Annotated in this window: 97 protein-coding genes and 3 rRNA genes (2 of these 100 only partly in view); 44 read left to right on the top strand and 56 right to left on the bottom strand. The window is 70.9% G+C overall.

Translation table 11 applies throughout. The annotated features are described in order from the left end of the window. From SKED_RS03670 to SKED_RS03590, 17 genes are all read right to left on the bottom strand, one after another. A protein-coding gene (locus SKED_RS03670; protein ID WP_012865777.1) for a polyprenyl synthetase family protein crosses the window boundary here: on the bottom strand, window positions 1-303 show its beginning. It extends 711 nt beyond the left edge of the window; only the first 303 of its 1,014 coding nucleotides appear in the window; the start codon lies at window positions 301-303; its stop codon lies beyond the left edge, outside the window. Window positions 304-455: 152 nt separating this feature from the next. After that, window positions 456-2,261, bottom strand: a complete 1,806-nt coding sequence (nuoN, locus tag SKED_RS03665) for an NADH-quinone oxidoreductase subunit NuoN (protein WP_012865776.1) — start codon at window positions 2,259-2,261, stop codon at window positions 456-458. Beyond that, on the bottom strand, window positions 2,258-3,961 hold the full coding sequence (locus SKED_RS03660) for an NADH-quinone oxidoreductase subunit M (protein WP_012865775.1): 1,704 nt from the start codon (window positions 3,959-3,961) through the stop codon (window positions 2,258-2,260). Before SKED_RS03660 ends, nuoN begins: the two co-directional genes overlap by 4 nt. Before the next feature lie 13 nt (window positions 3,962-3,974). Next, window positions 3,975-5,888: an NADH-quinone oxidoreductase subunit L gene (nuoL, locus tag SKED_RS03655; protein ID WP_042438535.1), complete on the bottom strand. Its 1,914-nt coding sequence runs from the start codon at window positions 5,886-5,888 to the stop codon at window positions 3,975-3,977. A 28-nt stretch (window positions 5,889-5,916) separates the two neighbouring features. After that, window positions 5,917-6,216, bottom strand: a complete 300-nt coding sequence (gene nuoK / locus SKED_RS03650) for an NADH-quinone oxidoreductase subunit NuoK (RefSeq protein WP_012865773.1) — start codon at window positions 6,214-6,216, stop codon at window positions 5,917-5,919. 1 nt (window position 6,217) lies between these two features. Continuing rightward, complete coding sequence (locus SKED_RS03645) at window positions 6,218-7,090, bottom strand: NADH-quinone oxidoreductase subunit J (RefSeq protein ID WP_012865772.1); 873 nt, start codon at window positions 7,088-7,090, stop codon at window positions 6,218-6,220. Beyond that, on the bottom strand, window positions 7,087-7,845 hold the full coding sequence (gene nuoI / locus SKED_RS03640) for an NADH-quinone oxidoreductase subunit NuoI (RefSeq protein ID WP_012865771.1): 759 nt from the start codon (window positions 7,843-7,845) through the stop codon (window positions 7,087-7,089). The genes SKED_RS03645 and nuoI overlap by 4 nt, the downstream gene beginning before the upstream one ends. Then, window positions 7,838-9,181, bottom strand: a complete 1,344-nt coding sequence (gene nuoH, locus SKED_RS03635) for an NADH-quinone oxidoreductase subunit NuoH (protein ID WP_012865770.1) — start codon at window positions 9,179-9,181, stop codon at window positions 7,838-7,840. Before nuoH ends, nuoI begins: the two co-directional genes overlap by 8 nt. Then, the gene (locus SKED_RS03630; protein ID WP_012865769.1) at window positions 9,181-11,820 is read right to left on the bottom strand and encodes an NADH-quinone oxidoreductase subunit G; all 2,640 of its coding nucleotides are present in this window, start codon (window positions 11,818-11,820) and stop codon (window positions 9,181-9,183) included. Before SKED_RS03630 ends, nuoH begins: the two co-directional genes overlap by 1 nt. Next, complete coding sequence (nuoF, locus tag SKED_RS03625; RefSeq protein ID WP_012865768.1) at window positions 11,820-13,169, bottom strand: NADH-quinone oxidoreductase subunit NuoF; 1,350 nt, start codon at window positions 13,167-13,169, stop codon at window positions 11,820-11,822. Before nuoF ends, SKED_RS03630 begins: the two co-directional genes overlap by 1 nt. Next, entirely contained in the window at window positions 13,166-14,125 is a 960-nt protein-coding gene (gene nuoE, locus SKED_RS03620; RefSeq protein WP_012865767.1) for an NADH-quinone oxidoreductase subunit NuoE, read from the bottom strand. Before nuoE ends, nuoF begins: the two co-directional genes overlap by 4 nt. Further along, a complete protein-coding gene (locus SKED_RS03615; RefSeq protein WP_012865766.1) occupies window positions 14,122-15,474 on the bottom strand; it encodes an NADH-quinone oxidoreductase subunit D in 1,353 nt (450 codons plus the stop codon). The genes nuoE and SKED_RS03615 overlap by 4 nt, the downstream gene beginning before the upstream one ends. Continuing rightward, window positions 15,471-16,232, bottom strand: coding sequence for an NADH-quinone oxidoreductase subunit C (locus SKED_RS03610; protein WP_012865765.1), 762 nt, complete (start codon window positions 16,230-16,232; stop codon window positions 15,471-15,473). Before SKED_RS03610 ends, SKED_RS03615 begins: the two co-directional genes overlap by 4 nt. Beyond that, entirely contained in the window at window positions 16,229-16,780 is a 552-nt protein-coding gene (locus tag SKED_RS03605; protein ID WP_012865764.1) for a NuoB/complex I 20 kDa subunit family protein, read from the bottom strand. Before SKED_RS03605 ends, SKED_RS03610 begins: the two co-directional genes overlap by 4 nt. 72 nt (window positions 16,781-16,852) lie before the next feature. Continuing rightward, complete coding sequence (locus SKED_RS03600; RefSeq protein ID WP_012865763.1) at window positions 16,853-17,215, bottom strand: NADH-quinone oxidoreductase subunit A; 363 nt, start codon at window positions 17,213-17,215, stop codon at window positions 16,853-16,855. After that, on the bottom strand, window positions 17,212-18,507 hold the full coding sequence (locus tag SKED_RS03595; RefSeq protein ID WP_012865762.1) for a geranylgeranyl reductase family protein: 1,296 nt from the start codon (window positions 18,505-18,507) through the stop codon (window positions 17,212-17,214). Before SKED_RS03595 ends, SKED_RS03600 begins: the two co-directional genes overlap by 4 nt. 204 nt (window positions 18,508-18,711) lie before the next feature. Further along, the gene (locus tag SKED_RS03590) at window positions 18,712-19,407 is read right to left on the bottom strand and encodes a demethylmenaquinone methyltransferase (RefSeq protein WP_012865761.1); all 696 of its coding nucleotides are present in this window, start codon (window positions 19,405-19,407) and stop codon (window positions 18,712-18,714) included. Between the two features lie 80 nt (window positions 19,408-19,487). Between SKED_RS03590 and SKED_RS03585 the strand changes: the two genes are divergently transcribed. Next, window positions 19,488-20,915, top strand: coding sequence for an isochorismate synthase (locus SKED_RS03585; RefSeq protein WP_012865760.1), 1,428 nt, complete (start codon window positions 19,488-19,490; stop codon window positions 20,913-20,915). 160 nt (window positions 20,916-21,075) lie between these two features. Here SKED_RS03585 and SKED_RS03580 read toward each other — a convergent pair whose 3' ends face one another. The 4 genes from SKED_RS03580 to SKED_RS03565 all read right to left on the bottom strand — a co-directional run bounded on the left by SKED_RS03580 (window position 21,076) and on the right by SKED_RS03565 (window position 26,530). Beyond that, on the bottom strand, window positions 21,076-22,734 hold the full coding sequence (locus tag SKED_RS03580; RefSeq protein WP_012865759.1) for a S1C family serine protease: 1,659 nt from the start codon (window positions 22,732-22,734) through the stop codon (window positions 21,076-21,078). A gap of 152 nt (window positions 22,735-22,886) precedes the next feature. Beyond that, the gene (gene menD / locus SKED_RS03575) at window positions 22,887-24,776 is read right to left on the bottom strand and encodes a 2-succinyl-5-enolpyruvyl-6-hydroxy-3-cyclohexene-1-carboxylic-acid synthase (RefSeq protein WP_012865758.1); all 1,890 of its coding nucleotides are present in this window, start codon (window positions 24,774-24,776) and stop codon (window positions 22,887-22,889) included. Further along, a complete protein-coding gene (locus SKED_RS03570) occupies window positions 24,773-25,780 on the bottom strand; it encodes an o-succinylbenzoate synthase (protein WP_012865757.1) in 1,008 nt (335 codons plus the stop codon). Before SKED_RS03570 ends, menD begins: the two co-directional genes overlap by 4 nt. Before the next feature lie 6 nt (window positions 25,781-25,786). Then, window positions 25,787-26,530: a TetR/AcrR family transcriptional regulator gene (locus tag SKED_RS03565; protein ID WP_012865756.1), complete on the bottom strand. Its 744-nt coding sequence runs from the start codon at window positions 26,528-26,530 to the stop codon at window positions 25,787-25,789. An 80-nt stretch (window positions 26,531-26,610) separates the two neighbouring features. On the opposite strand from SKED_RS03565, the gene SKED_RS03560 reads away from it, so the two are divergent. Further along, on the top strand, window positions 26,611-27,576 hold the full coding sequence (locus SKED_RS03560; RefSeq protein WP_012865755.1) for a 1,4-dihydroxy-2-naphthoyl-CoA synthase: 966 nt from the start codon (window positions 26,611-26,613) through the stop codon (window positions 27,574-27,576). Between the two features lie 56 nt (window positions 27,577-27,632). Here SKED_RS03560 and SKED_RS20835 read toward each other — a convergent pair whose 3' ends face one another. Together SKED_RS20835 and SKED_RS03550 are read right to left on the bottom strand one after the other, a co-directional pair. Then, window positions 27,633-27,887, bottom strand: coding sequence for a hypothetical protein (locus SKED_RS20835; protein ID WP_012865754.1), 255 nt, complete (start codon window positions 27,885-27,887; stop codon window positions 27,633-27,635). 116 nt (window positions 27,888-28,003) lie between these two features. Continuing rightward, window positions 28,004-29,092, bottom strand: coding sequence for a DUF3048 domain-containing protein (locus tag SKED_RS03550; RefSeq protein WP_012865753.1), 1,089 nt, complete (start codon window positions 29,090-29,092; stop codon window positions 28,004-28,006). A 108-nt stretch (window positions 29,093-29,200) separates the two neighbouring features. Here SKED_RS03550 and menE point away from each other — a divergent pair, with 108 nt between their 5' ends. Then, a complete protein-coding gene (gene menE / locus SKED_RS03545) occupies window positions 29,201-30,385 on the top strand; it encodes an o-succinylbenzoate--CoA ligase (protein WP_012865752.1) in 1,185 nt (394 codons plus the stop codon). Between the two features lie 10 nt (window positions 30,386-30,395). Further along, window positions 30,396-31,265 (top strand): 1,4-dihydroxy-2-naphthoate polyprenyltransferase, encoded by an 870-nt coding sequence (locus tag SKED_RS03540; RefSeq protein ID WP_012865751.1) that lies wholly within the window; start codon window positions 30,396-30,398, stop codon window positions 31,263-31,265. Here the strand turns inward: SKED_RS03540 and SKED_RS03535 are convergent. Then, complete coding sequence (locus tag SKED_RS03535) at window positions 31,236-31,550, bottom strand: DUF4229 domain-containing protein (RefSeq protein ID WP_012865750.1); 315 nt, start codon at window positions 31,548-31,550, stop codon at window positions 31,236-31,238. The genes SKED_RS03540 and SKED_RS03535 overlap by 30 nt on opposite strands. A 30-nt stretch (window positions 31,551-31,580) precedes the next feature. Between SKED_RS03535 and SKED_RS19415 the strand changes: the two genes are divergently transcribed. After that, on the top strand, window positions 31,581-32,120 hold the full coding sequence (locus tag SKED_RS19415; protein WP_012865749.1) for a PLD nuclease N-terminal domain-containing protein: 540 nt from the start codon (window positions 31,581-31,583) through the stop codon (window positions 32,118-32,120). 117 nt (window positions 32,121-32,237) lie between these two features. On the opposite strand, the gene ccsB is transcribed toward SKED_RS19415, so the two are convergent. The 6 genes from ccsB to SKED_RS03500 all read right to left on the bottom strand — a co-directional run bounded on the left by ccsB (window position 32,238) and on the right by SKED_RS03500 (window position 37,842). Beyond that, window positions 32,238-33,260, bottom strand: a complete 1,023-nt coding sequence (gene ccsB / locus SKED_RS03525) for a c-type cytochrome biogenesis protein CcsB (protein WP_012865748.1) — start codon at window positions 33,258-33,260, stop codon at window positions 32,238-32,240. Continuing rightward, window positions 33,257-35,047, bottom strand: coding sequence for a cytochrome c biogenesis protein ResB (resB, locus tag SKED_RS03520; protein WP_012865747.1), 1,791 nt, complete (start codon window positions 35,045-35,047; stop codon window positions 33,257-33,259). Before resB ends, ccsB begins: the two co-directional genes overlap by 4 nt. Further along, complete coding sequence (locus SKED_RS03515) at window positions 35,047-35,871, bottom strand: cytochrome c biogenesis CcdA family protein (RefSeq protein WP_012865746.1); 825 nt, start codon at window positions 35,869-35,871, stop codon at window positions 35,047-35,049. Before SKED_RS03515 ends, resB begins: the two co-directional genes overlap by 1 nt. Window positions 35,872-35,879: 8 nt before the next feature. Continuing rightward, a complete protein-coding gene (locus SKED_RS03510; RefSeq protein WP_012865745.1) occupies window positions 35,880-36,425 on the bottom strand; it encodes a TlpA family protein disulfide reductase in 546 nt (181 codons plus the stop codon). A gap of 213 nt (window positions 36,426-36,638) precedes the next feature. After that, complete coding sequence (locus SKED_RS03505) at window positions 36,639-37,283, bottom strand: histidine phosphatase family protein (RefSeq protein ID WP_012865744.1); 645 nt, start codon at window positions 37,281-37,283, stop codon at window positions 36,639-36,641. Window positions 37,284-37,362: 79 nt separating this feature from the next. After that, window positions 37,363-37,842, bottom strand: coding sequence for a MarR family winged helix-turn-helix transcriptional regulator (locus tag SKED_RS03500; RefSeq protein ID WP_012865743.1), 480 nt, complete (start codon window positions 37,840-37,842; stop codon window positions 37,363-37,365). A 259-nt stretch (window positions 37,843-38,101) separates the two neighbouring features. Between SKED_RS03500 and SKED_RS03495 the strand changes: the two genes are divergently transcribed. Next, on the top strand, window positions 38,102-38,647 hold the full coding sequence (locus SKED_RS03495; RefSeq protein WP_012865742.1) for a YceI family protein: 546 nt from the start codon (window positions 38,102-38,104) through the stop codon (window positions 38,645-38,647). Window positions 38,648-38,790: 143 nt separating this feature from the next. On the opposite strand, the gene SKED_RS03490 is transcribed toward SKED_RS03495, so the two are convergent. Next, the gene (locus tag SKED_RS03490) at window positions 38,791-39,492 is read right to left on the bottom strand and encodes a redox-sensing transcriptional repressor Rex (protein WP_012865741.1); all 702 of its coding nucleotides are present in this window, start codon (window positions 39,490-39,492) and stop codon (window positions 38,791-38,793) included. Between the two features lie 83 nt (window positions 39,493-39,575). Between SKED_RS03490 and SKED_RS03485 the strand changes: the two genes are divergently transcribed. After that, window positions 39,576-40,754 (top strand): FUSC family protein, encoded by a 1,179-nt coding sequence (locus SKED_RS03485; protein ID WP_012865740.1) that lies wholly within the window; start codon window positions 39,576-39,578, stop codon window positions 40,752-40,754. A gap of 41 nt (window positions 40,755-40,795) precedes the next feature. Here SKED_RS03485 and SKED_RS03480 read toward each other — a convergent pair whose 3' ends face one another. After that, on the bottom strand, window positions 40,796-41,050 hold the full coding sequence (locus SKED_RS03480; RefSeq protein ID WP_012865739.1) for a glutaredoxin family protein: 255 nt from the start codon (window positions 41,048-41,050) through the stop codon (window positions 40,796-40,798). An 81-nt stretch (window positions 41,051-41,131) separates the two neighbouring features. Here SKED_RS03480 and SKED_RS03475 point away from each other — a divergent pair, with 81 nt between their 5' ends. Next, the gene (locus SKED_RS03475; protein ID WP_012865738.1) at window positions 41,132-42,067 is read left to right on the top strand and encodes an HAD family hydrolase; all 936 of its coding nucleotides are present in this window, start codon (window positions 41,132-41,134) and stop codon (window positions 42,065-42,067) included. 84 nt (window positions 42,068-42,151) lie between these two features. Here SKED_RS03475 and arfA read toward each other — a convergent pair whose 3' ends face one another. Further along, window positions 42,152-43,729 carry an arabinosylfuranosidase ArfA gene (gene arfA, locus SKED_RS03470; RefSeq protein ID WP_012865737.1) on the bottom strand — a complete coding sequence of 526 codons (1,578 nt, stop codon included), beginning with the start codon at window positions 43,727-43,729 and terminating at the stop codon, window positions 42,152-42,154. A gap of 416 nt (window positions 43,730-44,145) precedes the next feature. Between arfA and SKED_RS03465 the strand changes: the two genes are divergently transcribed. Genes SKED_RS03465 through SKED_RS03455 form a run of 3 tightly spaced genes read left to right on the top strand, consistent with a single transcriptional unit; the run spans window position 44,146 to window position 47,409 of the window. After that, window positions 44,146-45,534 carry a substrate-binding domain-containing protein gene (locus SKED_RS03465; RefSeq protein ID WP_012865736.1) on the top strand — a complete coding sequence of 463 codons (1,389 nt, stop codon included), beginning with the start codon at window positions 44,146-44,148 and terminating at the stop codon, window positions 45,532-45,534. 28 nt (window positions 45,535-45,562) lie between these two features. Then, entirely contained in the window at window positions 45,563-46,519 is a 957-nt protein-coding gene (locus SKED_RS03460) for a carbohydrate ABC transporter permease (RefSeq protein WP_012865735.1), read from the top strand. Further along, window positions 46,516-47,409 (top strand): carbohydrate ABC transporter permease, encoded by an 894-nt coding sequence (locus tag SKED_RS03455; protein ID WP_012865734.1) that lies wholly within the window; start codon window positions 46,516-46,518, stop codon window positions 47,407-47,409. Before SKED_RS03460 ends, SKED_RS03455 begins: the two co-directional genes overlap by 4 nt. Before the next feature lie 113 nt (window positions 47,410-47,522). Here the strand turns inward: SKED_RS03455 and SKED_RS03450 are convergent, their stop codons facing one another. Next, entirely contained in the window at window positions 47,523-48,116 is a 594-nt protein-coding gene (locus SKED_RS03450) for a dienelactone hydrolase family protein (protein ID WP_042437732.1), read from the bottom strand. A 685-nt stretch (window positions 48,117-48,801) separates the two neighbouring features. On the opposite strand from SKED_RS03450, the gene SKED_RS19410 reads away from it, so the two are divergent. From SKED_RS19410 to SKED_RS03430, 4 genes are read left to right on the top strand one after another with little or no spacing between them, the layout of a single operon-like run. Then, entirely contained in the window at window positions 48,802-49,821 is a 1,020-nt protein-coding gene (locus SKED_RS19410; protein ID WP_081447912.1) for a radical SAM protein, read from the top strand. Further along, window positions 49,818-50,573, top strand: coding sequence for a class I SAM-dependent methyltransferase (locus SKED_RS18845; RefSeq protein ID WP_012865730.1), 756 nt, complete (start codon window positions 49,818-49,820; stop codon window positions 50,571-50,573). The genes SKED_RS19410 and SKED_RS18845 overlap by 4 nt, the downstream gene beginning before the upstream one ends. A 7-nt stretch (window positions 50,574-50,580) precedes the next feature. After that, entirely contained in the window at window positions 50,581-51,777 is a 1,197-nt protein-coding gene (locus SKED_RS03435) for a sterol carrier protein domain-containing protein (RefSeq protein WP_012865729.1), read from the top strand. Between the two features lie 14 nt (window positions 51,778-51,791). Then, window positions 51,792-53,042 carry an MFS transporter gene (locus SKED_RS03430; protein ID WP_012865728.1) on the top strand — a complete coding sequence of 417 codons (1,251 nt, stop codon included), beginning with the start codon at window positions 51,792-51,794 and terminating at the stop codon, window positions 53,040-53,042. A gap of 50 nt (window positions 53,043-53,092) precedes the next feature. Here the strand turns inward: SKED_RS03430 and SKED_RS03425 are convergent, their stop codons facing one another. The 4 genes from SKED_RS03425 to SKED_RS03415 all read right to left on the bottom strand — a co-directional run bounded on the left by SKED_RS03425 (window position 53,093) and on the right by SKED_RS03415 (window position 56,132). Next, window positions 53,093-54,142 carry a LacI family DNA-binding transcriptional regulator gene (locus SKED_RS03425; protein WP_042437730.1) on the bottom strand — a complete coding sequence of 350 codons (1,050 nt, stop codon included), beginning with the start codon at window positions 54,140-54,142 and terminating at the stop codon, window positions 53,093-53,095. Window positions 54,143-54,204: 62 nt separating this feature from the next. Then, window positions 54,205-54,303, bottom strand: a complete 99-nt coding sequence (locus tag SKED_RS19405; protein WP_003792170.1) for a 30S ribosomal protein bS22 — start codon at window positions 54,301-54,303, stop codon at window positions 54,205-54,207. 210 nt (window positions 54,304-54,513) lie between these two features. Further along, on the bottom strand, window positions 54,514-54,720 hold the full coding sequence (locus SKED_RS03420) for a helix-turn-helix domain-containing protein (RefSeq protein WP_042437729.1): 207 nt from the start codon (window positions 54,718-54,720) through the stop codon (window positions 54,514-54,516). A 215-nt stretch (window positions 54,721-54,935) separates the two neighbouring features. Continuing rightward, on the bottom strand, window positions 54,936-56,132 hold the full coding sequence (locus SKED_RS03415) for an acetoin utilization protein AcuC (RefSeq protein WP_012865726.1): 1,197 nt from the start codon (window positions 56,130-56,132) through the stop codon (window positions 54,936-54,938). 154 nt (window positions 56,133-56,286) lie between these two features. Between SKED_RS03415 and SKED_RS03410 the strand changes: the two genes are divergently transcribed. The 3 genes from SKED_RS03410 to SKED_RS03400 all read left to right on the top strand — a co-directional run bounded on the left by SKED_RS03410 (window position 56,287) and on the right by SKED_RS03400 (window position 58,835). Further along, window positions 56,287-57,663 carry a TrkH family potassium uptake protein gene (locus SKED_RS03410; protein WP_012865725.1) on the top strand — a complete coding sequence of 459 codons (1,377 nt, stop codon included), beginning with the start codon at window positions 56,287-56,289 and terminating at the stop codon, window positions 57,661-57,663. Then, entirely contained in the window at window positions 57,656-58,354 is a 699-nt protein-coding gene (locus SKED_RS03405; protein ID WP_012865724.1) for a potassium channel family protein, read from the top strand. The genes SKED_RS03410 and SKED_RS03405 overlap by 8 nt, the downstream gene beginning before the upstream one ends. Before the next feature lie 193 nt (window positions 58,355-58,547). Then, window positions 58,548-58,835, top strand: coding sequence for a hypothetical protein (locus SKED_RS03400; protein ID WP_012865723.1), 288 nt, complete (start codon window positions 58,548-58,550; stop codon window positions 58,833-58,835). A gap of 110 nt (window positions 58,836-58,945) precedes the next feature. Here the strand turns inward: SKED_RS03400 and araA are convergent, their stop codons facing one another. The 8 genes from araA to SKED_RS03360 form a co-directional block, all read right to left on the bottom strand. After that, entirely contained in the window at window positions 58,946-60,454 is a 1,509-nt protein-coding gene (araA, locus tag SKED_RS03395) for an L-arabinose isomerase (protein ID WP_012865722.1), read from the bottom strand. Between the two features lie 128 nt (window positions 60,455-60,582). Next, window positions 60,583-61,287 carry an L-ribulose-5-phosphate 4-epimerase gene (locus SKED_RS03390; RefSeq protein WP_012865721.1) on the bottom strand — a complete coding sequence of 235 codons (705 nt, stop codon included), beginning with the start codon at window positions 61,285-61,287 and terminating at the stop codon, window positions 60,583-60,585. Beyond that, window positions 61,284-63,023 carry a ribulokinase gene (gene araB, locus SKED_RS03385; protein ID WP_012865720.1) on the bottom strand — a complete coding sequence of 580 codons (1,740 nt, stop codon included), beginning with the start codon at window positions 63,021-63,023 and terminating at the stop codon, window positions 61,284-61,286. The genes SKED_RS03390 and araB overlap by 4 nt, the downstream gene beginning before the upstream one ends. Before the next feature lie 319 nt (window positions 63,024-63,342). Continuing rightward, window positions 63,343-63,459: ribosomal RNA gene (gene rrf / locus SKED_RS03380) — 5S ribosomal RNA — on the bottom strand. 78 nt (window positions 63,460-63,537) lie between these two features. After that, a 23S ribosomal RNA gene (locus SKED_RS03375) occupies window positions 63,538-66,649 on the bottom strand. Between the two features lie 455 nt (window positions 66,650-67,104). Continuing rightward, window positions 67,105-68,628, bottom strand: a 16S ribosomal RNA gene (locus SKED_RS03370). The 16S, 23S and 5S rRNA genes sit together here, the layout of an rRNA operon. Before the next feature lie 624 nt (window positions 68,629-69,252). Then, a complete protein-coding gene (locus tag SKED_RS03365; protein ID WP_143755638.1) occupies window positions 69,253-70,245 on the bottom strand; it encodes a LacI family DNA-binding transcriptional regulator in 993 nt (330 codons plus the stop codon). A 26-nt stretch (window positions 70,246-70,271) separates the two neighbouring features. After that, a complete protein-coding gene (locus tag SKED_RS03360; protein WP_012865718.1) occupies window positions 70,272-71,030 on the bottom strand; it encodes a hypothetical protein in 759 nt (252 codons plus the stop codon). A 176-nt stretch (window positions 71,031-71,206) separates the two neighbouring features. Between SKED_RS03360 and radA the strand changes: the two genes are divergently transcribed. Continuing rightward, window positions 71,207-72,628, top strand: a complete 1,422-nt coding sequence (radA, locus tag SKED_RS03355; RefSeq protein WP_012865717.1) for a DNA repair protein RadA — start codon at window positions 71,207-71,209, stop codon at window positions 72,626-72,628. Between the two features lie 9 nt (window positions 72,629-72,637). Continuing rightward, window positions 72,638-73,723 carry a DNA integrity scanning diadenylate cyclase DisA gene (gene disA, locus SKED_RS03350; protein ID WP_012865716.1) on the top strand — a complete coding sequence of 362 codons (1,086 nt, stop codon included), beginning with the start codon at window positions 72,638-72,640 and terminating at the stop codon, window positions 73,721-73,723. 69 nt (window positions 73,724-73,792) lie between these two features. Here the strand turns inward: disA and SKED_RS03345 are convergent, their stop codons facing one another. Then, a complete protein-coding gene (locus SKED_RS03345) occupies window positions 73,793-74,359 on the bottom strand; it encodes a hypothetical protein (RefSeq protein ID WP_143755637.1) in 567 nt (188 codons plus the stop codon). Between the two features lie 403 nt (window positions 74,360-74,762). On the opposite strand from SKED_RS03345, the gene SKED_RS03340 reads away from it, so the two are divergent. After that, a complete protein-coding gene (locus tag SKED_RS03340; protein ID WP_012865714.1) occupies window positions 74,763-75,704 on the top strand; it encodes an HhH-GPD family protein in 942 nt (313 codons plus the stop codon). A 24-nt stretch (window positions 75,705-75,728) separates the two neighbouring features. Here the strand turns inward: SKED_RS03340 and SKED_RS03335 are convergent, their stop codons facing one another. Both SKED_RS03335 and SKED_RS03330 read right to left on the bottom strand, forming a co-directional pair. Further along, window positions 75,729-76,259, bottom strand: coding sequence for an amino-acid N-acetyltransferase (locus SKED_RS03335; RefSeq protein WP_012865713.1), 531 nt, complete (start codon window positions 76,257-76,259; stop codon window positions 75,729-75,731). 85 nt (window positions 76,260-76,344) lie between these two features. Further along, window positions 76,345-77,307 (bottom strand): sugar-binding transcriptional regulator, encoded by a 963-nt coding sequence (locus tag SKED_RS03330; protein ID WP_012865712.1) that lies wholly within the window; start codon window positions 77,305-77,307, stop codon window positions 76,345-76,347. A 123-nt stretch (window positions 77,308-77,430) separates the two neighbouring features. Between SKED_RS03330 and SKED_RS03325 the strand changes: the two genes are divergently transcribed. The 4 genes from SKED_RS03325 (at window position 77,431) to SKED_RS03310 (ending at window position 83,228) form a co-directional block, all read left to right on the top strand. Then, on the top strand, window positions 77,431-79,188 hold the full coding sequence (locus SKED_RS03325) for a glycerol-3-phosphate dehydrogenase/oxidase (protein WP_012865711.1): 1,758 nt from the start codon (window positions 77,431-77,433) through the stop codon (window positions 79,186-79,188). Window positions 79,189-79,383: 195 nt separating this feature from the next. Next, a complete protein-coding gene (locus tag SKED_RS03320) occupies window positions 79,384-80,121 on the top strand; it encodes an MIP/aquaporin family protein (RefSeq protein WP_012865710.1) in 738 nt (245 codons plus the stop codon). Window positions 80,122-80,230: 109 nt separating this feature from the next. After that, window positions 80,231-81,748 (top strand): glycerol kinase GlpK, encoded by a 1,518-nt coding sequence (gene glpK, locus SKED_RS03315; RefSeq protein ID WP_012865709.1) that lies wholly within the window; start codon window positions 80,231-80,233, stop codon window positions 81,746-81,748. A gap of 154 nt (window positions 81,749-81,902) precedes the next feature. After that, a complete protein-coding gene (locus SKED_RS03310) occupies window positions 81,903-83,228 on the top strand; it encodes an alpha/beta fold hydrolase (protein ID WP_012865708.1) in 1,326 nt (441 codons plus the stop codon). Here SKED_RS03310 and SKED_RS18840 read toward each other — a convergent pair. Together SKED_RS18840 and SKED_RS03300 are read right to left on the bottom strand one after the other, a co-directional pair. Beyond that, window positions 83,146-84,534 carry a heparan-alpha-glucosaminide N-acetyltransferase domain-containing protein gene (locus SKED_RS18840; RefSeq protein ID WP_081447909.1) on the bottom strand — a complete coding sequence of 463 codons (1,389 nt, stop codon included), beginning with the start codon at window positions 84,532-84,534 and terminating at the stop codon, window positions 83,146-83,148. The genes SKED_RS03310 and SKED_RS18840 overlap by 83 nt on opposite strands. Window positions 84,535-84,615: 81 nt before the next feature. Continuing rightward, complete coding sequence (locus tag SKED_RS03300; RefSeq protein WP_012865706.1) at window positions 84,616-86,085, bottom strand: helix-turn-helix domain-containing protein; 1,470 nt, start codon at window positions 86,083-86,085, stop codon at window positions 84,616-84,618. A gap of 127 nt (window positions 86,086-86,212) precedes the next feature. Here SKED_RS03300 and SKED_RS03295 point away from each other — a divergent pair, with 127 nt between their 5' ends. From SKED_RS03295 to SKED_RS03285, 3 genes are read left to right on the top strand one after another with little or no spacing between them, the layout of a single operon-like run. Next, a complete protein-coding gene (locus tag SKED_RS03295) occupies window positions 86,213-88,153 on the top strand; it encodes a phosphoenolpyruvate carboxykinase (GTP) (RefSeq protein ID WP_012865705.1) in 1,941 nt (646 codons plus the stop codon). A gap of 4 nt (window positions 88,154-88,157) precedes the next feature. Next, window positions 88,158-89,609, top strand: coding sequence for a cation:dicarboxylate symporter family transporter (locus SKED_RS03290; protein WP_012865704.1), 1,452 nt, complete (start codon window positions 88,158-88,160; stop codon window positions 89,607-89,609). A 53-nt stretch (window positions 89,610-89,662) separates the two neighbouring features. Then, complete coding sequence (locus SKED_RS03285; RefSeq protein WP_012865703.1) at window positions 89,663-90,178, top strand: hypothetical protein; 516 nt, start codon at window positions 89,663-89,665, stop codon at window positions 90,176-90,178. Between the two features lie 60 nt (window positions 90,179-90,238). Here SKED_RS03285 and SKED_RS03280 read toward each other — a convergent pair whose 3' ends face one another. Next, window positions 90,239-92,530 (bottom strand): MMPL family transporter, encoded by a 2,292-nt coding sequence (locus SKED_RS03280; protein WP_042438507.1) that lies wholly within the window; start codon window positions 92,528-92,530, stop codon window positions 90,239-90,241. A gap of 171 nt (window positions 92,531-92,701) precedes the next feature. Here SKED_RS03280 and SKED_RS03275 point away from each other — a divergent pair, with 171 nt between their 5' ends. Continuing rightward, a complete protein-coding gene (locus tag SKED_RS03275; protein WP_012865701.1) occupies window positions 92,702-93,316 on the top strand; it encodes a TetR/AcrR family transcriptional regulator in 615 nt (204 codons plus the stop codon). Here the strand turns inward: SKED_RS03275 and trpS are convergent. Then, complete coding sequence (gene trpS / locus SKED_RS03270) at window positions 93,294-94,382, bottom strand: tryptophan--tRNA ligase (protein WP_012865700.1); 1,089 nt, start codon at window positions 94,380-94,382, stop codon at window positions 93,294-93,296. The two genes, SKED_RS03275 and trpS, sit on opposite strands and share 23 nt — an antisense overlap. A 221-nt stretch (window positions 94,383-94,603) precedes the next feature. Here trpS and SKED_RS03265 point away from each other — a divergent pair, with 221 nt between their 5' ends. After that, window positions 94,604-96,310 (top strand): bifunctional 3'-5' exonuclease/DNA polymerase, encoded by a 1,707-nt coding sequence (locus tag SKED_RS03265; protein WP_012865699.1) that lies wholly within the window; start codon window positions 94,604-94,606, stop codon window positions 96,308-96,310. A gap of 65 nt (window positions 96,311-96,375) precedes the next feature. Then, window positions 96,376-97,419: a DUF4862 family protein gene (locus tag SKED_RS03260; protein WP_012865698.1), complete on the top strand. Its 1,044-nt coding sequence runs from the start codon at window positions 96,376-96,378 to the stop codon at window positions 97,417-97,419. Window positions 97,420-97,555: 136 nt separating this feature from the next. Here the strand turns inward: SKED_RS03260 and SKED_RS03255 are convergent, their stop codons facing one another. After that, the gene (locus SKED_RS03255; protein ID WP_012865697.1) at window positions 97,556-97,891 is read right to left on the bottom strand and encodes a hypothetical protein; all 336 of its coding nucleotides are present in this window, start codon (window positions 97,889-97,891) and stop codon (window positions 97,556-97,558) included. Window positions 97,892-98,118: 227 nt separating this feature from the next. Between SKED_RS03255 and SKED_RS03250 the strand changes: the two genes are divergently transcribed. From SKED_RS03250 to SKED_RS03235, 4 genes are all read left to right on the top strand, one after another. After that, window positions 98,119-98,592, top strand: a complete 474-nt coding sequence (locus SKED_RS03250) for a tRNA (cytidine(34)-2'-O)-methyltransferase (protein WP_012865696.1) — start codon at window positions 98,119-98,121, stop codon at window positions 98,590-98,592. Then, window positions 98,592-99,686: a CobW family GTP-binding protein gene (locus SKED_RS03245; protein ID WP_012865695.1), complete on the top strand. Its 1,095-nt coding sequence runs from the start codon at window positions 98,592-98,594 to the stop codon at window positions 99,684-99,686. Before SKED_RS03250 ends, SKED_RS03245 begins: the two co-directional genes overlap by 1 nt. Before the next feature lie 152 nt (window positions 99,687-99,838). Then, on the top strand, window positions 99,839-100,897 hold the full coding sequence (locus tag SKED_RS03240; RefSeq protein WP_143755636.1) for a LacI family DNA-binding transcriptional regulator: 1,059 nt from the start codon (window positions 99,839-99,841) through the stop codon (window positions 100,895-100,897). A 136-nt stretch (window positions 100,898-101,033) separates the two neighbouring features. Continuing rightward, the gene (locus tag SKED_RS03235) at window positions 101,034-103,139 is read left to right on the top strand and encodes a beta-galactosidase (RefSeq protein ID WP_012865693.1); all 2,106 of its coding nucleotides are present in this window, start codon (window positions 101,034-101,036) and stop codon (window positions 103,137-103,139) included. A 73-nt stretch (window positions 103,140-103,212) separates the two neighbouring features. Here the strand turns inward: SKED_RS03235 and SKED_RS03230 are convergent, their stop codons facing one another. Then, the gene (locus SKED_RS03230; protein WP_012865692.1) at window positions 103,213-103,680 is read right to left on the bottom strand and encodes a GNAT family N-acetyltransferase; all 468 of its coding nucleotides are present in this window, start codon (window positions 103,678-103,680) and stop codon (window positions 103,213-103,215) included. Between the two features lie 161 nt (window positions 103,681-103,841). On the opposite strand from SKED_RS03230, the gene SKED_RS03225 reads away from it, so the two are divergent. From SKED_RS03225 to SKED_RS03215, 3 genes are read left to right on the top strand one after another with little or no spacing between them, the layout of a single operon-like run. Next, window positions 103,842-104,786: an alpha/beta fold hydrolase gene (locus SKED_RS03225; RefSeq protein ID WP_012865691.1), complete on the top strand. Its 945-nt coding sequence runs from the start codon at window positions 103,842-103,844 to the stop codon at window positions 104,784-104,786. Between the two features lie 4 nt (window positions 104,787-104,790). Beyond that, entirely contained in the window at window positions 104,791-106,005 is a 1,215-nt protein-coding gene (locus tag SKED_RS03220; RefSeq protein WP_012865690.1) for a sensor histidine kinase, read from the top strand. After that, window positions 106,002-106,604: a response regulator transcription factor gene (locus tag SKED_RS03215; protein ID WP_012865689.1), complete on the top strand. Its 603-nt coding sequence runs from the start codon at window positions 106,002-106,004 to the stop codon at window positions 106,602-106,604. Before SKED_RS03220 ends, SKED_RS03215 begins: the two co-directional genes overlap by 4 nt. Window positions 106,605-106,612: 8 nt before the next feature. Here the strand turns inward: SKED_RS03215 and SKED_RS03210 are convergent, their stop codons facing one another. Continuing rightward, window positions 106,613-107,614, bottom strand: coding sequence for a LacI family DNA-binding transcriptional regulator (locus tag SKED_RS03210; protein ID WP_042437728.1), 1,002 nt, complete (start codon window positions 107,612-107,614; stop codon window positions 106,613-106,615). A 419-nt stretch (window positions 107,615-108,033) separates the two neighbouring features. Here SKED_RS03210 and SKED_RS03205 point away from each other — a divergent pair, with 419 nt between their 5' ends. The 6 genes from SKED_RS03205 to SKED_RS03180 all read left to right on the top strand — a co-directional run. Beyond that, window positions 108,034-108,990 (top strand): carbohydrate ABC transporter permease, encoded by a 957-nt coding sequence (locus tag SKED_RS03205; protein WP_012865687.1) that lies wholly within the window; start codon window positions 108,034-108,036, stop codon window positions 108,988-108,990. Continuing rightward, window positions 108,987-109,955, top strand: a complete 969-nt coding sequence (locus tag SKED_RS03200; protein ID WP_012865686.1) for a carbohydrate ABC transporter permease — start codon at window positions 108,987-108,989, stop codon at window positions 109,953-109,955. Before SKED_RS03205 ends, SKED_RS03200 begins: the two co-directional genes overlap by 4 nt. Before the next feature lie 78 nt (window positions 109,956-110,033). After that, window positions 110,034-111,395, top strand: a complete 1,362-nt coding sequence (locus SKED_RS03195; RefSeq protein WP_012865685.1) for an ABC transporter substrate-binding protein — start codon at window positions 110,034-110,036, stop codon at window positions 111,393-111,395. A gap of 167 nt (window positions 111,396-111,562) precedes the next feature. Then, on the top strand, window positions 111,563-113,626 hold the full coding sequence (locus SKED_RS03190; protein ID WP_012865684.1) for a beta-galactosidase: 2,064 nt from the start codon (window positions 111,563-111,565) through the stop codon (window positions 113,624-113,626). 303 nt (window positions 113,627-113,929) lie between these two features. Further along, complete coding sequence (locus SKED_RS03185; RefSeq protein WP_012865683.1) at window positions 113,930-114,313, top strand: DUF4870 domain-containing protein; 384 nt, start codon at window positions 113,930-113,932, stop codon at window positions 114,311-114,313. A 201-nt stretch (window positions 114,314-114,514) separates the two neighbouring features. Continuing rightward, window positions 114,515-114,831 carry the 5' portion of a Gfo/Idh/MocA family protein gene (locus SKED_RS03180; RefSeq protein ID WP_012865682.1) on the top strand. 847 nt of this gene lie beyond the right edge of the window, so only the first 317 of its 1,164 coding nucleotides appear in the window; it begins with the start codon at window positions 114,515-114,517; its stop codon lies off the right edge, out of view.

Here is a 114,831-nt window from a genome sequence, read left to right as displayed (position 1 = left end):
CAGGGGCGCCGAGTCCATGACGTCGTCGTGGTAGAGCGTCGCGAGGTGCGTCAGCTCGACGACGACCGCGGCGTCGATGACCTCCGGGCGGGCGGACTCGCCGAGCTCGGCGGTGAGCAGCGCGAGGAGCGGGCGCAGGCGCTTGCCACCGGCGTCGACGAGGTGCCGCGACGTGGTGTTCGCGAGCTCGTCGGCGTGGGTCACCGAGTCGCGCAGGCGCTCCTCGACGTAGGCGAGCCGGACGCCGAGCCTCTCGGCGAGGTCTGGGTCCGGGACAGGCAGCCCGATCGAAGCAGTAGTCACAGGGTAGAACCTATCGTCTGTCGTGGTCTGGGCGTGCACTGACACCCTGCCGCGACGGTGTGGGGAACCGCACCGTTCGTCCCGAGACCCGGAGCACCCTCGCGGCGCAGGGGCAAGGGACCTTCGGCCCTCGACCGGGCAGGCCCGGCTGCTCAGCCCAGGCCGGTCGCCCAGCCGATGAGCTCGAGCAGCGGGGTGGGGTACACACCGAGCACCACGACCGCGACCGCGGTGACCGCCACCGCGACGGCCGTCGGGCCGAAGCCGCCCACCACCGTGACGCGCGGCGCCCCGTCGGCGAGCAGCACGGACGTCGTCGCCGGGCTGGTCGAGGTGCCGTCGGGCGCGAGGTCGGCAGAGCCCTCGGTCGCGCCCTCGATCCCCGAGTCCGCGTCGACCACCGGGCTCGCCGCGTCGGACCCGGCCGGGTCCATGAAGAACATGATGACGATGATGCGGATGTAGAAGAACACCGCGACGGCCGACGCGAGCACGCCGACGACGGCGAGGACCTCGCCGGTCCCCAGCTGCTCGCTCCCCTGCACAGCGGCCGAGAACGCCCCGAACTTCGCGATGAACCCTGCGGTGAGCGGGATCCCGGCGAAGGACAGCAGGAACACCGAGAAGCAGGCCGCGAGCCACGGGCTGCGCTTGCCGAGGCCGGCCCACTGGCCCAGGTGCGTGGCCTCGCCGAGGACCTCTCCCCCACTGCCGGTCTCGCGCACCAGCGTGACGACGCCGAAGGCGCCGACCGTGGCGAGGCCGTAGGCCGCGAGGTAGAAGAGCACCGCGACGATGCCGTCGGTGTTGAAGCCGAGGACCGCCACGAGCACGAACCCGGCGTGGGCGATCGAGGAGTACCCGAGCATGCGCTTCATGTCGGTCTGGGTCGCACCGACGACGACGCCGACCGCCATGGTCGCGATGGCCACGACCCACAGCGCGGTCTTGACGGAGACGAGCATGTCGAGCGTCCCGCCGAAGCCGCCGAACCACAGGATGCGCACGAGTGCACCGAAGGCGGCGATCTTGGTGCAGGCGGCCATGAAGCCGGTGATGGCCGTCGGGGCGCCCTGGTAGACGTCGGGCACCCAGGCCTGGAAGGGCACCGCACCGACCTTGAACAGCAGCCCGCAGACCACCATGAGGAAGCCGACGAGCCACAGCAGCTCCCAGCCCTCGGGGGACCCGCCCTGCGCGACGGTGCTCGACGCCGTGAAGATGTCGCTGAACCGGACCGAGCCCGCGTAGCCGTAGAGCAGCGCCGAGCCGAAGAGGAAGACCGCCGAGGCGAAGGCCCCCAGCACGAAGTACTTGAAGGACGCCTCCTGCGAGAGCAGCCGGCGACGCCGCGCCATCCCGCACATGACGTACAGCGGGAGCGAGAGCACCTCGAGGGCGATGAACATGGTGAGCAGGTCGGCGGCCGCCGGGAAGATGAGCATCCCGCCGATCGCGAAGAGCAGGAGCGGGAAGACCTCGGTCTGCTGGAGCCCGCGACGGCGGGCGAGCTCCTCGTAGTCGGAGCCGGGGATCGCCGCGGCGCTCGGCGCGAAGGCGTCCTGCCCGCCCGGGCTGCGGTCGACCACCACGAGGACCGCCAGGACCGCGACGACCAGGATGATGCCCTGGAACAGCAGCGAGATGCCCTCGATCACGAGGGACCCGCCGAGCACGACGACCCCGCCCCGGCTGCCGGGGCCGAGCCACGAGACGCCCTGCCACACGACGACGGCGAGCGCGGCCACGAGCGCCACGAGGGTGAGCGGCACCTGGATGGTGCGGCGCAGCCGGGCCGGTGCGAAGGACTCGACGAGGACGGCGACGACGCCGGCCCCGAAGACGACGAGCAGCGGTGCCAGCGCCGTCCACTGGACCTCGGGCGGCGTGAAGGTCCCCGTGGCCGTGGCGGCAGCAGCCGCGGAGCCGGCCGCTACGGCGGCTGTCGTGGCGATCATGAGTCGCTCCCCTCGGTCGGTGCGTCGACGAGCGCGGCGTCGGCCGCCTCGGGCTGCGGGACGACGTCGGTGACGCCGACCTGCTCGAGGGTCACGGCGGCGGGGTCGCCGACGAGGTCGAGCGCCGGCCCCGGCACGAAGCCGAGGACGAGCAGCGCGACGACGAGCGGGGCGACGACCCAGCGCTCCCGGGCCGAGAGGTCACGGACCTCGGCGAGCTCGGGGCGCACCGGACCGGTGAAGATCCGCTGGTAGGTGAGCAGCACGTACAGCGCGGCGAGCACGACCACGACGGCGGAGACGATCGCCGCGACGGGGTACCGGCCGAAGGCACCGATGAACACCATGATCTCGGAGACGAAGGTCGACAGACCGGGCAGCGACAGGGCCGAGAGACCGGCGAGCAGGAACACGCCGGCGAGCACCGGGGTGACCTTGGCCAGGCCGCCGAGCTCGCTGATCCGACGCGAGCGCCCGGAGACGGTCCGCCGGACCACGAAGCCGCCGACGAGGAACAGCAGCCCGGTCGAGATCCCGTGGTTGACCATGTAGAAGGACGCGCCGGAGACGCTCAGCTGGGTGAAGGCGAAGATGCCGAGCACGATCACGCCGAAGTGCGAGACCGAGGTGTACGCGACGAGCCGCATGAGGTCGTCCTGGCCGAGCGCCAGCAGCGCCCCGTAGATGATCGACACCACGGCGAGCACGATGACCACGGGCGCGGCCCACCGGCTCGCGTCGGGGAACAGCGGCAGGCAGAGGGTGAGCATCCCGAAGGTGCCGACCTTGTCGAGCACCCCCACGAGCAGCACCGAGGTGCCTGCGGGGGCGTGCTCGGCCGCGTCGGGCAGCCAGGAGTGCACCGGGAACATCGGGGCCTTGATCGCGAAGGCGAGGAAGAACCCGAGGAACAGCAGCCGCTCCGTCGTCTGGTCGAGGCCCAGGCCCGTGAGGTTCTCGGTGAGGAAGCCCTGCTCCCCACCGGGGCCCTGCACGTAGAGGACGATCACGGCGGCGAGCATCACGAGGCCGCCGGCGAGCGAGAAGATGAGGAACTTGATCGCGGCGTAGCGGCGCCGGGCCCCCTCGCCGAACCCGCCGATCATGAAGTAGACGGGGACGAGCATCGCCTCGAAGACGACGTAGAACAGGAACACGTCGCGCGCGCTGAACACGAGCACCATGAAGGTCTGCAGGACGAGGACCAGGGCGAGGTAGTGCCGCAGCCGGCCCTCGCCGGGTCGGTCGTCGGCTCCGGCGGGGCTCTTCGCGGTGCCTGCGCCACGCGCTGGGGCGGCCGCACCCGCAGCACCGGCAGCACCCTCAGTGCTCACAGTGCTCACAGTGCTCACAGCGTCTTCGACGCCCTGCTCGCGCCACGCGGCGCCGATCACGAGCGGCACGAGCCCGACGCTCAGCGCGACGAGCAGCAGGCCGACCCCGTCGACGCCGAGCGCGTAGCTCGCACCGATCTGCGGGATCCAGGCGTGCGTCTCGACGAGCTGGTGCGTCGACGCGGCCGAGGTGTCGAAGGCGGCGACCGCGAGGACGACGAGCACCACCTCGAGGAGGGAGAAGCCGAGCGCGACGGGGCGCGCGAGCCGGCGGGAGCCGTGGGGCAGCGCCCACACGACGGCAGCGCCCACGAGCGGCACGACGGCCAGCAGGGTGAGCCACGGGATGTTCGGGTCGATGGTCATCTGTCCGCCCCTCTCAGTTCCACACGATCAGGACGACGACGACGAGCACACCGAACCCTGCGAGCATCATGGCCGCGTACGACCGGACGAACCCGTTCTGGATCTTCTTCACGGCCTCGCCGACGATCCCGACCGCTCCGGCCGCACCCATGAGGCCACCGTCGACGGTCTTCTTGTCGGCGTAGACCAGGGACCGGGTGAGGTACTGGCCGGGGCGCATGAGCAGGTTCTCGTTGACGGCGTCCTGGTAGAGGTCGACGCGAGCGGCGCGGGTGAGCACGCTCCCGGTCGGCGGCTCGACCGGCACCGGCGAGGCGGCGTACTGGCGCCAGGCGAGGAACGCCCCGCCGACCACGAGCAGCAGCGTGAGCGCCATGATGACCGGCACGGGCAGGACGGGCTCGTGGTGCTCGACGTGACCGGTGACCGGCTCGAGCCAGGAGGCGAACGCACCACCGACCATGAGCAGCCCGCCGAGGCCGGCCGAGCCGACCGCGAGGACGATCATCGGCCACGTCATGAGGGCCGGCGACTCGTGCGGGTGCCGCACCGGCAGCCCGGAGCCGTCGTCCGACTCCACCCAGCGGCGCTTCCCGTGGAAGGTCATGAAGAACAGGCGCGACATGTAGAAGGCCGTGATGCCGGCGCCCAGCAGGGCCACGAGGCCGAAGACCCACGGCTGCCAGCCGTGCCCGCCGTCGGCCGCGAAAGCGGTCTCGATGATCTTGTCCTTGCTCCAGAACCCGGAGAACGGCGGGATGCCGAGGATCGCGAGCCACCCGAGCCCGAAGGTCACCCAGGTGACCTTCATGACGGCCGACAGCCCTCCGAAGCGCCGCATGCTCACGTCGTCCGACATCCCGTGCATCACGGAGCCGGCACCGAGGAACATGCCGGCCTTGAAGAACCCGTGCGTGAGCAGGTGGAAGATCGCGAAGGCGTAGCCGATCGGCCCCAGGCCCGCAGCGAGCATCATGTAGCCGATCTGGGACATGGTCGAGGCGGCGAGGGTCTTCTTGATGTCGTCCTTGGCGCAGCCGACCACGGCCCCGAAGACGAGCGTGACGGCTCCGACGATCGCGGTGACGAGCAGGGCGTCAGGCGCCAGCGTGAAGACCGGACCGGACCGCACGACGAGGTAGACACCCGCGGTGACCATCGTGGCCGCGTGGATGAGCGCGGAGACCGGGGTGGGTCCGGCCATCGCGTCGCCGAGCCAGGACTGCAGCGGGAACTGGGCGCTCTTGCCGCAGGCGGCGACGAGCAGCATGAGCGCGATCGCGGTGAGGCGGCCCATGTCGGTGGTCTCGGCCCCGGCGAAGACCGAGACGAAGTCGACGGACCCGAAGCTGCTGAACATCAGCATGAGTGCGACGATCATGCCGACGTCGGCGACCCGGTTGACGATGAACGCCTTCTTGGCGGCGGTCGCGTTCGCGGGGACGTGGTTCCAGAACCCGATGAGCAGGTACGACGCGAGACCGACGCCCTCCCAGCCGACGAACAGCAGCAGGTACGAGTCGGCGAGGACGAGCAGCATCATCGCGGCGACGAAGAGGTTGAGGTAGGCGAAGAACCGGCGCCGGTCCGCGTCGTGCTCCATGTACGCGACCGAGTACAGGTGGATGAGGGTGCCCACGAAGCTCACGAGCAGCACGAAGGTCAGCGACAGCGGGTCGACCCGCAGCCCGACGTCGACCACGAGGGAGCCCGCGTCGAGCCAGCGCCCGACGTGCACGTCGACGACGCGGTCCGCGGCGTCCCAGCCGAGCATCGTCACGAGGTAGACGGCGCCGAGCACGAAGGTCGCGGCCGAGGCGAGCACGCCGAGCCAGTGCCCCCACGCGTCGGCGCGGCGGCCGGTGAGCAGCAGGATCCCGGCCCCGACGAGCGGGACGGCGACGAGCAGCCAGGCAGAGTCGATCACAGAGGTGTCCACAGGTGTCCGCTCCCCGTCAGTTCTTCAGCAGGTTGACGTCGTCGACCGACGCAGACCTGCGGGTTCTAAAGATGGACACGATGATGGCGAGCCCGACGACCACCTCGGCGGCCGCGACGACCATCACGAAGAACGCGATGACCTGGCCGCTGAGGTCTCCGTGCATGCGGGCGAAGGTCACGAAGGCGAGGTTGGAGGCGTTGAGCATGAGCTCGATGCCCATGAACACGATGATCGCGTTGCGCCGCAGCAGCACCGTCGCGGCACCGATCGAGAACAGCAGCGCCGAGAGCACGAGGTAGTTGGACATGTCCATGTCAGCGCTCCTCCTCGGTGGTCCGGGGCGGGGGCGGGCTGGCGGGAGACGGGTCCTCGGGCGGCTCGACCGGGGCACCGGTCTCGACCTGACCCTGGGGGCCCTGGGTCTCGCTGCCGGACACCCGCGGGCCCTGCTCGGACTGGTTCGCGATCTCGCCGTCTACCGGCGCCTGGCGCTCCTGGCCGCGGACGCGCAGCACCCGCGACACGGACGCCTCGATCGGGCGTCCCTGCGGGTCGAGCGCCGGCACGTCCATCGCGTTGCGCTGGGCGTAGACGCCCGGGGCGGGCAGCGGGACGAGCGACTCGCCGCTGGCGACCCGCGCGTCGGCGCGCTCCTTCTGCCCCACGCGCGCCGTGAGCCGCTGCTTGTGGGTGAGCGTGAGGGCCGCGAGCGCGGCCGTGATGAGCAGGATGCCGACCACCTCGAGGTTGAACACGAAGTCGCCGAACAGCACGCGGGCGATCGCGACGGGGTTGGTCTCGGCGTTGGCGGCCTCCAGGCCGATGCCCTCCGGGAAGGACACCCGCAGGATCACGCCGACCAGGACCGCGCCGAGGCCGAGGCCGAGCAGCCAGCCGACGAGCCGCTGCCCACGGATGGTCTCGACCAGCGAGTCCGAGGCGTCGACGCCGACGAGCATGATGACGAAGAGGAAGAGCATCATCACGGCGCCGGTGTAGACGACGATCTGCACGATGCCGAGGAACGGCGCCTCGAGGGCGACGTACATGACCGCCAGGCACACCATGACGAAGACGACGCAGAGCGTGGCGTGCACGGCCTTGCGGGCGAAGAGCAGGCCGAGCGCTGCGACCACCATGAGGGGTGCGAGGCACCAGAAGAGGACGGCCTCCGCCCCGCTCGTCACGAGCGGACCGTCCCGGTCGCGGCGGCCGGTGTCCCGGCTGACGAGGCGGTGGCGGTGGCGGTGCCCTGGCCCGCCGCGGCGCGGGCCGCGTCGAGCGTCGGGTCGTCGGGGCGGTGCTCGGCGACCCAGGCGACCTGCTCGGGGGTCGGGCCGGTGACCTCGCCGCGGTAGTACTGGGTGTCCTCGGTCCCGGGGACCATGGGGTGCGGTGCGGCGAGCATGCCGTCGCGCAGCGGGGCCAAGAGGTCCTCCTTCTCCCAGATGAGCCCCTCGCGGGTGGGGCCGGTGAGCTCGTACTCGTTGGTCATGGTGAGGGCGCGCGTGGGGCAGGCCTCGATGCACAGCCCGCAGAAGATGCAGCGCAGGTAGTTGATCTGGTAGACGCTCCCGTACCGCTCCCCCGGCGACCTGTGGCCGCCGTCGGGGAGCTCGGCGTTGCTAGAGCCCTCGACGTAGATGGCGTCGGCCGGGCACGCCCAGGCGCAGAGCTCGCACCCGATGCACTTCTCGAGGCCGTCGGCGTAGCGGTTGAGCTGGTGACGCCCGTGGTACCGGGGCTTGGTCGGGACCTTCTCGAAGGGGTACTGCTCGGTCACCGTCGGCCGGAACATCGACGAGAAGGTGACCCCGAAGCCGGCGACCGGGGCGACGAGCTCGCGGACCCCCGTGGGCTTCGGGCGCAGCTGCTGGTAGCCGGGGCTCGTGGTGCCGGGCTCGGGGGTGCTGCCCGGTCCGGGCGTGCTGCGGTCACTCATCGTCGGCCTCCTGTGCGTGTGCCGTGGAGCTGTCGGACGGTGCAGGGGGTGCGGCTGCCAGCGCACCGGCCGCCGCCCGCTCGCGCCGGGCGGCGCGCGGCGAGGGCGGGAGGGTCTGACCGGGCAGCGGCGGGACGGGGTACCCGCCGGCGAAGGCGTCGAAGGGTGCCGCACCGTCGGTCTCGGTCGTGGCGGCAGCCTCCGGCTGCTTCTGCGGCCAGAACCGCAGCGCGAGCATCGCGACCACAGCCAGCACGAAGACCACCACGCCGACGGTCTGCAGGTCAACGCCGCTGAACTCGCGGACGCCGCGGACCACGGAGACGCACACGATCCAGCCGAGGGCGACGGGGATGAGCACCTTCCAGCCGAAGCGCATGAACTGGTCGTAGCGCAGCCGCAGCACGGTCCCACGGATCCACACGAAGAGGAACATGAAGCCCCACATCTTCACGAGGAACCAGAGGACCGGCCACCAGCCCTCGTTGAACATGCCGTCGTTGATGGTGGAGATCGGGAAGGGTGCGCGCCAGCCACCGAGGAACAGCGTCGTCGCCACGGCGGAGACGTTGATCATGTTGATGTACTCGGCGAGGAAGAACCACGCGAACTTCATCGAGGAGTACTCGGTCATGTACCCGGAGACGAGCTCGCCCTCGGCCTCGGGGAGGTCGAAGGGCAGGCGGTTGGTCTCGCCGACCATCGAGATCACGTAGATGAGGAACGCGGGGAACAGCGGCAGGATCAACCAGTACTCGGTCTGGTAGCTGACGATGTCCCCCGTGGACATCGAGCCGACCATGATGAAGACCGACACGAGCGAGAGCCCCATCGCGAGCTCGTAGCTGATGACCTGGGCGGTCGAGCGCACCGAGCCGAGCAGCGGGTACGTCGAGCCCGAGGACCAGCCGCCCAGCACGATCCCGTACACCCCGACCGACGCGCAGGCCAGGATGTACAGCACCGCGACGGGGAAGTCGGTGAGCTGCGCCGGCGTCGAGATGTCCGTGAACGGGATGGTCACCTGCGGCCCGAAGGGGATGACCGCGAAGGTGAGCAGCGCGCAGAACACCGAGATCATGGGCGCCACGAGGTACACGACCTTGTCGGCCGCCTTGACGGTGATGTCCTCCTTGAGGAGCAGCTTCATCGCGTCGGCGAGCGACTGCAGCAGACCGAAGGGCCCGTGCACGTTGGGGCCGGGCCGCACCTGCATCCGCGCCACGACCTTGCGCTCGAACCAGATCGCGACGAGCACGCTGGTGAGCAGGAAGACGATGATGAGGACGGCCTTGACGAGGTACGTCCAGAAGGTGTCGTTCGAGAAGTCGACCATCACGCACCGTGCCCTTCGCTCGCGGTCGCCGCGGCGTCGGCCGCACGCACCTGGACGACCGCGCCCGGCGCGACCCCGAGGGTCCGGTGCACCTGAGACCCGGGAGAGTTGAGCGGCAGCCACACGACGTGGTCCGGCATGTCGGTCACGACCAGCGGGAGCCGGACCGCGCCCGTGGCCGTCGAGACCTCGACCGTCCGAGGCGCTGCGCCCCCTGGCGCAGCGCCACCGGCTCCGGCCAGACCGGCCGCCGTGGCAGCCGACATCCGGGCGACCGGACGCTTGGCGGTCCCGGCGAGGAACACCTCGCCGTCCTGGGACCGTCCGCAGTCGAGGAGCATCCGCCACCCGGCCAGCACGGCCTGCCCGGCCACGAGCCGGGGCGGCTCGGGGACCGGCTCGGCCGGCGGCTCGACCCGGGCACCGTCCCACGGGCCCAGCTGCTCGATCTCGGCGCGGACCGCGTCGAGCGACCCCAGCCCCAGCCGCACCCCGAGCACGTCCGCGATCGCGTCGAGCACCCGGTGGTCGGACAGGGCCGCGGAGTCCAGCGCCGCGGGGAAGGGACGGATCCGTCCCTCCCAGCTCCAGTACGCCCCGGCCTTCTCGGCAGGCGGCGCGACGGGGAAGACCACGTCGGCGTGCTCGGTGACGTCGCTCGCACGGACCTCGAGGGACACCACGAAGTCCGCGACCTCGAGCGCCGCGCGTGCGGCGACAGGGTCGGGCAGGTCGGCGAGCTCGAGGCCGCCGACCACCACCCCGCGCAGCCGCCCCTCGGCGAGAGCCGAGACGATCTCTGCGGTCCCCCGGCCCGGGGTCGCGGGCAGGGAGTCGACCGACCAGGCGGCGGCGAGGTCGACCCGCGCCGCGGCGTCGGCCACCGGACGGCCGCCCGGCAGCAGGGTGGGCAGCGTGCCGGTCTCGACCGCGCCGCGCTCGCCCGCACGCCGCGGCACCCACGCGACGCGGGCCCCGGTGCGCCCGGCGAGCCGCAGCACCGCCGAGTACCCGCCGGGGACACCGGCCAGGCGCTCGCCCACGAGGATCACACCGCGGCCGTCGTCCGCGAGCGCGTCCCGCACGTGGGCGAGGTCGTCGTCGGTCCCGACGGCGTCGAGCACCTCGGGCTCTGTCCCCGGTGCGGCGGGGAGCAGCACGCCGCCCCGGTCGCCGACCCGGCGCAGGCCGCGCGAGGCGAAGGGCGCGACGCTGAAGGCCTTGAGCCCGTGGGAGCGGGCGCCCTTGCGCAGGCGCAAGAACACCACGCCGGCCTCCTCCTCGGGCTCGAGCCCGACCAGCAGCACCGCGGACGCCGCCTCGAGGTCGGTGAAGGTGACGCCGAGCCCAGAGCCTGCGACCGTGCTGCCGAGGAAGGCGAGCTCCTCGTCGGAGTGCACGCGAGACCGGTGGTCGACGTCGTTCGTGCCGAGGACCACCCGCGCGAACTTGGCGTAGGCGTAGGCGTCCTCGATCGTGAGGCGCCCGCCGGGCAGCACACCGACGCCGCCGTCGGAGCGGCGGTCGGCCGTGCAGGCCGCCCGCAGGCCGGCGGCGGCCGCGTCGAAGGCCTCCATCCAGCTGACGGGGCGCAGCTCGCCGCGGAAGCCGTCGGCCCCGCGGTCGCGGACCATCGGCGAGGTGATCCGGTCCGGCGCGGTCTGCCAGGTGAAGGCGAAGCGGTCCTTGTCGGTGATCCACTCCTCGTTGACCGCCGGGTCCTCCCCCGCCAGCCGCCGCATCACCGTGCCGCGACGGTGGTCGACGCGGATCGCGGACCCGGAGGAGTCGTGCTCGGAGACCGACGGGGTCGAGACGAGGTCGAAGGGCCGGGAGCGGAACCTGTAGGCCGCACCGGTCAGGGCGCCGACCGGGCAGATCTGCACGGTGTTCCCCGAGAAGTACGACGCGAAGGGCTGGCCGGACTCGTCGGGCTCCGCACCACCCGTCGGGACGTCGCCGTCCGCGGCGACCGGGTCCGCGAAGTCGAGGACGTCGGTGTCGAACCGGCCGATCTGCTGACGGGCGCCGCGCTCCTGCAGGTCGATGAACGCGTCCCCGGCGATCTGCTTCGAGAACCGGGTGCAGCGCTGGCACAGGACGCAGCGCTCGCGGTCGAGGAGGATCTCGGTCGAGACGGAGATGGGCTTGGGGAAGGTCCGCTTGACGTCGACGAAGCGGCTGGTGGGGCGACCGTTGCTCATCGCCTGGTTCTGCAGCGGGCACTCGCCGCCCTTGTCGCACACCGGGCAGTCGAGCGGGTGGTTGATGAGCAGCAGCTCCATGACCCCCTGCTGGGCCTTGTCGGCGACCGGCGAGGTGTGCTGGGTCTTGACGATCATCCCGGGGGCGGCCTCGAGCGTGCACGAGGCCTGCGGCTTGGGCATCGGCCGGACGTTGCCCTCGCGGTCGGGCATGGCGACGTCGACGAGGCACTGGCGGCAGGCGCCGGCGGGCTCGAGGAGCGGGTGGTCGCAGAACCGGGGGATCTGCACGCCCACCTGCTCGGCCGCGCGGATGACGAGCGTGCCCTTGGGGACGGACATCTCGACGCCGTCGAGGGTGAAGGTGACGTGGTCTGGTCGTGCGGGCGGCTGTGCCGCGGTCCCGGCAGCGCCCTTGCTCTCCGTGACAGTCATCAGTGGCCTCCAGCGCCTGCTCCCGCGAGCGTCGCCGCGCGCGTCCTCGGGGTGTAGCCGAACAGTGCCGATCTCTCGGGCGGGAACAGCTCGCTCGCGGGGGTGTGCATCCCGGCCTCGAACTCTTCGCGGAAGTACTGGACGGCCGAGGTGATGCACGACGTCGCGCCGTCGCCGAGGGCGCAGAACGCGCGCCCGAGGATGTTGTCGCAGGTGTCGAGGAGCGTGTCGATGTCGCCCTGCGTGCCCTGGCCTGCCTCGAGGCGCCGGAGCACCTGCTTGAGCCAGTAGGTGCCCTCGCGGCACGGCGTGCACTTGCCGCAGGACTCGTGCGCGTAGAACTCCGTCCACCGCGTGACCGCGCGGACCACCGACGTGGTCTCGTCGAAGATCTGCAGCGCGCGGGTGCCGAGCATCGAGCCCGCCGCGGCGACCGACTCGTAGTCGAGCGGCACGTCAAGGTGCTCGGCGGTGAAGATCGGGGTCGACGAGCCCCCGGGCGTCCAGAACTTCAGCGCCCGGCCGCCGCGGACCCCGCCGGCCATGTCGAGGAGCTCGCGCAGCGTGATGCCGAGCGGCGCCTCGTACTGGCCCGGGTGGGTCACGTGCCCGGACAGCGAGAAGAGGCCGTGCCCGGCCGAGCGCTCGGTGCCCATCGAGGTGAACCACGAGGCACCGCGGGCGACGATCTGCGGGACCGACGCGACCGACTCGACGTTGTTGACCACGGTCGGGCGGGCGTAGAGGCCGGCGACCGCGGGGAAGGGCGGCTTGAGGCGCGGCTGCCCGCGCAGCCCCTCGAGGGAGTCGAGGAGCGCGGTCTCCTCGCCGCAGATGTACGCACCCGCCCCGGCGTGCACCGTGACGTCGAGGTCGAAGCCCGAGCCGAGGACGTCCTTGCCCAGGTACCCGGCGGCGTAGGCCTCCTCGACGGCCTTGAGCAGGCGCCGGTAGACGTGCAGCACCTCGCCGCGCACGTAGATGAAGGCGTGGTGGCACCCGATGGCGTACGAGGTGATGGCGACGCCCTCGACGAGGGTCTGGGGCGAGGCGAGCATGAGCGGGATGTCCTTGCAGGTGCCCGGCTCGGACTCGTCGGCGTTGACCACGAGGTACCGGGGCCCGCCGTCGGGTGCGGGCAGGAAGCCCCACTTCATGCCGGTGGGGAACCCGGCACCGCCGCGACCCCGCAGCCCGGAGTCCTTGACGGTCTGCACGACGTCGGCCGCGGGCTGGGCCAGCGCGGCGCGCAGGCCCTCGTACCCGCCGTTCGCCAGGTAGGTCTCCAGCGTCCAGGAGCGCTCGGCGTCCCAGTGCGCGGAGAGGACCGGTGCCAGCTCGGTGCTCATCGCTCCCCCTCGGTGGTCGGTGCGGACGTGGTCGGTGCCGACGAGGTCGACGAGGTCGTGTCCTGCGCTGCCGGCTCGGACTTCTCGTCCGCCGCCGGCGTCGCCTCGTCTGCCGAGGCGGCCGTGCCCGACGACGTGTCGGCCGGGGTCTCCTCGGTGCGCTCGGCGCTCGACTGCTCGGCGCCGGTCGACGGCGTCGCGTCGGCAGCCGGCTGATCAGCCTCGGCACCCGCCGCGGACTCTGCCGGCTGCTCCGGTGCCGGGTCGGCCGTCCAGCCCTTCTCGCGGGCGAGCCGCGTCCCGCGGACCGTGGCTCCGCCGGCGCCGACGCCCTCGTCGGCGCGCCCGTCGGTGAACCCCGCGAGCACCCGGGACATCTGCTTGAAGGTGCACACGGACGAGGCGCCGCGTGTCGGCACGACGTCCTTGCCGAACCGCAGGTCGTCGACGACCCCGCGGGCGCTCGCCGGGGTCTGGTCGTCGAAGAACTCCCAGTTGACCATCATCACCGGGGCGTAGTCGCAGGCCGCGTTGCACTCGACGCGCTCGAGCGTGACGGCGCCGTCCTCGGTGGTCTCGTCGTGCCCGATCCCCAGGTGCTCGGAGAGCTCGTCGAAGATCTCGTCGCCGCCCATGATCGCGCAGAGCGTGTTGGTGCAGACCCCGACGGTGTACGTGCCGTTGGGGCGCCGCTTGTACTGCGTGTAGAAGGTCGCGACGGCCGAGACCTCGGCCGGGGTGAGGTCGAGGACCTCGGCGCAGAACGTGATCCCGGAGCGGGACACGTAGCCGTCCTCGGACTGCACCAGGTGCAGCATCGGCAGGAGCGCAGAGCGTGCCTGGGGGTACCGGCCGACGATCTGGTGCGCGTCGGCCGTCAGCCGGGCGAGCGTGACCTCGTCGTAGCCGGTCCCCGAGGGGGCGGTCGGGTGCTGGTGCTGGGCGTCGGTGCTCATCGGTCTACACCTCCGAGGACGGGGTCGAGCGAGGCCACCGCGACGACGACGTCGGCGACCTGGCCGCCCTCGCACATCAGGGCCACGGCCTGCAGGTTGTTGAACGACGGGTCACGGAAGTGCGCCCGGTAGGGTCTCGTCCCGCCGTCGGAGACGAGGTGCACGCCGAGCTCGCCGCGCGGGTGCTCCACGGTCTGGAACACCTGCCCCGCCGGGACCCGGAAGCCCTCGGTCACGAGCTTGAAGTGGTGGATCAGCGACTCCATGGACTCGCCCATGATCTCCCTGATGTGCTCGAGGGAGTTGCCGGCGCCGTCGGTGCCGATGGCCAGCTGCGCGGGCCACGCGATCTTCTTGTCGGCGACCATCACCGGGTCGCCCGTCGAGCGCTCGAGGCGCTCGATGCACTGCGCCGCGATCTTGAGCGACTGGTAGCACTCCTCGATGCGCAGCACCACGCGCGAGTAGCAGTCGGCCTCCGTGGAGGTCGGGACGTCGAAGTCGTAGGTCTCGTAGCCGCAGTACGGCGCGGACTTGCGGACGTCGTAGGGCAGGCCGGCCGAGCGGAGCACGGGACCGGTGACCCCGAGCGCCATGCAGCCCGCGAGGTTGAGGTGCCCGGTGCCGACCAGACGAGACCTGAAGATCGGGTTGGCGAGCATGAGGTCGCCGAGCTGCGCGAGGTACTTGCGCACCTCGGTGTCCATGTGCCAGAAGTCCTCGGTCAGACCCGCCGGGACGTCCTGGGCCACCCCGCCCGGGCGGATGAACGCGTGGTTCATCCGCAGCCCGGTGATCGACTCGAAGATCCGCAGGATCTCCTCGCGTGCCGTGAAGCTCACGGTCATCACCGTCGTGGCGCCCATCTCGTTGCCGCCGGTCCCCAGGCACACGAGGTGGCTCGCCACCCGGTTGAGCTCCATGAGCAGCACCCGGATCACCTGCGCCCGCTCGGGGACGTCGTCCTCGACGCCGAGCAGCCGCTCGATCCCGAGGCAGTACGCGGCCTCCTGGAAGAACGGCGCCAGGTAGTCCATCCGGGTGCAGAACGCGACGCCCTGCGTCCAGGTGCGGAACTCCATGTTCTTCTCGATGCCCGTGTGCAGGTAGCCCACCCCGCACCGTGCCTCGGTGACCGTCTCGCCGTCGATCTCGAGCATGAGCCTCAGCACGCCGTGGGTCGACGGGTGCTGCGGGCCCATGTTGACGACGATGCGCTCCTCGCCGAGCTCGGCGATCTCGGCCGCGATCTCGTCCCAGTCTCCGCCCGACGACTCGAAGGACGGGACCGAGGTGTCGTCGACCGGCGGACGCGCCGCGTGCGGCGTGCTGCTGCTCTGCGTGCTCACGAGTAGGACCTCCTCTGGTCCGGCGGGGGCACCGTCGCACCCTTGTACTCCACGGGGATGCCACCGAGCGGGTAGTCCTTGCGCTGCGGGTGGCCGGGCCAGTCGTCCGGCATCGCGATCCGGGCGAGGGCAGGGTGACCGTCGAACACGATCCCGAAGAAGTCCCACGTCTCGCGCTCGTGCCAGTCGTTGGTCGGGTAGACCGTCGTGGTCGTCGGGACGTGCGGGTCCGCGTCGGGCACCGTCACCTCGAGGCGCAGCGAGCGGCCGTGCGTCACCGAGGTCAGGTGGTAGACGGCGTGCAGCTCGCGCCCCGTGTCCCCCGGGAAGTGCACGCCCGAGACGCCGAGGCTCAGCTCGAAGCGCAGGTCCTGGTCGTCGCGCAGCGCCCGGCACACCGCCACGAGGTGCTCCCGGCGGACGTGGATCGTCAGCTCCGTCCGTGCGCCGGAGCCGGCCGGCGGGTCGACGACCACGCCCTCGACCGCCGCGTCGAAGGCGACGCCGTCCTCGGCCAGCACCTCGGCGAGGACGTCGACCGCGTCGTCGTACCAGCCGCCGTAGGGCCTCGGGCTCGCGAGCCGCCGGGTCACCGGGCGGACGAGCCCGCCGAAGCCCGACGTGTCGCCCGAGCCGTGGGCACCGAACATCCCGGTGCGGACCTCGACGACCTCGAGCTGTTCGCGCGCCTCCGGGACGGCCAGCGCGTCACCGCCCGGGGTCACGTCGGTCCGGGGCGCGTCCGGGGTGCTCGTCATCGCAGCAGGCCCTTCATCGCGGAGGTGGGCGTCGCCTCGAGCGCGGCCGCCTCGGCGGCGCGAGCCGCCTCCTTGCGGTTGACGCCGAGCGGCTGGTCCTGGATCTGCTGGTGCAGCGCGAGGATCGAGTTGATGAGCATCTCGGGGCGGGGCGGGCACCCGGGGAGGTAGATGTCGACCGGCACGATGTGGTCGACGCCCTGGACGATCGCGTAGTTGTTGAACATGCCGCCGCTCGACGCGCACACGCCCATCGACAGGACCCACTTGGGCTCGGGCATCTGGTCGTAGACCTGACGGACCACGGGGGCCATCTTCTGGCTCACCCGGCCGGCCACGATCATGAGGTCGGCCTGGCGCGGAGACGCACGGAACACCTCCATGCCGAACCGCGACAGATCGAACCGGCTGGCCCCCGCCGCCATCATCTCGATCGCGCAGCAGGCGAGCCCGAAGGTCACCGGCCACAACGAGCCCTTGCGGAAGTAGCCGGCGAGGTCCTCGACGGTCGTCAGGAGGAATCCTGAGGGAGCTTCTTCGATCCCCATGGCGTCAGAACCTTTCGTCGCGCGGCGTGTGCATGCGTGCTCGGTACCTGCAGGTGCGCTGGTCGGTGGCCATCAGTCCCACTCGAACCCTCCGCGACGCCACTCGTACACGAACGGCACGGTGATCAGGGCGAGGAACGAGAGCATCGCGACCAGGCCGAACATGGCCAGCGTCGAGAAGTCGACGGCCCAGGGGTAGAGGAACACGACCTCGATGTCGAAGATGATGAAGGTCATCGCCACCAGGTAGTACTTGACCGGGAAGCGCCCGCCTCCCGCGGCCTGGGGCGTGGGCTCGATCCCGCACTCGTAGGCGTCGAGCTTGGCCCTGTTGTAGCGCTTGGGGCCGATGACCGCGCTCGCGGCGACGCCGCCGAGGGCGAGGACCATCGCGATCCCCATGAGGACCAGCAGCGGGACGTAGGGGTTGTTCATGCCTTCGGCACCACCCTCGTGAGCCCGGCGATCACACGGTCGACGACGTCGCCTCCGTGGGGCTCGTAGCAGTCGGACAGGAGCTTGACGACGAGCCTCATGACGAGCGGCCGCGGCAGCCCGTAGGTGGTGCACAGCCGCATGACGCGCGGGTGCTCGATGACCCGGACGAAGATCCGTCCGAGCGTGAAGTAGCCGCCGAGCTCACGGCTCATGGCGTCCGCGTAGGTGGACAGCGCCCGCTCGCGCGAGTCGTCCGTGGTGCGCGCGGTCGCCTGCGAGACGACGTCGGCCGCCACCCGCCCCGCCTGCAGGGCGTAGGCGATCCCCTCACCGTTGAAGGGGCTGACCATGCCGCCGGAGTCGCCGACCAGCATGAGACCACGGGTGTAGAGCGGCTTGCGGTTGAAGGCCATGGGCAGCGCAGCACCGCGCACCGGGCCGATCTGGTTCTCGGGGGTGAACCCCCACTCCTCCGGGGTGTTCTCCATCCAGCGGGCGAACAGGGCCTTGTAGTCGATCTTGGTCGCGGCCGCGGTCGAGGACACCGACCCGAGCCCGACGTTGACGGTGCCGTCACCGAGCGCGAAGATCCAGCCGTAGCCGGGGAGCAGGTTCGACTCGCCGGGCTTGCCGTCCCAGAGCTCGAGCTGGGACTCCATCCACGGGTCGTCGTGGCGCGGGCTGGTGAAGTACGTGCGGACCGCCACGCCCATCGGCCGGTTCATGGCCTTCTCGATGCCCAGCGACGTGGCCATGCGGGCCGAGACGCCGTCGGCGGCGATGACGACGGGGGCCCGGTACGTGGTCTCCTCGCCGGCCCGGCGGCCGTTCGAGTCGACCGGCCGGGCGGTGACGCCGACGACGCGGCCGGTGCGCTCGTCGACCACGGGGCCCGTGACGTTGGTGCGCTCCATGAGCTTGGCGCCGCTCGCGCGGGCGTGCTCGGCGAGCGTCTGGTCGAGGTTCATCCGCGAGCGCGCGAGGCCGTACGACGGGTAGGCGCGCAGCTCGGGCCAGGGGAACTCGAAGGACCGTCCGCCGGCGACGGCCCGGAGGCCGATGTTGCGGATCCAGCCGTCCTCCTCGCGGGTGGGGACGCCCATGCGGACGAGCTCGCCGACCGCGCGCGGGGTGAGGCCGTCGCCGCAGATCTTGTCGCGGGGGAAGGACGACTTCTCCATGAGGATGACGTCGAGCCCGGCAGCGGCGCAGTAGTGCGCGGCCGCAGACCCGGCCGGGCCCGCGCCGACGACGATGACGTCCGCGTCGTCGTTGCCCTGGAGTCTCATGCCCTGCCACCCGTCCGCCGCTGCGAGCCGCGGGTGCGGCCCGTGAGGTCGTGCACTGCCTGTGTGGTCGTGCTCCGCTTGTGAACTTCTTCACAAGCAGTGGGGCAACTGTATCCAGGATCACACCGGGTTGTCTGCTTAGGCATACCTTGCCTGAGGCTCGTAGAAGACCGAGGTCAGAGCGCTGCGGCCGCTTGAGACTCCTCAGGCCGGGCGTGTCGCCCGGTGCAGGGCGACGATCCCGCCGGTGAGGTTCCGGTACCCGACCGACTCCCAGCCCGCCTGCAGCAGCACCCGCCCGAGGCCCTCCTGGTCCGGCCAGGCGCGGATCGACTCGGCGAGGTACTCGTAGGAGCCCGCGTCCTTGGTGACGGCACCGGCGACCTTGGGGAGCGCCCGCATGAGGTACTCGACGTACACGGTGCGGAACGGCTCCCACGTGGGCTGCGAGAACTCGCACACGACGATCCGGCCGCCCGGGCGCACGACCCGCAGCATCTCGCGGAGCGCGCCCACGGTGTCGACCACGTTGCGCAGCCCGAAGGAGATGGTCACCGCGTCGAAGGACGCGTCCGCGAAGGGGAGCCGCGTCGCGTCGCCCGCGGTGAAGGGCAGGTCGGGTCGGCGTGCCTTGCCGACGGAGAGCATGCCGAAGGAGAAGTCGCAGGGCACCACCTGGGCGCCCGCGGCGGCGAAGGGCTCGCTCGACGTCCCGGTGCCGGCCGCGAGGTCCAGGACCCGCTCGCCGGGCTGGGCGTCGACGGCACGCAGCGTCGCGCGGCGCCAGGACCTGGTCTGCCCCGCCGAGACGAGGTCGTTGACGAGGTCGTAGTGCTGGGCGATCCCGTCGAACATCGACGCGACCTCGGTGGGCTTCTTGTCCAGGCTCGCACGTGACATGGCCCCATCGTCTCACCAGTGCACCGGCCCGCGCGCACTCCGGCGTCGCCCTCGGCCGGACGGTCGTACGCTTGGAGGCGATGAGCACCCAGTCGTCCGTGACGGACGTTGCCCCCGAACCGCTGTCACCCCAGCTCGTGGTCCGCACGACGCTGCTCGGCACCGTCCTCGACGACGACCCCGCCGCGCTGCTCGCCCTCCTCCCCCGCACCGCGCCGCTCGCCTGGGTCCGCCGCGGGGACGGGCTCGTCGCCTGGGGCGAGGTCGCCCGCGTCGAGACCACCGGGCCCGGACGCTTCGCCGACGCCGAGGCCGTCTGGGCCTCCCTGCGATCGCGCGCCGTCGTGCGCGACGACGTCAAGGTCCCGGGCACCGGGCCGGTCGCCTTCGGGTCCTTCGCCTTCGACGACGGGTCGGACCAGCGCAGCGTGCTCGTGGTCCCGCGCGTCGTGGTCGGCCGCCGCGGCTCGACCGCGTGGATCACCACCATCACCACGACGCAGACCTCCGCGGGCTCGGCTCCGACCCTCGCGCCGGTGCCGACGCTCGCGCACGTCCTCGACGACGTCGACCCTGTGACCTCCCCCGGCGCGGTCACCTACTCCCGCGGTGCCGTCGCCGACGACGACTGGACGGCGTCGGTCGAGGAGGCCGTCCGCAGGATCCGCGACGGACGCCTCGACAAGGTGGTCATGGCGCGCGACGTCGAGGCCCGCACCGAGCACCCGATCGACCCGCGCTGGCTGCTCACCCGCCTCGCGACCGCGTACACCGGGTGCTGGACCTTCAGCATCGACGGCATGGTGGGCGCGACCCCCGAGCTGCTCGTCCGCAGCGAGAAGGGGCTCGTCACGTCCCGCGTGCTCGCCGGGACCATCCGGCGCACCGGGGGCGAGGAGGCCGACCTCGCGCGGGCCGCGAAGCTCGCGCACTCGTCCAAGGACCTCGAGGAGCACGAGTACGCCGTCGCCTCGGTGGCCGAGGCGCTCGCTCCCTACTGCCAGTCCCTCAACGTGCCCGAGACGCCCTTCGTGCTGCACCTGCCGAACGTGCTGCACCTGGCGAGCGACGTCACGGGGGTGCTGTGCACCTCGGGCACGCCCGTGGCCGGGAACCTGACCAGCACGACGAGCACGGCGTCGGCCGCCGCCCCGGTCGTCGGCGGCCACGGCGTGGCTCCGTCGAGCCTCAGCCTCGCCGCCGCGCTGCACCCGACGGCCGCCGTGTGCGGCACGCCGACCGCCGTCGCGAACGACCTCATCCGTGAGCTCGAGGGCATGGACCGCGCGCGCTACGCCGGCCCGGTGGGCTGGGTGGGCGGCGACGGCGACGGCGAGTGGGGCATCGCCCTGCGCTCGGCCTCCCTCGACCCCGAGGACGACCGTGCTGCCCGGCTGTTCGCCGGCTGCGGCGTCGTCGCGGCGTCGGACCCGGCGTCCGAGCTCGCCGAGACCGAGGCCAAGCTCGAGCCCATGCGCCTCGCCCTCTCGACCACCCCGCTGCCCTAGGCCTCGAGAGCACAGCAGGCCCGAGAGACCGCAGACCTCCCGCGGACGGGCGCGCCCTCGTGGACGCAGAGGAGCGGCGCCACGTCAGGGGGGGACGTGGCGCCGCTGGTGCCTCACCGGCACGAGGGGGGCGTGCCGGCGAGGGGTCTGTGCTCTGCCGTCAGCCGTTCTGGCCGGGGAAGAGGTCCGAGAGGTCCGGGACGTTGTTCGGCGACTCGGAGCCGGGCTGCGTGGCCTCGCCCGGCTGGTCACCCTGGCCCGGGAAGGTCCCCTGGTCGGGGGCGGTGCCGTCGGTGCTGCCCGGGTCCTCGTCGTTGCTGGTCGCCTCTTCGGTCCTGGTCGCGAGCGTCACCGGGACGTCGAGAGCCTTGCCGTCGCGGACCACCGTGAGGGTCACCTCGGTGCCAGTGGTGAGCGCACGGACGAATCCGGTGAGCGACTGGAGGCCGGTCACGGACTTGCCGTCGATCGCGACCACCACGTCGTCGGGCTGGAGACCGGCCGCGGCGGCGGGCGACCCGTCGGTGACCACGCGGACGACCGCACCCTGGCGGGTGGTGCCGTCTGCCGTGGCCTCGCCGTCGGCGAGCGTCACGCCGAGGAACGCGTGCTCCGCCTTCCCCTTCTCGATGAGCTGGCCGCCGATGTTCTGCACCAGGTTCGACGGGATGGCGAAGCCCAGGCCGATCGAGCCGGACTGGCTCGACGCTCCCGACGACGGCAGGGCAGCGATCGACGACGTGATGCCGATGACCTCGCCCTTCGCGTTGAAGAGCGGGCCGCCGCTGTTCCCCGGGTTGATGGCCGCGTCGATCTGGATCGCGTTCGTCACGACGGCCGTCTGGTTGCTGTCGGACGTCGCGGTGCTCACCGGCCGGTCGAGGGCCGACACGATGCCGGTGGTCGCGGTGTTCGACAGGCCGAGCGGGTTGCCGACGGCCATCACCGCGTCGCCGACGTTCACCTGGGACGAGTCGGCGAGGACGGCCGGCTGGAGGTCCTCGGGCGGGTCGACGAGCTTGACGACGGCGAGGTCCGTCGCGGGGTCGAGGCCGACGATCTTCGCCTCGTAGACGCGGCCGTCAGACAGGGTGACCTTGACCGTGTCGTCCACGGCGCCCGAGACCACGTGGTCGTTGGTGAGGATGTGGCCCTGGTCGTCGATGACGACACCGGAGCCCTCGCCCTCGCCCTGCTGCGTGGTCACCTTGATCGCGACGACGGACGGGGCCACGGCGGCGCTCACGGCCTTCCAGTCGGCCGAGCCGTCGGTCGACTCGGCGACCGGGACCGCTCCCGACGAGCCGCTCTGCTTCCCGATGCTGCTGTAACCGGTCGAGCTCGTGGTGCCGGCGGCGCTGTCAGAGCCGATCTGTCCCGTGAGCGCGGCGGTGCCGACGCTCGCCAGGACCGCGGCCAGGACGGCCGTGGTCGCGATCGGCAGCACCAGGCGACGCTTGGGTGCCGCCGCGACGGTGGTCGTGCCCTGCTGCGGCTCCTGCCGGGACGTGGAGGAGAACGGCTGCTGCTGCGGCTGGTGGCCGGGCTGCTCGTAGCCCTGCTGGGCGTACCCGTGCGCGCCGTGCTGAGCGGACGGGCTGTGCTGCGTGCTGCCCTGCTGCTGCGGCTGGTACGCGGTCGGCTGCGCCCGGTACCCACCCTGCTGCGGCTGGGTCGGTGCCTGCGGCTGCGCGAGGGTCGGCGCCACGGGGACGGGGGGCAGCGGACGGGTGGTCTGCTCGGCGGGGCGGACGGGCTCGGTGGGCTGGGCGCCCTGCGTGCGGGCTGCGTCGTCGGCCGGGGTGTTCTGCGAAGTCATGGGGTTCCCTCTCCTCGGGTCTTCCTGCTGACCCACACTCAACCCCGTCGTCCTGGAGCGACCCTTGATCTTCGCTGGGAATTGGCTGCGAATGATGTCCGGTTCGCGAGGTGCCTCGGAGCCCCGGCGCCCAGACGCCCTCGGCCTGCGTCCTACCGCGGCGTCTCGAGCGTCTCCAGCGCGACCGCGACCGCCCGCGCGAGCTCGCGCCCCTGCGGTCCCCGGTCCTGGCGGTCGACCGCCACCTCGACGACGCTGACCCCTGGCCGCGGGTGTGCGAGCACCGCGCGGAGCCGCTCGACGGTCGTCACGGCCTCGTGCGGGACGCCGTAGCCCGCGCAGAGCGAGGCGAGGTCCGCCCCGTGCGGTGTCGCGAAGACCCGCTCGAACACGTCGGCGTGCTCGGGGCGGCCGTGCTCGAGGGTCGCGAAGATCGCGCCCCCGTCGTCGTTGACGACCACCACCTGCGCCTGCACCTCAGGCTCGGAGGGGCCGCGGAGCAGCCCGCCGACGTCGTGCAGGAAGGTGAGGTCTCCGAGCAGCGCACGCACCGTCCGGGGCGCGTGCGCCTGGACACCGAGGGCCACGCCGAGGGTCGTCGAGACCGTGCCGTCGATGCCGGCCAGCCCACGGTTCGCGACCACGGCCGGCGCAGTCTCCCAGCCGGCGACCAGCTCGAGGTCGCGGGCGGGGCTGCTCGAGCCGACCACGAGGACGTCGTCGGGCGCGCTGGCCCGGGCCACCTCGGCTGCGACCGCGAGCGACGACGGACGTCCGCCCGCCGCGCCACCGGCACGGACAGCGTCGGAGACGACGGCACGCGCAGCCCCCGAGGCTGCCAGCCAGCGGTCGAGCCAGGGGCCGGACGCGCTCTCGGGTGCCTCCAGCCACCCGGTCGGGACCGCGGCAAGCACGACGGACGCAGACCGTGCTGCGTCGGGCCACTGCTCCGCGCCCGGGGCGACGACGACGACGCGCGCACCCGAGCCGAGGAGCGCCTGGACGGGCCGCGACACCGTGGGACGCCCGAGGACGACGACCTGTCGGACCTCGGCGGTCAGCGAGGACCCGGAGAGCACGAGGCGGTGCGCAGCCACGAGGTTCGGCCCGCCGCACGCTCCGGAGGACACCTCGGAGAGCAGGGGCCACCCGCGCGCCTCAGCCAGGCGCCGGGCGAGGTCGCCCGCGCCGTCGCCCGCGACGACCACCGTCGCCGGCTCGTCGGCGAGGGCGAGGACCTCGGGCGTCGCGTCGGTCGAGGTGCCGCGCGCGACGACGTCGGTGACCGCGGGGAGGGCAGGCGCCGGCAGGCCGTCCGCGAGCTCTGCCCCACCGTCCGCACCGCCGAGCAGCTCGAGGTCTGCGGCCGTGGGCACGAGCGGGTCGCGGTAGGCGAGGTTCACCTGGACCGGACCGGGGGCGCTGCTGCGGGCCCCGGTGGCTGCCGCGACGGCGCGGACCAGCTGGGCGCGCAGGTCGGTGAGCTCGCCCGGACGCCCGGTCGGCGCGGGGACGTCGAGCGCGAGCCGGGCTGCCCGGCCGAAGATCCCGACCTGGTCCGCCGTCTGGTTGGCGCCGGTCCCCCGGAGCTCGTGCGGACGGTCGGCGGTGAGCAGCAGCAGCGGGACCCCGGCGTGGTGCGCCTCGAGGACGGCCGGGTGCAGGTTCGCCACGGCGGTGCCCGAGGTGGTCACGACGGCGACGGGAGCCGGAGGACGCACGGTCGCCGGTCCGTTCACCTCGTCGGCTGCTCGGTCTGCGTCGAGGGACCCGGCTCGGGCCAGCCCGAGCGCCAGGAACCCGGCGTCTCGCTCGTCGACGCGCACGTGCAGCCGCAGGCCGGGGTGCCGGCCGGTGAGGACCGCGTGCCCGAGGGCGTACGCGAGAGGTGCGCTGCGTGAGCCCGGTGCGAGCACCACCTCACGGACACCGAGGCCGGCGAGCGTCTCGACGAGCGTGTGCGCCGCCACGACCGAGGGGGCGCTGGACGCAGCAGCCGGCGTCTCGGGTGCGACGCCGCGGTCGCCGCCAGCCCCGCTCACGCGCCCGCTCCGTCGCGTCGCGTCGTGGACGTACCGCGGGAGGACCGGATCCCCGCGGCGAGAGCCTCCACGCGCGACACCCGCTCGAGCCAGCGGGCTGCGACGTCGGGCGAGAGACGGCGCGCGTCGGTCGCCGCGAGCGTGGCCGCGGTCGGGACCGGGCGTCCCACGAGGATGTCGCCGTCGACCGGCAGGAGCGGCTCGGGCACCACGTCGTGGGCCAGCAGCTGAGAGGTCGCGAGGCCGCAGGCGTGGTCGAGGCGGGGCAGGGCGGCCGCGAGCGCCACCCCGGCCGCCAGCCCCACCGAGCTCTCGAGGGCGGAGGACACGACGACGGGCAGCCCGACCTGCTCGGCGAGCTCGAGGCAGGCGCGCACGCCGCCGAGCGGCTGCACCTTGAGCACGATGATGTCCGCGGCGTCCTGGCGGACCACCTCGAAGGGGTCCTCGGCCCGGCGGACGGACTCGTCGGCGGCGACCGGGACGTGGGTGCGGCGCCGCACGGCGGCGAGGCCCGCGACGTCCGCGCAGGGCTGCTCGACGTACTCGAGCCCTCCGGCCGCGCGGTCGAGGTGGACGAGGCGCTCGACGGCCTCGTCCACGCCCCAGGCGCCGTTGGCGTCGACGCGGATCGACCCGCCGGGTCCGAGCGCGTCCCGGACGGCCTCGAGCCGGGCGATCTCGTCGGAGAGGGTCTGGCCGCGCTCGGCCACCTTCACCTTGGCGGTCCGGCAGCCGCCGGAGGCGAGGACGATGCTGCGGGCACGCTCGGGGTCGGTCGCCGGGACGGTGACGTTGACCGGGACGCGGGTGCGGACCGCGGCGGGCCAGCCCTCGTCCGCGGCCTCGCGGGCGGCGCGCCACCAGGCGAGGGCCTCCGCGTCGTCGTAGTCCCAGAAGGGGGAGAACTCGCCCCAGCCGGCCTCGCCCTCGAGCAGGACGCCGTCGCGCGCGTCGAGGCCGCGGAACCGGGTGGTCAGGGGGGTCGAGTAGACGTGCACCACCTCAGGTTAGGCCCCGTGCGCCTCATCAAGGGCGCTGTGGGTGCTGACGGCACTGTCGGCGCTGCCGCCTCTGAGGATCCTCGGCACGGGCTCGCCGCCGGGCTCGAGCGCGAGCAGCAGGCGGCGGAGCAGCAGCTCGGCGTGCACCCGCACGTCGCGCCCCTCGCTCAGCGCCGAGACCGCGGCCCCGTCGACCACCGCGACGACCACCTCGGGTCCGGCCGGCACCCCGAGGAGGTCGACGAGCCGGGTCACGGCGTCGTCGAGGCCGGCCCGGCCGGCGGCATAGGCGGCGGCGAGGACCTCGTCGCGGCCCGCGCTCACCAGGTGCTCGTAGTGCCCGCGCACAGCGCGGTCGTCCCCGGCGGGGAGGACCGCGTCGACGAGCACCGCGCACCGGCGCTCGGCCGTCAGAGCGGAGGGGCCGCCCGCACGCCCCTCCACGGCGGGATCGTCGCTCACGGCACCGCCGGGACCGCCGGCCGGCAGGACCTCGGCAGCGAGGGACTCGACGACGCCGTCGGCGTGCGTCGCCCACCTCTCGGCGAGGAGCGTCCCGGCCGCCCCGACGAGGTCGTCGAGCGACGCGAAGTAGTAGGTGGTCGCGGCGAGCGGCACGTCGGCGCGCTGCGCGATGGTCCGGTGGGTGAGGGCCGCGGGACCCACGTCGAGGACGAGGGCGGCCGCCGCGGTGACGATCGCGTCGCGGCGCGCTGCACCCCTGGGCTGGCGGCGCGTCGGCGTGGTCACCCGCAGACCCTAGCGACGCTCTGTGACCGGCATGTTTCGTGGCGGGTCCGCTCGCGGCCCTCCTCGCCTATGGTGGTCCGGTGAGCTCACTCCCCGCACCGGTGTCCCAGACCTTCGACCCCGCCCGGTGGCGGCTCGTCACCGGCTTCGAGGAGCTCACCGACATCACCTACCACCGGGGCGTCGACCGGACCGGTGAGCAGGAGCGCGACCTGCCCGTGGTGCGCATCGCCTTCGACCGACCCGAGGTGCGCAACGCCTTCCGACCGCACACCGTCGACGAGCTGCACCGGGTGATGGACCACGCCCGCATGACCTCGGACGTCGCCGCCGTGATCCTCACCGGCAACGGGCCGAGCCCCAAGGACGGCGGGTGGGCGTTCTGCTCGGGCGGCGACCAGCGCATCCGGGGCCGCGACGGATACCGCTACACGACGGCCGACGACTCCGGGGCCGCGGCGCAGACCGCGGACCACATCGACCCGGCGCAGGCCGGGCGCCTGCACATCCTCGAGGTGCAGCGGCTCATGCGGACCATGCCCAAGGTGGTCATCGCTGTCGTCAACGGGTGGGCTGCCGGCGGCGGCCACTCCCTGCACGTGGTGGCGGACCTGTCGATCGCGAGCCGCGAGCACGCACGGTTCAAGCAGACCGACGCGAACGTCGGGTCTTTCGACGCGGGCTACGGCTCGGCGCTCTTCGCGCGGCAGGTGGGGCAGAAGCGGGCGCGCGAGGTGTTCTTCCTGGCGCGGGAGTACTCGGCGCAGGACGCGTACGAGTGGGGCGCCGTCAACGAGGTGGCCGACCACGACGACGTGGAGGACCTGGCGCTCGAGTACGCGCGCACCATCGCGACGAAGTCGCCGCAGGCGATCAGGATGCTCAAGTTCGCCTTCAACCTGGCGGACGACGGTCTCGCGGGGCAGCAGGTCTTCGCGGGCGAGGCGACGCGCCTGGCCTACATGACGGACGAGGCGGTCGAGGGGCGTGACGCGTTCCTCGAGCGGCGCGACCCGGACTGGTCGGCGTACCCGTACTACTTCTGAGAGCCGCTCCTGAGCGGGCGGGCCGCTCCTGACCGGGCGGGCGTCAGGAGCCGGTGTCAGCCCTGGAGGAACGACCCGAGGAGCACGAGCGCCTCTCGACCGAAGTACGCGGCGCCGACCGAGAGGGCGACGAGCGCCCCGAAGGCCACGAGGACCGGCAGGACGGACGCGGCCCGGCGGGGCTCGCCGGTCGAGTCGTAGCCGGTGACGGCGCGGGACGTGACGGTCTTGCGGGCGGTGCGGGCGGTACGGGCTGCGCGCGAGGTACCGGCTGGGCGGACGGGGAGCCTGGGGTGCGTGAAAGTTGCCATGACTCGATCCTGCCGAGCCGCGCGCACCGGCACATCCAGCCGGCGGCTGGTCCCGCTGGCACCCCTGTCATGCGTCAGGCTGACCCGGCGCGTCCCGGGTCAGCCTGACGGATGAGTCATCCGACCGTGTACTCGCCGCCGTTGCTCGGGACGAGCTCGACCCAGGTGTTGCCGGGCGCCAGCGAGACCGGCTCGCCGTCGGCCCCGGTGAGGGTGACCGGCGCGAGGGTGCTCTCCTTGCTCCACGTCGCCGGGACCGACATCCCGCCCGAGACGACGAGCGCCTCGCCCGTGCCGATCACCTGGGTCTCCGGGACCGGGGTGCCCGCGGGGTCGCGGAACTCCGTGTCGACCACCGGGACGCTCATCACCACGACGTTCGTCGCGGCGAGCTGCTCCCCCGTGACCGACACGGCGGGCGTGGTGCCCTCGGAGCGCAGGTACCGGCCGGAGGCCGCGTCGAAGGCCCAGGACGGCGTGCTGTAGCCGGACATGCGGATCCCGAGCACCGACGCCGGGGTACCGGCGGCCGTGGAGGCCGTGGCGGCGTCCTCCGCGAAGAGGAACTGCTGCGCCGGGGAGTCGAGGTGGTCGGCGTCGGCCTGGCCGGCGAACTCGGCGAGCGCACCGTAGACGTTGTGCGGGGCGCGGCGGTCGGTCGACCGCGAGAACCCGGCGTCGCCGCGGTCGTTGGAGACCACCTGGAGCCCGCTGCCCGCGACGGCGTCGACGAAGGGCGGCTGCCCGCCGGAGAACACCATGAGGCCGTGCAGCGGCGCGATGATGTGGGCGTCCATGGGGCGCACCGAGCGGATCGGCCCGACGACCTCGGGCTGCTGGGAGTGGTAGACCGCGATGTAGCGCGTGACGCCACCCTCCACGACCTCTTCCCAGACGACGTCGGCGTTCTCCAGGCCGGTCTGCGGGCGGGCCTCGCGCGAGTTCTCGATCTTGACCGCGAGGGCCGGCCGGTTGGCGATCTCCTCGGAGGCCACACCGGTGAGCGGCCACGTGGTGGGCAGCGCCGGGTCAGGTGCGGCGGACCGGTCTGCGGTCGCGTCCGGGGTCACCCCTGCGGTCGCGGTGGCACCGCCGGACCCCGAGCAGCCGGCGAGCAGCAGCGCGGTCGAGACCAGCGCGGCGGCGAGCGTCGTCCGACGGTCCCGCCGGAGGGTGGCGATCGGCGTGCGGGTGGTTCGCTGCACGTGGGTGCTCCTTGTGACAGGCCGGGAGACCGGCTGGTGCTGTGCGCGGACGACGGTGGTCGGCCGGTGCGGTCGTGACAAGAGTAGGGCGCGACCTAGGCTGAGTCGGTGAAGGACTCGTCAGAGAACACCGCGAAGACGACGAACACCGCGTTCCGCACGGCGCGTCGGCGGGTGGAGACCGCCCTCGCCGCGCCCGTGGCCTCGGACGACGCGTGCGTGGTCGTGCCGACGTCCGGGTCGACGGGCGAGCCGCGCCGGGTGAAGATCTCGGCCGCGGCGCTGCGCGCGTCGGGCGAGGCCACCGCGGCGCGCCTTGGCGGGCACGGCACGTGGCTGCTCGCCCTGCCGACGACCCACGTCGCGGGGCTGCAGGTCGTGGCGCGGTCCGTGCTCGCCGGGACCGAGCCCGTCGTCCTCGACCTCTCGGCAGGGTTCCGCGGGGCCGGTTTCGCGGAGGCTGCCGGGCGGCTGGGCGCCGGGCGACGCCTCACCTCCCTCGTCCCCACGCAGGTGCACCGGTTGCTCGACGAGGCGCGCGCGGGCTCTCCCGCCGGGCTCGAGGCGCTCGCCGGCTTCGACGCCGTGCTCCTCGGGGGCGCGGCGACGGCGCCGACCGTCCTCGCCGCGCTGCGCGGCGCGGGCGTCCGGGTCGTGACCACCTACGGCATGAGCGAGACCGCCGGCGGGTGCGTGTACGACGGGCAGCCTCTCGACGGCGTGCGGGTGCGCACGGTCGACGGGCGCGTCGAGCTGAGCGGCCCGGTGCTGGCCGACGGCTACGTCGACGACCCGGTCGCGACGGCAGCGGCCTTCGTGACCGGAGGCACAGGGGCAGGCGCTGGGGCAGGCGCAGGCGCAGGCGCACGGTGGTTCCGGACGAGCGACCTCGGCGAGGTCGCGGCCGACGGGACCCTCACCGTGCTCGGCCGGGCCGACGACGTGGTCATCACCGGCGGCGTGAACGTCGCCCCCGCCGCCGTCGAGGCGGCGCTCTCCGGTCTCGACGAGGTCGGCGAGGCCTGCGTCGTGGGGCTGCCGGACCCGGAGTGGGGCCAGGTGGTGGTCGCCGTGGTGACCGTGGCCCCGGGGGCGCCGGACGTGTCGGAGGACACCCTGCTCGCCCAGGCCCGGGCGGTCGTCACCGATACCCTGGGTGCACCGGCCGCACCGCGCCACGTCGTCGTCACCGACGCCCTCGCGCTCCGCGGACCCGGCAAGGTCGACCGCCGGGCGGTCGCGCTGCTCGCGGCGCGTCGGCTCGGTCGACCGACCTCGACGTCCGAACGCTGAACGGAGCCACATGGCCACCTCCTCCGAGTGGGTCGCGGGCGCACGCCCCCGCACCCTCCCTGCCGCTGCGACCCCGGTGATCGTCGGGTCCGGCGCCGCCGCGCAGATCGACGGCTTCCACCTGGGTGCCGCGCTCCTCGCGCTCGTGGTCGCCGTCGCCCTCCAGGTGGGCGTGAACTACGCGAACGACTACTCGGACGGCATCCGTGGCACCGACCTCGACCGGGTGGGCCCCCTGCGGCTGACCGGCTCCGGGGCGGCACAGGCGTCGCAGGTCAAGACGGCGGCCTTCGCCTCCTTCGGGGTGGGGGCCCTCGCCGGGCTGGTGCTCGTGCTGATCACCGGCCACTGGTGGCTGCTGCTCGTCGGCGCGCTCGCCATCGCCGCGGCCTGGTACTACACGGGTGGCAAGAACCCCTACGGGTACCGCGGCCTCGGCGAGGTCGGCGTCTTCGTCTTCTTCGGGCTCGTGGCCGTGCTCGGGACCACCTACACCCAGGCGGACCGCATCAGCGTCCCCGCGGTCCTGGGAGCCGTCGCCGTCGGTCTGCTGGCCTGCGCGATCCTCATGGTCAACAACATCCGCGACGTCCCGACCGACATGGTCGCGGGAAAGCGCACCCTCGCCGTGCGGCTGGGAGAGTTCCGGGCCCGGCGCCTGTACGTGGCGATGATCTGGCTGCCGCTGCTGCTCGGCGTGCTGTGCGCCTTCGCGAGCGGGTGGGCCGTCATCGTGCTGCTGCTCGCCTTCCCCGCGGTGCTGCTGTCCATCCCGGTGGTCGCCGGGGCGCGCGGGCTGCTGCTCGTGCCCGTCCTCGCGGGGACCGGCATGTACGAGCTCGGCTTCGGCCTACTTCTCGGGCTCGGTCTCGCGCTCTGAGGTGACCGGCGCCGTGCGACCGTCGACCGCCTCGTCCTCTGCGGCGTTGTCGCGGTCGAGCCGCTCGTTGAGCTGCACGCCGCTGGCCTGACGGTCGCTGCGACGCGTCGCGAGGTACAGCGCCGCGGCCTCGCGCTGACGACGCAACGCCAGGTAGGACACCAGCAGGGCCACCACGATGGCCACCACGCCGAGCAGCCAGCCGCGCATGCCGACCAGGTAGAGCACGAACCCGACGGCGACGATCAAGGCCAGACGCAGGACGGAGTAGATGATGAAGGGCACGCTCCCAGACTAAACGCTTAGGCTGGAGGGATGCTCCGCGTACTCGCAGTCATCGCCGCCTTCGCCCTGCTCGTCTACGCCCTCAGCGACTTCGCCACGAGCGACGAGCGCGACCGGGGTGGGATCCCCAAGTGGCTGTGGGTGATCATCATCGTGGTGCTGGTGTACTTCGGGCCGCTCGCCTGGATCGCCTACAGCCGTTCTCGTCGCTCGGCGGCCGCGGCCCCTGCCGCGCGCGGCGGGTTCCCGGGCGCGGCCCCTCGCGGCCGACGCCGACCGGGTCAGCCCGTGGCGCCCGACGACGACCCCGACTTCCTGTGGCGCCTGGCCCGGGACCAGCGTGAGCAGGCCCGCAAGGACCGCGGCGAGGGTGTCGGCACCGACGGCGCCGTCGACGACTCTGCAGGCGCTGACGGCGCTGCAGACGCCCCGGGCACGGACCACGGCGACCTGCTCGCCGACGACCCGCGCGACGGCTCGACCGACGACCTCCTGCCGGGCGACCCGCGCGGCGACAGCACGGACGACGTCGACGGGGGCGGGACACCGCCCAAGGGCCCGTCCGTCTGACGGGCGCACCCCGCGGTCAGACGGCAGGGCAGGTCGTCTGACCGCAGCACCCGCACGAGAACCGCGAAGGCCCCCGCACCGAGGTGCGGGGGCCTTCGCGGTCGTCCGGGCCGGTGGTCAGATGCCCGAGTAGGAGTGCTTGCCGTTGAAGAGCAGGTTCACGCCGGTGAAGTTGAACAGGACGCAGGCGTAGCCGACGATCACGAAGTACGCGGCGCGGCGGCCGGACCAGCCCCGCGTGGTGCGGGCGTGCAGGTAGGCGGCGTAGACGACCCAGATGATGAAGCTCCAGACCTCCTTGGGGTCCCAGCCCCAGGCGCGGCCCCAGGCGTCCTCGGCCCAGATGGCGCCACCGATGATGGTGAAGGTCCACAGCACGAAGCCGACCGCGTTGAGCCGGAAGCTCAGGGCCTCGAGCGCCGAGGGCGTCGGGATGCCGTCGAGGAACCGCCAGTTCATGATGCGCCAGGCCGCGACGTTCTTGCCGCGCACGACGGTGCCCTCACCGCGCAGGAGCGTGGAGCCGTTGTCGCGAGAGTCGCGCAGCAGCTGCAGGACGCTCGTCGCGAAGGAGACCGTGAAGACGCCTGTCGCCAGGACCGCGACCCCGACGTGGATGACCAGCCAGTAGTTCTGCAGCGCCGGCTGGACGTCGTCGGCGATGACGTGGAACGAGTTGAGACCCACGACGAGGAACACCGCGCTGAGGAAGGTGACGATGATCCCGAGGAACCGCACGTCGCGCTTGAGCTGGAGCACGAGGAACAGACCGACGGCGACGAAGGTGCCGCTCAGCCAGAACTCGTACATGTTGGCCCACGGCACGCGGCCGGCGGCCACCCAGCGGGTGGTGAAGGCGGCGGCGTGGAGGAGGAACCCGATGGTGGTGACCGACATCGCGATGCCGAGCGCCCTGCTGCTGCGGCGCCGCTCGACGACCTCGGAGACCGCCGTGTCCGACGACGCGCCGTAGCGCTCCGGCTCGCCGACCGCCAGGACAGGTGCCTGCGCCCGGACCGTCTTGCGCTGGACCATCGCGTCGGTGACCTGCGACAGGTCGATCGCGAAGGCGATCATCGCGATGGTGTACGCGGTCGCGGTACCCCACGTGAAGAGATCGCTGATCTCTGAGAGGTTCATCGGTCGGCCTTTCCTGTGCTGCTGTCAGGGGTGCTGGGAGAGTCTGGTGCGGACGTGCCGTCAGCGGTGTCGTCTGCGGAGTCGTCGTCCGGTCGCGTGAGCTCGTCCGGGATCGCCGGCAGCGCCCGCAGGAGTGCGTCGACCTCGCCCTGGAGACCGGTGTCGTCGCCACGGGCGAGCCCTGCCACCTCGACCACTGTACGACGCACGGTCCGCCCGCTGCCGTCGGGGTCCGGGGCCTCGTCCTGGGTCGCGCGGACCCAGACGCGTCGTCGCGGGGTGAACAGCGAGACCGACACACCGAGGAGCGCGCCCAGCGAGGAGACGAGCAGCCAGAGCAGGGTCGGGTCGTGACGGAGGTCGAGGGCCACGAACCTCGGGAGGGCGTCGAACTCGATGGTGCCGAGGCCGTCCGGGAGGTCGACGGTGTCGCCCTGGCCGACGAGGAGGGTGACCGCGGTGCCGTCGTCCTCGAGGGACTGGGTCATGTCGTCGGTGTCGAGACGGTACACGTTCTGCGGGATGCCGTCGTCGAGCCCGAGATCACCGTGGAACACGGTGAGCACGAGCATCGGGTTGATCGGGTCGGGGAAGATCGAGCGGGCGCCGTCGTCGGTGACCTCTGCGGTCGGCAGCAGGTAGCCGACGAGGCCGACCTGCTCCCCCGTCGAGACGTCGGGGACCTTGATGACGCCCTGCGAGGTGTAGACGTCGTCCTGCGGGAGGAACGGCACGGCCCCCGCGAAGGCGACCTCCCCGGCTGCGTCGCGCACGGTGACGCTCGGCGCGAAGCCGTTGCCCTGCAGGTAGATCTTGGCGCCGGACTGGCTGAGCGGGTGGTTGACCTTGATCTGCTCCTCGCGGGAGTCTCCGTCGGTCTCGCGGACCGTGACGAAGGCCGTGAAGTCCTGGGCCTTGGCGTCGGTGATCCGGAACTGGGAGTGGAACGAGTCGAGCGTCATGGAGAACGGCACGAGGCTGTTCTCGTCGAAGAGCGCCCCCGACTCGAAGGTGTCGTAGTCGACCACCGAGTTGGCGAAGCCACGGCCCTCGACGACGATCGCCTGCCCGCGGTACTCGAGCATCTGCCCGGCCCCGAAGGAGATGAGGATCCCGAGCAGGCTGATGTGGAACACGAGGTTGCCGGTCTCGCGGAGGTAGCCGCGCTCCGCGCTCACCGTGAGGGCGCCGCTCTTCTCGGTGGACGTCACCACGCGGAACGCCGGCAGCCCGAGGTAGCGACGACGCAGGTGCTTGACCGCCGCCGTGCTCACGTCCTCCGGGGTGACGAGGTCGGCCGGCGCGAGGTACCGCCCACGCGCAGGGAACCGGGCGAAGCGCCGGGGCGTGCGGGGCGGGGCCGTGCGCAGCGCGCGCAGGTGGGCCTTGGTACGCGGCAGGATGCAGCCGACCAGCGAGGCGAACAGCAGGATGTAGATGGCCGAGAACCACACCGAGGCGTAGACGTCGAAGAACCCGAGGCGGTTCAGCCACTCGCCGAGCGTGGGGTTGTCGATCACGTACTGCGCGACGGCAGCCGGGTCCTGCCGGTTCTGCGGGAACACCGAGCCGGGGACGGCGGCCACCGCGAGCAGCATGAGCAGGAACAGCGCGACGCGCATCGAGGTGAGCTGGCGCCACGCGAAGCGCAGCATGCCGACCACGCCGAGCTGGGGCGCGGTAGGTCCGGTCGACGTGCCGGTGTCCGCAGAGCCGCTGAACTCGTCGGCGATCCCCTCGGGGCGGTACGAGCCGCGTGCGGTGGTGCCGCTGGTGTCGTCGGTCATCAGACCAGAGTCTCCGTCCCGCTGATGAGGCCCTGCATGGACCTCGTGAGCTCGCCCCACAGGCCGGTGACGAGGGCGAGGCCGACGAGCACGAGGAGCGCCCCGCCGATCCTCATGACCGCGAGGCGGTGCTTGCGCAGGAACGCGACCCCCCGCTTGCTGGACTGCAGGCCGAGCGCGAGCAGCAGGAACGGCAGGCCGAGGCCGATGCAGTACGCGACCGCGAGGATGCCGCCGCGCAGCGCGGAGCCCTCCTGGAAGGCGAGCGCGTTGATCGCCACGAGGGTGGGGCCCATGCAGGGGGCCCAGCCGAGGCCGAAGGCGAAGCCGAGCAGCGGCGCTCCCCACAGGCTCGCGCGGGGGCTCACGTGGATGCGGCGCTCGCGCTGGAGGAACGGGACGGCGCCGATGAAGGCGAGACCCATGACGATCACCACGACGCCGAGGACCCGGGTGATGACGTCCTCCCAGCGCACGAGGAACGAGCCCACGGTGCCGCTGACGATGCCGATCGCGACGTAGACGACGGTGAAGCCGAGCACGAAGAGGCTCACGCCGAGCAGCAGCCTGCCACGGCCCGCGGTCTTCTTGCCGGTCGCGCCGGGGTCGGAGACGCTCGAGGCGGAGAGCCCGCTGACGAACCCGAGGTACCCGGGGACGAGGGGCAGCACGCAGGGCGAGGCGAAGGAGATGAAGCCTGCGAGCAGCGCGACCGGGATCGCGAGCGCCATGGCGCCGCTGAAGGCCGTGGTCGCGAAGGTCTCGCCGATGCTCGTGGCGGCCTGGGCCTGCAGGGTGGCCCCTGCACCGAGGATGGTCTGCACGGCGCTGATCAGGCCCCTGCCGGCTCGGCGAGGGCGTCCTCGATCAACCCGTCGAGCGTGGTCGCGTCGACCTGCCCGAGGACGCGTGCGGCGACGCGACCCTGGCGGTCGAGCACCACGGTGGTGGGGACAGCGCGCACGGGGACGACCTTCTGCAGGGAGGCCACGACCGAGCCGTCGGTGTCGGCGATCGAGGGCCAGGTGATGTCGTGCTCGCGCTCGAAGGCGAGCGCGGCGCCGGCGTCGTCGACGCCGTTGATCCCGATGAACCGCACGCCGTCGTCGGCGCGGTCGGTCGCGACGGTCAGCAGGTCGGGCGCCTCGGCCCGGCAGGGCGGGCAGGCCGCGTACCAGGTGTTGAGCACGACGACCTCGCCGTCGCCCGGGTCCGAGGAGACGTCGTTGCCCTCGAAGTCGACGCCGACCAGGTCGACGACGTCGCCGCGCTCGTCGAGGGACCAGGTCCGCAGGCTGCCGTCGCCCGACTGGTAGCCCTGGCCCTGGACGTCGTCCGGGTTCGTGTTGCCCGAGTCCGAGGCGCACCCGGAGAGCACGAGGGCTGCTGATGCGACGAGGGAGGCGGCAGCGAGGCCGCGGCGTCTGCGCCGGCCGGGCTCGGTGGACGGGGACGTCGGGCGAGGGCGGGAGAGAGCAGGGTGCACGCGCCCACTATCCCCGATGTCACTGAGAGATGTCTGAGAAACCGGCCGTCAGCGGTGTGAGATGAGTGTGAGACCGACGACCGGCTGCTCGGACGAGCACGTGGCTCAGGCGCCCGAGACGCCTGACGCGCCGGGGAGGAGGTCGCCTGCCGGCTCGGTGTAGTGCAGGCCGACGAGGCGGTCGCCGTCGAAGCGCAGCGAGGTCACCGAGGCGAGCGAGCACTGGCGCTTGCGGGGGTCGTGCCAGAGGCGCTTGTTCTCGAAGGCCTGACGGGCGATCCAGATGGGCAGCTGGTGGCTGACGAGCACGGCCTCGTGGCCCTCGGCCTGCTGGCGCGCGGTCTCGACCGCGGCGTGCATGCGCTGCACCTGCTCCTTGTAGGCCTCCCCCCACGACGGGCGGAAGGGGTTGATGAGGTGCGGCCAGTGCTCGGGGTGCCGCAGGGAGCCGTCGCCGACGCCGAAGGTCTTGCCCTCGAAGTAGTTGCCCGCCTCGATGAGGCGCTCGTCGGTCCCGAGCTCGAGCCCGAGGCCGGCGGCGATGGGGGTCGCGGTCTCCTGCGCGCGCTGGAGCGGCGACGCGGTGACCACGGTGATGTCGAAGTCGCCCGCGGAGAAGTGGTCGGCGACCCGCTGGGCCATCTGGTGCCCCAGCTCGGAGAGGTGGTAGCCCGGGATCCGTCCGTAGAGGATCTTGTCCGGGTTGAAGACTTCGCCGTGTCGCATGAGGTGCACTGTGGTGGTGGCCATGGGCCCATCCTCCCAAACTTCTCGCGACGGCGGGGCACCGTCGGCTCGTCCGGCCTCGGCGCCCGTCGACCCGGGCGCCTCAGCTGCCGTCGGAGTCCCGGCAGGCGTCGGCGACGAGGGCCATGGCCTGACCGAGGGTGCGCAGCTGCTCCGGGGTGAGGACGTCGACCATGTGCCGCCGCACGGACCGCACGTGGTGCGGGGCCGCCTCGGCGAGGGTCTGCATCCCGGCGTCCGTCAGCAGGCAGTCGACGCCCCGGCCGTCGACGACGCAGGCCTGCCGCCGCACGAGACCGCGGTCCTCGAGGCGCCGCACGGTGTGGGTGACGCGGCTGCGCGAGTGCGCGAGGCTGTCGGCGAGGGCCGACATCCGCAGGGTCCGCTGCTCGCTCTCGGAGAGCCTCACGAGCACCTCGTACTCGTGGAGCGAGAGGTCGGACTCGGCGTCGAGGTCGCGGTTGAGCGCCTCGGTCAGCCGGGCGCTGCCCTCGAGGAAGGACCTCCAGCTGCTCTGCTGCTCCTCGTCGAGCCAGGGCGTCGGTGCGGTGTCGCTGCTCATCTCTCACGTCTCTCGAGGGTCCCCGCGCTGGTGGTGGGCGCCGGCGTCGGTCGTGCTGTGCGTCACCTGGACCTTATCTGCCCCGACGCGCGCTGTCGGGACAGAGGGGAAAAGATCGGACGAGGGAGGGGCTTGCGCTCTCGCAGAACTTAGTAGAAGATTCAAGTATTGAAGGTGAGAGAGAACCTCCCGCCGTCCACTCGCCCGTCTGGGTCGGGCCCCGCCCGCCCAGGCACAGAACTGCCAAGGAGCTCCCATCATGACCGCACTCCCCAACGGCCTCGTCGCCGGCACGTACAACGCCGACCCCAGCCACAGCACCGCTGCGTTCGTGGTCCGCCACGCCGGCATCTCCAAGGTCCGCGGCACCCTGGGCCTCAACTCCGCCGTGATCACCATCGGCGAGGACGTCGAGAGCTCCTCCGTCGTCGCCGAGCTCGACGCGACCGCCGTGAGCACCGGCTCGCCCGACCGCGACGCGCACCTCACCGGCCCGGACTTCTGGGACGCCGAGAAGAACCCCACCTGGACCTTCACCTCGACCTCCGTCTCCTCCGACGGCGACGACTTCACCGTCACCGGTGACCTCACCATCAACGGCGTGACCAAGTCGGTCGAGCTCGAGACCGAGTTCGACGGCGCAGCCGTGGACGCGTACGGCAACCCCCGCGCGGGCTTCGAGGCCAAGACCGAGATCTCCCGCAAGGAGTTCGGCCTGACCTGGAACGTCGCCCTCGAGGCCGGCGGCGTGCTCGTCAGCGACAAGGTCAAGATCTCGCTCGACATCTCGGCCATCAAGGCCTGATCCGCTCGGCAGCCGCGCGCCCCGCGCGACCGGCTGCCGCCGCCCCGTACCGAGCGTCCCCCGGCGTCCGGTCCTGAGCGCACCTGAGGCCCGTCTGCCAGCGGCAGACGGGCCTCAGGCGTCTGCGGGACCCGGGTCGTCCGCTACACCTGCGGGCGACCGGACCGCTCGCGCGAGTGGAAGGCGAGGATCTGCAGCTCGCTGCCGAGGTCGACCGACCGCAGCTCGACGCCCTCCGGCACGTGCAGCGCACGCGGGGCGAAGTTGAGGATCTCGCGGACACCCGCCCCGACCACCACGTCGCACACCCGCTGCGCCTGGTCCCCGGGGGTCGCGATGACCACGATGGCCACCTCGAGGTCGCGCACGACCTCCGCGAGGCGCGCGACGTCCTCGACCACCACCCCCGCCACCTCGGTCCCCACGAGCGCAGGGCTCGCGTCGAGCAGCGCCACGACGGTGAAGCCGCGCGCACCGAAGCCCGAGTAGTTGGCGAGGGCGTGCCCGAGGTTGCCGGCCCCGACGATCGCCACCGGCAGCTCGACGACGAGCCCGAGCGCCGTCTGGACCCGCTCGCGCAGCGTGTCGACGTCGTACCCGACGCCGCGGCGGCCGTGCGACCCCAGGTGGCTCAGGTCCTTGCGGAGCTGCGCAGGCCCGACGCCGGCCAGCTCGGCCAGCTGCTGCGACGAGGCGCTCGTCACGCCGTGGGAGGACAGCTCGGTGAGCACCCGCAGGTACCCGGGCAGCCGCTCGACGCTCGCCTGGGGCATGCTCCGGCGGATCTCGACGACGTCGTCGAGCCCCGGCACGGCGGGTCGGGGCTCAGGCTGCGGCGCGGTCATCCCCCCAGGGTAGGTCCGCGGACGGCAGCAGGCCGTGGCGCTCTCGACAGGCAGACCGCCGCGGAGGTCCGTACCGTGACGCCGTGCCCCCCGACGACCTCACCGCCCGCATCAAGACCAGCCGCACCGGCCTCTTCACCGGTCGCGTGCTGCGCCTGTGGACGCTGCACCCTCGGTGGTCCATGGCCCTCAAGGCCTCGGTCGCCGCCGCGATCGCCTGGTACGTCGGCGTCCTCGCCCCGGAGCCGCTCTCGGACTACCCCTACTACGCGCCGCTCGGCGCCGTGATCGCGACCTCCACGACCGTGGCCCGGTCCCTGCGCGAGACGAGCCAGACCGTCGCCGCGATCCTCCTCGGCGTCGTCGTCGCCCGGCTCGCCGACGCCTTCCTCCCCCCTGCCGCACCGTCCATCGCCCTGGTGGTCGGGATCGCCACCGTCGCAGCCGGCTGGAGGTTCTTCGGCGAGATGGGCGCGTACGTCACCACGACGGCACTGTTCGTCCTCGTCATCGGCAGCGCCAACCCCGAGGCCTTCGTCGGGGCGTACGCGGGCCTGGTCACCGCGGGTGCCCTCGTCGGGATCGCCGTCAACCTCGCGTTCCCGCCCCTGCCGCTGACCCCGTCGGACGCAGCGCTCGACGGCCTGCGCGACACCCTCGCCGACCAGCTCGACGCGCTCGCCGACGGGCTGCGCGGCGACCGCCCCCCGACGCCGGGCGAGTGGGACGAACGCCGGTTCGCGCTCGGCCCCGTCCTCGAGAAGTCACGCGCCGCCGTCGCGTACGCGGCCGAGGCCAGCCGGGGCAACTGGCACGCGCGCCGCTACAGCGCGTGGTCCGTCGCGCAGGCCCAGCGGTCCAAGATGCTCGAGAGCCACGCCACGCTCGTCGACCACCTCACGGACCTGCTCACCGAGACCGAGACCCGCGACGTGCGAGACCCCGCGCTCGGCCCGGACCTGCGCCCGCCCGCCGCAGACGCCCTCGCGGAGTACGCGGAGGCGCTGCGGGCGCTCGAGGCCTCGACCGACGCGACCCTGCCCGACCCGCCCACGGCTCTCCGGGAGGCCGTCGACCGGCTGCGCCGCGAGGTGCGGGAGCAGCGGTCTCGCCGAGAGGGCGACCTCCTCGCCGCCGGCGCGCTCGTCCTCGCCCTCGACCGCGCGGTGCGCGCCGTGAGCGTGGACGCCGAGTCCGAGGCTGCGGCCGAGAAGCAGAGCGAGGCGACCGACGCGGACCGCACGGGTGACGAGCAGGACTGATCGTCGGTCGACGACCTGGTGGGGGGTCAGCGCGGCAGGAGTCAGCGCGGCGCAGTGGTCAAGGCCCGGCGGAGCCTCGCCTCGTCCACACGCCAGAAGGCCTGCTGCACGCCGTCGACCTCGACGACCGGCACGTGCTCGCCGTACTCCGCCCGGAGCGCGGCCGAGGTGTCGACGTCGACCGTGGTCCAGGGAGCACCGAGGTCCTCGCACACCCGGGCCACCACCTCGAGGGCGTCGTCGCACAGGTGGCAGTCCTGGCGGGTGAAGACCACCACGCGTCGCTGAGCATTCACGGGACCAACACTAGGCCCCGGGCCCGGCGACGCCCTCCGCGCACCTCTCCCCACCTGCCGCGCGGCGCGAGCCTGGTTAGAGTGGGAGCCGTGCGCATCGACAGGACAGACCCGGAGTCGGGCGAGGTGGTGGCCGAGGTCGCGCTGGCCAAGGCGGCCGCAGACCACGTGCCCACCCACCACGACGACGACGTCGCGGCCGAGGCTCCTGGCGAGAAGGCCCCCGAGGACGACGCCCGTCCGGTGGCCGCGTTCTTCGACGTCGACAACACGATCATCCGCGGGGCCAGCTCGTTCTACCTCGCCCGGGCGCTGTGGCAGCGCGGGTTCTTCCGCAAGCGCGACATCGTCAACTTCGCCTTCCAGCAGGCCCGCTACCTCGCCTTCGGCGAGACCACCCAGCAGATCGACGAGGTCCGCTCCCGCGCGCTGTTCCTCATGACGGGCCACTCGGTCGCCGAGGTCGTGGCGATCGGCGAGGAGGTCTACGACCAGGTCTTGTCGCAGAAGATCTTCCCGGGTACCCAGAAGCTGCTCGACGCGCACCAGGCTGCCGGGCACCAGGTGTGGCTCGTCACGGCGACGCCCGTCGAGATCGGCGAGCTCATCGCCCGCAGGCTCGGTGCGACCGGGGCGCTCGGCACCGTCGCCGGGCACGAGAACGGCTTCTACACCGGCAGCCTCGTCGGCGACATGATGCACGGGCAGGCGAAGGCGAACGCCGTGCAGAAGCTCGCCGTCGAGCTCGACCTCGACCTCGACGCCTCCTCCGCCTACGGCGACTCGATGAACGACGTCCCCCTGCTGTCCACGGTCGGCAACCCCTGCGCGATCAACCCGGACCCCCGGCTGCGCAAGCACTCGAAAACCATCGGCTGGCCCATCCGGGAGTTCCGCGGCAAGCGCCGCGCCGCCAAGCGCGGCATGAAGACCGCCAGCTGGGCGGGCCTCGCCTGGGCCGCCGGCCTCGTGGTCCGCTCCGTGACGCGCTCGGTCCGCGGGCGCCTCGGCCGCTGACCCGACGCCCCTCGGGAACACCTGCGGCCGGCCCCGGAGCACCGGGACCGGCCGTGATCCTCCACCCGGGCGACCTCAGGCCACTCAGGCCAGGCGGACCATGGTCCACGAGACCGGCGGGAGCTCGACGGTGAGCACACCGTCGTCCACCGTGGCGGTGCTGTTGTCCTGCGGCAGCACCGAGGTCTCGTCGTCGGCGGTCGCGGACCAGGTGTGGTCCGGGTTCGCCAGGGTGAGGGCCTCCACCACGTCGACGCCCTGGCCGTCGGCCTCGCGTCGCAGCGCGCGCAGGTCCACGGTGACCGTGGTCGTCTCGGTCGTCGACCGGTTCACAGTGAAGAGCGAGACCGCACCGGTCTCGGGGTCGCGGGTGGCGACCGCGTCGGCGACGGGGACCTCGCCGAACCGCGCGGTCTCGTAGGTCGGCGCGTCGATGCCGACCTGAAGGACGTCGCCGACGGCGTGCTGGGAGGCCTGGGCGAAGGGGTGGAAGGTGGTCTGGCGCCACGACCGGCCGCCCGGCTCGGTCATGATCGGCGCGATGACGTTGACCAGCTGGGCGAGCGAGGCGGCGTGCACGCGGTCGGTGTTGCGCAGCAGCGAGATGAGCAGGTTCCCCACCACCACGGCGTCGGCCACGTTGTACCGGTCCTCGAGCAGGACGGGGGCGACCGGCCAGTCGTCGCCCGTGGGCGGCACCGACTCGGCGCGCTTCTGGTACCAGACGTTCCACTCGTCGAAGGAGATGTTGATGCGCTTGGTGTGCTTGCCGGCGGCACGGACGTAGTCGGCTGCGGCGGTCACGGACTCGATGAAGTGGTCCATGTCGACCGACGACGCGAGGAAGGACCCGAGGTCGTCGTCCTCCTCGAAGTAGTACGCGTGGGCCGAGATGTAGTCGACGTGCTCGTAGGACTCCTCGAGCACGGTGGCCTCCCACGCGCCGAAGGTCTCCATCGCCGACGACGACGAGCCGCAGACCACGAGCTCGATGCTCGGGTCGACCATGCGCATGGCCCGGGCCGTCTCGGTCGCGAGGCGGGCGTACTCCTCGGCGGTCTTGTGGCCGATCTGCCACGGACCGTCCATCTCGTTGCCGAGGCACCACATCTTCACGCGGTAGGGCTCCTCGTGACCGTTGGCGCGGCGCAGGTCGGAGAAGTGCGTCCCGCCGGGCACGTTGCAGTACTCGAGCAGGTCGAGGGCCTCCTGGATGCCGCGCGTCCCGAGGTTCACCGCCATCATCGGCTCGACGCCGGTCTTGCGCGCCCACTGCATGAACTCGTCGACACCCACGAGGTTGGGGTCGCTCGAGTGCCAGGCGAGGTCGAGGCGGGTGGGGCGCTGGTCCTTCGGGCCGATGCCGTCCTCCCAGCGGTACCCCGACACGAAGTTCCCGCCCGGGTAGCGCACCGTCGAGACGCCGAGCTCTCGGGTCAGCTCGACGACGTCGCCGCGGAACCCGTTCTCGTCGGCGCTCTCGTGCTCGGGGTCGTGGATCCCCGTGTAGACGCAGCGACCGAGGTGCTCGACGAAGGACCCGAAGGTCCGACGACGGACCGGGCCGACCGTGAAGGCGGGGTCCAGTGTGAGGGTGACGGCGGCGGTGCCGTCGGAGGCTGTGCCGTCGGAGGCGCTGCGGAAAGGGGCTGGGGTGCTCATGGGGCTCCTGTCAGGGGACGCCCGGCCTCGGTGCCGGACGGCGGACTGGCCGGTCGAGCCTGGCTCGTCCGGACCGTCGTGTCTACATCGTTGTAGAGCGATGATGCCCCACCCCCCCGGCACCGTCAACAGGCCGCGAGCGCCATCACCGGGACGGCCACGGGGCCCGGGCGCCACGTGACACCGGACACACCGCGCAGAGCGGGCGGGTTGCGCCCGGATCTGCGGCGAGGGGTCGGCAAAACCCGGCAGAGGGGGCTACTGTGCTGTCTACCCGAGTTTTGTACAACGATGAAGAACCACGGGCGGCGGTCTCGAGACCGACCCTGACGAGCCTCGGCTCCGAGCGGGACGGACGGACGACCAGGCCGCGCTGCACCGGTGCAGCGCGTTCACGTAGCAACGAAGGAGTGGCTATGCACGACTGGGCTATCCCAGACCGACGGAGCGCCAGCACCAGCCCGGCGCACCCCCGTCCCGGACGAGACGACGGACCCGACGCAGGCGGCCTGTCCCGACGCTCGTTCCTGCGCGGCAGCGCCTTCATGGCCGGCGGCGCCGCGCTCATGGCCCTCGGCGGCTGCGGCACGGTCGCCCGCCCCCAGGACCAGCTGAGCTTCTGGCACCTCCTCACCGGCAGCGACGGCCGCACCCTGACGACGATGATCGACGACTTCACCGCCGCGAACACCGACGTCACGGTCCGCCAGACCATCCTCGGCTGGGGCTCGCCGTACTACACCAAGCTCGCCATGGCCTCGGCCGGCGGCCGCGCACCCGACATCGCCGTGATGCACAGCGCCCGGGTCCCCGGCTACGCGCCCGGCGGCCTGCTCGACGCCTGGGACGCCGACCTCCTCGCCGACCTCGGCGTCTCGGCCGAGACCGTCCCCGAGCTGGTGTGGCAGAAGGGCCTCAACGGCGACCGCGTCCTGTCGGTCGCGATCGACACGCACCCCTTCGTCCTCTACTACGACAAGACCGCCGCCGGCCAGGCCGGCGTGCTCGACGAGGCCGGCCTCATCACCGGCGCCGACTCCCCCGAGGGCTTCCGCGACGTCGCGCTCGCGATGGCCGAGGTGACCGGCGGGAACGGGCTCGCCTACGGGTTCCTCAACGACCCCTCGAACATGTGGCGCATGTTCTACACCTGGTACAAGCAGACCGGCGCCGAGATGTCCTTCCCCGAGGGCGGCACGGTCCAGTACGACCGCGACGCCGCGATGACGTCCCTCGAGTGGATCCAGTCCCTCCTCGACGACGAGGTCGCCTCGAGCAGCAACGACGGCGGCACCGCGATCTCCGAGTTCGCGACCGGCCGCACCGGCCTGTTCCTCGGCGGGGTGTGGGAGATCGGCACCTTCAAGGAGAACGACATCGACCTCGGGATGCAGGTCATCCCGACCGTCTTCGACAACCCCGTGGCCTTCTGCGACTCGCACTCCTTCGTGCTGCCGCACCAGTCGTCCCCCGACGCCTGGAAGCGCGAGAAGTCGCACGAGTTCGTGGCCGACCTCCTCAAGTCATCGCTCCAGTGGGCCGAGGCCGGGCACATCCCCGCCTACACGCCGGTCCTCGAGTCTCCCGCCTACCAGGAGCTCGTCCCCCAGCGCGACTACGCCGACGCCGTCGACCACGTCGTCTACGACCCCGAGGCCTGGTTCAGCGGGTCGGGGTCCGACCTGCACCGGCACTTCGGCGACGCCATGCAGAGCGTCTACATGGGGTCTGTGGCCCCCGCCGACGGTCTCGACGCGTTCGTGAACCGCATCAACACCCTGATGTCCCGGCCGAGCCCGGTCTGACCGACGAGAGGGACGAGGAAGTCTCATCATGACCACACCTGACCTGAAGGGGCGCACAGACGCACCCCCCTCCCCCGCGGCACCCGACGCCGCCGCGCGCTCGCTCAGCGCCCGTCGGCGCTCCGACACCATCCGCGGCTGGATGTACATGGCGCCGTTCGCGATCGCCTTCCTGCTGTTCCTGGTCTGGCCGACCGTCTCCGGGTTCTTCATGAGCTTCACCGGGCGCAGCCTCACCGGCGCCGGGTCCGAGCTCGTGGGGTTCGCCAACTACACCGAGGCCTTCGCCGACTCCGAGATGTGGAAGTCGCTGTGGAACACGGTCGTGTTCACCGTGCTCAGCACCATCCCGCTCGTCGTCGTGGCCCTCCTGCTGGCCACCCTGGTCAACATGAACCTCAAGGGCCAGTGGGTCTGGCGGCTGTCGTTCTTCATGCCGTTCCTGCTCGCCTCGACCGTCGTCTCGCAGTTCTGGCTCTGGATGTACAACCCGCAGCTCGGCCTGGTCAACGAGGTCCTCGGCTGGGTCGGGATCGAGCCGAAGGCCTGGCTGCAAGACCCGTCGACCGCGATGATGTCCGTCGTGGTGACCACCGTCTGGTGGACCGTGGGCTTCAACTTCCTGCTCTACCTGTCCGCCCTCCAGAACATCCCGGACCACCAGTACGAGGCGGCCGCGCTCGACGGCGCGAGCACCCGCCGCCAGTTCTTCTCGATCACGCTGCCCCAGCTGGGCCCGACGACCGTCCTCGTGTCGATCCTGCAGCTGCTCGCCTCGCTCAAGGTCTTCGACCAGATCTACCAGATGACCGGTGGTGGCCCCGGCGGCGCGACCCGCCCGATCCTCCAGTACGTCTACGAGGTCGGCTTCACCGGGTACCGGCTGGGCTACGCGTCGGCGATCTCGTACATCTTCTTCTTCCTCATCGTCGTCGTGTCCCTCGTCAACATCCTCGTCATCAACCGCAGAGGAGCACGGTCGTGACTGCTCAGACTCTCGAACGCACGCCCGTCACCTCCGCGCGCGGGGCCACGAGGAAGCCGCGGCGCAAGCCTCGCGCCGGACGCATCGCCTCGTACGTCGTCATCGCGGTGCTCGCCTTCGGCTGGCTCGTGCCGGTCCTGTGGGCCGTGATGACCTCGCTCAAGACGGAGGCCGAGGCAGCCGCCGCGCCGATCACGATCATCCCGGAGAGCGGCTTCACCCTCGACGCCTACGCCCGGGTGCTCTCGTCCAGCCAGGTGCCGCGGTGGGCGCTCAACAGCCTCATCACCGCCACGGCCGTCACGCTCATCACCCTGGTCATCAGCGCCCTCGCCGGCTACGCGCTCTCCCGCCTGGACTTCAAGGGCAAGAAGGTCGCGATGGCCGTCATCATCGGCTCGATCATGGTGCCCGGGCAGATCCTCATCGTGCCGCTGTTCCAGCAGATGCTCGACTTCAACCTCGTCGACACCTACTGGGGCGTGATCCTGCCGCAGATCGTCGCGGCGCCCATGGTGTTCATCCTCAAGAAGTTCTTCGACCAGATCCCCCGCGAGCTCGAGGAGGCCGCCCTCGTCGACGGCGCGAGCCGGCTCCGGATCCTCCGCCAGATCATCGTGCCGCTGTCCCGCCCGATCCTCGCGGCCGTGTCGATCTTCGTGTTCATCGGCGCGTGGAACAACTTCCTCTGGCCGTTCATCGTCATCAACGACTCCGACCTCATGACGCTGCCCGTCGGCCTGCAGACGGTGATCAGCGCCTACGGCATCCAGTACGCCCAGAACATGGCGCAAGCCGTGCTCGCCGCGCTGCCGCTGATCCTCGCGTTCCTGTTCTTCCAGCGCCAGATCATCAAGGGGATCTCCACGACCGGCATCGCCGGCCAGTAGTCACCCCTCCAGCACGGACGACGACGGCGGGGCCGGCACAGGTGTGCCGGCCCCGCCGTCGTGGTGCGCTCGGCAGTGGCGAGCGGCGCCGTCAGCCCGCGCGGTCGCGCAGGTCAGCCCCGCGCGGTCGCGTCGACCTGGGCGAGCAGCTCGAGCACGTGGTCGACGAGCAGCCCGGCGGTCTCGGCGTCGTAGGACGCGTGCCCGGGGTCGGCGAACAGGTGGCCGCTGCCGGGGAACAGCACCAGCTCGGCGTCGGGCGAGTCGGCGGCCAGCTGGCGTGCGGCGTCGATGTCCCCCTCGTCGACGAAGTACGGGTCCTCGGCGGTCGCGAGCACACGGACCGGGACCCCCTCCGGCCAGCTCTCGCCGAACTCGCCCACCGGCAGGCACGAGCTCACCAGCACTGCGCCGCCGGCACCCGGGGTGGTCTGGGCGAGCCGCTGCGCCGGGACGACACCGAGGGAGAACCCGATGTACACCGCACCGGCAGGGGTGCCCTCGGCGGCCTCGGCGCCTCGCCGCATGATCGTCCCGAAGCCCACCTCGGAGGCGTGGTCGACGCCGGCCTCGATGTCGTCGAAGGTCCGCCCCTCGAACAGGTCCGGCGTGCTCACGGTGTGACCGGCTGCGCGCAGCAGCTCGGCGAAGGTCTCGACGCCCGGGGTCAGCCCCAGCGCGTGGTGGAACAGCACTACCTCAGCCATGTCACTCCCTCGTCTCGTGCACAGACCCCCACCCTCCCCCGGACGACCGCCGAGGTCCAGTGGCGATCCCTCGGGTAAACAGGCAGGCGCGAGACCAGCCCAACGGGCCGGCTCGCGTCCCACGCGTCCAACGACCCGGATGTGCACGCCGCGCACTCCGATGGTCAAGATCTTGCCGACCGACCGGTGAGCAACCACTCACGACATGACCTAGATCCCGGACACAGGGGCGCGAAACACCTACCAGCTGCCCCTCCGAACACTCAGGTGGCACGGATTCGCACTCAACTCTTCTCGACCTTCTTCTGCCCGCCAGTGCTCGGTCGTAGTGTGCTGACAATCACACGAGAGGGGGTGGCAAAGAATGGAAAGTATTCCCGTCAAGACCGTCGACGAACTCGAGGTCGTCGAGATCACCTACGAGCTCCAGGACTGCGGAGTCAACCACGTCATCTGCTGACATCTCTCACGCGAACGTCGACCGCCGTGGGCTCCAGATGGATCCTGACGAGCCGAGGAAACATCTGGAGCCCATGTGAGTACCGTACGATTCCTGAAAACCGACGCATCCATCTGGTGCCTCACGCCGAAGGCGACCGTCAGAGTCCCACGGACTCTTGATGACTCTGCAGAGAGCAGCCACGCACTAACCGGGCTCACGAGGCGCCTGGAGGAGCGAGGGCTCATGAACCCTCCTCTCGAGACCTCCTTCTCTGCGACCATCCTCACCTCTTCTGATTGCAACTTCGGGTGCTACTACTGCTTCCAGAACGTGGCCGACGGTGGAGACGGGCCACCCGACCGGATAGCTCGGACACAACTCACCGACGAATCCGCTTTGAAAATCACGGCGTACATCAGGCGAAGGATGCGATCCCAGCAGAGAAGCACTGCGAAAATACTGCTCTTCGGCGGCGAACCACTCATGAGCTTTGGTCCATGCTTGACCGTTCTTGAAGACCTCTCCGACGTCTTGAGCCACGCCTCGATCATCACCAACGGTTATCTGCTGACAGAATCACGAGCGACTCGACTCTGGAAATCTGGGCTCAAGAGCGTCCAGGTCACCTTCGACGGAGCGCGAGAGCACCACGACACCATGCGTACCACTCGAGCAGGCGGACGACCGACCTTCGACCGGATCATCCAGAATCTTCGGCGCGTGCAGGAGGCCACCTCTCTGCAGATCAGCATCAGGTTGAACGTCACCTCTGAGACCGTGGAAGGGCTCCCGAGGTTCCTCGAACAGGCTGCTGAGCTCGATGCCTCTCAGATCACGCTCGACCTGGCTGTCATCCGCGACTACCGGTGGAATCTCTCGTCATCCTCAGGGGCATCGGTCAAGCGCACGGTCGACACCTTGCTGGCCATGGCGCGAGAGTCGATCGCAGCCGGGTTCACGATGGCCCGCCCCAGGAACGGAGGGTGCTCGTTCTGCGGGCCACCGCCCGGAGAGGGCGGCGCGGTGATCGGACCAGACGGCACGCTGTACAGCAGCTGGGAGACGGCGGGCCGGCCGGAGTACGCCATGGGGACCGTCGAAACGGGGTACCTGTCGGGCGGCGGCGAGAAATGGCAATCCTGCCAAGGATTCTCCTCGGACCACTCCCCGGACCTCGACCACGCTGGTCTCGTGCAGGACTCGTTCGATGCCAACTTGCTCGACATGATCCACGCTCCACGCGCCGATGGGACCGCGCCATGATGGCAGCCGACTTCTACTCTCCGATCAGCAGGTACTACGACCTCGCCTTCCACGGAGGAGATGCCGACCTCGACCTCTGGAGGTCCGAGTCCACGGGGACGAGCTCGATCCTGGAGGTCGGCTGCGGTACCGGACGAGTGCTCTCAGAGCTTCCCAGACCAGCTCGTCGCGTCGGTCTCGACATCTCGCTCGGCATGCTCGCGGGCGCTCGAGAGCGTGTCGCCGGGCAGGACGTGCGTCTCGTCCAGGGGGACATGCGGCAGATGCCCTTCGACGACGAACAGTTCGAGCTCGTGATAGCACCTCGAGGCGCATACTCACACCTGCTCAGCCGAGAGGACCTGGATAGCGCGGCCCACGAGCTCCTGCGCGTCTGCCGGGGTGAGGGTCGAGTCATCGTCGACATACCCGATATCCGCTCCCTCGCGCAGAGCATCACCGCCCAGCCGTCGGCCGAGGTCGACCTGCCGACAAAATGGATCAGGACGCGATCGACCACATATCGGCTCGAAGGCACCGCACGCCGTCAGAGCAGCGGCCCCGTCGTCACCTTCGACCTCTCGCTGTCGGAGGAACGACCAGAAGGTCGGCTCACGCTCGCGACCTTCTCACCCGCGACGCGGGTCCTCGATCCTCTCGACGTGCTCGGCTCGTTCGAGGCGACAGGGCTGGTGCGGCACGCTCGCGTCGTTGAGGTACCGCGGGCTCAAGCATTAGGTCCTCGGATCCGGTTGTTCGCCACGAGGAGCTGACGCTTTCGTGAAGGTGCACTACTCCAACCTCGATCGTCGGGACATCCGGCACCTCCTCCGTGCCTGGCAGGGCCACGGACTGGCGAACCCCACCCCCGGCCACGTCACGCGCTGGTTCAGGACCCTAGCCGACCACGAGACGCTCGGCGCCTTCACGCACCATGCAGGCGTCCGGAAGCTCGCGGCGGGCCTGACGTGCCCGATCAGAGAGCTCACAGTCCCTGGCGGCGCCACTTTGCTCGTCCCAACCGTGAGGTGGCTCATCTCTGACGGCCAGACCGCTGCGCAGCCGGTCGTGCGAGATCTTCTCCGGAAGTTCCTGGAGGACACTCACGCGTCCCGGAAGTACGCCATGGTGGCGACCATGCTGGCGGGTACACGCCAGTCTTCTGTGCTCGGGATAGGGATGGCTACACAGTCGGTCCTGCACGAACCGCGACCTCCGGCTGGCGTCCCAGCAGGACATCCGGCTGGCCTGATTCTCGAGTCCTCACCGCTGGACCGTGCGACGACCGAATCATTGATGCGGTTCCGGTCATCTAGGTCCTCGCGGGTCGGAACACTCGCATCGACCCCCGAGGACCTCGACTTGTTGTGGCAGGACGAGCAGGGAGGGTCCCTGGAGAAGCCATTCGCAATCAGACTTCTCCGACAGGACGGCAGCCTGGAGGCGTTCGCCGTCGCGGCCTATCGGCGGGACGACAACAGCCGGCCATTGCAGGTCCTCGACCTGTGCGCCCCAGTGCGTGCAGAGCGAGAGCTCTGGGACCTCATAGTCGCCGCCTACCCTTCATGCCGAGTGTTCTCCGGCCCACGCCCTCTCGACGAGTCCCGCCCCCCTGACTCCCCTGGGACGACGATCCCTGGCCTCTACCTGAGAATCCTCGATCCGGTGAGAGCCTTCGAGTCCAGAGCCTTCGGTGCCGATGTGAACTTGACTCTGCAACTCAGCGACCGTGAGTTTCCCGTGAACTCACGTGCCTGGAGATTGTCCGTCACGAACGGCGCAGGAACCGTCTGGCCAGCTCTCGAACCGCCAGACATCTCGTTGACGCCCCAGGTCTTGGCAGAGCTCTACCTCGGGGGCGCCTCATGGATCTCCAAGCGCGACGACGGACTCCTGTGGGAGCACAACAGCGGTGCGTGCCTGCGCGCAGATGCCGCATTCTCTGGTCCAATCCCCCACCACGGGATCAACATCTGAAGAGGGCAGCATCAATGACAGTCGCGCAGGTTCGTCGGCGCTACGCCGGGCTCACGGCACTCCAGATCCTCGGGACGTCGATGATGCTCCCGGTGCTCGTCATCCTCATGGGCGAGAGGGGCCTGTCCGTCCGAGACGTCGGGCTCGTGCTGGCTGTCGGTGCGCTCTCGATCGCCCTGCTCGAGGTGCCCCTCGGCATCGCCTCCGACCGGATGTCCCGGCGGACCGCCCTCGCAGCGGCGTGCCTCGGTCGAGGGGCCGCCTTCACCGGCCTGTTCTTCGCGTCCTCGCTGCCGCAGTTCATCTTCTGGTCTGTGGTTTTCGCGCTGGGCCGGGCCTTCGAGTCAGGCCCGCTGCAGGCCTGGTTCGTCGAACGGACGCGGAACGCAGCCACGACTCCGGCCGAGGCCGACCTCGCGACGTCTCGTGGCCTCGGGCGCGGCTTCGCGACCATGGCGCTCGGGGGTGCACTGGGCGCACTGCTCGGTGGCGGACTGGCGGCAGCACTCCCGCCCGAGGTGACGATCGCCGGCGTGCAGACGACGGGGGTGGCCGTGCCTCTTCTCGTCGCCGTCATGGTCGAGGTGGTCTGCCTGGTAGCGGTGCTGTACCTCGTGACCAGTCAGGCCCGCGAGCCTGACCTGCGCAGCACGACCGTGCGGCACGCGGTGCACGACGCCGCCCGACTCGTCTCGACGAACCGGATCTTCCTGCTGTTCGCCTGCCGGTGGTTGCTGTTCGCAGCCGCCTTCCAGTCCTTCGAGCTCGTCGCTCCGCTATACATGCGCTCCGAGATCGGCTCGGCGGGCTCGGCGGCGTCGGCGTTCTCCGTCGCCATCATCGTGACCCAGCTGAGCGCAGCAGCAGGTGCCTCGCTGAGCGGCAGGCTGGCTGGACGGTACGTGTGGTACCGCGCCGTCGGGCTGCTGTCGCTGCTCGCCGGCATAGCCATCATGGCTGCAGGGATGGTGCCGTCCACCATCGGGTTCGTCCTCTGCTTCGCGCTCGCGTTCTTCCTCGGTGGACCAGTCAGCGCCCTCCAGGGGCCAACGCTGCACCGGCAGGTGGACGACACGCAGCGCGCCACCCTGCTGAGCCTCGAGTCCGCTGTCGCGAACGTCTCGGTCTTCGCCGGCTCGCTCGCCCTCGGCTGGCTCGTCGAGGCGACCAGCCTGTCCGTGGCACTCGTGGTCGCGGGAGTCCTCGCCGCGTCCGCTGCGGTGCCGTCGCTGCTCATCGGACACAGGTCGCTCCGCGACCGGTGACCGGAAGGCGCGCCACGTCTGTCCTAACCGGGACCCGAGGGAGGTCCGGCTCAGAGGCCGCCGGACCTCTGCTCTGAGCCGGAGCCGGACGTGCCGGTGGACTCGCGGACCACGATCTCGAAGCCGGCGACCACCGAGGTCGGGGTCCAGTCGTCGCTGCCGCGTGCCGCGATGCGGGCCTGGAGGAGGCGGACGGCCGTGGTGGCGATCTCCTCGCGTCCCGGCGACACCGACGTCATGGGCGGCGAGGCGTACCGGGCCTCGTCGATGTCGTCGAAGCCGATGACCGCGACCTCGTCCGGCACGGACACCCGACGCATGTGCAGGGCGTGCATCGCACCGAGGGCGAGGGCGTCGTTGAGACCGAAGACCGCATCGATCTCCGTCCCCGAGTCGAGCAGGCGGTGCATGGCCTCGGCGCCGTCCGCGCGGTGCCACAGGCCCGCCTCGCCGACGAGAGCGGGGTCGGCGGCGATGCCTGCGTCTTCGAGGGCCTTGAGGTAGCCCTGCGTGCGCAGCACGGCCGACCCGACGTCCTCGCCGACGTGGGCCCCGATGAGCGCGATGCGACGGCGCCCCTGGGCGATGAGGTGCGCCGTGGCGGCCCGGGCAGCCTCGACGTTGTGCATCGTCACGTGGTCGTGCCCGACGTCGAACACGCGCTCGCCGAGCAGCACCACGGGGAAGTCCACGTCGAAGGCCGCGCGGTCCTGGGGACCGAGGTCGAGGGGAGAGAAGATCACCCCGTCGGTGAGGTGCTTGCGCTTGCCCGACAGCACCTCGAGCTCGCGCTCGCGCGTCGCGCCGGTCTGCTCGATGAGCACGGTGAGGCCCACCGCGTCCGCGGCGCGGATCACGGAGTCGGCGAGCTCGGCGAAGTACGGCAGGCTCAGCTCCGGGACCGCCAGGCAGATCATGCCCGTGCGGCCCGACCGGAGGTTCCTGGCCGAGACGTTCATCTGGTAGTCGAGCTCGGTGATGGCCGCGAGCACGCGGTCGCGCGTCGTGTCACGGATGTACGGGTACCCGTTGACGACGTTCGAGACCGTCTTGATCGAGACGCCAGCCAGCTGCGCGACGTCGTGCATCGTTGTAGCCATCTGGTGGTCCTCACTACCCCCGGGAACGACTCGGGCCCGGTCGAAACCGGGCCCGGACGAGACTACTTCTTGTTACGACGCTGGTGGCGCGTCTTGCGAAGCAGCTTGCGGTGCTTCTTCTTTGCCATACGCTTGCGGCGCTTCTTGATGACGGAGCCCATGGGTCCTCGCAATGTTGATCGGGTCTGCTCACGCAGCACGTCGTAGAACCGCCCAGAGCCTCGTGCCGGCACCTGGCCGGCGACTCCGAGTGGCGCACGTGACGCCCACGCTCGGGAAAGTCCTGCCCTAGCCTACCTTCTTCGGGAGGCTAGACGCGACGCGACGGCAAGCATCGACCTCGGCCGACGACTGACGACGCCTCGCAGCCGTCACGAGGACAGCTGGTCACCCTCGATCCTCGAGGACGACAGGTATGCGGTGAGCGCGTCCTGCGGCACCCGGAAGGACTTGCCGACGCGCACGGCGGGCAGCTCGCCCGAGTGCACGAGGCGGTACACGGTCATCCTGGACACCCGCATCGCGTCGGCCACCTCGGCGACGGTCAGGAACTGCACGCGCGGTGCTTCAGAGCTCATCGTGTGAACCTTCGTGTCGCGACCCTGGACGGGCCGTGCGGCGTGCCGGTGGAGGCGGCACGGAGTTCGGTCGGCACCCGGTGGTCGCCTCTGACGCGGTGGACCGTGTGACACCTGGGGCGCACGTGACATGAGCCCTGGGCACACACTAGAGGCTCCACGACGCGGAGGAAAGGCACGACGCCGCGGCTGCGCCCCTTTCACCCCGATCCTCCTCAGACGTCCAGGCTGACGTCCACCCCCAGCAGCGGGAACGTCGCCTGCCGGGTGGCACGGATCGCCCGGTCCACCCCCTGCTCGGGGTCGTAGCCCTCGCCCCACGGGCGGAAGGTCACCGGCCCCTCGGCGTCGCACATCACCTCGGGGGCGCGGTGCCCGAGCACCGTCTCGACGTGCGTCCGCCAGACGGCAGGGACCGATGCGGCCGGGTCGACCGGGCGGTGCTGGGCGATCGCCAGGACGTGGCACCAGGCGACCGGCACCACCTCGACGATCGCGTAGCCCCCTCCCCCGAGCGCCACCCAGCGACCGTCGCTCAGCTCGTGCGACAGCTCGTGGACCCACCCGGTCGCCTGACGCTGCGCGTCGACGCCGACGTCGAGGTCGCTCAGGGTGTCGCGACCGTGCGCGTCGCAGCCGTGCTGGGACACGATCACGTCGGGCCGGAACGCCCGCAGCGCCTCGGGCACCACCGCGTCGACGGCACGCAGCCACTCCGCGCTGCCGGTCCGGGGAGGCAGCGCGACGTTGACCGCACCTCCGGGGGCGGCTGCCCCGCCCGTGTCCGTCGCGTGCCCGGTGCCGGGGAACAGCGTCGCGCCGCTCTGGTGGACCGAGACGGTGAGCACCCGCGGGTCGTCCCAGAAGACGAGCTCGACGCCGTCGCCGTGGTGCGCGTCGAGGTCGACGTACGCGACGCGCTCAGCGCCCGCGTCGAGCAGCGCGCGGATCGCGACGGCCGCGTCGTTGTACACGCAGAAGCCGGCCGCCCCACCGGGCATCGCGTGGTGCATGCCCCCCGCGATGCTCACGCCGTGCAGGGCCTCGCCCCGCCAGACGGACGACGCGACCGCGACGGTCCCGGCGACGATCCGTGCGGCGGAGTCGTCCATCCCGGCGAAGATCGGGTCGTCCTCGGTCCCCAGGCCTCGGTGCACGTCCTCGACGCCGTGCGCGGCGGCGTGCACCGCGGCGACGTACGCCGGCTCGTGCACGGTCGTCAGGAGCGCGTCCGGGGCGACGCCGGCGTCGACGAGACGCACGTGGGCCTCGTCGAGCAGGCCGAGGGCGCCGGCGAGGCGCACGGTGAGGTCGAGCCGCACGGGCGACATCGGGTGCCCCGGGCCGAAGTCGTGCTGGGCGAGCTCGGGGCTCCAGGCCACGTCGGTACGGGCAGGCACGCTGTTGGGCATGGTCCACGGTAGCGCGCCGGGCCTGCGCCGGAGGGCACGTCGCACCTGCCCGCCCGTGTGTCTCTGGCCTCCGCCGTCGCTCCCCGCTCGACTCGTGGCAGAGTTCGGCTGGTACGTGTCACCTCCGACTCATCTCCAGCGCAGGGAGCGCCTCATGGCATCCGGGGTCTCGGGCCGCATCTGGGCGGGCCGCGAGCTGGTCGACCGCATGGCGCGGCAGTCTCCGGCCCGGCTCGCCATCACCGTGTTCGCCGCGGTGATCGCCGTCTTCACCGGTCTGCTCTCGACGCCCTTCGCGACCACCAGCGGGGTCCGGGCGCCCTTCGTCGACGCGTTCTTCACGGCGACCTCGGCCGTCTGCGTCACCGGCCTCGTGACCGTCCCGACGGGGACCTACTGGTCACCCTTCGGCCAGGCCGTCATCCTCGTGGCCATCAAGGTCGGCGGTCTCGGCGTCATGACGCTGGCCTCGCTGCTCGGCATGGCCGTCTCCCGCCGGATCGGGCTCACCCAGAAGCTGCTCACCGCCTCGGAGACCAAGACCACCCGGCTCGGCGAGGTCGGCTCGCTGATCCGCGTCGTCATCATCACCTCGACGACGATCGAGGTGCTGCTCGCCCTGCTGCTCGTCCCGCGGTTCCTCGTGCTCCGCGAGACCACCGGCGAGGCCCTGTGGCACGGCATCTTCTACGCGGTCTCGGTGTTCAACAACGCCGGCTTCATCCCGACCGAGGAGGGGCTCACCCCTCACGCGGGCGACTGGCTGCTCCTCGTCCCGATCATCGTCGGCGCGTTCATCGGTGCTCTCGGCTTCCCCGTGATCCTCAACGTGGCGCGCAACCGTCGGCAGTTCCGCCGGTGGAGCCTGCACGCCAAGCTCACCGTCGTCACCTCGGCGCTGCTCGTCGTCTTCGGGGCCGTCATGTTCATCGCCCTCGAGTGGACCAACGCGGGGACCTTCGGCTCGATGTCGGTCGGTGACAAGCTGCTCTCCGGGGTGTTCATGAGCGTGATGCCGCGCTCGGCCGGGTTCTCCACCGTCGACATCGGGCAGATGCACGAGGCCAGCTGGCTCATCACCGACGCCCTGATGTTCGTCGGTGGTGGCTCCGCCTCGACCGCCGGCGGCATCAAGGTCACGACGCTGGCCGTCATGATGATCGCGATCGTCGCCGAGGCCCGGGGCGACCGCGACGTCGAGGTCTTCGGGCGACGCATCCCCCGCGACACGCTCCGCCTCGCGGTGGCCGTCGTGTTCGTCGGCGCCACGGCGGTGCTCGTCTCGTGCCTGCTCCTGCTCGAGATCACCGGGTGGTCGCTCGACGTGGTGCTCTTCGAGGTGATCTCGGCCTTCGCGACGGTCGGTCTGACCACCGGCGTCACCCACGAGCTGCCCGAGGCCGGCAAGTACGTGCTCATCGCCTTGATGTTCATCGGCCGGACCGGCACCATGACCCTTGCTGCAGCGCTCGCGCTGCGCGACCGCCGCCGGGTCATCCGGCTGCCCGAGGAGAGGCCGATCATTGGTTGACAACACTGCTGAGCGGGTCTCCCGCTCCGCGAAGGTCTCGAAGTCCGACGCCGGCGTGCTCGTCGTCGGGCTCGGGCGCTTCGGCTCGGCGATGGCCATGACTCTCGACCGCCTCGGGCAGGACGTGCTCGCCGTCGAGCGCTCCCCCCAGCTGGTCGCGCACTTCTCGGACCGTCTGCCCATCGTCGAGGCCGACGCGACCAGCCCCGAGGCTCTCGAACAGCTCGGGGCCCGAGACTTCTCCGTCGCGGTCGTGGGGGTCGGCACCTCGCTCGAGGCGAGCGTGCTCATCACCGGCAACCTGGTGGACCTCGGCACCGCGCAGATCTGGGCCAAGGCGATCTCGGCGGAGCACGGCAGGATCCTGCAGCGCATCGGTGCGCACCACGTGGTGTTCCCCGAGGCAGACGCCGGGAACCGGGTCGCGCACCTGGTGTCGGGCAAGCTCCTCGACTACATCGAGGTCGAGGACGGCTTCACCATCGTCAAGATGCGCCCGCCGCGGGAGACGCAGGGCTTCACGATCGCGCAGACCAAGGTGCTCGAGCGCTACGGCGTGACGATCATCGGGGTGAAGTCGCCCGGGCAGGAGTTCGTGTACGCCGAGCCCCAGACGCGGATCGCGGCCACCGACCTGCTCGTGGTGTCGGGCCACTCCGACCTGCTCGAGAGGTTCGCCGCGCGACCCTGAGCACCCAGGCGCCACCACCGAGCACCCGGGCGCCGCCACCGAGCACCGAGACGCCACCCCTGAGCGACACGTGATCTGCACGGCAAGACCACGGTCCCACCACTCACCTCTCGGCGTCCTCGCAGCGAGCGGTGCCACCATCGACGGATCATTGCGGTGCCCGCACCCGCGCCACGAGGAGAACCACACCAGCATGCACGACCGACACCCGCAGACGCCGCCGGCGTTCCGCTTCGCCCCGAGCCTCAGCACCGAGTCCGTGCTGAGGCTCCCGGTGCGCGAGGCGGTCGCCGCGTCCGAGGGTCGGACCGGGTGGATCGCCCGGGCCGGGGCCTACCGCCCTGCCGAGCCTCCTGCCCGCAGCGGTCGGGGGCCCGCCGACCGGGAGCACAGGTCGGCGCGCGCCGACAGGCGCCCAGAGCGGGGCGACCGGTCAGACCGCGGAGCCATCACGGGCCCGGGGTCCGAAGACCGCGCCTGAGCGAGACCGTGCGGTGAGCGCCAGAGGGGCCCTGGACGACGTCCAGGGCCCCTGTGCGCTGCTGCTGGGCGCCCGGGGCCACAGGGCACAGACGTGGCCGAGCGTGGGGCTCAGAACCCCTGCGCGAGCCTGTAGTACGCCTGGTTCCAGCGGAGCTCCTGCGCGAAGCCGCGCGACGTGGTCGTCTCGTCGATGGTCGCGAGCTCGGTCCGCGCCATGTCGGAGAAGTCCTGGAAGGCCTCGAGGCCCACCGCGGTGCTCATCACCGTGTGGTGCGCGGCCCCCGCGATCAGCCAGGCCTCCGCCGACACCGCGAAGCTCGGCTGCGGCTTCCACACCGCGCGTGCCACGGGCAGGTTCGGCAGCTCGTGGCCGGGCTCGACCACGTCGACCACGTTCACGGTGAGGCGGAAGCGCTCGCGCATGTCCGACATCGCGACGACGACAGCAGGACCGGGATCGGTGTTGAAGACCAGCCGGACCGGGTCCTCCTTGCCGCCGATGCCGAGCGGGTGCACCTCGAGCGAGGGCCGCGACGTGGTGAGCGAGGGGCAGACCTCGAGCATGTGCGCGCCAAGGATCTTCTCGTCGCCCGGGGTGAGGTCGTAGGTGTAGTCCTCCATGAGGGACGCTCCACCGGGGAGCCCGTAGCCCATGACCTTGGCGGCCCGGACGAGCAGGGCCGTCTTCCAGTCTCCCTCGGCACCGAAGCCGTAGCCCTCGGCCATGAGGCGCTGCACGGCGAGCCCGGGGAGCTGGCGCAGCGCGCCGAGGTCCTCGAAGTTCGTCGTGAAGGCACCGAAGTCGCCCGCCTCGAGGAAGGACCGCAGCCCCGCTTCCTGGCGCGCGCCGTAGCGGAGCGCGTCGTGGCGCTCGCCACCGGCGCGCAGCTCGGGCGCGACGTCGTAGAGCTCCTCGTACTCGGCGACGAGGGCGTCGATCACCGACTCCTCGACCGCGTCGACGGCCTCGACCAGCTCGTTGACGCCCCAGGTGTTGACCGACACCCCGAGGCTGATCTCCGCCTCGGTCTTGTCGCCCTCGGTGACGGCCACGTTGCGCATGTTGTCGCCGAAGCGCGCCAGACGCAGGTTGCGCACGGCGTCGAAGCCCGCGGCGGCCCGCGACCAGGTACCGATCTTCGCGGCGACGGCGGGGTTGGACACGTGCCCGACGACCGTCTTGCGCGGCACGCCCATGCGCGTCTGGATGTACCCGAACTCGCGGTCGCCGTGGGCGGCCTGGTTGAGGTTCATGAAGTCCATGTCGATGTCCGCCCACGGCAGCTCGACGTTGGCCTGCGTGTGCAGGTGCAGCAGCGGGGTGTCGAGCGCGTCGAGGCCCCGGATCCACATCTTGGCCGGGGAGAACGTGTGCATCCAGGCGACGAGGCCGATGCACGCGGGGTCGGCGTTCGCCTCGAGGGCGGTGCGCTTGATCGACTCCGAGTCCTTGAGGACGGGCTTCCAGACCACACGGATCGGGACGTCGCCGGCCTCGTCGATGGCCGCGGCGATCGCCTGGGACTGCTCGGCGACCTGCTGGAGGGTCTCCTCGCCGTAGAGGCCCTGCGACCCGGTCAGGAACCAGATCTCTTTGCCCTCGAACGGGTTCTTCATGGTGTGTGTCCTCACTCCGGCAGCCGTGCCGGTCGACGACCGGGCTCATGGCCCGGGTCTCGGTAGATCGTGGGTGTGGTGCGTCGCAGGTCGTGCCGCCTGCGTCGTGGAGCGTGGTACTGGCGCTGCTACCGCCCGTAGACGTTCTGGTAGCGGTCGTAGAGCGAGTCGACCCGATCCTGCGGGATCCGCGTCGGCTCGCCGAGCTGGCGGGAGATGTGCACCGTGCGGGCGACCTCCTCGACCATGACGGCAGCCTTGACCGCGGCCTTCGCGTCGGCGCCGATGGTGAACGGTCCGTGGTTGCGCATGAGCACCGCCGGCGACCGGCTCTCGGAGAGCGTCTCGACGATGCCCTGACCGATCGAGTCGTCACCGATGAGCGCGAACGGCCCGACCGGGACGTCGCCGCCGAACTCGTCGGCCATCATCGTCAGGACGCACGGGACGGGCTCGCCGCGCGCCGCCCAGGCGGTCGCGTAGGTGGAGTGGGTGTGCACCACTCCCCCGACGTGGGGCATGTGCCGGTAGACGTAGGCGTGGGCTGCCGTGTCGGACGACGGTGACCGCGTCCCGTCGACGAGCTCGCCGTCCAGGGTGCACACGACCATCGACTCCGGTGTCAGCTCGTCGTAGGTGACCCCCGACGGCTTGATGACGAAGAGGTCGGCCGTCGTCAGGCGCTGCGAGACGTTCCCGGCGGTCCACACGACCAGCTCCCAGCGCGGGAGCTCGGCGTGCAGGCGGGCGACGACCTCACGGACTCGCGCGACCTCCTCGCGGACCTCGTCGGGATAGGAGGCCAGACCGGGCGCCTGCGGAGCGGCGCTCATGCCGTCGCCTCGACGGTCTCCGAGGCCTGCGGTGCCTGTGGGCTCCTCGCCTCGCGGCGGATGTCCTTGAGACGGTGCATGACCTCGTTGGCACCACGGCCGAAGTAGTCGTGGAGGGTCGTGTACTCCGCGAAGAGCGCGTCGTAGCGGACGGCGTTCTCCTCGATGGGCAGGTAGGCGGCGACGGTGCGCTTGCCCATCACCTGCGCGGCGGCGCGGACGTCCGGGTAGGCACCGGCGGCGACCGCAGCGTGGATGGCCGAGCCGAGGGCGGGCCCCTGGTCGGACGCGATCGTCGACAGCGGGAGCCGCGTCACGTCCGCGTAGATCTGCATGAGCAGCGTGTTCTTCAGCAGCCCGCCGGCGACGACCAGCTCCGTGACCGGCACGCCCGAGGTCTGGAAGGCCTCGACGATGGTCCGGGTGCCGAAGGCGGTCGCCTCGAGGAGCGCACGGTAGGTGTCCTCGGGTGCGGTGGCGAGCGTCTGCCCGACGACGATGCCCGAGAGCTCGTGGTCGACGAGGACCGAGCGGTTGCCCGAGTGCCAGTCGAGGGCCACCAGGCCGTGCTCGCCGATCTGCTGCGGGCGGGCGAGCTCGGTGAGGTGCTCGTGCACCGAGCGTCCGGCTGCTGCGGCGGCCTCGACGTAGGCCGGCGGGACGGAGGACTTCACGAACCACCCGAAGATGTCGCCGACGCCGGACTGGCCGGCCTCGTAGCCCCAGAGCCCGTCGACGATGCCACCCTCGACGACGCCGCACATGCCGGGGACCTCGTGGAGCTCCTCACCGTTCATCACGTGGCAGGTAGAGGTGCCCATGATCGCGGTCATCTGACCCGGCTCGACGGCGTTGGCCGCGGGGGCGGTCACGTGCGCGTCGACGTTGCCGACCGCGACGGCGATGCCCTCGGGGAGCCCGGTCCAGCCGGCCGCCTCGGCCGTGAGACGGCCAGCAGGTGCGCCGAGCTGCCCGATGGTGTGCTCGACCTTGTCGGCGACGAAGGAGCCGAAGTCGGGGTTGAGGGCGGAGAGGAACTCTGCGGAGGGGTACTCCCCGTCCTGGTAGATGCCCTTGTAGCCGGCGGTGCAGGCGTTGCGGACGTAGTCACCGCTCAGCTGCCACACGATCCAGTCGGCGGCCTCGACCCAGTGGTCGATGCGGTCGTAGACCTCGCGGTCCTCCTCGAGGACCTGCAGGCCCTTGGCGAACTCCCACTCGGAGGAGATGAGACCGCCGTAGCGGGAGATCCACGACTCGCCACGGGCGTGCGCGAGCTCGTTGATGCGGTCGGCCTGCCCCTGGGCGGCGTGGTGGCGCCAGAGCTTGACGTAGGCGTGCGGCCGGTCGCCCAGGCCGTCGAGCTCGTTGAGCGGCGTGCCGTCGGTGGTGGTGGGGACCATGGTGCACGCCGTGAAGTCGGTGCCGATCCCGATGATGTCGGCGACATCGATGCCGTGGTCGGCCTGTGCCTGGGCGATCGCCGCGGGGACGGCGACCTTGAGGACGTCGACGTAGTCCTGAGGGACCTGGAGGGCCCACTCGGGCGCCAGCGAGACCGGCGTCCCGGCCTCCCAGGCCGGCCCGGTGGTGAGCTGACGGTCCATGACCGCGTGCGGGTACTCGTGGACTCCGGTGCCGAGCTCGGCTCCGTCGTGCACACGCACCACCACGGCGCGGCCGGAGAGGGTTCCATAGTCGACGCCCACGACCAGGGCGCGCTGCGAGTCAGTCATTCGAAGCCTCGTTGCTTGTGAAGACACCTCGGGCGGAGGACCAGGTCGGTCAGGACGCCCGGCGTCGGCAGACAGGGGACGGAGACGAGACGACGTCTCGACCTCCTCGTCGCCACGGTAGCGCTCGGCGCCCGTGTCGACACCCCATGTTAACGTTCACAATCCGCGCTGCGCAAGCACTGCGGCATCGCTCAGGGCCCGCCGTAGCGGTGGAGAGGCCGGCCTGGTGCCGAGGACGGAGCATCCGAAGACCTCCCGAAACCTGTCCGGGTACGACGAAAGCCCACCCCCAGAAGGGGTGGGCTCTCGTTGAATGATTGTCCGGCGGCGACCTACTCTCCCACACAGTCTCCCGTGCAGTACCATCGGCGCAGAGGGGCTTAGCTTCCGGGTTCGGAATGGGACCGGGCGTTTCCCCCTCGCTATGACCGCCGTAACTCTATTGGGTTGTCAACCGGTTCTCGGCCGTTACCCGAGAACCGCACAGTGGACGCGTAGCACACAAAAATTGAGTGTTATCAAGTTATCGGCTTATTAGTACCGGTCAGCTCCGAGAGTCGTTAGTCCTCTCTTCCACGTCCGGCCTATCTACCCAGTGGTCTGCTGGGAGCCTCTCGAGGGTCAAGCCCTCATGGAAACCTCATCTTGAAGCAGGCTTCCCGCTTAGATGCTTTCAGCGGTTATCCCTTCCGAACGTAGCCAACCAGCCGTGCTCCTGGCGGAACAACTGGCACACCAGAGGTTCGTCCGTCCCGGTCCTCTCGTACTAGGGACAGCCCTTCTCAAGTTTCCTGCGCGCGCAGCGGATAGGGACCGAACTGTCTCACGACGTTCTAAACCCAGCTCGCGTACCGCTTTAATGGGCGAACAGCCCAACCCTTGGGACCTACTCCAGCCCCAGGATGCGACGAGCCGACATCGAGGTGCCAAACCATGCCGTCGATATGGACTCTTGGGCAAGATCAGCCTGTTATCCCCGGGGTACCTTTTATCCGTTGAGCGACGGCGCTTCCACAAGCCACCGCCGGATCACTAGTTCCGACTTTCGTCCCTGCTCGACCTGTCAGTCTCACAGTCAAGCTCCCTTGTGCACTTGCACTCGACACCTGATTGCCAACCAGGCTGAGGGAACCTTTGAGCGCCTCCGTTACATTTTAGGAGGCAACCGCCCCAGTTAAACTACCCATCAGGCACTGTCCCTGATCCGGATTACGGACCGAGGTTAGATGTCCAGAGCGACCAGAGTGGTATTTCAACGTTGACTCCACGAACACTGGCGTGCCCGCTTCACAGTCTCCCACCTATCCTACACAAGCCGCACCGAACACCAATACCAAACTATAGTAAAGGTCCCGGGGTCTTTCCGTCCTGCTGCGCGTAACGAGCATCTTTACTCGTAGTGCAATTTCGCCGAGTTCACGGTTGAGACAGCGGAGAAGTCGTTACGCCATTCGTGCAGGTCGGAACTTACCCGACAAGGAATTTCGCTACCTTAGGATGGTTATAGTTACCACCGCCGTTTACTGGGGCTTAAATTCTGAGCTTCGCACAAGTGCTAACCCGTCCTCTTAACCTTCCAGCACCGGGCAGGCGTCAGTCCGTATACATCGTCTTGCGACTTCGCACGGACCTGTGTTTTTAGTAAACAGTCGCTTCTCCCTGGTCTCTGCGGCCCTTGCACGCTCGGCCAGCTAGTGGCTTCACGCTCCGGGCCCCCCTTCTCCCGAAGTTACGGGGGCATTTTGCCGAGTTCCTTAACCATGATTCTCTCGATCGCCTTAGTATTCTCTACCTGATCACCTGAGTCGGTTTAGGGTACGGGCGGCTTGAACCTCGCGTCGAAGCTTTTCTCGGCAGCATAGGATCACCAAATCCCCACCTAGGGTGGGTCCCGTCAGATCTCAGGCTATGTGAACAGCGGATTTGCCTACTGTTCGCCCTACGTCCTTAGACCGAGACAACCGTCGCTCGGCTTGGCTACCTTCCTGCGTCACTCCTGTTAATACGCTTACCTACTACCGGTTCGGGTCCCGCGCTCCCCTGAGTCCTCAGCCCCGAAGGGCCTGTAGACCAGGCTTGGGCGGTCAGCATCACCGGGCTCGGTATGGGCGGTTCTTCGCCGGTAGGAGAATATCAACTCCTTGTCCATCGACTACGCCTGTCGGCCTCGCCTTAGGTCCCGACTTACCCAGGGCGGATTAGCCTGGCCCTGGAACCCTTGATCATTCGGCGGACGGGTTTCTCACCCGTCTTTCGCTACTCATGCCTGCATTCTCACTCGTGTAGGCTCCACCACTGGGTTCCCCCGCAGCTTCACTGCCCACACGACGCTCCCCTACCCATCCACACACCTGGACCACGAAGGCCTGGTTATTATGTGAATGCCACAGCTTCGGCGGTGTACTTGAGCCCCGCTACATTGTCGGCGCGGAATCACTTGACCAGTGAGCTATTACGCACTCTTTCAAGGGTGGCTGCTTCTAAGCCAACCTCCTGGTTGTCTGTGCAACTCCACATCCTTTCCCACTTAGCACACGCTTAGGGGCCTTAGCTGGTGGTCTGGGCTGTTTCCCTCTCGACTACGGAGCTTATCCCCCGCAGTCTCACTCCCGCGCTCTCACTTACCGGCATTCGGAGTTTGGCTAACGTCAGTAACCTTGTAGGGCCCATCGGCTATCCAGTAGCTCTACCTCCGGCAAGAAACACGCGAGGCTGCACCTAAATGCATTTCGGGGAGAACCAGCTATCACGAAGTTTGATTGGCCTTTCACCCCTACCCACAGGTCATCCCCCCAGTTTTCAACCTAGGTGGGTTCGGTCCTCCACGCGGTCTTACCCGCGCTTCAACCTGCCCATGGGTAGATCACTTCGCTTCGGGTCTAGACCCAGCGACTCTGACGCCCTATTCGGACTCGCTTTCGCTACGGCTTCCCCACACGGGTTAACCTCGCCACTGAGCACTAACTCGCAGGCTCATTCTTCAAAAGGCACGCTGTCACCCCTGCTAAGGAGGCTCCAACGGATTGTAGGCACACGGTTTCAGGTACTATTTCACTCCCCTCCCGGGGTACTTTTCACCTTTCCCTCACGGTACTTGTCCGCTATCGGTCACTAGGTAGTATTTAGGCTTATGAAGTGGTCTTCACGGATTCACACGGGATTTCTCGGGCCCCGTGCTACTTGGGATCCCCTTCGGGAGGCCACATGATTTCGTCTACGGGGGTCACACCCTCTACGCCGGGCCTTTCAATGCCCTTCGACTATCACATGACTTTCTGACTCCCTGACAAGCCGGCAGACTCATCTGAAAGGTCCCACAACCCCGCCCATGCAACCCCTGCCGGGTATCACACATGAACGGTTTGGCCTCATCCGCTTTCGCTCGCCACTACTCACGGAATATCTCTTCCTGTCGGTACTGAGATGTTTCACTTCCCGACGTTCCCTCCACACACCCTATATATTCAGGTGCAGGTAACACGACATAACTCGTGCTGGGTTTCCCCATTCGGAAATCCTCGGATCACAGTTCGTTTGCCAACTCCCCGAGGCTTATCGCAGGCTACTACGTCCTTCATCGGCTCCTAGTGCCAAGGCATCCACCCTGTGCCCTTAAAAACTTGACAACAATAAAATTGCAGAGAACAAAGATAAATCTTTGATCTTACAAAGATGCTCGCGTCCACTGTGCAGTTCTCAAGCTACGGACGATCCCACCCAACACCACCGCCTACCCCCGAGCAAAGCTCAAGAGCGGTTCAACTGGTTCAGGGTGACCCGTGTCGTGGCAACCAACCCGATCCGCCAAGACCCAGAGGTCTCAGCCGGCTTGGCGCCTGAAGTTCACTTGCGTCAAGACGCCCGTGCCTTCAGGACCCAACAGTGTGCTCATGTCCCCACCCCTCGACCCACTCTCTTCCAACCAGACGAAGCTGGTGTACTAACAGCGGACCTCATGACGAGTCCTAGTCAATGTTCCACCCGTGAGCAACCGCCCACACCCTCATTCGGAGTGTGGAAGCGGCCACCTGAACCCTGCCGGGGTAGTCCCCGAGATCAGAGCCAGTGTGTAGCTCCTTAGAAAGGAGGTGATCCAGCCGCACCTTCCGGTACGGCTACCTTGTTACGACTTAGTCCCAATCGCCAATCCCACCTTCGACGGCTCCATCCCACAAGGGGTTAGGCCACCGGCTTCGGGTGTTACCGACTTTCGTGACTTGACGGGCGGTGTGTACAAGGCCCGGGAACGTATTCACCGCAGCGTTGCTGATCTGCGATTACTAGCGACTCCGACTTCATGGGGTCGAGTTGCAGACCCCAATCCGAACTGAGACCGGCTTTTTGGGATTCGCTCCACCTCGCGGTATCGCAGCCCTTTGTACCGGCCATTGTAGCATGCGTGAAGCCCAAGACATAAGGGGCATGATGATTTGACGTCATCCCCACCTTCCTCCGAGTTGACCCCGGCAGTCTCCTATGAGTCCCCACCATGACGTGCTGGCAACATAGGACGAGGGTTGCGCTCGTTGCGGGACTTAACCCAACATCTCACGACACGAGCTGACGACAACCATGCACCACCTGTACACCAGTCCGAAGACGCGACCATCTCTGGCCGATTCCGGTGTATGTCAAGCCTTGGTAAGGTTCTTCGCGTTGCATCGAATTAATCCGCATGCTCCGCCGCTTGTGCGGGCCCCCGTCAATTCCTTTGAGTTTTAGCCTTGCGGCCGTACTCCCCAGGCGGGGCACTTAATGCGTTAGCTGCGGCGCGGAACTCGTGGAATGAGCCCCACACCTAGTGCCCAACGTTTACGGCATGGACTACCAGGGTATCTAATCCTGTTCGCTCCCCATGCTTTCGCTCCTCAGCGTCAGTAGTGGCCCAGTGACCTGCCTTCGCCATCGGTGTTCCTCCTGATATCTGCGCATTCCACCGCTACACCAGGAATTCCAGTCACCCCTACCACACTCTAGTCTGCCCGTACCCGATGCAAGCTCAAGGTTGAGCCTTGAGTTTTCACACCAGACGCGACAAACCGCCTACGAGCTCTTTACGCCCAATAATTCCGGACAACGCTTGCGCCCTACGTATTACCGCGGCTGCTGGCACGTAGTTAGCCGGCGCTTCTTCTGCAGGTACCGTCACTTTCGCTTCTTCCCTACTGAAAGAGGTTTACAACCCGAAGGCCTTCATCCCTCACGCGGCGTCGCTGCATCAGGCTTTCGCCCATTGTGCAATATTCCCCACTGCTGCCTCCCGTAGGAGTCTGGGCCGTGTCTCAGTCCCAGTGTGGCCGGTCGCCCTCTCAGGCCGGCTACCCGTCGACGCCTTGGTGAGCCGTTACCTCACCAACTAGCTGATAGGCCGCGAGTCCATCCTTGACCGAAAAACTTTCCAGACGCCGACCATGCGATCGCGTCTCGTATCCGGTATTAGCCCCGGTTTCCCGGAGTTATCCCAGAGTCAAGGGCAGGTTACTCACGTGTTACTCACCCGTTCGCCACTGATCAACCAGAGCAAGCTCCAGCGTCACCGTTCGACTTGCATGTGTTAAGCACGCCGCCAGCGTTCGTCCTGAGCCAGGATCAAACTCTCCGTAAATGTTTGCTATCAACCAGCCGAAACCAGTTAACAACCATACGAAGCAAGCCTCCCCGCAAAGAGAGAACTTGATTAATCAAGGCTACAAACCGAAAACTTGCGTTTTCAATTCATACCAAATAAACCTCGTCCAGCATCAGCCCCGACCGAAAGGTCAGGTACCAACCCAAGACGAGGGGTCTTGGCATTGACTATTAAGCACACTGTTGAGTTCTCAAGGAGCGGACGCGCACCACCGTCAAGCCCTTCTCAGGCTGTCAGCATGGGGCTGCCGTTCAGGTTGACCTGTCTTCCTCCGGCCAGCCGTCCCTGCGTCGTGCGCAGGTTCTTCCGGCCTGGAACAGGTTACCTCATGTCTTCGGAGCAGATGTTCGGGCTGAGCCCGTCCTCTGTGCTTCTCGATGAGGGTCGGTCACGCCCCGGGAACAGCCACTTCGCGGCGGCTCTTGCGAGCTTCGCAGTGGTGTCTGTGCCTCCCTGTCGGGCTGACATCCAGAACACTACGTCACCGATCACGGACTTGGCCAATCCGCATCCCGTGACCCCGGTCACGGGCGGGCGTCGACCTCCTGCGCCCCTCTCGTGACCCTCCCGTCGCCCTCGCGATCAGCCGCCGGACCCCGATCAGCCTCGGCCCGTCGGCCGCCCGGTGCTCTCCCGCACCACCAGCTCGGGCTCGAGGACCGCGTCGTCGACCTGCGCCCCGTCGAGCAGCCCGCGCAGGGTCGCGATGATCTGGTGACCGAGGTCCGCGAACCCGGGCCGCACCGTCGTGAGCGGCGGGATGAAGTCGCCCGCCCCGGTGACGTCGTCGAAGCCGACCACCGAGACGTCCCGCGGGACGCTCAGGCCGCCCTCGTGGAAAGCCCGCAGGAGTCCGAGCGCCAGGTGGTCGTTCGCCGCGAACACCGCCGTGGGGGCTCCTTCCGCCACCATCCGCCGGCCGACCGCGTACCCGCAGGCTGAGGTCCAGTCCCCCTCGACCACGGCGGGCACCGTCAGCCCCAGCGCCCGAGACTGCTCGCGCCACCCGTGCACGCGCGCCTCGGCGTCGAGCCACCCCGGCGGCCCCGACACGTGCACCACCTCTGCGTGCCCGAGCGCCGCGAGGTGGTCCACGACCGTCCGCGCCCCGAGAGCCTGGTCGACCGACACGGTCGTGACGGACTCCGGCGGGTCGGCGAGCGCGGCCACCACCACGACGGGCAGCTGCTCGTGCGAGGCCCGGACCGCGTCCACCACCTCGGCGTGCGGCGCGATGACCACGATGCCGTCGACCCCCTGGTCCATGAGGTGGCCGAGGGCCTGGCGCATCGACTGGGCGTCCACCGTGCGCAGCGTCGCGACCGTGAGGAAGTAGCCGGCCTCGCGGGCAGCCTCCTCGATCGCCACGAGCGTCTGCGACGGGCCGAAGGAGAACGAGCCGGTCGTCACCACGCCCACGGTGCCCGAGCGCTGGGTCACCAGCGTCCGCGCCGCCGAGTTGCGCCGGTACCCCAGCTCGGAGATGGCCGCGAGGACCTTCTCCCGGGTCTCCTCGCGGACGTTCGGGTGGTCGTTGAGCACGCGCGAGACCGTCTGGTGGGAGACGCCCGCCGCCCTCGCGACGTCGTTCATCCCCGGTCTGCGTGGGCTCACGCGCATCAGAGGCCGAAGCCCGTCGCGAAGTTGACGACCTCGGAGGCCGGGCCCACGGCCCGCAGGACGACCGTGCCGTTGGTCCAGACCGCGGTCCCCTCGGACGCGCCGTCCTCCCCGTAGAAGGACAGCGACCCCGTGACGTCGTCTCCGACGGTGACGTCCTCCGTGCTCGTCGGCTCGCCGAGGTCCGCAGAGAGACCGGCGGCGGCCTCGGTCGCGCGGTCAGCGTCTGCCCACTGCCCCACGGTGACGGTGAACCCGGCCGCCGTGGTGTCGGCCGACCCCGTGCTCGTCCCCGAGGCGGTGCCCCACTGGCTGTCGACGGCCTCTCCCTCGTAGGCGGCCGTCCAGCCCTCGACCGCCCCCTCGAGGGAGTCCGTCGGCTCGACGGTCGTGAGGACGAACTGCCGGACGGTGCCGGGCAAGGCCTGGACGAGCGCGGTCGCGTCTGCCCGGTCGAGAGGCTCGGAGGTCGCGGTCGGGACCGGCAGCGTGGTGGTGACCGTCGCAGAGGCCGCAGGGTCGGCGTCGGCGGGGCGGAGCACGAAGAACAGCACGACGGCCGCCACGAGGACCACCGGCACACCGATCACGAACCACAGCGCTCGTCCGCGTCGCTGCTCGGACCGGCGCGCCCGGCGCGTCTCCTCGTCGGAGCGAGGCTCGCCCTCGGGTGCCGCGAGCCCGGCGACGCCGGTCGTGCTGTCGCCCGCGGAGGGCTCCTGCTCGGTCTCCGGCGCTGTCGACTCGTTCTCGGACATGGTGCTCCCTCGTGGCAGGCCCGGGCGTGGGCCCGGCGGTGCGCCGCCCTCGACGGGTCGACGGGACGGACGTCTGTCGACGCCAGGGTACGGTCACGCGGTCCTGCCGTGACGGAGCCACGGCGGTCGGCGTGCAGGCGCACCCGCTGTCGGGGGTGCCCGTTACGGTTCTCGGCATGGCCACCACCAGCACACGGAGCTCCTCCGCCGCGTCCCGAGCGACCCGTCCGGGGTACCGCTGCACCGAGTGCGGCTGGACCACCTCGAAGTGGGTCGGGCGGTGCGGCGAGTGCCAGGAGTGGGGCTCGGTGACCGAGGCCGCCGCGGCTGCCTCCGGCCCCAAGACGGTCGCCTCCGCCCCGACCCGGTCGGTCGCCCAGCCGATCGGCGAGATCGACGTGGACTCCGCCCAGGCTGCTCCGACGGGGATCAGCGAGTTCGACCGCGTCCTCGGGGGCGGCATCGTCCCCGGTGCCGTGGTGCTGCTCGCCGGCGAGCCGGGCGTCGGCAAGTCGACACTGCTGCTCGACGTCGCGAGCACCACGGCGCGCGCCGGACGCCGGGTCCTGTACATCACCGGTGAGGAGTCGGCCGGGCAGGTGCGGCTGCGGGCCGAGCGCATCGACGCCCTCGCCCCCACGCTGCTGCTCGCCGCGGAGACGGACCTCGGGCAGGTCCTCGGGCAGATCGAGGCGACCGACCCCGACCTGCTGATCGTCGACTCCGTCCAGACCGTCGCGTCCGCCCAGGTGGACGGGTCCCCCGGGGGCGTCGGGCAGGTCCGTGAGGTCGCGTCGGCGCTCATCGCCGCGGCCAAGGGTCGGAACATGCCCGTGGTCCTCGTGGGGCACGTGACCAAGGACGGTGCCGTGGCCGGCCCCCGGACGCTCGAGCACCTCGTCGACGTGGTCCTCCAGTTCGAGGGCGACCGCCACTCCCGGCTGCGCATGGTCCGTGCCGTGAAGAACCGCTACGGGCCGACCGACGAGGTCGGCTGCTTCGAGCTCACCGAGGACGGCATCGCCGGTCTCGCCGACCCGAGCGGGCTGTTCCTCTCCCACATCAACCTCGCGGTGCCGGGCACCTGCGTGACCGTGACGCTCGAGGGCCGACGGCCTCTCGCGCTCGAGATCCAGTCGCTCGTGGTCGCGAGCCCCCTCGCGAACCCCCGCCGCACCACCAGCGGCATCGACTCGAGCCGTCTCGCGATGATCCTCGCCGTAATCCACCGTCACCTCGGCGCGCGGCTCACCGACGCCGACGTCTACGTGTCGACCATCGGGGGCGCGCGGGTCACCGAGCCCGCGGCAGACCTCGCGATCGCGCTCGCCACGCTGAGCGCCCTCGAGAACAAGCCCGTCCCCGTCGGGACCATCGCGATCGGGGAGGTGGGCCTCGCCGGAGAGCTGCGCGCGGTGTCCGGGATCTCGCGCCGGCTCAGCGAGGCGGCGCGCCTGGGCTTCACCCGTGCGGTCGTCCCGCCGGGCACCTCGGGACCAGCCCCTGCGGGCATGACGCTGCTGCCCGCGGCCAACCTCGCCGAAGCAGTCCAACGCACCCAGCAGAACCTCACGCCGACGCCCCGCCCTGACGCGTAGGATCGCAGCGTGGCCAACTCCCCCGCGCACGTCGACGAGCTTCTCCGCGAGACCCTGGCAGCCGTGGCGCCAGGCACAGAGCTGCGCGACGGGCTCGAACGCATCCTCCGTGGACGGACGGGGGCGCTCGTCGTCCTCGGCTTCGACGAGACCGTCGAGACCATGAGCTCGGGCGGCTTCGCGCTCGACGTCGAGTTCTCCGCGACCCGCCTGCGCGAGCTCGCCAAGATGGACGGCGCGATCGTCATGGACCGCGAGGCCGACCGCATCCTGCGCGCGGCCGTCCAGCTGCTCCCGGACCCGACGATCGAGACGACGGAGTCGGGCACCCGGCACCGTACCGCCGAGCGTGTGGCCAAGCAGACCGGGTTCCCCGTGATCTCGGTGAGCCAGTCGATGCGCATCGTCGCGCTCTACGTCGGCGGCTCCCGCTACGTCCTCGAGGACCCGGACACGATCCTGTCCCGCGCGAACCAGGCCCTCGCGACCCTCGAGCGCTACAAGGCCCGTCTCGACGAGGTCAGCGGGACGCTGTCCGCCCTCGAGATCGAGGACCTCGTCACCGTCCGCGACGTGTGCGCCGTGGTCCAGCGCCTCGAGATGGTCGGCCGCATCTCCGAGGAGATCGCCGGCTACGTGGTCGAGCTCGGCACCGAGGGCCGCCTGCTCGCCCTCCAGCTCGACGAGCTCATCGGCGGGCTCGGGTCCGACCGCGAGTTCGTGATCCGCGACTACGTCGAGGTGGGCCGCAAGGACCACTCCGTCCAGGACGTGCTCGCCAGCCTGGCGCTCCTCGACTCGACCGAGCTGCTCGACCTCGGTCTCATCGGCCGGGTCCTGGGGCTCCCCGGCGGGGGCGAGGCGCTCGACGCAGCCGTCGCACCCCACGGGTACCGCCTCCTCGCGAAGGTCCCCCGCCTGCCCAGCACCATCGTGGCCCGGCTGGTCAGCCACTTCGGTGGTCTGCAGAAGCTCCTCGCCGCGACCGTCGAGGACCTGATGGCGGTCGACGGAGTCGGCGAGCAGCGCGCGCGGTCGGTCCGCGAGGGCCTGTCGAGGCTCGCCGAGTCGAGCATCCTCGAGCGCTACGTCTGACCCTGGCTACGCACACCCGGCGCTCGGCACCGGTCGCAGAGCCGCGCCCGGTCGCAGACCTCGCTGTGGTCACCCGACCGAGAAGACGACCGGCTCCGTGGTGATCTCCGGGGTGGTGACGACCGCCTGGTAGGTCCCCGCCCCGATCTGCGGCAGGTCCGCAGGGCACTCGGGCGCCGACCGGTTCGTCGCCCACTCGATCGTGCTCACGTCCGAGTTGCCGCCGTCGAGCAGCAGCAGACGTGGGTCGCCGGGCTCGCAGTCGGCGCTCGACCAGATCCGGTCGGCCCCGGAGCTGATGACCAGCTCGGCGGCCGTGCGACCGGCGTCCATGGTGCACGGCACCGTCCCGACGTGCGTGATCGAGAGCGTGAAGACCGCCGTCTGGCCGAGGGCGTAGGCGGGCGCGTCGGCGGTGAGCGCGACCGTGACGTCGGCCGGGGTGCACTCCACCGGCTCCGTCGACTCAGGCTCTGGTTCCTCGCTGGTCTCCGCGTCGGTTGCCGGGGCGCTCTGCTCTGCCTCCGGCGAGGCCTCGTCGTCCCCGCCCAGCGCGTTCGCGATCGCCCGGACGCCGAGCACGAGCCCGACCACGACGACAGCCAGCACCGTGAGCACCAGGAGCCAGCGGACCACGAGCACCCGGGGGCTCGGACGCCCTGCCGGGGTGCGCGGCGGACCGCCGCCGTTCCCCGGTCCGCGCCCACCCGGCCGGGCGGAGTGCGGGACCCCAGGGCGAGAGCCACCCTGCCGACCGTCACGTCCGGCACCGTCTCCCGGGCGTGGTCCGTCGCCGCGAGGCTGCCGCTCGCCGCGGGATTGCTGCGGGCCTTCGTGCTCCATGCGTGTGAACCACCCTCGTCTGCCAGCCCGACCACGGATCTCGTCCAGGTGCCACGCACCGACCGGTGGCGCGACGCTGCGACGACGACTGCTGAGAACTACCATATGCGGCGCGACCCCGTCCGCTACCGGTGGCGCGGCGGCACGGCGCGCCAGACCCGCCCGGCCCCGCCCCCGACCGACCGATTCCGAGGACATGCCCGCACCCCACCACCAGTCCCCCGCAACGATCACCGAGCTGCAGGAGACCCTCGCCGACTGGTTCGAGCGGACCGCACGCCCGCTGCCCTGGCGCGCACCCGACCGCACCCCGTGGGGCGTGCTCGTCAGCGAGGTCATGTCGCAGCAGACGCCGGTGGCCCGGGTCGCCCCCGTGTGGCTGGAGTGGATGGACCGGTGGCCGAGCCCCGCGGCCTTCGCCGCCGCGTCGACGGCGGACGTGCTGCGTGCCTGGGGACGCCTCGGGTACCCGCGTCGTGCGCTGCGGCTCCAGGAGTGCGCGCAGGCCGTGGTCGAGCGGCACGGCGGCGAGGTCCCGGAGGACGAGGCGCTGCTGCTCGCCCTGCCAGGGGTCGGTGCCTATACGGCCGCTGCGGTCATGGCCTTCGCCTTCGGCCGACGGTCCGTGGTGGTCGACACCAACGTCCGCAGGGTCCTCGCACGCACCGTCGGGGGGGACGCGCTGCCGATGCCCGCGCTCACGGCGGCCGAGTCGGCCCGGGCGGCTCGCCTCGCCCCGGTCGCGGACGACGACGCCGCGCTCTGGGCTGCGTCGTCGATGGAGCTCGGTGCGGTCGTCTGCACCGCCCGCGCGCCTGCCTGCGACCGCTGCCCGGTCAGCCACCTCTGCGCGTGGCGAGCCGCGGGGTACCCGCCGGACGAGCACGCCGGACGCCGCCGCACCCAGACCTGGAAGGGCACCGACCGGCAGGCGCGCGGCACCGTCATGGGCGCGCTGCGCGCGAGCCACGGCCCGGTGGCGCGCCGGGTCCTCGACGACCTGTGGCCCGACGCGGCGCAGCTCAGCCGGTGCCTCGGGTCTCTCGTCGAGGACGGGCTCGTGGAGCAGGTCACCGGCGACGGGGCCGTCGCAGACGCCGCCTACCAGCTGCCCGGCGGCGCGGGCGCGCAGGACTGAGCCCGGCCGGGGGCGCCCCCGCTGCTACAGCTCGATGAGCATGCGGCTGTTGCCCAGGGTGTTGGGCTTGACCCGGGCGAGGTCGAGGAACTCCGCGACGCCGTCATCGTGGGAGCGCAGGAGCTCGGCGTAGACGCTCGGGTCCACGGGGGTGCCCTCGATCTCGTGGAACCCGTGCCGGACGAAGAAGTCGACCTCGAAGGTCAGGCAGAAGACCCGGCTCAGGCCGAGGGCGCGCGCCCGCTCGAGCAGCTCGTCGACGAGGGCGTGGCCGATCCCGCTGCCGTGGGCCTCGGGGGCCACCGCGAGGGTGCGGATCTCGGCGAGGTCCTCCCACATGACGTGCAGCGCGCCGCAGCCGACCACCTGCGCCGCCTCCGGGGTCCCGACGTCGGCGACCACGAACTCCTGCACCGACTCGTAGTAGGCGACGGCCTCCTTCTCGACCAGGATCCGGCGCTGCGCGTACGGCTCGACGAGCGCGCGGACGTGCCGCACGTCGGAGGCGCGAGCGGGTCGGACGGTCGCGGAGAGCGCCGGGGCTGCTGAGGTCACGCCGACAACCTACGCCCCTACTCGGTGGACTGCATAGTTATCCACCAGGTGGTCCGGTCGCCGCCGCCCCCTGTCTCGTCCGGGCTCACCGTGCCGCCGGCTCGTCGAGCAGCAGCTGGGTCGCGGTCACCTCGTCGACGACGAGGTGGGTGACCACCCGCGCCCGCAGGGCTGCCCGCAGCGGCACCACCTTGGCGTCGCCGGCCACGGCGCACACGCGGCGCGGGACCCGGCGCAGCTCGCGCGGCGACGGTCCCGTCGCCCGGGCGTTGAGCTCCACGTCACGATAGGTCCCGTCCTCGCGCAGGAACACCGTGCAGACGTCGCCGACCACCCCCTCGTGGTCGAGCAGCGCGACGTCGCCCGCCTCGAGGTACCCGGCCGTGTAGACGTGGCTGGGCAGCCCGCCGGCGAGCGCACCGACCGAGAACAGGGCGATGTCGGCGCGGCGCTGCTGAGCCAGGACGCGGCGCACCGAGCGCTCGCGCCACATCGCCTCCTTGGTCTCCGCGTAGTCGAAGAACGCCGGCACTGGGAAATAGTGCACGTGCGCGTCGAAGGCACGACCGAACTCGGCGATGAGGTCACCGGCGTACTCGACGCCCGAGGTCCGCATGTTCGCGGCACCGTTGAGCTGGACGACGGCGCTACCGCGAGTCGTCTTCCGCGGGAGGTTCCTGGCGATCGCGCTGAGCGTGGTGCCCCAGGCCACCGCGAGGATCATGTTCGAGTCGAACCACGTGCCGATCAGGCGGGCGGTGGTCAGCGCGACCTGCTCGAGCCTCTCGACCTCGCTGCTGTGGTCAGGAACTGGGACGACGTAGGCCTCGATCCCGTAGATCTCCCGGATCCTCTGCCCCAGGCCGGGCGCGTTCGAGTGCGTCGGGCGCAGCGTGATCTCGACCAGCCCGGTCTCCCGGGCGAGCTTGACCATGCGCGAGACCGTCGAGCGCGAGGTCCCGAGGTGCTTGGCGATCGTCTCCATCGTGAGGTCTTGGAGGTAGTACATCGACGCAGCCCGCAAGACGTCCTGCTCTCGCCCAGCCATAGCGCAAACTCCCTCGTGAGACGACTGCCGCGGGCCCTTCTGCACATATGTGCATCCGGGTTGCGCGAACGTTCTGACAATGTGACCTTAGACCTAGCCGTAGTGCGAGTCGAAAGGTCATCCATGTCCACCTCCGGAACGTCGTCCAAGCTCACCCCGCAGAGCCGAGCGCAGTCGCTCGACGCCCTCCGCGCGAGCGCCGAGGGTGAACCTCTCGACGTCCTCGTCATCGGCGGAGGTGTCACCGGAGCCGGTATCGCCCTCGACGCCGTGACCCGCGGCCTGACGACCGCGGTCGTCGAGTCCCAGGACTGGGCCGCAGGCACCTCGAGCCGATCCAGCAAGCTCGTCCACGGTGGCCTGCGCTACCTGCAGATGCTCGACTTCAACCTCGTGCACGAGGCACTGACCGAGCGCGACCTGCTCATCAAGAAGCTGGCACCGCACCTCGTCAAGCCCGTCTCCTTCCTCTACCCGCTCGAGCACAGGGTCTGGGAGCGCGGGTACGTCGGCGCCGGCATCATGCTCTACGACACGCTCGCCAGCCTCATCCCGGGCAAGCGCGCGCTGCCGTTCCACAAGCACGTGTCCCGCAAGGGCATGGAGCGCCTCTTCCCCGACCTGCGCCACGACGCCGCGGTCGGCGCGGTCCGCTACTGGGACGGCTCCGTCGACGACGCCCGCCTGGTCTCGACCCTCATCCGCACCGCAGCCTCCTACGGCGCGAGCGCAGCCACCCGCACCCAGGTGGTCGAGCTCACCAAGGACTCCGGCGGACGCGTCGACGGCGCGGTCCTCCAGGACCTCGAGACCGGCGACACCTTCCCGGTCAAGGCCCGCAACGTCATCAACGCCACCGGCGTCTGGACCGAGGAGACCGAGGGTCTAGCCGGCGAGGAGGGCGGCCTGCGGGTGCTCGCCTCCAAGGGCGTGCACATCGTCGTCCCGCGGGAGCGCATCAAGGGCACCGTCGGGCTCATCCTGCAGACCGAGAAGAGCGTGCTCTTCGTGATCCCGTGGTCGCGCTACTGGGTCATCGGCACCACGGACACCCCGTGGAAGCAGGAGCTCAAGCACCCCGTCGCCACCGCCGCGGACATCGAGTACGTCCTCGACCACGCGAACGCCGTCCTGGCAGACCCGCTCACCAAGGACGACATCATCGGCACCTGGGCCGGCCTGCGGCCGCTGCTGCAGCCGGGCACCAAGGAGGGCACCTCGTCCGCCAAGGTCTCGCGCGAGCACACCGTCGCCTCCCCCGCCCCGGGCCTCACGGTCATCGCCGGCGGAAAGCTCACCACCTACCGCGTCATGGCGGAGGACGCGGTGGACTTCGCGCTCGGCGACGGAGCCAAGGCCCGTCCGTCGATCACCACCGAGGTGCCGCTGCTCGGCGCCGTCGGGCTGGACGTCCAGCAGAACTGGGGACGCCGGCACGCACGCACCTACGGCTGGACCCCGGCACTCGTCGACCACCTGCTCCACCGGTACGGCTCGCTGCTCTCCGACATCGTCGAGCTCTGCGAGACCGACCCGAGCATGTCCAAGCCGCTCGAGCACGCACCCGCGTACCTGCGTGCCGAGATCGCGTACGCGGTGAGCCACGAGGGGGTCCTGCACCTCGAGGACATCCTGCTCCACCGCACACGCCTCAACTACGAGGTCGCCGACCGGGGCCTCGCGGCCCTCGAGGAGATCTCGCAGATCGCCGCAGCCGGGCTCGGCTGGGACGAGGACACCCGACTCGCAGAGGTCGCTTCCTACACGGCACGCGCCGAGGCAGAGGCCGCCGCAGAGCTCGAGCCCGACGACGAGTCGGCCGAGCGCACTCGGCTCGCCGCCGCGGACGTCAGCCCGACGGCCACGCTCTCCCCCAGGTAGCACCTCCGGTGCCCGGACCTCACGGTCCGGGCACCGGTCGTCAGCCCGGGGTCAACCGCACGTCAGCACCTGGCCCACCCGCTCCACCTGCCCCACCCGACCTACCGATCGCCCCAGACACACCGCACGACCTCGGTCGCAGAGCCGCTCCGAGGAGCCCGGGACGCAGCAGTCCCTGACACATGAGGACACGACATGAACTACTCCGCTGGTGAAGTCTTCGCATCAGAAGTCGTCGGAACCGCACTCCTGATCCTGCTCGGTGCAGGTGTCGTCGCCAACGTCCTGCTCCCCAAGTCCAAGGGGTTCGCAGGCGGCACGCTCATGATCAACTTCGGCTGGGGGCTCGCGGTCTTCACCGGTGTCTACGCCTCCTGGAAGTCCGGAGCGCACCTCAACCCCGCCGTGACCATCGGCATCCTGACCAACGGCCAGGACACCTTCTCCGAGGGCGGGCTGCCGGTGAACCTCGGCAACACCCTCCTCTACTTCGCCGCACAGATGATCGGTGCGATCATCGGCGCGGTCCTGGCCTACCTGGCCTACAAGAAGCACTTCGACCTCGAGGCTCCCGCTGCCACCAAGCTCGGCGTGTTCGCCACCGGGCCCGAGGTCCGCTCCTACGGCTGGAACGTCCTCACCGAGGTCATCGCGACCTTCGTGCTCGTCTTCACCATCCTCAACTTCGCGAACACCCCCAACGAGCTCGGCCCGCTGGCCGTGGCCTTCCTGGTTGTCGGTATCGGCGCGAGCCTCGGTGGCCCGACCGGCTACGCCATCAACCCTGCTCGTGACCTCGGCCCGCGCATCGCCCACGCCTTCCTGCCCATCAAGGGCAAGGGCGGCAGCGACTGGTCCTACGCCTGGGTCCCCGTCGTCGGCCCGCTCGTCGGTGGCGCGCTCGCCGGTCTCGCCGCGTCGGCGATGGCCTGACCTGACTCACGAGGGTGGCTGCGCACGGCGCAGCCACCCTCGACCCCTCCCCCCGGGCACCTGCACCACCCGTCCGTCTGACCGCACACCGAAGTGAAGGACTCACCTCATGACCGAGCAGTACGTTCTCGCCATCGACCAGGGCACCACGAGCTCGCGTGCCATCGTCTTCAAGCACAACGGGACCATCCACTCCTCCGGCCAGCTCGAGCACGACCAGATCTTCCCCCGTGCCGGCTGGGTCGAGCACAACCCTGAGCAGATCTGGAACAACGTCCGCGAGGCTGTCGGCCTGGCCCTGACGCGCGGGAACCTCACGCACGAGGACATCGCCGCCGTCGGCATCACCAACCAGCGCGAGACCGCGGTCGTGTGGGACCGCAACACCGGCAAGCCGGTCTACAACGCGATCGTCTGGCAGGACACCCGCACGCAGAAGATCGTCGACGAGCTCGGCGGTGAGGAGGGCGCGGACAAGTACAAGGCGATCGTCGGCCTCCCGCTCGCGACCTACTTCTCGGGCCCGAAGGTCAAGTGGATCCTCGACAACGTCGACGGAGCCCGCGAGGCAGCCGAGCGCGGCGACCTCATGTTCGGCAACACCGACTCCTGGGTGCTGTGGAACATGACCGGCGGGACCGAGGGCGGCGTGCACATCACCGACGTCACCAACGCCTCGCGCACCATGCTCATGAACATCGACTCGCTCACCTGGAACGAGGACATCGCGAAGGACATGGGCATCCCGCTGTCCATGCTCCCCGAGATCCGCTCCTCGTCCGAGGTCTACGGCACCGGCCGCGCGCGCGGCATGGTCCCCGGCGTCCCGATCGCCGGCATCCTCGGCGACCAGCAGGCGGCCACCTTCGGCCAGGCCTGCTTCGAGAAGGGCACCGCGAAGAACACGTACGGCACCGGCAACTTCATGCTGCTCAACACGGGCACCGAGCCCGTGCACAGCAAGAACGGCCTGCTGACGACGGTCTGCTACAAGATCGGCGACGCCCCGCAGGTGTACGCGCTCGAGGGCTCGATCGCCGTGACCGGCTCGCTCATCCAGTGGATGCGCGACAACCTCGGCATGTTCGAGGAGGCCAAGGACGTCGAGTACTACGCGAGCAAGGTCGACGACAACGGCGGCGCGTACTTCGTGCCCGCGTTCTCCGGTCTGTTCGCACCGTACTGGCGCCCGGACGCACGCGGTGCGCTCGTGGGCCTCACGCGGTTCGTCAACAAGAACCACATCGCCCGTGCGGCCCTCGAGGCCACCGCGTTCCAGACCCGCGAGGTCCTCGACGCGATGAACGCCGACTCCGGCGTGGACCTCACCGAGCTCAAGGTCGACGGCGGCATGGTCGCCAACGAGCTGCTCATGCAGTTCCAGGCCGACATCCTCGACGTCGACGTGGTCCGCCCGCAGGTCGCCGAGACCACCGCCCTCGGTGCCGCCTACGCGGCCGGCATCGCGGTGGGCTTCTGGAACGGCGAGCAGGACGTCATCGACAACTGGGCCGAGGACAAGCGCTGGTCGTCCACGATGGAGACCTCCGAGCGCGACCGCCAGTACCGCCTCTGGAAGAAGGCCGTCTCGAAGACCCTCGACTGGGTCGACGAGGACGTCGTCTGACCTGACCGCGGTCCCGCGCGGACCAGGAGCAGCGACCGACGCCCGGCGTCTGGTGGGCCACGAGCCCTCCGGAGGTCGGGCGTCGTCGTGCTCGCGTCATAGGCTTGGCGGACCGCCAGCACCACCAGCACCCGAGCCCCTGGAGCCACCACCCGTGACGAGCGTCAGCTACACGATCCCCGGCCTGCACGTGACCGACCACGAGGTCGAGGTGCCGCTCGACTGGTCGTCACCCGACGACGGCCGGACCCTGACGGTGTTCGCGCGCGAGCTGGTCGCGCCCACGCGCCGGCACGAGGACCTGCCGCTCGTCGTGTTCCTGCAGGGCGGCCCGGGTGGCAAGGGGCCGCGGCCGACAGGCCCCGACGGCTGGGTCGGGCACATGCTCGCCACGCACCGCGTGGTGCTCCTCGACCAGCGCGGGACCGGCCGCTCGAGCGCGGTCCGCGGCGCGCACCTGTCGTCGCTGGGGTCGCCGGCCGATCAGGCCGCCTACCTCGCGTGCTTCCGCGCCGACTCGATCATCGACGACGCCGAGCACCTGCGGAAGACGCTCTACGACGGCCGCCGCTGGGCGACCGTCGGGCAGAGCTACGGCGGGTTCCTCACGCTCACCTACCTCTCCCGAGCGCCCGAGGCGCTCACCGCCTGCTACGTCACGGGAGGCCTGCCGAGCATCTGGCCGGACACCCGCGAGGTGTACCGCCGCACCTACCCGCGCACCGCGGCCAAGAACGCCGAGTACGCACGCCGCTACCCCCACGACGTCGAGCGCCTCGCCCGGATCGCCGACAGGCTCGACGCAGGGGACGTGACCCTTCCCGACGGCGACACGCTCTCGACCCGGCGGTTCCAGACCGTCGGCATGGACTTCGGCATGAAGCCCGGGTTCGAGCGCGTGCACTGGCTGGTCGACGAGGCCTTCGACCGTGGCTCCGACAACCTCAGCGAGACGTTCCTCGAGGCGGTCATGGACCTCACCTCGTACCGATCGCGCCCGCTGTACGCGGTGATGCACGAGTCGATCTACGCCTCGGGCGAGGAGACCACCGGCTGGGCCGCGCACGCCGTGCGCGCCGAGCACCCCGGCTTCGACCCGTCGGCGCGCCCGCTGCTGCTCACCGGCGAGATGATCTACCCCTGGATGTTCGACGAGATCGCCGGGCTGCGGCCCTTCCAGGCGGCGGCCGAGGAGCTCGCGGCGCGCAGCAGCTGGTCGACGCTCTACGACCCCGAGGTGCTCGCCCGCAACGAGGTCCCGGTCGCCGCGGCGGTCTACCACGACGACATGTTCGTCGACGCGGGGCTGTCGCTCGGCACCGCTGCGCACGTGGGGAACGTGCAGACCTGGGTGACGAACGAGTTCGAGCACGACGGCCTGCGCACCGGCGACGTGCTCAGCCGACTGGTCGACCTGGTTGCGCAGCAGGGCGGTCCGCTGGAGCGGTCTCGGCCGTCCGACGCGCGACGGTCGCGATGAGCTGCTCGACCGGCCCCTGACCCCGCCACCTCGACCAGAGGCTGGCGAAGGCGAGCGCGACAACGGCCTGGGCCAGGAACATCTCTCTGTCGTGGTCACCCAACCGGTCGCCCACGACCTCGAAGAACACCACGTGTGCGACGTAGAGGGTCAACGGGACGGTCCCGACCGCACGCACGGGGTAGAGCACGGCGCGGAGGCCTCGAGGGGCGAGCAGGCACAGCGCCAAGACCGCGAGCGCGAACCCGCCTGAGCCGAGAACCTCGAAGGTCGTCGCAGAGTGCGGTGCCGCTCCGAGCAGCTCCTCGAGCCCAGGACGCTCCCACTCTGCTTCCCCGAACGGCGTCTCGTCACCGAGGGCGCCGCACCTGATCGTGTCGTCGGGAGTCCTCAGGCACGAGCGCCCCGAGAGGTCGACGTCCTCACCCTGGACGGGGGTGCCCGGAGGACCTGCGTCCGGGGGCTCGGTGCCGAGCCGGAACCCGACCTCCTTGCTCTCTCCGCTACCGGTCGCGCCACTCGGGCTGCTGCCGGCCCTGAACGACCGGCGCCCGCCGGCGCCCCCGTCGGTGGCCCATCCTGCCGCGTACCCGACCACTGCCAGCAGGACTCCGACGAGCAGCAGCCGGGCGGCGACCCAGACAGACGAGAGGTCGAGCCTGCCGACGAGCAGCCCGACGACGGTGAAGGTCAGCCACACCACTGCCGGGTAGACCCCTCCGACGAAGAGCGCGGCGACCTCGCCGTGCTGCCCTCCCCAGACATCGATGCCGTACGCGCCGTAGACGTTGACGACAGGCGAGACGACCGCGAGGATGCAGGCCAGCACGAGGAGCCGGCGGACCGACCAGCGCAGGAGCGGGAGGACCGCCACGAGCAGGACCGCGTAGACCTGCAGGACGATCGCGATCTGACTGCTGATGATCGTCAGAGCCGTGCCGAGCGCGAAGATCAGCACAGCCCGCACCAGCAGGCGGGTCCGCGCCTCCCGCAGCCTGTCTCCGAACACCCCCGCCGTGCCGCCTGTCATGAGCGCGACCGACACCCCTGCGAGGACGGCGAACAGGATCGAGGATCGCCCCTGCACGAGGGCACCCCACGTCGTCGGATCCCAGGAGACCGGCTCACCGAACGGGATCGTGTGGGCTGTGACCATGCCCAGGAGGGCGATCCCGCGCGCGATGTCGACCCCGACGACGCGACCGCGAGACCGCCTCTCCCGGCCGGGTCGTGGTCCTGGAGGGTGAGACGAGGAGGTGTACGGGTCGGCGGCGGGCGACGGCTTTGAATGTGACGTATGCGACATTCTCGCACGGTAGGAAAGAACCCTGGCTGTCCACCGACTGTGTCCTGCGAGTTTTCTGGGAACTGCCTCGAGCGCCCTCGGTCAGTCGGCTGCGTCCGACGGCGCGTGGCGCTCGAGGAAGGTGAGGACCTCGGTGTCGTCGACTCCTGGGAACGAGCCCGTCGGGAGCGCCGAGAGCACGTGCTGGTGCATGGTGGCGCTCGGCCAGGCGGCCGCCGACCACCGCTCGACGAGGTCGGCTGGCGGACGACGGCAGCACCCCTCGTCCGGGCACGACGACCTCCGGCGCACGGTGGTCTCACGGCCGCGGAACCACCGCGCGCTGTCGAAGGGCACCCCGACGGTCACCGAGAAGTCGCCCGCCGAGGTGGTCCCGGTCTGCGTCGAGCACCAGAAGGTGCCTGCCGGGGTGTCGGTGTACTGGTACGTCTCCGTCGTGCGGTCGCGTCGCGCGAAGGCGCTGCGCGCCGACCAGTGCCGGCAGACGATCTGCCCCTCGATCGCGCCGGTGACGTCGACCGGGAGAGGGAGCCCGTCGTTCTCGTAGCCGCGGGTCAGCCCGCCGTCGTCGCCGACCCGCAGGAAGTGCAGCTGGATGCCGAGGTGGACGGTCGCGAGGTTGGTCAGGCGCTGGGCAGCGGCCTCGTGGGTGACTCCGAAGGCGTCGCGGAAGTCCTCGACGGCGAGGTCGCGCTCCCGCTTGCGGTCGACGAGCCACTCGACCGCGGCCCCCTGGGGCACGAGGCACGCGGCGGCGAAGCAGGTGATCTCGAGGCGCTGGCGCAGGAAGTCCGCGTAAGAGGTCGGCCTCGTGTGCCCGAGCACGCGGTGCGCGATCGCCTGGAGGGCCAGCGACCGCAGGCCGTGGCCGCCGGGGATCGAGGCGGGCGGCAGGTAGATGCGCCCGTGCACGAGGTCGGTGACCGTGCGGGTCGAGCGCGGGAGGTCGTCGACGTGCAGGAGCGTGAACCCGAGGTGCTCGGCCATCCGCGCGACGGTGCGGTGCGTGAGCGCTCCGGAGGTGTACCCGGCGGCACGGACGAGCTCCTCCCCCGCCTCCTCGATGTCAGGGAGGTAGTTGTCGCGCGCCTGCATGTCGAGCCGCAGCGCGGTGTTGGCCCGCCGGGCCTCGGCGGGGGTCGCGACGGCCTGGGTGGCGCGGCGCGCCAGCTCCCGGTGCAGACCGACGAGGTTCTCGAGAACGGGCAGCGGCAGGCGCTGGCTGGGGCGGACCGGCGGCAGGCCGAGCGTCGGGTAGAAGGGGTCGCGCTGCGCCCGGTCGAGCTCGATCTCGAGACCCGCACGCCGGGTGGGCGGCGTGCTCGCGAGCAAGGTCGCGACGGGGACCCCGAGTGCGCCCGCGACCGCGTCGAGCAGCGAGAGGCGCGGTTCGCGCAGCCCGTTCTCGATGCGTGACAGCTGGCTGGTGTCGACGCCTGTCCGCTCGGCCAGGTCCTCGAGGGTGAGGCCCGCGCCGGTGCGGAAGTGGCGGACCCGACGCCCGAGGGTCAGCAGGTCGGTGGACGTCGTGCGCTCTGACCGCTCTGTCATGTATTGACGATATGGCAACTTCGGTGCTTCTTGCCAGGTCTGCGAGGTTGAAGGCTCGCGAGCGCGGTCGCAGGGTGAGAGCAGGCGCACCTCCGCCGCACCGACCCACCACACGGAAGGACCAGCGATGACGCTCACCTCCGACGCCCGCAGCCAGCGCGAGGACCAGCACGCCGCTCCACCCCGCACCACTCCCCTGCCGCTCCCCTACGCCGAGTGGGTCGAGGCGGTCGCGGCGCTCACCCAGCCCGACGAGGTCGTGTGGTGCGACGGCTCGGACGCGGAGCGCGAGCGCCTCACCCGGCTCATGGTCGAGCGGGGCACGCTCCTGCCGCTCGACCCCGACCTGCGACCGAACAGCTACCTCGCCCGCTCGGACCCGTCCGACGTCGCGCGGGTCGAGTCGCGGACCTTCGTGTGCCCCGAGCAGGAGTCCGACGCCGGGCCGACCAACATCTGGCGCGACCCGACGCTCATGCGCGCCGAGCTGGCGGCAGCCTTCGCCGGGTGCATGCGCGGCCGCACCATGTACGTGGTGCCGTTCTCGATGGGCCCCGTCGGCGGGCCTCTCTCCCAGGTGGGCATCGAGATCACGGACTCCCCCTACGTGGTCGTCAGCATGTCGATCATGACCCGGACCGGGAGCGACGTGTACCGGCTGATCCGGGACGGCGCTCCCTGGGTCCCCGCGGTCCATTCGGTCGGCGCCCCGCTCGTGGAAGGCGCCGACGACGTCCCGTGGCCCTGCTCGGACCTCAAGTACGTCTCGCACTTCCCCGAGACCCGCGAGATCTGGTCCTACGGCTCCGGCTACGGCGGGAACGCGCTGCTGGGCAAGAAGTGCTTCGCGCTGCGCATCGCGTCGGTGATCGGCCGGGACGAGGGCTGGCTCGCCGAGCACATGCTGCTCGTGCGGGTGACCTCGCCCGAGGGGAGGGTGTTCCACCTGGCTGCCGCGTTCCCCTCGGCCTGCGGCAAGACGAACCTCGCGATGCTGCGCCCGACCGTCCCGGGGTGGACCGTCGAGACGGTCGGGGACGACATCGCGTGGATGCGGCCCGACGACGAGGGCCGCCTGCGGGCGATCAACCCCGAGGCCGGGTTCTTCGGGGTGGCGCCCGGCACCGGGCCGTCGACCAACCCCGCGGCGATCGCGACGATCGCGCGGGACACGATCTTCACCAACGTCGCGCTCACCGACGACGGCGACGTCTGGTGGGAGGGGCTGACGGACACGCCGCCCGACCACCTCGTCGACTGGCTGGGGCAGGACTGGACGCCCGCGTCGGGGAGGCCCGCTGCCCACCCCAACGCCCGGTTCACGGTGTCCGCGGCGCAGTGCCCCACGATCGCCGACACCTGGGAGGACCCTGCCGGTGTGGTGGTCGACGCGATCGTGCTGGGCGGCCGGCGCGCGACCAACGTGCCGCTCGTGGCCCAGGCGTTCTCGTGGGAGCACGGGGTCTTCCTCGGCGCGACCATCTCGTCGGAGCGCACGGCCGCCGCCGAGGGGACGGTCGGTGAGCTGCGCCGCGACCCCTTCGCGATGCTGCCCTTCTGCGGGTACGACATGGCAGACCACTGGGCACACTGGGTCGAGACCGGTTCTCGGCTGTCCGACCAGGGGCGCCCGCTGATCTTCTCCGTCAACTGGTTCCGCACCGGCGAGGACGGCCGGTACCTGTGGCCCGGCTTCGGCGAGAACTCCCGGGTCGTCGAGTGGATCGCCCGCCGCACGGAGACCCGCGACCCGGTCACGTCGCCGGTCGGACGCTCGCCCGCCGAGCTGCCGCCTCGTGCACGAGCGGCCTCGGTCCCCAGCCCTCTCGGTCTCGTCCCGGCGCCGGGGGCGCTCGACCTCGACGGGCTCGGGCTGAGCGAGGAGACCACGGCCGCGCTGTTCGCCGTCGACCCGGTCTCGTGGGCCGAGGAGGTGCGGTCGACCGAGGAGTTCTTCCGACGCTTCGGCGACCGCGTCCCGCCGGCGCTGCACGCGGAGCTCGCCGCGCTGCGCGGGCGTCTGGCAGAGCACGACGGGCGCGATGTCACCCCGGCGAGCGAGGACTGAGGCCGTGGCAGCACCGGCTGCCGCGGTCTCCCCCAGGCGACGCCGGCGGTTCTACCACCACCTCTACGTCTGGGTGCTGGTCGCCATCGCCCTCGGGATCGTCTTCGGGCTGGTCGCCCCCGACCAGGCGGCGAAGACCCGCTGGATGGCGGACCTGTTCATCAAGCTCGTCAAGGTGGTCATCGCCCCGACGATCTTCGCGACGATCGTGGTCGGCATCGCCCAGATGGGCAACCTGGCCAGAGCCGGCGGGCTCGCGCTGCGCACGGTGCTGTACTTCAACATCACCACGGTCTTCGCGCTCGGCATCGGCCTGGTGGTCATCAACGTGCTGCGTCCCGGCGCCAGCCTGGGCTTCGACCTCGCGACCTTCGACACCTCTGCGGCCGACGCGGCGATCGCGGCGACCGAGTCCCAGGACACCGGCATGACCTCGTTCGTGCTGGACCTCGTACCCGCGTCCTTCGTCGGTGCCTTCGTCGACGGGCAGCTCCTGCAGGTGCTCGTGCTGGCCGTGCTGGTCGCGGTCGCCGTCACCTCTCTCGGGGCACGGGCCGACGGCGTGGTGCGCGCGCTCGACACCTTCGCGCACCTCATGTTCGGGATCATCCGGCTCGTGATGTGGACGGCGCCCCTCGGGGCCTTCGGCGGCATCGCCTTCACCATCGGCAGCAACGGCTCGGCGATCCTCGGATCGCTCGCGGCGTTCATGGGGGCGTTCTGGCTGACCTGCCTGCTGTTCCTGCTGCTGGTGCTCGGGCCGGTCTGCCGGATCGCCGGGTTCTCGGTCTTCCGGTACCTGCGCTACATCAAGGACGAGCTGCTCATCGTGCTCGGGACCTCGTCATCCGAGACCGTGCTGCCTCGGATCATGCGCAAGATGGAGGCGGCCGGCGCCCCGAGGCACGTGGTCGGCATGACGATCCCGACCGGGTACTCGTTCAACCTCGACGGCACCGCGATCTACATGGCGATGGGGGCGATCTTCATCGCTCAGGCCTTCGGGATCGAGGTGCCGCTCACGACCCAGGTCGCACTGCTCGCCTTCATGCTCGTCTCGTCGAACGGCGCGGCAGGGGTGTCCGGGGCGGGGCTCGTGACGCTCGCGGCCACGCTCACGGCCTTCGACTCGGTGATCCCCGTGGCGGGGATCGCGCTCATCGTGGGGATCGACCGGTTCATGTCGGAGGGACGGGCACTGACCAACCTGGCCGGCAACGGGATCGGCACCCTGGTGATCGCCCGGTGGACCGGCGACCTGGACCGCGAGCGTCTGCGCGCCGTGCTCGCGGACCCCGGCAGCGTGGACGTCGACGCCCTCCTGAGCGCCGATGCTCCTCGCCCGGGCGAGGAGCAGCCCGTGGAGCCGGAGCAGCCTGTCGACCCGAACCCACGCGTCGCGCCCACCGAGCCGGCCAGCAGCGCACCGGCAGTCCACCCGGCCCAGACGACCTGATGGGAGGAGAAGGAGCGTCGGCAGGACACCGCGGACGTCGGAGCCGGCCAGCAGTGGCCGGTTCCAGCACCTGGGCGACCAGCAAGATCCACCTCCACCTCTGGCTGCGAGCGATCGCCTTCACGACGCCCTGGGTCGGGGTGCTCTATCTCCCCGGCGAGCTCGCGGACCCGGAGGGCGCACCATCGCCCCTGCTCGCGGTGATCGCGTTCATGGCGATCTGCATGTGGCCGCTCGCACTGGCGGCCCACTGGGTCGAGGGCGGCGACGACGGGCTCCGACTCGTCTACTGGCCCGTCCTGTCGCGGACCATCCCCCTCACGAGGATCGCATCCGTCGAGTACTGGCCGTCGGCCGCACCGTGGAAGAGCCCAGGGATCGGGCTGAGGTTGGCGAGCGGTGGGGTGCTCGCTCTCGCGAACCGCACCGGTCCCAGCTTCGGCATCCGTACCACGGACGGGCGCTCCCACTCCGTGGTCCTCGCCGACGACGAGGAGCTGGCTCACGTCCGTGCCTGGATCTCGAGAGTCCGGCCGGAGCTGGACGTGAGTGCCGAGGAGTGCCAGTGACAGCCCCTCGTCACCGGTGTGCACCGGTGACGAGGGGCGGTCAGGGACAGCCGTCGCAAGTCAGGCCGTGGTCTTCGGCGCGTGCTCGTCGTCCTTCTTCGAGCCGTGCGTCGCACCGCTCGTCTCGAGGGAGGCGCCCTCGATGTCGACGTTGGGCAGCGCCTTGTCGAGCCAGCGGGGCAGCCACCAGGCCGAGCGACCGAGCAGCGCCATGACCGCCGGGATCATGGTCATGCGGACCACGAGGGCGTCGACCGCGATGCCGAAGCCGAGCGCGAAGGCGATCGGGCCGATGGTGGTGTTGCCCGAGAACACGAAGCTCGCGAAGACGGCGATCATGATGAGCGCCGCGGCGAGCACCACCCGGGCGCCGTGGGCGTACCCGGAGCGCACGGCGCGCATGGCGTCGGCCCCGTGGGTGAAGTCCTCGCGCATGCGGGACACGAGGAACACCTGGTAGTCCATGGCGAGCCCAAACAGCACGCCGACGAGGAGCACCGGCATGAAGCTCAGCAGCGGCGCGGGGGTCGCCACCGAGAACACGTCGGCGAGCCAGCCCCACTGGTAGACGGCCGTCGTGGCACCGAAGGCGGCGGCGACGGTCAGCAGGAACCCGAGGACCGCGGTCAGCGGGACGAGGAGCGAGCGGAACGCGACGAGCAGCAGGACGATCGCGAGACCTACGACGATCGCGAGGAACAGCGGGAGGGCGTCGGCGAGCTTCTCGGTGACGTCGATGTTGGCCGCAGCCGCGCCGGTGACCCACACCGTGGCACCGGTGGCCTCCTCGACCGCGCCGCGGACGTCTCGGATGTCGTGGACGACGTCCGCGGTCTCCTCGGCGTTGGGGCCGGTCGTCGGGATGACCGTGATGATGGCCGCGTCGGCCTGGGGCGTGCCCTCGGGAGCCTCCATGCCTTCGATCGCACCGTTCGGGGTGGCGGGAGCCACCGCCGCGACGTTCGCGACGCCGTCGAGTGCCGTGGTCATCTGCTCCATCGCCGTGGGCAGCACGGACGGGTCGGACTCGGCGTCGATCAGCACGACGAGCGGACCGTTGATGCCGGGGCCGAAGCCCTCGGCGAGCAGGTCGTAGGCCTGGCGGTCGTGCGACGACGCGGGCTCCTGGCCGGCGTCGGGCAGGCCGAGGCGCATCTGCGTCGCGGGGAGGGCGACGGTGCCGAGCAGCAGCACGCCGACCACGAGGGTCCAGACGGGGTGCGTGGTGACGAAGGAACCCCAACGGTTCTCCGCCTTGGAGGAGCGCTGCGCACGGGCCGCGGCACGGCCCCGGGGCACGAGGCGCTCACCGGCGAAGCCCATGATGGCGGGCAGGAGCGTGATCGCGATGAGGACGGCGATCGCGACGGTCGCCGCGGCAGCCAGACCCATGGTCGCGAGGAACGGGATCCCGGTGACGGACAGACCGGCGAGGGCGATGACCACGGTGGCCCCGGCGAAGACGACCGCCGACCCGGCGGTGCCGACGGCACGCCCGGCGGACTCGGCCGGGGCGACGCCCTCGGCCAGCTGCTGCCGGTGCCGGGAGAGCAGGAACAGCGCGTAGTCGATCCCGACCGCGAGCCCCAGCATGAGGGCGAGAGTCAGGGTGGCCGACGAGATGGTGACGACCGCGGAGAGCGAGAGGACACCGGCGACGCCGATACCCACGCCGAGGAGCGCGCTGAGGATGGGCATGCCGGCGGCGAGCAAGGACCCGAAGGTCACCAGGAGCACGACGAGCGCCACGACGACGCCGACGAGCTCGGTCGGGCCGAGGAACTCGAGGGGCTCGGTGTAGGGACCGCCGGCGACGGCGACGGTGAAGCCGTCGTCGGAGAGCGTGGTCTCGGCGGTGGCGATGGTGTCGAGGGTCGCGTCGCTCACGTCGTCCGAGGGGACCGTGAACTGGATGTCGACGTAGACGGCGCCGCCGTCAGGCGCCACGGTCCCGGTCTGGGTCGGGTCGGAGACCGACGCCACCTGTGGCTGCTCGCCGACGGGGGCGAGGGCGCCGAGCACGGTCTGGAGGCTGCCGTCCTCGACGAGGTTCGTGCCCTCGGGGGCCTGGACCACGAAGCGGGTGGAGGCGGGCTGCTCGGCGTCGGCGCCGGCCGCGGCCGCACCGCCCGTGCCGGAGCCCACGCCGGAGGCTGCCTCGCCGAAGCGCTCCTCGAGGATGGTCTGGGCGGTCGCGGACTCGACGCCCGGGATGGTCAGCTGCTCGGTGAGCTTGATACCCGAGGCGAGCGCACCGGCGCCGGCTGCGGCGAGCACGAGCAGCCAGGTGACGAGCACGATCCACCGCCTGGTGAACGAGAAGTGCCCGACCCTGTAGAGGAAGGAGGCCATGGTGATCCCTTGGTCGTCCGGGAGGTCCCGGGGGGTGGAGACGGACTGCGGTGGGGCCGCGACGTCGTACACCGTCGGACGACACTGCCACCGTAAGCAACGATCGTCGTCTACGCAACACGTGTCGGTTAGCGGGTTCCGCACACGCCCCTCTCCTGACAGAATGAGGACATGGACCCCCGGATCGCCCGCACCCGAGCGCTGCTGCAGGACGCGCTCCTCTCGCTCGCCCGCGAGCGCGACCTCGACGAGATCGCCGTCGCCGACATCGCCGACCGGGCGACCATCAACCGCAGCACCTTCTACCAGCACTACGCCGACAAGGAGACCCTCCTCGCGGACGCCCTCGACGCGCGGGCACGCCAGGCGGGTGCCGACCTCGACGAGGCCGGCACCCTCGAGCTGACCGACGACCCGCCGGACCTGCTCGTGCGCTACGTCGAGCACCTCGACGAGAACGCCGCGCTGTACCGGCGAGCCCTGGGCGAGGGCGGGTCGAGCATCGCGTCGGCGCGCCTGGGCGCGCGGATCAACGCGGTCGTCACCCAGGGCGTCAGCGACCACACGGACCATCCCGAGACCGAGATGCCGCTCGAGATCGTCGCGGCCGGCATCACCGGCTCCCTCGTCGGCGTGCTCACCGCCTGGCTTGACATGGTCCCGCGCCCGTCCCCCGAGCAGGCCTCCGGGTGGGCATGGCGCATGCTCGTCCCCGCCGTCGCGAAGGAGATCGCCCTGGACACCGGCGACGCCCGGTGCTCGGTCAGCGGTACGACGTCCCCATGAGCTCGCGGACGTCGTCGAGCGTCGCTGCGGCGATCTCGTTCGCCCGCGCGTTCCCCCGCTCGAGCACCTCCAGCGGGTCGCTGCCCGAGCCGACCCGCTCCGCGCGACGGGCCCGCACCGGTCGGAGGTGCTCGACGAGCGCCTCCGTCACCAGCGCCTTGAGCACCCCTGCCCCCTGAGCGCCGACCTCGTCGGCGACCGCCTCGGGCGGGGCCCCGGTGCACAGCGACGCGAGGGTCAGCAGGTTCGCGACACCAGGCCTGCGGTCGGGCTCGTAGGTCACGTGGCGCTCGGCGTCGGTGACGCACCGTCGGACGAACGCTGCGGTCTCGTCCTCGGTCGCCGAGACGAGCAGGCTGTTGCCACGGCTCTTGCTCATCTTGGCGCCGTCGGACCCGAGGATCGTGGGGGACGGCGCGAGCAGCGCGTCGGGCTCGGGGAAGTACGGGCAAGCCGGGCTGAACCGGTGGTTGAACCTGCGGGCGACGGTGCGGGTCGCCTCGAGGTGCGGCAGCTGGTCCTGGCCGACGGGCACGAGGTTCGCCCGGCAGAAGAGGATGTCGGCCGCCTGGTGCACGGGGTACGTGAGCATCAGCCCGCTCATGGCCCGCCCGCCGCTCGCCCGCACCTCCTCCTTGACCGTCGGGTTCCGCTCGAGCTCGGCCACGCTCATGAGGCTGAGGAACGGCAGGACGAGCTGGTTGAGGGCGGGCACCGCGGAGTGGGTGAACACCGTGGTGCGCTCCGGGTCGATCCCGGCGGCCTGGTAGTCGAGGAGGATCTCGCGGACCGTTGACCGCAGGTCACCGGGCTCGTCGCGGTCGGTGATCACCTGGTAGTCCGCGATCACCATGAGCAGCTCGACCCCCGCCTGCTGGAGCCGAGCACGGTTGGTGAGGGTCCCGAAGTAGTGGCCGACGTGCAACGCACCGGTCGGCCTCTCCCCCGTGAGGACCCGGAACCTCGACGGGTCGCGGGCGATCTCGTCCTCGAGCGCGAGGCTCCGGGTACGGGCGGCGGCGACCGACGCGGTCGTGGTGCTGGTCTGGGGTGGTGCGGTGGTCATCTGGGGCTCCTCGGTGGGGAGCGGCTCGACCCAGACCGAGGGTGCACGACGATGTCGACCCGGCTGCGGCGAGCAGCTCGGGGACACGACAGGTCACGGCTGCTGAGGCAGCCACCACCATGCGCGCGTGATCATCGGGCCAGGCTATACCCGCGCGCCCTGGGCGGGGCTGTCGTCCTCTGCTGTCCGCACCTGTCGGCGGGTGGCCGCACACTGGTGGCATGCTCGTCGTCCTCTGCCCGCAGCCTGACGGGTCCGTCTCGGTGCGAGACGTCGACCGGGCGCAGGCCGGTCTGCCGGTCGTGGCCGAGCAGACGGTGTCCCTCGACGACCTCGCCGGGCTGGTCCGCGAGCGCGAGGCGGAGTGCACCCCGGAGGGCACGTCGCCCGACGCGAGCCTGCGCTGGGTGTGGGCAGACACGGCGACGACGTACCGCGCGCTGCTCGACGCGGGCGTGCGGGTCACGCGCTGCTGGGACCTGCGGCTGTGCCGGGCGATCCTGCGGGCGAGCGCGCTCACCGCGCGCACCGGGTATGCGACAGCGCCCCGCTCCGCCTGGGACGAGGCGCCGACCGCGGCCACGGCCGCGCCGGACCGGCTGTTCGACCTCGCGCCGCCCGTCACGCTCGACCCGCTGGCCGAGCTCCGCGACCAGCACCGCGCCCTCGACGCCGCGGTCGGCCTGGACGGCCGTCCGGAGTCGGCCCGGCTGTGGCTGCTGCTGGCGGCCGAGTCGGCCGGTGCGCTGATCGCCGCGGAGATGACGGTCGCGGGCGTGCCGTGGGACGTCGTCGAGCACGACCGCATCCTCACCGACCTGCTGGGCCCGCGACCCGCCCTCGGGTACCGGCCCGCGCTGCTCGAGGCCAAGGCGGCGCAGGTCAGCGCCGCCCTCGGCGTCGAGGTGAACCTGGACTCCCCCGTCGAGCTGCTCAGGTCGATGCGGTCGGCCGGGCTGCCCGCCACGTCGACGCGCTCGTGGGAGCTGCAGCAGATCGACCACCCGGCGATCGCACCGCTGCTGGAGTACAAGAAGATGTCGCGGCTCATGACCGCGAACGGGTGGCACTGGCTCGACACCTGGGTGGCCGACGGCAGGTTCCGCCCGGTCTACGTGCCCGGCGGCGTGGTCACGGGGCGGTGGGCCTCGGACGGCGGTGGGGCGCTGCAGCTCCCGCACCAGATCCGCAGCGCCGTGCGGTCTGACCCCGGGTGGTCCCTGGTGGTCGCGGACGCGGCGCAGCTCGAGCCGCGCATCCTCGCGGCGATGTCTGGTGACGCGGCGATGGCCGAGGCCGGGCGGGCCGCCGACATGTACGAGGGGATGGTCGCCACGGGTGCGGTCGAGACCCGTCAGCAGGCGAAGTTCGGGATGCTCGGCGCCATGTACGGCGGGACGCAGGGCGAGAGCGGCCGCATGCTGCCGCGCATCACCCGCGCGTTCCCGCAGGCCCTCGCGCTCGTCGAGGCGGCGGCACGGGCGGGTGAGCAGGGTGAGGTGGTGTCGACCTGGTTGGGCCGCAGCTCACCCCTGCCGAGCGCCGAGTGGCGCTCGGCCCACTCCGCGGCGTCGGCCGAGGGCGGGTCGGCCGCCGAGCAGGAGGCCGTCCGGACCCAGGCACGCTCGTGGGGACGTTTCACGAGGAACTTCGTGGTGCAGGGCACGGCCGCCGAGTGGGCGCTGTGCTGGATGTCGCTGCTCCGGCTCCGCCTGCGAGCCCTCAGCGAGGGGCTCACCGACGGCCCGCACCTCGCGTTCTTCCTCCACGACGAGATCATGGTCCACACCCCGACGGGGCTCGCCGACGAGGTCGCGACCCTGGTCCAGGAGACGGCGCACGAGGCCGGACGGCTGCTGTTCGAGGGGTCGCCCGTCGAGTTCCGGCTCACGACTGCCGTGGTCACGGCATACTCGGACGCGAAGTAGCCGCCGAGGCCACGCCCGCCGAGCCATGCCGTCCGAGCCACGACCTCCGAGCCACAGGAGACCCGATGACGCGTCCGACCAGCCCGCGAACCGACACGAGCACTGACCGAGGCACGGAGCCTGCCCGCCCCGGGCCGGACCGGCCCCGCCTGCTGCTCGGGGCCTACGCGCTCGCACCGTCCGGCTCCCCCGTCGAGACCGAGGTCCTCGCAGCGCTCCCGGCGCTGGGAGTGCAGGTTCTCGAGGTGCCGCTGCCCGCACCCGGGACGGCAGCCGAGACCGCCCGCTGGGTCGCCACGCACCTCCCCGACGACGTCGACCTCGTGGTCACCGCGATCCCCCGCACCATGCAGCGCCTCGCCGACCACCCCGCGTACGGGCTGTCCTCGGCTGACCTCGACGCCCGTCGGGCCGCGCTCGACGACCTGGCCGAGCTGCGCGACCTCGCGCAGCGCCTCTCCGACGACGCGGGACGCCCACGTCTCACGGCAGTCGAGCTGCACAGTGCCCCCGGGCCCGGGCTGGGCACGCTGGCCGCGTTCCGCGAGTCGCTCGACGAGGTCCTCGCGTGGGACCTCGGCGGCGCCCGGCTTCTCGTCGAGCACTGCGACGCGCTCGTCGACAGTCAGCAGGCGGTCAAGGGGTTCTGGCCGCTGCACGACGAGCTCACCGTGCTGCAGTCCCTCGCCGGCGACGTCCCCGAGGTCGCGTCCCGGCTCGGGTTGAGCATCAACTGGGGCCGGTCGGCCATCGAAGGACGTTCTGCGCGCACACCGGTCGAGCACGTCCGCGCCGCAGCCGAGGCCGGGTTGCTGCGCGCCGTCGTCTTCTCCGGCGCCGCAGCAACCCCGACACCCTGGGGTGCTGCGTGGGAGGACCAGCACATCGCGCCGCGCGCGGACGACCCTGCCCTGAGACTCTCGGAGGGTTCGCTGCTCGGAGCCGAGGAGATCGCCGAGACGCTGGCGGCAGCTCAGGGATCCGCGCTCGACGTCGTCGGCATCAAGGTCACCGTCCGGCCGGACACCGCAGACGCGCAGGACCGTGTCGCCGTCGCGCGCGCCAGCCTCCGACTCGTCACCGAGGCGCTCGAGCACGAGACGTCGTAGCGCCAGACGCCTGGTGCTGCACCGTCACCGGCAGCTACATGGGCACCTGGAACAGAGCGCGGTTGGGCGGGACCACGGTCTCCCCACCGTGCCACCCTGACAGCCCCACGAGGCGAGCCACCGGCCGTCACGGCAGTCACAGTCGCTCCTCCAACGCCTGGATCATCTCTGTCAGCTCGGGCTCTTCAGATGCCACGGCGCGCAACCACGAGCGCGCGGCTCCATCGACGTCCAGACTCCAGGGGAGGAACTCGAAGAAGACCTCGACGACGTCCAGTCGTTCTTCCGGAGAGCTCGCCTCCGCGACCAGAGCCCTGAAGGCAGGGAAGGACCACGTCGACTCGGAGTACACGACGAGTTCGATGCGGTCTGCGGACTGCTGCCGCGGCGACGGGACGTGCGAGTCCCACCTCCTCCTCACCCACCACCAGCTGTAGGCGTCGTTCGCTACCGAGCTCATCGCATCGACCACGGGTAGCCCCCTCCTGCGCTCACGGGCAAGATCCCGTCACCCAGGATGCGGAGACCGGCTGCCTCGCTGGCCCAGGAGACGACCTCTCAGCGGCGGCACCGGAAGAGTACGACGCCAGGCCCCGCCGTCTCGCACCACCGACGGGTGAAGTTGCAGGTCAGCAGCACCGCAGGCCTACGTGCCGCCGCCGGGGACGGACGCGCTCCGGGCAGTGGGAGAATCTGTGGGTGAATGAGCTCCCGAGCATCGTCTTCCACGAACCGCGCATCCCCCAGAACACCGGCAACGCCATCCGGCTCGCCGCCGTGACCGGGGCGGCGCTGCACCTCGTCGAGCCGCTCGGCTTCGACCTGTCCGAGCCCAAGCTCAAGCGAGCCGGCCTGGACTACCACGACCTCGCGCACCTCACCGTGCAGCCGGACCTCGAGACGCTGCTCGCGAGCGCGCCCGACGCCCGGGTCTTCGCCTTCACCACCAAGGCCACCACCCGGTACTCCGACGTCGAGTACCGCCCCTCGGACCTGCTGGTCTTCGGCCCCGAGCCCACCGGGCTGTCCGACGAGGTCCTCGCGCACCCGCGCATCACCGACCAGGTGAAGATCCCCATGCTGCCCAGCCGCCGCTCGCTCAACCTCACGAGCAGCGCGTCGATCGTCATCTACGAGGCCTGGCGCCAGCTCGGGTTCCCCGGCGGCGAGTAGTGGCCGCGGACACCCCTGCCCGCGGACCGCTGCCCGTCACCGTGATCGCCGGGTACCTCGGCGCCGGGAAGACCTCGCTGCTCAACCACCTGCTCGCGCACCCGCGCGGGTCGCGGATCGCCGTGGTGGTCAACGACTTCGGCGACGTGGGCATCGACCCGATGCTGGTGAGCACGAGCGCCACCGCGGTCTACGCGACGAGCGGCGGGTGCTTCTGCTGCGTGCTCGACGACGAGGACGACCTCCACCCGCTGCTCACCCGCCTCGCACGCCGCGGAGCAGGCGTCGACGCCGTGCTGCTCGAGGCGAGCGGCCTCGCCGACCCGCAGGCCCTCGCCCGGCGCGTCGCCGAGCACCCGGCCACCGTGCTCGCCGGGGTGCTCCAGGTGGTCGACGCGGTCGAGACCGCGCAGACCCTCACGACGCACCCGTCGCTCGCCCACCACCTCGCCACTGCTGACCTCGTGGTCGTCAACAAGGCCGACCTCGTCGACGACCCAGCGGAGGTCGTCGCGCTGTGCCGGGACCTCAACCCGCACGCCCCCGTCGTGACGACCGTCGAGGGCAGGATCGACCCCGCCCTCGTGCTCGACGCCCCGTCGCGCCCGGACCGCGGAGACCAGCAGCTCCTCGCGCACGCCGCGCTCGACGAGCACGCCTCCCACGCCTCCCACGCCTCAGACGGCTCGCACGAGCACCCGCACCTCCACCACGAGGCGCAGTCTCTCTCGATCGCCCACGACGGTCCGCTCGCCCCCGGGCCGCTCATGGACCTCCTCGAGGACCGCCCACCCGGGCTGTTCCGCGTCAAGGGCGTGGTGCACCTGGCGCTCGCGCCGGGCGGGAGCGTGCCCGTCGTGGTCCACGCCGCCGGGCGGCAGGTCCGGGTCGACGTGCTGCGGAGCGCTCCCGACGCGACGAGCCGTCTCGTCGCGATCGGGTCGGGGCTCGACCTCGAGGTACTGCAGGAACGCCTCGACGCCTGCCGGGCTGCTGCCGACACCGCACCGTCCCGCGAGGACCTCGCGCGGGTCCGGCGCCGGACCGTGCGCCCCGGCAGGCGCCTCGACCCACCCTCCCGCCCCTCCGCCTGAACCGGGGCGCGACGGCGAGGTGCTCCCCGGAGGCCCTCGCCGTCGCGCCCCGTCCCTCGGGAAGGGGATGGGAGCGGCTGTGACCGAGCACAGTGCCTCCTGGCAGGAATGCCTTCTCCACGGCCGGGTCCTGTGGTCCTAAGATGTCGGACATGACCGTCACCCTGAGCGATGTCGCACGCGAGGCGGGCGTCTCACTGGCCACCGCCTCCCGCGCGATCAACGGCAGCGCGAACCGCACCGTCCGCCCGGAGCTGCGCGAGCGTGTGCTCGCCGCGGCCGCGCGCCTGCGGTACTCCCCCGACGCCAACGCCCAGGCCATGGCCCGTGGGCGCACCACGGCGCTCGGGCTCATCGTGCACGACATCGCCGACCCGTACTTCTCGACGATCGCCTCCGGCGTCACGGCCGCGGCCGAGCGCGCCGGGCTGGTGGTCACCCTCGCGAGCACCGACCGCGACGCAGGCCGCGAGCTCGCCTTCGTCGAGCTCATGCAGCGTCAGCGCGCCCGCGCCATCATCGTCGCGGGAGGCCGCCACGACGACGACGCGGCCAACCGCGCCCTGGCCGACGCACTCGTCGAGTACCGCTCGCGCGGCGGCGGTGCGGCGGCCGTCGGGCAGCCGCTGCTCGGGGTCGACACCGTGGTCATCGAGAACCGCTCGGCCACCGCCGAGCTCGTCCGCCAGCTCCACGGGCGCGGGTACCGTCGCTTCGCCGTGCTCGCCGGGCCGACCGCGCACCTCACCGCGCACGAGCGCCTCGACGGGTTCCGGACCAGCCTCGACGACCTCGGCACCCCGCTCGACCCCGACCTCGTGATCCCCTGCGCGTTCACCCGGGACGGCGGCTACGAGGCGATGGAGCAGCTGATCGCCCGTGGCGTCGTCGGACGCGCCGGCACGGGCAGCGGCGGCTCCGGCCAGCCGGTCGAAGCGGTGTTCGCCGTCAACGACGTCATGGCGGTCGGCGCGATGGCCGCCGCCCGCGCCGCCGGGCTCGACGTCCCCGGGGACGTGGCGATCGCGGGCTTCGACGACATCATCACGCTCCGCGACATCACCCCGTCGCTCACCACGATCCGCCTGCCGCTGGCCGACATCGGCGCCATGGTCACCGAGCTCGCCCTCGCCCCGGACAACGACGCACCGCGCCTCGTCCCGGTCGACGGCGAGGTCATCCTCCGCGACTCGACGCCACCGCTGGCCTGAGACCAGGACCGCCCGACCGCGCCCGCGAGCGCGAGCGGTCCACTCTCTCGCGGACGGGCCGTCCCACCCGGACCAGAGGGTCTCGACGAGTGGCCCGGGCTTGGGGTCGCACCGCGGGGTGGAATACGCTTCCCGCATGGCTCTCACCGACGCGAACCTCCCCGCGGACCCGACCGTCCCCACCTCCGGCCCCTCCCCCGACGACGCCCCCGGAGGCCGCCCCGGCTGGCCGACGGGCCTCCAGGGCTTCGGGTACGGCGGTGACTACAACCCCGAGCAGTGGCCCCAGGTCACCCGCCTCGAGGACGTCGAGCTCATGGTCGAGGCCGGGGTCACCATCGTCAGCGTCGCGATCTTCGCCTGGGCGACCATCGAGCCCGCGGAGGGCGAGCACCACTTCGAGTGGCTCGACGAGACCATGGACCGCCTGCACGCCGCCGGCATCCGCGTGGCCCTGGCGACCGCGACCGCGAGCCCGCCGCCGTGGCTCACCGCGCGCCACCCCGAGATCCTCCCGCAGACCGCCGACGGCACCGTGCTGTGGCAGGGCGGCCGGCAGTCGTACTCCGTGACGCACCCGCTGTTCCGCGAGTACGCCCTGCGCATGGCCACCCTCGTCGCCGAGCGCTACGCGACCCACCCGGCCCTGGCCCTGTGGCACGTGGACAACGAGATCGGCTGCCACGTGCCGCGCGACTACTCCGACGCCGCCGCGTCGGCCTTCCGGTCCTGGCTGGCCGAGCGGTACAGCACGGTCGAGGCCCTCAACGAGGCCTGGGGCACCGCGTTCTGGTCGCAGCGGTACTCCGCCTTCGAGGACGTGCTGCCGCCGCGCTCGGCGCCGACCTACGCCAACCCGACGCAGCAGCTCGACTTCGACAGGTTCAGCTCGGACGCGCTGCTCGGCTACTACCGGGACCTGCGCGACGCGCTGCGCGTCATCACCCCCGAGGTGCCGATCACCACGAACTTCATGATGTCGTCCGCGACCAAGGGGATGGACTACTACCGGTGGTCCCCCGAGGTCGACGTGGTCGCGAACGACCACTACACCATCGCCTCGGCGGCGGACCGGCACGTCGAGCTCGCGTTCTCGGCCGACCTGTCCCGCGGCATCGCGGGCGGGCGCCCGTGGATCCTCATGGAGCACTCGACCTCGGCGGTCAACTGGCAGCCGCGCAACCGGCCCAAGCTCCCCGGTGAGATGCTGCGCAACTCCCTCGCGCACGTCGCCCGGGGTGCCGACGCGGTGATGTTCTTCCAGTGGCGCCAGTCCAAGGCGGGCGCGGAGAAGTTCCACTCGTCGATGGTGCCGCACGCCGGGCGTGACACCGACGTCTGGCGGAGCACCGTCACCCTCGGCGAGACCCTCAAGAAGCTCGCCCCGGTCGTCGGCTCCACCGTGCGCTCGCGCGCCGCGCTGCTCTTCGACTACGAGGCGTGGTGGGCCGGCGAGCTCGACTCGCACCCCACCCAGCAGCTGCGCTACACCGACGAGGTGCTCTCCACCTACACGGCGCTGTGGAACCGCGGTGTCAGCACCGACGTCGTGCACCCCTCGGCGGACCTCTCCGGCTACGACCTCGTGGTCGTCCCCACCCTCTACCTGGTGTCCGACGCCGACGCGGCGAACGTCGCCGCCGCGGCGGAGCGCGGGGCGACCGTCGTCGTCACCTACTTCTCCGGCATCGTCGACGTGAACGACCACGTGCGCCTCGGCGGGTACCCCGGCGCGTTCCGCACGCTGCTCGGCGTGAGCACCGAGGAGTTCTACACCCTCCAGGAGGACGAGACGGTCCACCTCAGCGGGTCGGGCGAACGGGTCGCGGGCACCTTCGCCGCCGACCTGTGGACCGAGAAGACGCACCTCCGCGGCGCGACAGCCGTCGCGACCTACGACGACGGCCCGCTCGCCGGGCTGCCCGCCGTCACCCGCGCCGAGGTCGGCGCCGCGGGCGGGTCCGCGTGGTACGTCGGGGCACGCCTCAACGCGGCGGGCGTCGCCGCGGTGGTCGACGCGGCCCTCGCCGACGCCGGTCTCACCGGCGAGGCGGAGGTCCCGGCCGGCGTCGAGGTGGTGCGACGGCACGCCGAAGACGGCACGGCGTACCTCTTCGTGCTCAACCACACCGCGGAGGACGCGACCGTGAAGACCACCGGCACCGACCTGCTGACCGGCAGCCCGGTCGACGGCAGCCTCAGCGTCCCCGCGGCGGGCGTCGCCGTGGTCCAGGAGGCCTGACCAGCACGACGCACCACCCCACCTCGGGTGCTGTCCCGCAGGCCCGGCACCTCGTCGGCGCCGGGCCTGCGGCTCAGACGTCCTTGGCGTACCAGTTCGTCGCGTTCGGGTTGTCGTTGTACGCCGGGACGTCCCGGTACCCAGCCGCCCGGTACAGCCCGGCGGCCGCCTCGAGCGAGGCGTTGGTGTCGAGCACCAGGCGGGTCGCACCGAGCGCGACCGCCGCGTCCTCGAGGGCGACGAGCACCGCGCGACCGTAGCCCTTGCCCCGGGTCGAGGGCCGCACCCACAGGTGCTTGACCTCGAGGCGCACCGCACCGTCGTCGGCGTCGGCGATGCGGCGGACACCACCGCACCCGACCGCCACCCCGTCCTCCTCCGCGACGAGGAACACCCCGGCCGGCGGCGTGAACAGTGCCGGGTCCGGCGTGAACACCTGGTAGGTGCCGCCGGTGAAGCCCAGCTCGCGGGAGGTGAAGTACTCGCCGAGCAGCGTCGCAGCGGGCTCGGAGTCGACGGCGGTGGGGACGAAGGTCAGCATGCGCCCAGCCTAGGTCGCACCCTGCCTGCACCCCGACCCATGACATCGGTCATGGGTGGCAGGTGACATCACGCCACTTCTGGCGGCGGCCCAGATCCTGTGTGCTGGAGGCACGACGTCGCAGGGTGCGACGTCGCACCCCCTGAGACGAGGAACCCCCTGTGCGCAGACCCCTGAAGATCACGCTCTGGACCGTCGGAGCCCTCGTGGCGCTGCCTGTCCTGGCGCTGACGACCACCTCCGTCGTGAACGTCGTGCAGACGCGCTCCGACCTGGCCGCCATCGCGCCCTACGGCGAGCTCGTGCCCGTCGACGGGAAGCAGATGAACGTCGTGGTCAGCGGCACCGGCGACGAGACGATCGTCCTCCTGCCCGGCCTCGGCACCGCCGCCCCGGGCCTCGACTTCCAGCCGCTGGTCGCCGAGCTCGACGACACCCACCGCGTGATCGCCGTCGAGCCCTTCGGCACGGGGCTCAGCGACCAGACCGACTCCCCGCGCACCGCGGAGAACATCGTCCGCGAGGTGCACGAGGCGCTGCAGCAGCTCGGGGTCGACCGGTACGTGCTCATGGGGCACTCGATCGCCGGCGTCTACGCCCTCGAGTACAGCGAGACGTACCCCGACGAGCTCGTCGCCTTCGTCGGCATCGACAGCAGCGTCCCCGACCAGCCCGGATGGGACGAGCCCGTGCCGACCGACGGCCTCGCCGAGCTCCGCACCCTCGGCCTGCTGCGTGTCCTGACGGCGATCGGCGGCGACACGTACGCCGACCTGCCCTACGACGAGGCCACCAAGGAGCAGATGCGTCTGCTGACGACCAAGAACTCGACCGCCCCGACGCTGCTCGACGAGATGGACCGCTCCGTGGAGAACTTCGCCTCTGTCAGCGGTGCCACCTTCCCGGCGTCGCTGCCCGTCCTGCTCTTCGTCGTGCAGGACGACGCGGAGGTCGACGGCTGGCTGCAGCTCCACGAGGACCAGGCGGCGAGCGTCGACCACGGGCAGGTCGTCGCTCTCGAGGGGGACCACTACCTGCACCACACGCAGTCGCCGCAGATCGCGCGGGACACGGACGAGTTCCTCGCCTCGGTCTCACTACGATGAGCGCATGACCGACCGCGCGCCGCGCACCCCCAGGACCGCAGCAGACCTGCGGTGGATGCTCGGGTCGACGGCGGTGACCCTCTGGGTGCTCGTGCTCCTCGCCACGTTCCTCCAGCTGGTCCTCGGCCCCGCCGAGGGCGTCGACGGGCTGCGGGAGACCTCGCTCGTGGTCCTGACGGTCGTCGCGGCCCTCCTCGCGCTGTCGGCCGTCCCGTCGCTGCTGCGGACCTCGGGAGCCGGGCCCAGGGCCCACCCCCGGGTCGTCCTGCTGGTCACGGCAGCGTCGGCGACGTGGGCGCTGGCGCTGCTGCCACCGTTCGCCGGCTGGGGCTGGGGGTTCGGGCTCGTCGTCGCCGGCGGGATGCTCAGCTGCGTCGTGCCCCGGTGGTGGAGCGCCGCCGCGATCCTCGGGACCCTGGCGGTGCTCCTGCTGGGAGGTGCGCTCGCCTCTGCGGACGCACCCGCGTCCCTGGGTGGCTCGCCTGCCGACGAGGGAGCGACCTTCGTCGTGGTGAGCACCCTCGTGGTGATCACCACCATGCCGCTGAGCGCGGTCTGGGTCCTGCGGGTCGTCCTCCGCCTCGACGACGCCCGCCGGGTCGCCTCGGACCTCGCCGTGGCCACCGAGCGGCTGAGGTTCGCGACCGACCTCCACGACATCCAGGGTCACCACCTGCAGGTGATCGCGCTCAAGGGCGAGCTCGCCGAACGACGTCTGCTCGCCGGGCAGCCCGGGCTGGCGGCGACCGAGCTCGCGGACATCCGGGCGATCGCGCAGACGGCGCTCGACGACACCCGCGCCGTGGTCAACGACTACCGGACCGTCACGGTGGCGGTCGAGGCCCGGAACGCCGCGGCCGTCCTGCGGTCGGCGGGCATCGACTGCGACGCCCAGATCGACGTCCCCGGCCTCCCCGCGGCCGCAGGCGCGGTGCTCGCCGTGGCGATCAGGGAGGCGGCGACGAACGTCCTCCGCCACAGCAGGGCGACCTCGGCCTCCCTGGAGCTGGTGCTGACGCCCGACGACGAGTACCGCCTCACCGTGACAAACGACGGCTCCCGCGCACTGCGCACCGGAGGCACGGGCCTGTCCGGTCTGGCCGAGCGCGTCGCCGGCTGGGGCGGGTCAGTGGAGACCAGCCGGACCGGGGAGACCTTCACCCTGGTCGTCCGCATCCCGCAGAGCGCTGCGCTGCGCGGGGCAGGGGTCACGCCGTGATCCGCATCGTGATCGCCGACGACGAGGGGCTCATCCGCGGGGCGCTCGTCGCGCTGCTCTCTCTCGAGCCTGACATCGAGGTGGTCGCCGACGTCGAGGACGGTCGCGCCGCCGTGACCGCGGTGCGCACCCTTCGCCCCGACGTCGTCCTCCTCGACCTGGAGATGCCCGGGCTCGACGGCATCGAGGTCGCGCAGGAGCTGAGCCCAGACCCGACGACCCACGCCGTCATCGTCACCCGGCACGCCCGACCGGGGACCCTGCGGCGCGCCCTCGCCGCGAAGGTCCGCGGGTTCGTCCCCAAGTCGACCCCGGCGTCCGAGCTGGCCGTCATCATCCGGTCGGTCGCCGCGGGCGAGCGCTACGTGGACGCGACGCTCGCGGCGGCAGCCCTGAGCGAGGAGGAGAGCCCGCTCACCGCACGCGAGAGCGACGTGCTGCGTCTGACCCGTGAAGGCCTCCCGACCAAGCACATCGCGAAGACGCTCGGGCTCGCGCACGGCACCGTCCGGAACCATCTCTCCGCCGCGATGGCGAAGGTCCACGCCGACTCCCGGGTCGCGGCCGCCGCCACCGCCCACGAGCGAGGGTGGATCTGAGGGCGCACCTACCGCCGCGGCGCCGGGCCTGAGCTGTCGCGGACGATGAGCTCGACGGGGACCAGGCGCAGCGTCTTGGCGCCGCGTCCCTGCTGCTCGATCTGCTCGAGCATGGTCTGCACGCACAGCTCGCCGACCTCGTCGAAGCGCTGGCGGACGGTCGTGAGGGGCGGCCACACGAACTCCGCCTCGTCGATGTCGTCGAAGCCGACCACCGACACGTCCTGCGGGATGCGCACACCCCGCTCGTGGAAGGCGCGCATGAGCCCGATGGCCATCTGGTCGTTGGCGCAGAACACCGCGGTGAGCTCGTCCCGCGGGACCTCCGCCAGCAGCGCGCCGATCCGGTAGCCCGACCCGGCCGTCCAGTCGCCGCGGTGCACGGGCGGGACGCTCGCACCGGCGCGGGTGAGCACCTGGCCCCAGGCCTCGGTGCGCTCCTGGGCGGCGCTCGACGTCGTCGGCCCGGCCACGTGCCACACCGTCTCGTGGCCCATCGCCAGGAGGTGCTCGACGGCACGACGCACGCCGCCCTCCTGGTCGGTGTCGACGATCGGGTAGTCCGGGTGCGGCGACGGGTACGTGTCGGTGATGACCACCGGGAGCGTCGGGCCGATGACCAGCGAGGGGACGTCGAGGATCTCCGCCTGGATGATCACGACCCCGTCGACGTTCTGACCGGCGAGGTTGGCGATCGCCGCGCTCACGCCGCCGAGTGTGGGGCGCTCGACGACCATGAGGTTGATCGAGTACCCGGCGGTGCGGCTCGCGTTGGCGATGGCCTCGATGGTCCGGGCGTCGCCGATCCTCGAGATCGAGAAGGAGATGACACCGAAGGCCCCGAAGCGGCCCGTCGCGAGGGCGCGCGCCGCACCGTTGGGCTGGTAGCCCACCACGCGCATGGCGCTGAGCACCTTGTCGCGGGTGGCGAGGTCCACGTTGGCGCGGCCGTTGGCGACACGGGAGACGGTCTGCGCGGAGACACCGGCGATCTTGGCGACGTCGGCCATCGACGGCGCACGGCGCCGACCACCTGGGCGAGGGTCGACCGCATCGTCGCCGTGCCTGCTGCGGTCGCGGTCTCGCACTGCGGCCAGAGCAGTCGCTCGATCCTCGGACGCCATCGTCTTCCCTTCTGCGTGCACGGCCCACGAGGTGGTGGGCCGACGACAGTTCGGAGGGTAGGCCCCCGTCGGCTGTTAGCGCAACCATAGCGGCCTCCCCGGCGAAAGCGACGTTCCGGTCGCGTCGGATCGTTGAGATATCACCGTTACCTGTTCGCAACACTGCGCCGGTTGACCAAACGTCCCCTCGACTGTGATGCTGTCCGGACCAGATCATGTTTGCGCTAACACGGCGAGGGTGCCGGAGCCCTCCTCGGGGGGTCCGCAGCACCGCCGCCGCACGAGCAACCGAAAGACGAGAGACGATGACGTCCGCTACGCAGCACGCGGCCCCCGGTCACGCAGACCCGGAGCCCACCTCACGACCACTTCGCCGCACCAGGTACAAGCGGCAGGACTGGGCCGGCGCGGCCTTCGTCGCACCCTTCCTCGCCGTCTTCTTCTTCGCGATCGTCGCCCCGCTCGTCTACGCGATGTACCTGTCGTTCTTCCAGGACCGGCTCATCGGCGGCTCCTTCTTCACCGGGCTGAGCAACTACACGCAGGCCATCGCCGACCCGCTGCTGCGCACCGGGCTCGGCCGCGTGCTGCTGTTCCTCGCGGTCCAGGTGCCGATCATGATCTGCCTCGCGCTCTTCGCGGCGCTGGCCATCGACTCCGGCCGGCTGCGCGCCAAGGGCGGGTTCCGCATCGCGCTGTTCCTCCCCTACGCGGTGCCCTCGGTCGTCGCGGCCCTCATGTGGGGCTACATCTACGGCAAGGACTTCGGCCTCATCGGGCAGGTCTTCGAGTTCTTCGGCGCAGAGCCGCCCGCCCTGCTCGCCGGCTCGTGGGTGCTGGTCTCGATCGGGAACATCGTCACCTGGTCGTTCGTGGGCTACAACATGCTCATCCTCTACTCGGCGCTGCGCTCCATCCCGACCGAGCTCTACGAGGCCGCCGAGATCGACGGCGCCGGCGCCGTGCGCACCGCCTTCTCGATCAAGCTCCCGGCGCTGCGTCCGGCGATCTTGCTCACGGTCATCTTCTCGATCATCGGCAGCTTCCAGCTCTTCAACGAGCCGAACGTGCTGCGGGCGCTCGCGCCGACCGAGATCACGACCTACTACACGCCGAACATGTACGCCTACAACCTCGCGTTCAACGGCCAGCAGTACAACTACTCGGCCGCCGTCGCCATCATCGTCGGTCTCATCACCGTCGTGGTCGCCTACGCCGCCCAGCGGATCAGCAACCGCATCGAGACCGGAGGGAAGAAATGACCACCGCCAGCACCCCCGCCCCCGTCTCCGGCGTCGTCGACACGACCGACAGCGCGACGGTCGCCCCCAAGGCCACGAAGAGCCGCGCCGGCCGTGGCCGACGCCGCCCGACGAGCCCCCGCGGCAAGTCCTCGATCACCCTCACGGTGATCATGGTCGTGATGTTCATCTACGTGCTGCTCCCGCTCGTGTGGCTGATCATCAACTCGACCAAGACCAACGGCGGGCTCTTCACGTCCTTCGGTCTCTGGTTCGCCGACGACTTCGCCCTCTGGGACAACATCAAGCAGCTGTTCACCTACCAGAACTCCGTGTACCCGCGCTGGCTCGCCAACACGGTGCTCTACGCGGGTGTCGGCGGCATCGGCGCGACCATCCTCGCGACCTTCGGCGGCTACGGCCTGGCCAAGTACAACTTCCCCGGTCGCCGCGCAGCCTTCGCGATCGTCATCGGCGCCATGACCGTGCCGATGACCGCCCTCGCGGTCCCCACGTTCCTCATGTTCAGCCAGCTCGGCCTGACGAACACGGTGTGGGCGGTGCTCATCCCCGCGCTCGCCAGCCCCTTCGGGCTGTACCTCATGTACGTGTTCGCCCAGGACTCGGTCCCCGACTCCATCCTCGAGGCAGCGCGTCTCGACGGCGCCGGTGAGCTCCGCACCTTCCTCACCGTCTCGCTGCGGCTGCTGGCCCCCGGCTTCGTCACCGTCCTGCTGTTCGCGGTCGTGGCCACCTGGAACAACTACTTCCTGCCCCTCATCATGCTGACGGACCCCAAGCTCTACCCGCTGACCGTCGGCCTCAACCAGTGGAACTCGCAGTCCGGGTCCTCCGGCACGAGCGAGCCCGTGTACAACCTCGTGCTCGTCGGCTCGCTCGTCGCGATCATCCCGCTGGTCATCGTCTTCCTCTCGCTGCAGCGCTTCTGGCAGTCCGGCCTCGCGGCCGGCGCCGTGAAGCAGTAGCGCGAGGTCCGCTCCATCACCACCGGCTTTCCCCCTCCTGCGCCACGGCGCATACGACGAAGTACCCAAGGAGAGATCATGAAGAACCACACGACCCGCCTCACGCGGACCGTCGGGGTCACGGCAGCGCTCGCGCTGACCTTCGGCCTCGCAGCCTGCGGAGGCGGCGACGACTCCGGCGAGGGCGCCGGGGCGACCGACGTCACCGCAGCAGACGTCGACGCAGCGCTCGAGTCCGACGAGGACGTGACCCTCGAGTTCTGGTCCTGGGTCCCGAACCTGCAGCCGACCGTCGACCTGTGGAACGAGACGCACCCGAACATCCAGGTGACGCTCACCAACGCCGGCCAGTCGGCCGACCAGTACACGAAGCTGCAGAACGCGGTCAAGGCCGGCACCGGTGCCCCCGACGTCGCGCAGATCGAGTACTTCGCCCTCCCCCAGTTCGCCCTGAGCGACTCGGTCGTCAGCCTGAGCGACGTCGGCCTGTCCGACCTCCAGGACAAGTACACCGGCTCCGCCTGGGACCAGGTCTCCGTGAGCGGCGACCAGTACGGCTTCCCGCAGGACACCGGCCCCCAGGTCATGTTCTACCGTGCCGACATCCTCGAGAACCTCGGCCTCGAGGTCCCCGAGACGTGGGACGAGTTCACCGAGGTCGCTCGCGCCATCAAGGCCGACAACCCCGACAACTACATCACCTCGATCGACCCGGGCGACGCCGGCGGCGTCGACTCGCTCATCTGGCAGGCCGGCGGACGCCCGTTCAGCGTCGACGGCACCAACGTCGGCATCGACTTCACCGACGAGGGCACCACGAAGTTCACCGAGACCTTCGACACCCTCATCCAGGAAGACCTCATCGACGTGGCACCGGGCTGGAACGACGCCTTCTGGCGCTCCTTCTCGGACGGCCGCTACGCCATGTGGCTGACCGGCGCCTGGGCTCCGGGCTCGATCCGCACCAACATGCCGGACACCTCCGGCCAGTGGCGTGCCGCCGCGATGCCGACCTACGAGGCCGGTACCCCGATGAACGCCGAGAACGGTGGCTCGGGCGTCTCCGTCCTCAAGCAGGGCGACAACCAGGCCGCGGCCCTCGCGTTCTCCCGCTGGCTCACGACCGACATCGAGGCCGTGCAGTCGCAGGTCGACGCCGGACTGTTCCCCGCCACGACCGAGATCATGGAAGACGCGGACTTCCTCGGCTTCGAGGACCCGTTCTTCGGCAACCAGAAGATCAACGAGGTCTTCGTCGAGTCGTCCAAGGCCGTCTCCTCCGGATGGCAGTACCTGCCCTTCCAGGTCTACGCGAACTCGATCTTCGGTGACACCGCGGGCCAGGCCCTCGGCGCCAAGACCGACCTCGCACCGGGCCTCGCCACCTGGCAGGACTCGGCCGTGTCCTACGGCTCCGGCCAGGGCTTCACGATCAAGTAGCCCTCCCTCGTGACGACGGCCGGGGCTCGGCCTGCGCCGAGCCCCGGCCGTCGTCGTCTCACCTGGCGCCCGCCCCCTGGCGCCGCACCACGAGCACCACCCGCACGTCTCAGCACAGCCGACGGTCATCCCGTCGCACCACACCTCTCACGCACAGGACTGATCACATGGCTTCCCGTTGGATCCGCTGGCCCGAGCCGCTCGCCGGCGCCGCCCCCACCCCGCGCGGCCCGCTCGCCTACGGTGGCGACTACAACCCCGAGCAGTGGCCCCGCGAGGTCTGGCTCGAGGACGCCCGCCTCATGCAGGAGGCCGGGGTCAACCTGGTCTCGGTCGCGATCTTCTCGTGGGCACGTCTGCAGCCGGCCCCGGACCAGTGGGACTTCGAGTGGCTCGACGACGTCCTCGACATCATGCACAGCCACGGGATCGCCGTGGACCTCGCCACGGCGACCGCCTCCACGCCGGCCTGGCTCACCACGCTGCACCCGGAGATCCTGCCCGTCGACGTCGACGGCCACACGCTCTACCACGGGTCGCGCCAGTCCTGGAGCCCAAGCTCGCCGGTGTACCGCGAGTACTCGCTGGCCCTCGTCGAGAAGATGGCCGAGCGCTACGGCGACCACCCGGCGCTGGCCATGTGGCACGTGTCCAACGAGCTCGGCTGCCACAACGTGCTCGACTACTCCGACGTCGCAGCCGTCGCGTTCCGCGGCTGGCTCGAGGCCCGCTACACCACCCTCGACGAGCTCAACCGTGCGTGGGGCACCGACTTCTGGGCGCAGCGCTACACCGCCTGGGACCAGATCCTCCCGCCGCGCCGCTCGACCGCCTTCGTCAACCCGACGCAGCAGCTCGACTTCGGACGCTTCTCCTCCTACCAGCTGCGCGAGCAGCTGCGCGCCGAGCGCGAGGTGCTGACCCGCATCACGCCCGACGTCCCCGTCACCACCAACTTCATGGTCATGGGCGACACCAAGGCGATGGACTACACGTCGTGGGCCGGTGACGTCGACCTCGTGTCGAACGACCACTACATCACCTCGGCCGACCCCGTCTCGCACATCGAGCTGTCGTTCTCCGCCGACCTCACGCACGGCATCGCCGGCGGCGAGCCCTGGATGCTCATGGAGCACTCCACCTCCGCCGTGAACTGGCAGCACGTCAACCTGCAGAAGCGCCCGGGCCAGATGCGCCGCAACTCGCTCGCGCACGTCGCGCACGGCGCCGACGCGGTCTGCTTCTTCCAGTGGCGCCAGTCCCAGGCCGGGGCCGAGAAGTTCCACTCCGCGATGGTCCCCCACGCCGGCACCGACTCGGCGCTGTGGCGCGGCGTCGTCTCGCTCGGCGCAGACCTCGTGTCCCTCGGCGAGGTCGCCGGCTCGACCGTCCAGGCGCAGACCGCGGTGCTGTTCGACTACGAGTCCTGGTGGGCCACCGAGATCGACTCGCACCCCAACAACGAGTTCCAGTACCGCCGCCGCGTGCTCTCCTGGTACCGCTCGCTGTGGGAGAAGCAGGTCGGCACCGCCGTCGTGCCCGCGCACGCCGACCTCACGGGCTACAAGCTGGTCGTCGTGCCGCACCTGTACCTCGCAGACGAGTCGCTCGTGGCCCGCCTGACCTCCTTCGCGGAGGCCGGCGGCACCGTCGTCGTCACGTACTTCTCTGGCATCGCGAACCAGGACGACCACATCCACCTCGGCGGGTACCCCGGCGCGTTCCGCGACCTGCTCGGCGTCCGCGTCGAGGAGTTCGCCCCCGTGCTCCCCGGCGACACGATCCACCTCGACGGCGACGTCGTCGGCGGGTCGTCCGCCGAGGCGTCCGGCTGGTCCGAGCCCGTCGGCCTCGTCGACGCCGAGGCCCGCGCCACGTACGTGGACGGCCCGAGCGTGGGCTGGCCCGCGATCTCGCGTGCTACCCGCGGCGCCGGTGCGGCCTGGTACGTCACGACCGACCTGTCCGACGCGGCACGCGGCGAGCTCGTCGACGCGCTGCTCGCCGAGGCTCAGGTCACGGCGATCGCCCAGGCCGACGCGGGCGTCGAGCTCGTGGTCCGCGCCGACCAGGCCGGCACCGAGTTCCTCTTCGCGATCAACCACACCGACGAGACCGCCTCGGTCGAGGCCTCGGGCACGGACCTCCTCACGGGGACCGTCCACGAGGGCTCGGTCAAGGTCGAGGCCGGCGGCGTCGCAGTCCTGCGCCGCACCGCGCAGCAGGCCTGACCCACCACCAGGTGCACCCCGCGCGTGAGAGCGCGCAGGGACCACCGCCCAGCTGACCTCGCGGGCTGACCCCCCTCAGCCCGCGAGGTCGCACCACCACGCACGAGGTCGCACCGACACGCCAGACCAGGCCCAGCACGGGCCCCCCGGCGTGTCGGTGCGACCTCGTCGTCGTTCGTGCGACCTCGGGGGTGGGACAGCCTGGTCGACCTCTGGTCGCGGCGGTAGCCCCGGCGCTACGATCCGAGAGCGGGCACCGTCTGCCGCGACGACGCGCCCCGGCGCCCGGAGAGAGGCACGACCATGAGCGACTACCCCCCGCAGTCACCCCCGCCCCCCGCGGCAGGCACACCGCAGCCTCCGTTGTCGGACGCCGACGCCCAGCAGTGGGCCGGGCTGAGCCACCTGCTCGGCGGGATCCTCGGCTTCCTCGCACCGCTCGTCATCTGGCTCGTGTACAAGGACCGCAGCGGCTACGTCGCGGCAGAGTCCAAGCGGGCGCTCAACTTCCAGCTGCTCGTCACGGTCGGCTACGTGGTCTCGTACGTCCTCATGATCGTGCTCATCGGGTACCTCACGTGGCTCGCGCTCTGGGTCCTGTCGATCTATTTCGGCTACACCAACTTCCAGGCCGTCAACCAGCGCCGGGCGACGACGTACCCGGTGGACGTCCAGATCATCAAGTAGCGCTCCGAGCGGGCCCCGGCCGTCGCCCTCGGGCGCGGCCGGGGCCCGCCGTACGTCCGAGGCCGGTCGATGCCCTTCCCCTTGACGACGGCATCGCGTCTCCCTATTCTGGAAAGCGCATTCCGTTGCAGCTCTTGCCACGGCCGCAGCGGCGACGACGCCGCTGGCCCACCGTCGCGTCGACACACCCGGAGACTCTTGATGACCACCCGCACCCTCCGCATCGCCATGAACGGCATCACCGGCCGCATGGGATACCGCCAGCACCTGCTCCGCTCGATCCTGCCGATCCGCGACCAGGGCGGGTTCACCCTCGAGGACGGCACGAAGGTCCAGGTCGAGCCGATCCTCATCGGGCGCAACGAGGCCAAGATCAAAGAGCTCGCAGCGCTGCACGGCGTCGAGCACTGGACCACCGACCTCGACGGTGCGATCTCCGACCCGACCGTGGACATCGTCTTCGACGCGTCGATGACCAGCCTGCGTGCCGAGACCCTCCGCAAGGCCATGAAGGCCGG

The organism is Sanguibacter keddieii DSM 10542, assembly GCF_000024925.1.
Taxonomy (GTDB): Bacteria; Actinomycetota; Actinomycetes; order Actinomycetales; family Cellulomonadaceae; genus Sanguibacter; species Sanguibacter keddieii.
Note: the sequence above shows the minus strand (reverse complement) of the source record. Positions and strands in the feature narration are given on the sequence as shown.

What these genes read in the sequence shown, in the direction of transcription:
- nuoN (WP_012865776.1), bottom strand. Translation starts at nt 2,261, where the DNA reads ATGATCGCCACGACAGCCGCCGTAGCGGCCGGCTCCGCGGCTGCTGCC.
- SKED_RS03660 (WP_012865775.1), bottom strand. Translation starts at nt 3,961, where the DNA reads ATGACCATCGACCCGAACATCCCGTGGCTCACCCTGCTGGCCGTCGTG.
- nuoK (WP_012865773.1), bottom strand. Translation starts at nt 6,216, where the DNA reads ATGGACATGTCCAACTACCTCGTGCTCTCGGCGCTGCTGTTCTCGATC.
- nuoI (WP_012865771.1), bottom strand. Translation starts at nt 7,845, where the DNA reads ATGAGTGACCGCAGCACGCCCGGACCGGGCAGCACCCCCGAGCCCGGC.
- nuoH (WP_012865770.1), bottom strand. Translation starts at nt 9,181, where the DNA reads ATGGTCGACTTCTCGAACGACACCTTCTGGACGTACCTCGTCAAGGCC.
- SKED_RS03630 (WP_012865769.1), bottom strand. Translation starts at nt 11,820, where the DNA reads ATGACTGTCACGGAGAGCAAGGGCGCTGCCGGGACCGCGGCACAGCCG.
- nuoF (WP_012865768.1), bottom strand. Translation starts at nt 13,169, where the DNA reads ATGAGCACCGAGCTGGCACCGGTCCTCTCCGCGCACTGGGACGCCGAG.
- nuoE (WP_012865767.1), bottom strand. Translation starts at nt 14,125, where the DNA reads ATGAGCACCGACGCCCAGCACCAGCACCCGACCGCCCCCTCGGGGACC.
- SKED_RS03610 (WP_012865765.1), bottom strand. Translation starts at nt 16,232, where the DNA reads ATGACGAGCACCCCGGACGCGCCCCGGACCGACGTGACCCCGGGCGGT.
- SKED_RS03605 (WP_012865764.1), bottom strand. Translation starts at nt 16,780, where the DNA reads ATGGGGATCGAAGAAGCTCCCTCAGGATTCCTCCTGACGACCGTCGAG.
- SKED_RS03600 (WP_012865763.1), bottom strand. Translation starts at nt 17,215, where the DNA reads ATGAACAACCCCTACGTCCCGCTGCTGGTCCTCATGGGGATCGCGATG.
- SKED_RS03595 (WP_012865762.1), bottom strand. Translation starts at nt 18,507, where the DNA reads ATGAGACTCCAGGGCAACGACGACGCGGACGTCATCGTCGTCGGCGCG.
- SKED_RS03590 (WP_012865761.1), bottom strand. Translation starts at nt 19,407, where the DNA reads ATGTCACGTGCGAGCCTGGACAAGAAGCCCACCGAGGTCGCGTCGATG.
- SKED_RS03585 (WP_012865760.1), top strand. Translation starts at nt 19,488, where the DNA reads ATGAGCACCCAGTCGTCCGTGACGGACGTTGCCCCCGAACCGCTGTCA.
- SKED_RS03580 (WP_012865759.1), bottom strand. Translation starts at nt 22,734, where the DNA reads ATGACTTCGCAGAACACCCCGGCCGACGACGCAGCCCGCACGCAGGGC.
- SKED_RS20835 (WP_012865754.1), bottom strand. Translation starts at nt 27,887, where the DNA reads ATGGCAACTTTCACGCACCCCAGGCTCCCCGTCCGCCCAGCCGGTACC.
- SKED_RS03540 (WP_012865751.1), top strand. Translation starts at nt 30,396, where the DNA reads ATGGCCACCTCCTCCGAGTGGGTCGCGGGCGCACGCCCCCGCACCCTC.
- SKED_RS19415 (WP_012865749.1), top strand. Translation starts at nt 31,581, where the DNA reads ATGCTCCGCGTACTCGCAGTCATCGCCGCCTTCGCCCTGCTCGTCTAC.
- ccsB (WP_012865748.1), bottom strand. Translation starts at nt 33,260, where the DNA reads ATGAACCTCTCAGAGATCAGCGATCTCTTCACGTGGGGTACCGCGACC.
- resB (WP_012865747.1), bottom strand. Translation starts at nt 35,047, where the DNA reads ATGACCGACGACACCAGCGGCACCACCGCACGCGGCTCGTACCGCCCC.
- SKED_RS03505 (WP_012865744.1), bottom strand. Translation starts at nt 37,283, where the DNA reads ATGGCCACCACCACAGTGCACCTCATGCGACACGGCGAAGTCTTCAAC.
- SKED_RS03500 (WP_012865743.1), bottom strand. Translation starts at nt 37,842, where the DNA reads ATGAGCAGCGACACCGCACCGACGCCCTGGCTCGACGAGGAGCAGCAG.
- SKED_RS03495 (WP_012865742.1), top strand. Translation starts at nt 38,102, where the DNA reads ATGACCGCACTCCCCAACGGCCTCGTCGCCGGCACGTACAACGCCGAC.
- SKED_RS03490 (WP_012865741.1), bottom strand. Translation starts at nt 39,492, where the DNA reads ATGACCGCGCCGCAGCCTGAGCCCCGACCCGCCGTGCCGGGGCTCGAC.
- arfA (WP_012865737.1), bottom strand. Translation starts at nt 43,729, where the DNA reads ATGAGCACCCCAGCCCCTTTCCGCAGCGCCTCCGACGGCACAGCCTCC.
- SKED_RS03465 (WP_012865736.1), top strand. Translation starts at nt 44,146, where the DNA reads ATGCACGACTGGGCTATCCCAGACCGACGGAGCGCCAGCACCAGCCCG.
- SKED_RS03460 (WP_012865735.1), top strand. Translation starts at nt 45,563, where the DNA reads ATGACCACACCTGACCTGAAGGGGCGCACAGACGCACCCCCCTCCCCC.
- SKED_RS03450 (WP_042437732.1), bottom strand. Translation starts at nt 48,116, where the DNA reads ATGGCTGAGGTAGTGCTGTTCCACCACGCGCTGGGGCTGACCCCGGGC.
- SKED_RS19410 (WP_081447912.1), top strand. Translation starts at nt 48,802, where the DNA reads ATGAACCCTCCTCTCGAGACCTCCTTCTCTGCGACCATCCTCACCTCT.
- SKED_RS18845 (WP_012865730.1), top strand. Translation starts at nt 49,818, where the DNA reads ATGATGGCAGCCGACTTCTACTCTCCGATCAGCAGGTACTACGACCTC.
- SKED_RS03430 (WP_012865728.1), top strand. Translation starts at nt 51,792, where the DNA reads ATGACAGTCGCGCAGGTTCGTCGGCGCTACGCCGGGCTCACGGCACTC.
- SKED_RS03425 (WP_042437730.1), bottom strand. Translation starts at nt 54,142, where the DNA reads ATGGCTACAACGATGCACGACGTCGCGCAGCTGGCTGGCGTCTCGATC.
- SKED_RS19405 (WP_003792170.1), bottom strand. Translation starts at nt 54,303, where the DNA reads ATGGGCTCCGTCATCAAGAAGCGCCGCAAGCGTATGGCAAAGAAGAAG.
- SKED_RS03420 (WP_042437729.1), bottom strand. Translation starts at nt 54,720, where the DNA reads ATGAGCTCTGAAGCACCGCGCGTGCAGTTCCTGACCGTCGCCGAGGTG.
- SKED_RS03415 (WP_012865726.1), bottom strand. Translation starts at nt 56,132, where the DNA reads ATGCCCAACAGCGTGCCTGCCCGTACCGACGTGGCCTGGAGCCCCGAG.
- SKED_RS03410 (WP_012865725.1), top strand. Translation starts at nt 56,287, where the DNA reads ATGGCATCCGGGGTCTCGGGCCGCATCTGGGCGGGCCGCGAGCTGGTC.
- SKED_RS03400 (WP_012865723.1), top strand. Translation starts at nt 58,548, where the DNA reads ATGCACGACCGACACCCGCAGACGCCGCCGGCGTTCCGCTTCGCCCCG.
- araA (WP_012865722.1), bottom strand. Translation starts at nt 60,454, where the DNA reads ATGAAGAACCCGTTCGAGGGCAAAGAGATCTGGTTCCTGACCGGGTCG.
- SKED_RS03390 (WP_012865721.1), bottom strand. Translation starts at nt 61,287, where the DNA reads ATGAGCGCCGCTCCGCAGGCGCCCGGTCTGGCCTCCTATCCCGACGAG.
- araB (WP_012865720.1), bottom strand. Translation starts at nt 63,023, where the DNA reads ATGACTGACTCGCAGCGCGCCCTGGTCGTGGGCGTCGACTATGGAACC.
- SKED_RS03365 (WP_143755638.1), bottom strand. Translation starts at nt 70,245, where the DNA reads ATGAACGACGTCGCGAGGGCGGCGGGCGTCTCCCACCAGACGGTCTCG.
- SKED_RS03360 (WP_012865718.1), bottom strand. Translation starts at nt 71,030, where the DNA reads ATGTCCGAGAACGAGTCGACAGCGCCGGAGACCGAGCAGGAGCCCTCC.
- radA (WP_012865717.1), top strand. Translation starts at nt 71,207, where the DNA reads ATGGCCACCACCAGCACACGGAGCTCCTCCGCCGCGTCCCGAGCGACC.
- SKED_RS03340 (WP_012865714.1), top strand. Translation starts at nt 74,763, where the DNA reads ATGCCCGCACCCCACCACCAGTCCCCCGCAACGATCACCGAGCTGCAG.
- SKED_RS03330 (WP_012865712.1), bottom strand. Translation starts at nt 77,307, where the DNA reads ATGGCTGGGCGAGAGCAGGACGTCTTGCGGGCTGCGTCGATGTACTAC.
- SKED_RS03325 (WP_012865711.1), top strand. Translation starts at nt 77,431, where the DNA reads ATGTCCACCTCCGGAACGTCGTCCAAGCTCACCCCGCAGAGCCGAGCG.
- SKED_RS03320 (WP_012865710.1), top strand. Translation starts at nt 79,384, where the DNA reads ATGAACTACTCCGCTGGTGAAGTCTTCGCATCAGAAGTCGTCGGAACC.
- glpK (WP_012865709.1), top strand. Translation starts at nt 80,231, where the DNA reads ATGACCGAGCAGTACGTTCTCGCCATCGACCAGGGCACCACGAGCTCG.
- SKED_RS18840 (WP_081447909.1), bottom strand. Translation starts at nt 84,534, where the DNA reads ATGTCGCATACGTCACATTCAAAGCCGTCGCCCGCCGCCGACCCGTAC.
- SKED_RS03300 (WP_012865706.1), bottom strand. Translation starts at nt 86,085, where the DNA reads ATGACAGAGCGGTCAGAGCGCACGACGTCCACCGACCTGCTGACCCTC.
- SKED_RS03295 (WP_012865705.1), top strand. Translation starts at nt 86,213, where the DNA reads ATGACGCTCACCTCCGACGCCCGCAGCCAGCGCGAGGACCAGCACGCC.
- SKED_RS03280 (WP_042438507.1), bottom strand. Translation starts at nt 92,530, where the DNA reads ATGGCCTCCTTCCTCTACAGGGTCGGGCACTTCTCGTTCACCAGGCGG.
- SKED_RS03275 (WP_012865701.1), top strand. Translation starts at nt 92,702, where the DNA reads ATGGACCCCCGGATCGCCCGCACCCGAGCGCTGCTGCAGGACGCGCTC.
- trpS (WP_012865700.1), bottom strand. Translation starts at nt 94,382, where the DNA reads ATGACCACCGCACCACCCCAGACCAGCACCACGACCGCGTCGGTCGCC.
- SKED_RS03265 (WP_012865699.1), top strand. Translation starts at nt 94,604, where the DNA reads ATGCTCGTCGTCCTCTGCCCGCAGCCTGACGGGTCCGTCTCGGTGCGA.
- SKED_RS03260 (WP_012865698.1), top strand. Translation starts at nt 96,376, where the DNA reads ATGACGCGTCCGACCAGCCCGCGAACCGACACGAGCACTGACCGAGGC.
- SKED_RS03240 (WP_143755636.1), top strand. Translation starts at nt 99,839, where the DNA reads ATGACCGTCACCCTGAGCGATGTCGCACGCGAGGCGGGCGTCTCACTG.
- SKED_RS03235 (WP_012865693.1), top strand. Translation starts at nt 101,034, where the DNA reads ATGGCTCTCACCGACGCGAACCTCCCCGCGGACCCGACCGTCCCCACC.
- SKED_RS03230 (WP_012865692.1), bottom strand. Translation starts at nt 103,680, where the DNA reads ATGCTGACCTTCGTCCCCACCGCCGTCGACTCCGAGCCCGCTGCGACG.
- SKED_RS03220 (WP_012865690.1), top strand. Translation starts at nt 104,791, where the DNA reads ATGACCGACCGCGCGCCGCGCACCCCCAGGACCGCAGCAGACCTGCGG.
- SKED_RS03210 (WP_042437728.1), bottom strand. Translation starts at nt 107,614, where the DNA reads ATGGCCGACGTCGCCAAGATCGCCGGTGTCTCCGCGCAGACCGTCTCC.
- SKED_RS03205 (WP_012865687.1), top strand. Translation starts at nt 108,034, where the DNA reads ATGACGTCCGCTACGCAGCACGCGGCCCCCGGTCACGCAGACCCGGAG.
- SKED_RS03200 (WP_012865686.1), top strand. Translation starts at nt 108,987, where the DNA reads ATGACCACCGCCAGCACCCCCGCCCCCGTCTCCGGCGTCGTCGACACG.
- SKED_RS03195 (WP_012865685.1), top strand. Translation starts at nt 110,034, where the DNA reads ATGAAGAACCACACGACCCGCCTCACGCGGACCGTCGGGGTCACGGCA.
- SKED_RS03190 (WP_012865684.1), top strand. Translation starts at nt 111,563, where the DNA reads ATGGCTTCCCGTTGGATCCGCTGGCCCGAGCCGCTCGCCGGCGCCGCC.
- SKED_RS03185 (WP_012865683.1), top strand. Translation starts at nt 113,930, where the DNA reads ATGAGCGACTACCCCCCGCAGTCACCCCCGCCCCCCGCGGCAGGCACA.